The organism is Vibrio sp. Vb1127 (genome assembly GCF_033338735.1).
GTDB classification, from domain to species: Bacteria; Pseudomonadota; Gammaproteobacteria; order Enterobacterales; family Vibrionaceae; genus Vibrio; species Vibrio alginolyticus.
In genome coordinates, this window is the sequence record NZ_JAWOTF010000007.1 from 115,344 (window position 1) to 230,686 (window position 115,343).

104 protein-coding genes and 3 pseudogenes (2 of these 107 cut by a window edge) are annotated in these 115,343 nt (G+C 44.8%); 75 read left to right on the forward strand and 32 right to left on the reverse strand.

What is annotated here, in order from left to right; genetic code table 11:
• From R7H07_RS11885 to R7H07_RS11900, 4 genes and pseudogenes are all read left to right on the forward strand, one after another.
• Positions 1 to 197 carry the final stretch of a Fur family transcriptional regulator gene (locus R7H07_RS11885; protein WP_065275380.1) on the forward strand. Its footprint begins 274 nt before the window's first position, so 197 of the gene's 471 nt are visible here — the last part of the coding sequence; the start codon falls outside the window, past its left edge; the stop codon is at positions 195 to 197.
• A gap of 82 nt (positions 198 to 279) precedes the next feature.
• Positions 280 to 1,614, forward strand: a complete 1,335-nt coding sequence (locus R7H07_RS11890) for a dihydroorotase (protein ID WP_047104476.1) — start codon at positions 280 to 282, stop codon at positions 1,612 to 1,614.
• Positions 1,615 to 1,658: 44 nt separating this feature from the next.
• On the forward strand, positions 1,659 to 2,219 hold the full coding sequence (locus R7H07_RS11895; protein ID WP_017821071.1) for a carbonate dehydratase: 561 nt from the start codon (positions 1,659 to 1,661) through the stop codon (positions 2,217 to 2,219).
• Positions 2,209 to 3,222: pseudogene (locus R7H07_RS11900) on the forward strand (CobW family GTP-binding protein). The gene R7H07_RS11895 and the pseudogene R7H07_RS11900 overlap by 11 nt, the downstream one beginning before the upstream one ends.
• A 207-nt stretch (positions 3,223 to 3,429) precedes the next feature.
• On the opposite strand, the gene R7H07_RS11905 reads toward R7H07_RS11900, so the two are convergent.
• The gene (locus R7H07_RS11905) at positions 3,430 to 4,302 is read right to left on the reverse strand and encodes an aspartoacylase (protein ID WP_047100907.1); all 873 of its coding nucleotides are present in this window, start codon (positions 4,300 to 4,302) and stop codon (positions 3,430 to 3,432) included.
• A gap of 147 nt (positions 4,303 to 4,449) precedes the next feature.
• Here R7H07_RS11905 and R7H07_RS11910 point away from each other — a divergent pair, with 147 nt between their 5' ends.
• The gene (locus R7H07_RS11910; RefSeq protein WP_047100909.1) at positions 4,450 to 5,715 is read left to right on the forward strand and encodes a peptidoglycan DD-metalloendopeptidase family protein; all 1,266 of its coding nucleotides are present in this window, start codon (positions 4,450 to 4,452) and stop codon (positions 5,713 to 5,715) included.
• Between the two features lie 67 nt (positions 5,716 to 5,782).
• Here the strand turns inward: R7H07_RS11910 and R7H07_RS11915 are convergent, their stop codons facing one another.
• The gene (locus R7H07_RS11915) at positions 5,783 to 5,962 is read right to left on the reverse strand and encodes a hypothetical protein (protein WP_224721246.1); all 180 of its coding nucleotides are present in this window, start codon (positions 5,960 to 5,962) and stop codon (positions 5,783 to 5,785) included.
• Positions 5,963 to 6,238: 276 nt separating this feature from the next.
• On the opposite strand from R7H07_RS11915, the gene R7H07_RS11920 reads away from it, so the two are divergent.
• Entirely contained in the window at positions 6,239 to 7,453 is a 1,215-nt protein-coding gene (locus R7H07_RS11920) for a CobW family GTP-binding protein (protein ID WP_047100911.1), read from the forward strand.
• A 148-nt stretch (positions 7,454 to 7,601) separates the two neighbouring features.
• Here the strand turns inward: R7H07_RS11920 and zigA are convergent, their stop codons facing one another.
• A complete protein-coding gene (zigA, locus tag R7H07_RS11925; RefSeq protein WP_047100912.1) occupies positions 7,602 to 8,801 on the reverse strand; it encodes a zinc metallochaperone GTPase ZigA in 1,200 nt (399 codons plus the stop codon).
• A gap of 190 nt (positions 8,802 to 8,991) precedes the next feature.
• Between zigA and R7H07_RS11930 the strand changes: the two genes are divergently transcribed.
• Positions 8,992 to 9,417: a TraR/DksA C4-type zinc finger protein gene (locus R7H07_RS11930; RefSeq protein ID WP_064354628.1), complete on the forward strand. Its 426-nt coding sequence runs from the start codon at positions 8,992 to 8,994 to the stop codon at positions 9,415 to 9,417.
• Between the two features lie 279 nt (positions 9,418 to 9,696).
• A complete protein-coding gene (locus R7H07_RS11935; RefSeq protein WP_005375727.1) occupies positions 9,697 to 10,305 on the forward strand; it encodes a MarC family protein in 609 nt (202 codons plus the stop codon).
• 420 nt (positions 10,306 to 10,725) lie between these two features.
• On the opposite strand, the gene R7H07_RS11940 is transcribed toward R7H07_RS11935, so the two are convergent.
• On the reverse strand, positions 10,726 to 11,166 hold the full coding sequence (locus R7H07_RS11940) for a phosphate-starvation-inducible PsiE family protein (RefSeq protein ID WP_005375731.1): 441 nt from the start codon (positions 11,164 to 11,166) through the stop codon (positions 10,726 to 10,728).
• Positions 11,167 to 12,034: 868 nt separating this feature from the next.
• Here R7H07_RS11940 and R7H07_RS23930 point away from each other — a divergent pair.
• The 3 genes and pseudogenes from R7H07_RS23930 to R7H07_RS11955 form a co-directional block, all read left to right on the forward strand.
• A pseudogene (locus R7H07_RS23930) lies at positions 12,035 to 12,721 on the forward strand (PAS domain-containing protein); the annotation flags it as partial.
• A 180-nt stretch (positions 12,722 to 12,901) separates the two neighbouring features.
• Positions 12,902 to 13,255, forward strand: a pseudogene (locus R7H07_RS23935) (methyl-accepting chemotaxis protein); the annotation flags it as partial.
• 391 nt (positions 13,256 to 13,646) lie between these two features.
• Entirely contained in the window at positions 13,647 to 14,525 is an 879-nt protein-coding gene (locus tag R7H07_RS11955; RefSeq protein ID WP_017634269.1) for a DMT family transporter, read from the forward strand.
• 46 nt (positions 14,526 to 14,571) lie between these two features.
• Here R7H07_RS11955 and R7H07_RS11960 read toward each other — a convergent pair whose 3' ends face one another.
• From R7H07_RS11960 to R7H07_RS11980, 5 genes are all read right to left on the reverse strand, one after another.
• A complete protein-coding gene (locus tag R7H07_RS11960) occupies positions 14,572 to 15,480 on the reverse strand; it encodes a hydroxymethylglutaryl-CoA lyase (RefSeq protein ID WP_042521094.1) in 909 nt (302 codons plus the stop codon).
• Entirely contained in the window at positions 15,480 to 16,319 is an 840-nt protein-coding gene (locus R7H07_RS11965; RefSeq protein WP_206958921.1) for an enoyl-CoA hydratase-related protein, read from the reverse strand. The genes R7H07_RS11960 and R7H07_RS11965 overlap by 1 nt, the downstream gene beginning before the upstream one ends.
• Positions 16,320 to 16,348: 29 nt before the next feature.
• Complete coding sequence (locus R7H07_RS11970; RefSeq protein WP_064376502.1) at positions 16,349 to 17,953, reverse strand: carboxyl transferase domain-containing protein; 1,605 nt, start codon at positions 17,951 to 17,953, stop codon at positions 16,349 to 16,351.
• Between the two features lie 25 nt (positions 17,954 to 17,978).
• Positions 17,979 to 19,148: an isovaleryl-CoA dehydrogenase gene (locus R7H07_RS11975; RefSeq protein ID WP_064354632.1), complete on the reverse strand. Its 1,170-nt coding sequence runs from the start codon at positions 19,146 to 19,148 to the stop codon at positions 17,979 to 17,981.
• A gap of 66 nt (positions 19,149 to 19,214) precedes the next feature.
• On the reverse strand, positions 19,215 to 19,589 hold the full coding sequence (locus R7H07_RS11980; RefSeq protein WP_017821195.1) for a MerR family transcriptional regulator: 375 nt from the start codon (positions 19,587 to 19,589) through the stop codon (positions 19,215 to 19,217).
• 275 nt (positions 19,590 to 19,864) lie between these two features.
• On the opposite strand from R7H07_RS11980, the gene R7H07_RS11985 reads away from it, so the two are divergent.
• The 13 genes from R7H07_RS11985 (at position 19,865) to R7H07_RS12045 (ending at position 34,803) form a co-directional block, all read left to right on the forward strand.
• Positions 19,865 to 21,076: an acetyl-CoA C-acyltransferase gene (locus R7H07_RS11985; RefSeq protein WP_017821196.1), complete on the forward strand. Its 1,212-nt coding sequence runs from the start codon at positions 19,865 to 19,867 to the stop codon at positions 21,074 to 21,076.
• Positions 21,077 to 21,099: 23 nt separating this feature from the next.
• Positions 21,100 to 22,593, forward strand: a complete 1,494-nt coding sequence (locus R7H07_RS11990; RefSeq protein WP_064354633.1) for a CoA-acylating methylmalonate-semialdehyde dehydrogenase — start codon at positions 21,100 to 21,102, stop codon at positions 22,591 to 22,593.
• Positions 22,594 to 22,612: 19 nt separating this feature from the next.
• Positions 22,613 to 23,767 (forward strand): acyl-CoA dehydrogenase family protein, encoded by a 1,155-nt coding sequence (locus R7H07_RS11995; protein ID WP_064354634.1) that lies wholly within the window; start codon positions 22,613 to 22,615, stop codon positions 23,765 to 23,767.
• 38 nt (positions 23,768 to 23,805) lie between these two features.
• Positions 23,806 to 24,591, forward strand: coding sequence for an enoyl-CoA hydratase (locus tag R7H07_RS12000; protein WP_206958919.1), 786 nt, complete (start codon positions 23,806 to 23,808; stop codon positions 24,589 to 24,591).
• 8 nt (positions 24,592 to 24,599) lie between these two features.
• Entirely contained in the window at positions 24,600 to 25,739 is a 1,140-nt protein-coding gene (locus R7H07_RS12005; RefSeq protein ID WP_064354636.1) for an enoyl-CoA hydratase/isomerase family protein, read from the forward strand.
• Between the two features lie 11 nt (positions 25,740 to 25,750).
• The gene (gene mmsB / locus R7H07_RS12010) at positions 25,751 to 26,656 is read left to right on the forward strand and encodes a 3-hydroxyisobutyrate dehydrogenase (RefSeq protein ID WP_005375775.1); all 906 of its coding nucleotides are present in this window, start codon (positions 25,751 to 25,753) and stop codon (positions 26,654 to 26,656) included.
• 110 nt (positions 26,657 to 26,766) lie between these two features.
• Positions 26,767 to 27,525: an SDR family oxidoreductase gene (locus tag R7H07_RS12015; RefSeq protein ID WP_005375778.1), complete on the forward strand. Its 759-nt coding sequence runs from the start codon at positions 26,767 to 26,769 to the stop codon at positions 27,523 to 27,525.
• A gap of 798 nt (positions 27,526 to 28,323) precedes the next feature.
• On the forward strand, positions 28,324 to 29,205 hold the full coding sequence (gene cyoA, locus R7H07_RS12020) for a ubiquinol oxidase subunit II (RefSeq protein ID WP_005388604.1): 882 nt from the start codon (positions 28,324 to 28,326) through the stop codon (positions 29,203 to 29,205).
• Positions 29,206 to 29,210: 5 nt separating this feature from the next.
• Positions 29,211 to 31,247 carry a cytochrome o ubiquinol oxidase subunit I gene (gene cyoB / locus R7H07_RS12025; RefSeq protein ID WP_033906952.1) on the forward strand — a complete coding sequence of 679 codons (2,037 nt, stop codon included), beginning with the start codon at positions 29,211 to 29,213 and terminating at the stop codon, positions 31,245 to 31,247.
• Positions 31,237 to 31,839 carry a cytochrome o ubiquinol oxidase subunit III gene (gene cyoC, locus R7H07_RS12030; RefSeq protein ID WP_065275371.1) on the forward strand — a complete coding sequence of 201 codons (603 nt, stop codon included), beginning with the start codon at positions 31,237 to 31,239 and terminating at the stop codon, positions 31,837 to 31,839. The genes cyoB and cyoC overlap by 11 nt, the downstream gene beginning before the upstream one ends.
• On the forward strand, positions 31,839 to 32,150 hold the full coding sequence (cyoD, locus tag R7H07_RS12035) for a cytochrome o ubiquinol oxidase subunit IV (RefSeq protein ID WP_033906954.1): 312 nt from the start codon (positions 31,839 to 31,841) through the stop codon (positions 32,148 to 32,150). Before cyoC ends, cyoD begins: the two co-directional genes overlap by 1 nt.
• A complete protein-coding gene (gene cyoE, locus R7H07_RS12040; RefSeq protein ID WP_033906955.1) occupies positions 32,111 to 33,025 on the forward strand; it encodes a heme o synthase in 915 nt (304 codons plus the stop codon). Before cyoD ends, cyoE begins: the two co-directional genes overlap by 40 nt.
• 671 nt (positions 33,026 to 33,696) lie before the next feature.
• Positions 33,697 to 34,803, forward strand: a complete 1,107-nt coding sequence (locus R7H07_RS12045) for an NADH:flavin oxidoreductase (protein WP_170897001.1) — start codon at positions 33,697 to 33,699, stop codon at positions 34,801 to 34,803.
• Between the two features lie 80 nt (positions 34,804 to 34,883).
• Here the strand turns inward: R7H07_RS12045 and R7H07_RS12050 are convergent, their stop codons facing one another.
• Entirely contained in the window at positions 34,884 to 35,774 is an 891-nt protein-coding gene (locus R7H07_RS12050) for a LysR family transcriptional regulator (protein ID WP_005375788.1), read from the reverse strand.
• A 155-nt stretch (positions 35,775 to 35,929) separates the two neighbouring features.
• On the opposite strand from R7H07_RS12050, the gene R7H07_RS12055 reads away from it, so the two are divergent.
• The 7 genes from R7H07_RS12055 (at position 35,930) to R7H07_RS12085 (ending at position 43,718) form a co-directional block, all read left to right on the forward strand.
• The gene (locus R7H07_RS12055) at positions 35,930 to 36,328 is read left to right on the forward strand and encodes a RidA family protein (protein WP_005375789.1); all 399 of its coding nucleotides are present in this window, start codon (positions 35,930 to 35,932) and stop codon (positions 36,326 to 36,328) included.
• Positions 36,329 to 36,401: 73 nt separating this feature from the next.
• Positions 36,402 to 37,862 carry an aldehyde dehydrogenase family protein gene (locus tag R7H07_RS12060; protein WP_033906957.1) on the forward strand — a complete coding sequence of 487 codons (1,461 nt, stop codon included), beginning with the start codon at positions 36,402 to 36,404 and terminating at the stop codon, positions 37,860 to 37,862.
• Between the two features lie 69 nt (positions 37,863 to 37,931).
• Complete coding sequence (locus tag R7H07_RS12065; protein WP_006742451.1) at positions 37,932 to 38,921, forward strand: membrane dipeptidase; 990 nt, start codon at positions 37,932 to 37,934, stop codon at positions 38,919 to 38,921.
• A 109-nt stretch (positions 38,922 to 39,030) separates the two neighbouring features.
• Positions 39,031 to 40,632 carry a BCCT family transporter gene (locus tag R7H07_RS12070; RefSeq protein ID WP_005390956.1) on the forward strand — a complete coding sequence of 534 codons (1,602 nt, stop codon included), beginning with the start codon at positions 39,031 to 39,033 and terminating at the stop codon, positions 40,630 to 40,632.
• Between the two features lie 101 nt (positions 40,633 to 40,733).
• A complete protein-coding gene (locus R7H07_RS12075; RefSeq protein WP_042521075.1) occupies positions 40,734 to 42,470 on the forward strand; it encodes a hypothetical protein in 1,737 nt (578 codons plus the stop codon).
• Positions 42,467 to 43,198: a DUF3726 domain-containing protein gene (locus R7H07_RS12080; protein WP_042521073.1), complete on the forward strand. Its 732-nt coding sequence runs from the start codon at positions 42,467 to 42,469 to the stop codon at positions 43,196 to 43,198. Before R7H07_RS12075 ends, R7H07_RS12080 begins: the two co-directional genes overlap by 4 nt.
• A gap of 142 nt (positions 43,199 to 43,340) precedes the next feature.
• Positions 43,341 to 43,718 carry a nuclear transport factor 2 family protein gene (locus tag R7H07_RS12085; RefSeq protein ID WP_065275629.1) on the forward strand — a complete coding sequence of 126 codons (378 nt, stop codon included), beginning with the start codon at positions 43,341 to 43,343 and terminating at the stop codon, positions 43,716 to 43,718.
• Between the two features lie 82 nt (positions 43,719 to 43,800).
• Here the strand turns inward: R7H07_RS12085 and R7H07_RS12090 are convergent, their stop codons facing one another.
• Together R7H07_RS12090 and R7H07_RS12095 are read right to left on the reverse strand one after the other, a co-directional pair.
• Positions 43,801 to 44,796, reverse strand: a complete 996-nt coding sequence (locus R7H07_RS12090) for an ABC transporter substrate-binding protein (protein WP_005375798.1) — start codon at positions 44,794 to 44,796, stop codon at positions 43,801 to 43,803.
• Between the two features lie 141 nt (positions 44,797 to 44,937).
• Positions 44,938 to 47,172: a hypothetical protein gene (locus tag R7H07_RS12095; RefSeq protein WP_206958917.1), complete on the reverse strand. Its 2,235-nt coding sequence runs from the start codon at positions 47,170 to 47,172 to the stop codon at positions 44,938 to 44,940.
• A gap of 425 nt (positions 47,173 to 47,597) precedes the next feature.
• On the opposite strand from R7H07_RS12095, the gene artP reads away from it, so the two are divergent.
• From artP to R7H07_RS12120, 5 genes are all read left to right on the forward strand, one after another.
• Complete coding sequence (artP, locus tag R7H07_RS12100) at positions 47,598 to 48,326, forward strand: arginine ABC transporter ATP-binding protein ArtP (RefSeq protein ID WP_114139536.1); 729 nt, start codon at positions 47,598 to 47,600, stop codon at positions 48,324 to 48,326.
• 88 nt (positions 48,327 to 48,414) lie between these two features.
• On the forward strand, positions 48,415 to 49,158 hold the full coding sequence (locus R7H07_RS12105; protein ID WP_005388572.1) for an arginine ABC transporter substrate-binding protein: 744 nt from the start codon (positions 48,415 to 48,417) through the stop codon (positions 49,156 to 49,158).
• Between the two features lies 1 nt (position 49,159).
• Complete coding sequence (gene artQ, locus R7H07_RS12110) at positions 49,160 to 49,849, forward strand: arginine ABC transporter permease ArtQ (protein WP_005388570.1); 690 nt, start codon at positions 49,160 to 49,162, stop codon at positions 49,847 to 49,849.
• Positions 49,846 to 50,514, forward strand: coding sequence for an arginine ABC transporter permease ArtM (gene artM, locus R7H07_RS12115; protein ID WP_206958915.1), 669 nt, complete (start codon positions 49,846 to 49,848; stop codon positions 50,512 to 50,514). The genes artQ and artM overlap by 4 nt, the downstream gene beginning before the upstream one ends.
• Before the next feature lie 138 nt (positions 50,515 to 50,652).
• The gene (locus R7H07_RS12120; protein ID WP_171345436.1) at positions 50,653 to 51,225 is read left to right on the forward strand and encodes a protocatechuate 3,4-dioxygenase; all 573 of its coding nucleotides are present in this window, start codon (positions 50,653 to 50,655) and stop codon (positions 51,223 to 51,225) included.
• Positions 51,226 to 51,234: 9 nt separating this feature from the next.
• On the opposite strand, the gene R7H07_RS12125 is transcribed toward R7H07_RS12120, so the two are convergent.
• Positions 51,235 to 52,065, reverse strand: a complete 831-nt coding sequence (locus R7H07_RS12125; RefSeq protein ID WP_206958914.1) for a LysR family transcriptional regulator — start codon at positions 52,063 to 52,065, stop codon at positions 51,235 to 51,237.
• A 118-nt stretch (positions 52,066 to 52,183) separates the two neighbouring features.
• On the opposite strand from R7H07_RS12125, the gene R7H07_RS12130 reads away from it, so the two are divergent.
• On the forward strand, positions 52,184 to 52,831 hold the full coding sequence (locus tag R7H07_RS12130; RefSeq protein ID WP_017821210.1) for a glutathione S-transferase family protein: 648 nt from the start codon (positions 52,184 to 52,186) through the stop codon (positions 52,829 to 52,831).
• An 84-nt stretch (positions 52,832 to 52,915) separates the two neighbouring features.
• Here R7H07_RS12130 and R7H07_RS12135 read toward each other — a convergent pair whose 3' ends face one another.
• On the reverse strand, positions 52,916 to 53,587 hold the full coding sequence (locus R7H07_RS12135; RefSeq protein WP_017821211.1) for a type 1 glutamine amidotransferase domain-containing protein: 672 nt from the start codon (positions 53,585 to 53,587) through the stop codon (positions 52,916 to 52,918).
• Positions 53,588 to 53,704: 117 nt separating this feature from the next.
• On the opposite strand from R7H07_RS12135, the gene R7H07_RS12140 reads away from it, so the two are divergent.
• Positions 53,705 to 54,589 carry a LysR family transcriptional regulator gene (locus tag R7H07_RS12140; protein ID WP_042521059.1) on the forward strand — a complete coding sequence of 295 codons (885 nt, stop codon included), beginning with the start codon at positions 53,705 to 53,707 and terminating at the stop codon, positions 54,587 to 54,589.
• Between the two features lie 59 nt (positions 54,590 to 54,648).
• On the opposite strand, the gene R7H07_RS12145 is transcribed toward R7H07_RS12140, so the two are convergent.
• Positions 54,649 to 56,310 (reverse strand): electron transfer flavoprotein-ubiquinone oxidoreductase, encoded by a 1,662-nt coding sequence (locus tag R7H07_RS12145; RefSeq protein ID WP_017821213.1) that lies wholly within the window; start codon positions 56,308 to 56,310, stop codon positions 54,649 to 54,651.
• Between the two features lie 137 nt (positions 56,311 to 56,447).
• On the opposite strand from R7H07_RS12145, the gene R7H07_RS12150 reads away from it, so the two are divergent.
• Positions 56,448 to 57,413, forward strand: coding sequence for an electron transfer flavoprotein subunit alpha/FixB family protein (locus tag R7H07_RS12150; RefSeq protein WP_065275362.1), 966 nt, complete (start codon positions 56,448 to 56,450; stop codon positions 57,411 to 57,413).
• A gap of 67 nt (positions 57,414 to 57,480) precedes the next feature.
• Here R7H07_RS12150 and R7H07_RS12155 read toward each other — a convergent pair whose 3' ends face one another.
• From R7H07_RS12155 to pdhA, 3 genes are read right to left on the reverse strand one after another with little or no spacing between them, the layout of a single operon-like run.
• Positions 57,481 to 58,629 (reverse strand): dihydrolipoamide acetyltransferase family protein, encoded by a 1,149-nt coding sequence (locus R7H07_RS12155; protein ID WP_005375831.1) that lies wholly within the window; start codon positions 58,627 to 58,629, stop codon positions 57,481 to 57,483.
• Positions 58,626 to 59,609, reverse strand: a complete 984-nt coding sequence (locus R7H07_RS12160) for an alpha-ketoacid dehydrogenase subunit beta (RefSeq protein ID WP_017634235.1) — start codon at positions 59,607 to 59,609, stop codon at positions 58,626 to 58,628. The genes R7H07_RS12155 and R7H07_RS12160 overlap by 4 nt, the downstream gene beginning before the upstream one ends.
• Entirely contained in the window at positions 59,602 to 60,696 is a 1,095-nt protein-coding gene (pdhA, locus tag R7H07_RS12165) for a pyruvate dehydrogenase (acetyl-transferring) E1 component subunit alpha (protein ID WP_206958913.1), read from the reverse strand. The genes R7H07_RS12160 and pdhA overlap by 8 nt, the downstream gene beginning before the upstream one ends.
• A 65-nt stretch (positions 60,697 to 60,761) precedes the next feature.
• Here pdhA and R7H07_RS12170 point away from each other — a divergent pair, with 65 nt between their 5' ends.
• The 4 genes from R7H07_RS12170 to yegD all read left to right on the forward strand — a co-directional run bounded on the left by R7H07_RS12170 (position 60,762) and on the right by yegD (position 64,095).
• Positions 60,762 to 60,956 (forward strand): hypothetical protein, encoded by a 195-nt coding sequence (locus R7H07_RS12170; RefSeq protein WP_206958912.1) that lies wholly within the window; start codon positions 60,762 to 60,764, stop codon positions 60,954 to 60,956.
• A 396-nt stretch (positions 60,957 to 61,352) separates the two neighbouring features.
• Positions 61,353 to 61,673, forward strand: coding sequence for a DOPA 4,5-dioxygenase family protein (locus R7H07_RS12175; protein WP_005375836.1), 321 nt, complete (start codon positions 61,353 to 61,355; stop codon positions 61,671 to 61,673).
• Positions 61,674 to 61,997: 324 nt separating this feature from the next.
• Positions 61,998 to 62,621: a hypothetical protein gene (locus R7H07_RS12180; RefSeq protein WP_005375837.1), complete on the forward strand. Its 624-nt coding sequence runs from the start codon at positions 61,998 to 62,000 to the stop codon at positions 62,619 to 62,621.
• A 121-nt stretch (positions 62,622 to 62,742) separates the two neighbouring features.
• Positions 62,743 to 64,095: a molecular chaperone gene (gene yegD, locus R7H07_RS12185; RefSeq protein ID WP_206958911.1), complete on the forward strand. Its 1,353-nt coding sequence runs from the start codon at positions 62,743 to 62,745 to the stop codon at positions 64,093 to 64,095.
• A 339-nt stretch (positions 64,096 to 64,434) separates the two neighbouring features.
• Here yegD and R7H07_RS12190 read toward each other — a convergent pair whose 3' ends face one another.
• Positions 64,435 to 64,908 carry a copper chaperone PCu(A)C gene (locus R7H07_RS12190; protein WP_042521048.1) on the reverse strand — a complete coding sequence of 158 codons (474 nt, stop codon included), beginning with the start codon at positions 64,906 to 64,908 and terminating at the stop codon, positions 64,435 to 64,437.
• 93 nt (positions 64,909 to 65,001) lie between these two features.
• On the reverse strand, positions 65,002 to 65,463 hold the full coding sequence (locus R7H07_RS12195) for a hypothetical protein (RefSeq protein ID WP_005375842.1): 462 nt from the start codon (positions 65,461 to 65,463) through the stop codon (positions 65,002 to 65,004).
• A gap of 439 nt (positions 65,464 to 65,902) precedes the next feature.
• On the opposite strand from R7H07_RS12195, the gene R7H07_RS12200 reads away from it, so the two are divergent.
• Complete coding sequence (locus tag R7H07_RS12200) at positions 65,903 to 66,952, forward strand: Preprotein translocase subunit SecY (protein WP_206958910.1); 1,050 nt, start codon at positions 65,903 to 65,905, stop codon at positions 66,950 to 66,952.
• Between the two features lie 96 nt (positions 66,953 to 67,048).
• On the opposite strand, the gene R7H07_RS12205 is transcribed toward R7H07_RS12200, so the two are convergent.
• Positions 67,049 to 67,345: a hypothetical protein gene (locus tag R7H07_RS12205; RefSeq protein WP_017634219.1), complete on the reverse strand. Its 297-nt coding sequence runs from the start codon at positions 67,343 to 67,345 to the stop codon at positions 67,049 to 67,051.
• Between the two features lie 149 nt (positions 67,346 to 67,494).
• On the reverse strand, positions 67,495 to 68,694 hold the full coding sequence (locus R7H07_RS12210) for a DUF5666 domain-containing protein (RefSeq protein WP_047100950.1): 1,200 nt from the start codon (positions 68,692 to 68,694) through the stop codon (positions 67,495 to 67,497).
• A gap of 89 nt (positions 68,695 to 68,783) precedes the next feature.
• Here R7H07_RS12210 and R7H07_RS12215 point away from each other — a divergent pair, with 89 nt between their 5' ends.
• From R7H07_RS12215 to R7H07_RS12225, 3 genes are all read left to right on the forward strand, one after another.
• The gene (locus tag R7H07_RS12215) at positions 68,784 to 69,452 is read left to right on the forward strand and encodes a response regulator transcription factor (protein WP_047101150.1); all 669 of its coding nucleotides are present in this window, start codon (positions 68,784 to 68,786) and stop codon (positions 69,450 to 69,452) included.
• Positions 69,424 to 70,665 (forward strand): sensor histidine kinase, encoded by a 1,242-nt coding sequence (locus tag R7H07_RS12220; RefSeq protein ID WP_206958909.1) that lies wholly within the window; start codon positions 69,424 to 69,426, stop codon positions 70,663 to 70,665. The genes R7H07_RS12215 and R7H07_RS12220 overlap by 29 nt, the downstream gene beginning before the upstream one ends.
• Positions 70,666 to 70,802: 137 nt before the next feature.
• Positions 70,803 to 71,732, forward strand: coding sequence for an SRPBCC family protein (locus R7H07_RS12225; protein WP_017820241.1), 930 nt, complete (start codon positions 70,803 to 70,805; stop codon positions 71,730 to 71,732).
• A gap of 146 nt (positions 71,733 to 71,878) precedes the next feature.
• On the opposite strand, the gene R7H07_RS12230 is transcribed toward R7H07_RS12225, so the two are convergent.
• The 5 genes from R7H07_RS12230 to R7H07_RS12250 all read right to left on the reverse strand — a co-directional run bounded on the left by R7H07_RS12230 (position 71,879) and on the right by R7H07_RS12250 (position 78,507).
• Positions 71,879 to 72,334, reverse strand: coding sequence for a hypothetical protein (locus R7H07_RS12230; protein ID WP_025767689.1), 456 nt, complete (start codon positions 72,332 to 72,334; stop codon positions 71,879 to 71,881).
• A gap of 12 nt (positions 72,335 to 72,346) precedes the next feature.
• Positions 72,347 to 74,125 carry a S8 family peptidase gene (locus R7H07_RS12235; protein WP_054579021.1) on the reverse strand — a complete coding sequence of 593 codons (1,779 nt, stop codon included), beginning with the start codon at positions 74,123 to 74,125 and terminating at the stop codon, positions 72,347 to 72,349.
• A 249-nt stretch (positions 74,126 to 74,374) separates the two neighbouring features.
• Complete coding sequence (locus tag R7H07_RS12240; RefSeq protein WP_017820239.1) at positions 74,375 to 74,716, reverse strand: hypothetical protein; 342 nt, start codon at positions 74,714 to 74,716, stop codon at positions 74,375 to 74,377.
• Between the two features lie 10 nt (positions 74,717 to 74,726).
• A complete protein-coding gene (locus R7H07_RS12245) occupies positions 74,727 to 76,640 on the reverse strand; it encodes a tetratricopeptide repeat-containing diguanylate cyclase (RefSeq protein ID WP_005387588.1) in 1,914 nt (637 codons plus the stop codon).
• Positions 76,641 to 77,250: 610 nt separating this feature from the next.
• Complete coding sequence (locus R7H07_RS12250) at positions 77,251 to 78,507, reverse strand: aromatic amino acid transport family protein (RefSeq protein WP_206958908.1); 1,257 nt, start codon at positions 78,505 to 78,507, stop codon at positions 77,251 to 77,253.
• Positions 78,508 to 78,886: 379 nt separating this feature from the next.
• Between R7H07_RS12250 and R7H07_RS12255 the strand changes: the two genes are divergently transcribed.
• From R7H07_RS12255 to nirD, 11 genes are all read left to right on the forward strand, one after another.
• Positions 78,887 to 79,321, forward strand: a complete 435-nt coding sequence (locus tag R7H07_RS12255; RefSeq protein ID WP_031781129.1) for a GNAT family N-acetyltransferase — start codon at positions 78,887 to 78,889, stop codon at positions 79,319 to 79,321.
• A gap of 292 nt (positions 79,322 to 79,613) precedes the next feature.
• Complete coding sequence (locus tag R7H07_RS12260; RefSeq protein ID WP_206958906.1) at positions 79,614 to 82,277, forward strand: nitrate reductase; 2,664 nt, start codon at positions 79,614 to 79,616, stop codon at positions 82,275 to 82,277.
• A gap of 20 nt (positions 82,278 to 82,297) precedes the next feature.
• Complete coding sequence (cobA, locus tag R7H07_RS12265) at positions 82,298 to 83,203, forward strand: uroporphyrinogen-III C-methyltransferase (RefSeq protein ID WP_206958903.1); 906 nt, start codon at positions 82,298 to 82,300, stop codon at positions 83,201 to 83,203.
• Positions 83,200 to 84,153, forward strand: coding sequence for a glycosyl transferase family protein (locus R7H07_RS12270; protein WP_206958901.1), 954 nt, complete (start codon positions 83,200 to 83,202; stop codon positions 84,151 to 84,153). The genes cobA and R7H07_RS12270 overlap by 4 nt, the downstream gene beginning before the upstream one ends.
• Positions 84,154 to 84,411: 258 nt before the next feature.
• Complete coding sequence (locus R7H07_RS12275; protein ID WP_206958899.1) at positions 84,412 to 85,329, forward strand: dienelactone hydrolase family protein; 918 nt, start codon at positions 84,412 to 84,414, stop codon at positions 85,327 to 85,329.
• A gap of 74 nt (positions 85,330 to 85,403) precedes the next feature.
• A complete protein-coding gene (locus R7H07_RS12280; protein ID WP_206958897.1) occupies positions 85,404 to 85,985 on the forward strand; it encodes an ANTAR domain-containing response regulator in 582 nt (193 codons plus the stop codon).
• Between the two features lie 265 nt (positions 85,986 to 86,250).
• A complete protein-coding gene (locus R7H07_RS12285) occupies positions 86,251 to 87,615 on the forward strand; it encodes a CmpA/NrtA family ABC transporter substrate-binding protein (RefSeq protein WP_005387573.1) in 1,365 nt (454 codons plus the stop codon).
• 73 nt (positions 87,616 to 87,688) lie between these two features.
• The gene (locus tag R7H07_RS12290; RefSeq protein ID WP_005375889.1) at positions 87,689 to 88,654 is read left to right on the forward strand and encodes an ABC transporter permease; all 966 of its coding nucleotides are present in this window, start codon (positions 87,689 to 87,691) and stop codon (positions 88,652 to 88,654) included.
• Between the two features lie 11 nt (positions 88,655 to 88,665).
• Positions 88,666 to 89,502, forward strand: coding sequence for an ABC transporter ATP-binding protein (locus R7H07_RS12295; protein WP_005450080.1), 837 nt, complete (start codon positions 88,666 to 88,668; stop codon positions 89,500 to 89,502).
• Positions 89,503 to 89,512: 10 nt separating this feature from the next.
• On the forward strand, positions 89,513 to 92,032 hold the full coding sequence (gene nirB, locus R7H07_RS12300; RefSeq protein WP_206958895.1) for a nitrite reductase large subunit NirB: 2,520 nt from the start codon (positions 89,513 to 89,515) through the stop codon (positions 92,030 to 92,032).
• Positions 92,033 to 92,368, forward strand: coding sequence for a nitrite reductase small subunit NirD (gene nirD, locus R7H07_RS12305; protein ID WP_009704593.1), 336 nt, complete (start codon positions 92,033 to 92,035; stop codon positions 92,366 to 92,368).
• 98 nt (positions 92,369 to 92,466) lie between these two features.
• Here the strand turns inward: nirD and R7H07_RS12310 are convergent, their stop codons facing one another.
• Both R7H07_RS12310 and R7H07_RS12315 read right to left on the reverse strand, forming a co-directional pair.
• Positions 92,467 to 92,871: a PPC domain-containing DNA-binding protein gene (locus tag R7H07_RS12310; protein ID WP_025767702.1), complete on the reverse strand. Its 405-nt coding sequence runs from the start codon at positions 92,869 to 92,871 to the stop codon at positions 92,467 to 92,469.
• Between the two features lies 1 nt (position 92,872).
• Complete coding sequence (locus R7H07_RS12315) at positions 92,873 to 93,448, reverse strand: TetR/AcrR family transcriptional regulator (protein ID WP_005375904.1); 576 nt, start codon at positions 93,446 to 93,448, stop codon at positions 92,873 to 92,875.
• 284 nt (positions 93,449 to 93,732) lie between these two features.
• Here R7H07_RS12315 and R7H07_RS12320 point away from each other — a divergent pair, with 284 nt between their 5' ends.
• The 4 genes from R7H07_RS12320 (at position 93,733) to R7H07_RS12335 (ending at position 96,528) form a co-directional block, all read left to right on the forward strand.
• Positions 93,733 to 94,347: a glutathione S-transferase family protein gene (locus R7H07_RS12320; RefSeq protein WP_005375905.1), complete on the forward strand. Its 615-nt coding sequence runs from the start codon at positions 93,733 to 93,735 to the stop codon at positions 94,345 to 94,347.
• A gap of 219 nt (positions 94,348 to 94,566) precedes the next feature.
• Complete coding sequence (locus R7H07_RS12325) at positions 94,567 to 94,827, forward strand: hypothetical protein (protein WP_053303685.1); 261 nt, start codon at positions 94,567 to 94,569, stop codon at positions 94,825 to 94,827.
• A gap of 29 nt (positions 94,828 to 94,856) precedes the next feature.
• Positions 94,857 to 96,086: a PP2C family protein-serine/threonine phosphatase gene (locus R7H07_RS12330; RefSeq protein ID WP_206958892.1), complete on the forward strand. Its 1,230-nt coding sequence runs from the start codon at positions 94,857 to 94,859 to the stop codon at positions 96,084 to 96,086.
• Entirely contained in the window at positions 96,067 to 96,528 is a 462-nt protein-coding gene (locus R7H07_RS12335) for an ATP-binding protein (protein WP_064354660.1), read from the forward strand. Before R7H07_RS12330 ends, R7H07_RS12335 begins: the two co-directional genes overlap by 20 nt.
• Positions 96,529 to 96,598: 70 nt before the next feature.
• Here the strand turns inward: R7H07_RS12335 and R7H07_RS12340 are convergent, their stop codons facing one another.
• From R7H07_RS12340 to R7H07_RS12350, 3 genes are all read right to left on the reverse strand, one after another.
• Complete coding sequence (locus R7H07_RS12340; protein WP_025767706.1) at positions 96,599 to 96,790, reverse strand: hypothetical protein; 192 nt, start codon at positions 96,788 to 96,790, stop codon at positions 96,599 to 96,601.
• A 34-nt stretch (positions 96,791 to 96,824) separates the two neighbouring features.
• Positions 96,825 to 97,160: an Hpt domain-containing protein gene (locus tag R7H07_RS12345; protein ID WP_025767707.1), complete on the reverse strand. Its 336-nt coding sequence runs from the start codon at positions 97,158 to 97,160 to the stop codon at positions 96,825 to 96,827.
• A gap of 446 nt (positions 97,161 to 97,606) precedes the next feature.
• Positions 97,607 to 99,757, reverse strand: coding sequence for a serine/threonine-protein kinase (locus R7H07_RS12350; protein ID WP_206958890.1), 2,151 nt, complete (start codon positions 99,755 to 99,757; stop codon positions 97,607 to 97,609).
• A gap of 312 nt (positions 99,758 to 100,069) precedes the next feature.
• Between R7H07_RS12350 and tagH the strand changes: the two genes are divergently transcribed.
• The 13 genes in view from tagH to tssE are tightly spaced (at most 52 nt apart) and all read left to right on the forward strand, a layout consistent with a single transcriptional unit that may run on beyond the window.
• Complete coding sequence (tagH, locus tag R7H07_RS12355) at positions 100,070 to 101,263, forward strand: type VI secretion system-associated FHA domain protein TagH (RefSeq protein ID WP_053307738.1); 1,194 nt, start codon at positions 100,070 to 100,072, stop codon at positions 101,261 to 101,263.
• Positions 101,264 to 101,274: 11 nt separating this feature from the next.
• Complete coding sequence (gene tssJ, locus R7H07_RS12360) at positions 101,275 to 101,730, forward strand: type VI secretion system lipoprotein TssJ (protein ID WP_017820223.1); 456 nt, start codon at positions 101,275 to 101,277, stop codon at positions 101,728 to 101,730.
• 21 nt (positions 101,731 to 101,751) lie between these two features.
• Entirely contained in the window at positions 101,752 to 103,077 is a 1,326-nt protein-coding gene (gene tssK / locus R7H07_RS12365; RefSeq protein WP_080659252.1) for a type VI secretion system baseplate subunit TssK, read from the forward strand.
• Between the two features lie 11 nt (positions 103,078 to 103,088).
• On the forward strand, positions 103,089 to 104,381 hold the full coding sequence (gene tssL / locus R7H07_RS12370; protein WP_206958887.1) for a type VI secretion system protein TssL, long form: 1,293 nt from the start codon (positions 103,089 to 103,091) through the stop codon (positions 104,379 to 104,381).
• 16 nt (positions 104,382 to 104,397) lie between these two features.
• Positions 104,398 to 107,916, forward strand: coding sequence for a type VI secretion system membrane subunit TssM (gene tssM, locus R7H07_RS12375; RefSeq protein WP_206958885.1), 3,519 nt, complete (start codon positions 104,398 to 104,400; stop codon positions 107,914 to 107,916).
• On the forward strand, positions 107,898 to 108,593 hold the full coding sequence (tagF, locus tag R7H07_RS12380; protein ID WP_025767710.1) for a type VI secretion system-associated protein TagF: 696 nt from the start codon (positions 107,898 to 107,900) through the stop codon (positions 108,591 to 108,593). Before tssM ends, tagF begins: the two co-directional genes overlap by 19 nt.
• Before the next feature lie 9 nt (positions 108,594 to 108,602).
• Positions 108,603 to 109,397: a PP2C family protein-serine/threonine phosphatase gene (locus tag R7H07_RS12385; protein ID WP_005375947.1), complete on the forward strand. Its 795-nt coding sequence runs from the start codon at positions 108,603 to 108,605 to the stop codon at positions 109,395 to 109,397.
• Positions 109,390 to 110,505: a type VI secretion system protein TssA gene (gene tssA / locus R7H07_RS12390; protein ID WP_025767711.1), complete on the forward strand. Its 1,116-nt coding sequence runs from the start codon at positions 109,390 to 109,392 to the stop codon at positions 110,503 to 110,505. Before R7H07_RS12385 ends, tssA begins: the two co-directional genes overlap by 8 nt.
• Before the next feature lie 15 nt (positions 110,506 to 110,520).
• Positions 110,521 to 111,051, forward strand: a complete 531-nt coding sequence (tssB, locus tag R7H07_RS12395; protein WP_005387524.1) for a type VI secretion system contractile sheath small subunit — start codon at positions 110,521 to 110,523, stop codon at positions 111,049 to 111,051.
• The gene (gene tssC / locus R7H07_RS12400) at positions 111,051 to 112,544 is read left to right on the forward strand and encodes a type VI secretion system contractile sheath large subunit (protein WP_005375950.1); all 1,494 of its coding nucleotides are present in this window, start codon (positions 111,051 to 111,053) and stop codon (positions 112,542 to 112,544) included. Before tssB ends, tssC (R7H07_RS12400) begins: the two co-directional genes overlap by 1 nt.
• Before the next feature lie 52 nt (positions 112,545 to 112,596).
• A complete protein-coding gene (gene tssC, locus R7H07_RS12405) occupies positions 112,597 to 114,108 on the forward strand; it encodes a type VI secretion system contractile sheath large subunit (RefSeq protein ID WP_025767712.1) in 1,512 nt (503 codons plus the stop codon).
• 10 nt (positions 114,109 to 114,118) lie between these two features.
• A complete protein-coding gene (locus tag R7H07_RS12410; protein ID WP_171345415.1) occupies positions 114,119 to 114,913 on the forward strand; it encodes a type VI secretion system accessory protein TagJ in 795 nt (264 codons plus the stop codon).
• A gap of 7 nt (positions 114,914 to 114,920) precedes the next feature.
• On the forward strand, positions 114,921 to 115,343 hold the 5' portion of the coding sequence (gene tssE / locus R7H07_RS12415) for a type VI secretion system baseplate subunit TssE (RefSeq protein ID WP_017635621.1). The gene runs 42 nt beyond the window's last position; only the first 423 of its 465 coding nucleotides appear in the window; the start codon lies at positions 114,921 to 114,923; its stop codon lies beyond the right edge, outside the window.

Here is a 115,343-nt window from a genome sequence, read left to right on the forward strand (position 1 = left end):
AAATCGCGTGCGATCAGGAGCATGGCGTTCCACAGTTTTTGATTTGCTCTCAGTGTGGAAAGGTTAGTGAAATAGCGGTTGAAGCCAATGTTATTTCTAGCGTATGTGCGAAAGCCATACAAGAAGGCTTCACCGTTCTTAGCCCACAATTTGAGATTTCCTGTGTTTGCGATGAATGCGCAAACCGCCCCCTATGAGGCAGACACACGATCTCCCCTTATAGCTTCACAAGGTGACCGAGTATTGGCCACCTTTTCAAATTATCTAAAAGAATGAATTATGTCAGCAACATTGATTAAAAACGCTCGGGTGGTCAACGAAGGAGCCATTACCGAAACAGATTTACGTATTGTTGATCAAAGAATTGACAAGATTGCTACTAATATATCCGTACAACACGGAGATATTGTAATTGATGCTAAAGGGGCTTATTTACTGCCAGGCATGATTGACGATCAAGTGCATTTCCGAGAACCTGGGCTGACACATAAAGGCACAATTGCAAGCGAGTCGCGGGCAGCGGTAGCCGGCGGTATTACAAGCTACATGGAAATGCCCAATGTTAGTCCGGCTACAACGACTATTGACTCGTTAGAGCGCAAGTTCGCTCTCGCTAAAGAAAGCTCGTTTGCGAATTATTCTTTCTACCTCGGTGCAACCGAAGACAATCTTGAACAGATTAAACAACTTAACCCCAAACAACATTGTGGTGTGAAAGTATTTATGGGGGCATCAACAGGAAATTTGTTAGTCGAAGATCCGCAAGCGTTGGAGTCAATTTTTCGTGACTCTCCAGTACTCATTGTTACTCATTGTGAAAGTGGGACTGTTATTAAACAAAACCAGCAAAAGCAAAGGCTTAAGAAGCCAGGTTTCACTATCGAAGACCATCCCATTTTGCGTGACGAAGAGGCCTGTTACGCTTCATCTTCTTATGCGGTAGAACTTGCCAAAAAGTATCACAGCCAACTGCATGTGCTGCACATCACAACGGCGAAGGAGCTAGCACTTTTTGACGAGGGAGACATTCGAGATAAATCAATCACCGCGGAGGCTTGTGTTCACCATCTTTGGTTCAGCAACAAAGATTATGGCGCTCTTGGTAATTTGATCAAATGTAATCCTTCAATCAAGTTTCCTAGTGACCGCGATGCGTTGTTAAAAGCGTTAAATACGGGGCAAATAGATATCATTGCAACAGATCACGCTCCTCACACTTGGCAAGAAAAACAAGTGCCTTACGAGCAGGCTCCAGCCGGACTGCCGTTAGTTCAGCATGCGTTACTTACTCTCTTCGAGCATGTCCGTTTAGGTCATATGAGTTTGACTCAAGTAGTCGAAAAAACTGCGCACAACCCGGCCATTCGCTATGGCATTCAAGGCCGAGGTTTTATTCGTGAAGGTTACTACGCCGATTTGGTGTTGGTTGATGCTCATACCCCAACACGAGTTAGCAACGAAAACAGTTTATATCACTGTGGTTGGTCGCCTTTTGCTGGACATGAATTTTCAGCTCAAATTCAAAAGACTTGGGTCAATGGCGCGCTAGTTTATGCCAATAACAAAGTCATCGATAAACCAGCTGGAGCGATGCGTTTATCCTTCAATCGTTAAGTCGCTGACCGCAAAGAAAGAGCCATAAACAAACTGGAAGCATTATGTTAAGAAGAAACCCAACGGGCCATATGCCACAGGTGTCCTCAACAGCCTTTATCGATCCAACCGCTATTATCTGTGGCAAAGTCATTATTGAGGATAACGTTTTTATTGGACCCTATGCTGTTATTCGAGCTGACGAAGTTAATAACCATGGAGACATGGAAGCTATCGTCATCAAACGTGACACCAATATCCAAGATGGTGTCGTAATTCACTCTAAGGCAGGGGCTGCGGTGACCATTGGTGAGCGCTCATCCATTGCTCATCGTTCCATTATTCATGGTCCTTGCCAGGTTTGTGATGATGTTTTCATTGGCTTCAACTCCGTCGTGTTCAATAGCGTCATCGGTGAGAGGTGTGTTATTCGTCATAACTGTGTCGTCGATGGCCTCGATTTACCCGCTTATTTCCATGTACCACCGATGACCAATATTGGTGTCGGTTTTGATTTAGAGAGTATCTCTAAAGTGCCGCCAGAATATTCAGCTTTTTCCGAATCCGTCGTTTCTGCCAACCATGAACTAGTCCAAGGCTACCGGAGAATTGCCAATGAACTTTAATAAGCCACTGATTTCGCGAGTGCCGACTAACATCATCACTGGCTTTCTCGGGGTGGGGAAAACATCGGCAATAATGCACTTATTGACCCATAAACCGAGTCATGAACGTTGGGCTGTATTGGTCAATGAATTTGGCGAAGTTGGTATTGATGGCAGCTTGTTACAAGGCCAAAAAAAACAACAAGACCAAGTGTTTATTCGAGAGGTCCCCGGGGGATGTATGTGCTGTGCAGCAGGTCTTCCGATGCAAATCGCCTTAAATCAATTATTGTCTGAAGCAAGGCCAGATCGATTGTTGATTGAACCTACAGGCCTTGGTCATCCTAAAGAAGTACTGCAAGTGCTATCGACCGAGTATTATCGTCAAATTCTCGCTTTGCAAAAAAACATTACTTTAGTCGATGCACGTAAACTATCGGATCCTAAGTACACTGAGCATGAAACGTTTAACCAGCAAATCACTATCGCAGATACAGTGGTAGGTAATAAGCGCGATCTCTATCAAGATGAAGATGAGCAAAAGCTGACGGCTTATATAGCAAAGCTCGGTCTGCGGGAAACAAAAGTGATTTTCGCTGAACATGGCGCTATCCCTTTTCATGAATGTGAGGGAGCGACTCGTATTGACGTGCAAAAAACGCCCTCTGTTCTTTATCGTGAAAGAGAGAAAAAGTCACTTGTTCCTGAGTTGCCTATGCCTGAGAGCGGCATTCTAAAAGCAACCAATCAGGGGGAAGGTTTCTAGAGTATCGGTTGGCGTATATCCGCTGAAAACGTGTTCGATCATCAAAAGCTGAGATTATTGCTGCTCGACCTCAAGGTCGAACGAATGAAAGCGGTTTTTATCACGGGAAGCGGTATTTTTGGTTACAATCTAACATCAGATGGACTCACAGAGTTTGAACTAGACGAGTGTTCAGAAAGCCGCCTAGAACTGATCTCTTCCGGTCTAGATGACCAATTTGAAGATAGATTATTTCGATGTTTGGAGAAGGCATCATGATAGAAAAGAGAAAACTCTCCTTTTAACCATAATGTCTTACCTCCTTAAAATTCTAGTGGGGTTTCTTTTAAAGCTGCGCTTAGGGCACTTATGCTGCCGTATTAGGGTGGGGTTAGTACCCGTATTTTCTGCCTATGCGGTTCAGGCACAGTTTTATTCATGGGGTGAGGTATCCACGTTACACGTGGCCTAATTACTTGCTTTAAGTTACACGGAAGAAACACGTCTTTTTTTAGCGAGGGCCATTGCTATATTTGCGGTACTGTAGGCGCTCTCATTGATAAAGTGCGGGTAAATTTCCCCTTTGCCATTCCAATGGATATCATAACCAGCGAAAGTCGCTAATAAAGGTGCTCCTGGTTTGACCGCCTCAAAATCTCTGCCACAAATAGTAGGGTGTACTAGTGCTTGCCGCATACCCTCTTGATCAAGTGGAACCCTGATTTCTTCGGTGTAAAAAAACGCCTCATAATCGCTCAGTAAGCCTATTTGGTTGAGGTTGTGCTTTTCAACATAGTCCAATACTGCGGTAAGCATCTGTTTCATCAACTCCAACGTACTGTACTCTAGCGCACCATGTGCTTGCGCCCCGACCTCAATCATTATTCCATATTGCCCAGCAGTACAAAGGTAAGGTTGCTCTTGCCATTCTTTTCGCTCTTCGAAAAGGATATGTGCTGATGGCATTCGTTGTTTGACGTACGCGCCCAGTTTCCGATAAAAAACATCGTTAGAAAGCAAAATCAACGTCGCTCCCATATTGCTTGTTGTATTGTGCAGGTCAACAATCAACAGTTTTTCTTGGTTTGCATATTTTTCGATAAATTGATGTGCAATCTTGCTTTCATGCAAATCAGGACAATGATTGCTATTCATTGCTGAGAACTCGCGATTTAAGTCTGTATCGATGTATCGGACGTTGTGTTTTGCTGCTTCGGAGTTTGCGATGATCGAGCAGGCTGAAAAGGTTGATCTATTGACAGAGTAACGTTTTTCTTTGATTAGTTTATGTAAATAAATACCAGAAAGTTCGTTTCCGTGTGTTCCTGCAACGATAAGTGCTGAATTGAATGTGTTCATTATTGAGCCTTCTCAAAGAGAATGGGTTGAATGACTGGTCTTCTCTTAGCCAATCCAGTGAACTGAATAAACGTTTACTAAACTGAGTAAAAATAATCCTAGATATGTTATAACATAACAATCGTTGTTATTGATACTTAGTTTCTCATGAGTCAGTTTAAATTTATTGCTTTAATCGTTGCTGTGTTTTGTTTTTCGGTCGCTTTGCTTCTACCTACAGAGGATGAGCCAAATCAAGATAGTCACAGCACTCAACTGAATCAAAGCAGTGATTCGTCACCACCTCCATCATCAAAGATAGTGGTTCCCTCAGATAGCAGTTTGACTCCGTTGCCTAAACCTAAACCTAAACAAATACACTACATAGTTAAAGTGGGAGATACGCTCAGTGGTATCTTCGCTCAATTGGGTCTCCCTTACGGTATTTTGCAGCAAATTCTCTCAGTTGATCTTGATCACCTCCAGCTAGATATGATTCAGCCCGGAGAAGAGCTTGAATTAGTGATGGATGACATGGGGCAATTGAGTCGACTAATTTATCATATGAGCCTTGTAGAGAAGGCTATCTACACTAGAGAAAACGATGGCTCCTTCTCTTACGAATTTCAGGAAATTTCAGGGGAATGGCGTGAAACCTTATTTTCGGGAGAAATCAAAGGGAGTTTTTCAGTCTCGGCACATCGAGTAGGATTGGCATTAGGCCACGTCGCAAATATTACGCAGGTGATGAAAGATAAGATTGATTTTGCGCGATCTCTTAGAGCCGGTGACCGTTTCGATATATTAGTGAAACAGCAATATTTAGGTGAACACAAAACTGGCAATAGTGAGATTAAGGCTATTTCTTTTAACTTAGCGAAGGGCGAAGTCGCTGCATTTCTAGCCGAGGATGGACGGTTCTATGATAGAGCTGGTAACAGTTTGGAGCGAGCGTTTAACCGTTATCCTGTCGATAGGGCATACCGCCGAATCACCTCTGGGTTTAACCCTAAGCGTAAACACCCAGTGACGGGAAGAGTCACCCCGCATAACGGAACGGATTTCGCGACACCAATCGGTGCGCCAGTTTATTCTACTGGGGATGGAAAAGTAATTGCGGTCCGCAAGCACCCTTATGCCGGTAATTATTTAGTGATTGAACATAACAGTGTGTACAAAACTCGTTACCTACACTTGAATAAAATCTTGGTTAAAAAAGGTCAAGTTATAAAGCGTGGGCAAAAAATAGCCCTCTCTGGGAATACTGGTCGTTCAACCGGACCACATTTACATTTTGAAGTTTTAGTTCGTAATCGTCCGGTTGATGCAATGAAAGCCGACTTACCTATCGCGAAGTCGCTTCCTAACATCCAGAAACCTTCATTTTTGGCGCGAGTATCAGAGTTTGATTATCTAGTAGAAACGAAAAACTGAGTCCCGACAATTTGTTAGGGCTCAGTTATGCTATTTTGTGTTGTGAGGTTGGAGCAATAGGTGAGTGTCAATATGTGTTCCTAGAAGAATAATGACTGCGATTTTTTCTTTTACGTGCGCCCACATCCGCAACATCGGACGCTTTGCAACAACCTCCGCCTTTGATCGGCCTACGTGAAAACATCACACCAATCGCGAGCATCGCAATACAACTTAGGAAAATAAGAATGGTAAGAACTAAAGTCATAACACCACCTCCTATAAATCGCTGTACTGTCATCTTTCTCCAATTTTATAAACAAAGCAATGGTCGTTTTGTAACCACTTATTATTTTTATCAATAGTCAGACCTTTGCTGGTGATGAAACGTGATGAGAAACGAAGGCTAGCTCTGAAAAATCAGCCTCTGTGGTCTTAACCGACTCTTAATCTTTGGGTACAAGACAGCAATTGGATTCCTTCTATAACTCATCAAATTGTTATGTTATAACATGCATTCATCCAGAGTTTGTAGGTCAAAGGTATGCCATCAATTCCAGTCACCATTTTGCATGGGTTTCTCGGGTCAGGGAAGACCACGTTTTTACGCAATATTCTTCAACAAGCCGATTATTCTGGTGTTGATCTGTCAGTTATTGTGAATGACATGAGTGAGTTAGACGTCGATGGCGTGCTTATCTTAAATACCGATGCGGTGAGTGAAGAGCAGGGCAACTTTGTCACGATCAGTGGAGACAGCATCAGCAGCCTGAGTGGTGTAAAGCAGCTCGATAAAGCCCTTAAAAAGCTCTGCGCAGAAAAATCGCCAGAATGGATTGTGATTGAAACATCGGGCAGTAGTCATCCTTTGCCTTTGGTTGAGTATTTCAAAAATAACGCACAATTCGCTCTCAAAGACGTGATTACGTTGGTGGATGCGACTTGGTTGCGAGATGACTATCGACAAGGCTCTGCCTTAATTCCGAAGTGGCAAAAGAACGTACAGCAGGGTGTTCGCGGCGTTGAAAACTTGTTGGTAGAGCAAATCATGTTCTCAAACCGTGTCATGCTCACCAAGACGGACAAAGTGGATGACAATACCGTTCGTAACATCGCGCAGGCGATTCATCCGCTTAATGTTTACACCGAGATAATCAAAACGTCATGGGGAAACTTGGATATCCGCATGTTGAAAGGTGAGCAAGACTACAATTTCTTCCTTGTTGAGCAGTTAATCGCAGAACTTCGTGAGACGGTGAATGAGCCGTTGAATCTCTCTGATAAAGACGAACAAAGCCTTGTCGCCAAAGTGATCAAAGATGATCGACCTTTTCATCCTGCGCGTTTGTGGAGTACCTGCCACCAGTATTTAACTAAAGGTGTGTTCCGCAGTAAGGGGTTCTTTTGGTTTCCAACTCGAGACGATGTTTCACTGCTTTGGAGCCAAGCAAGCGGCAATGTGGGGCTTGAAATTACAGGCTTTTGGCGCGCTTCGGTAATCAATGACGAATCGCAAAACTTCACTGAGGAACATCGTCAAATCCTGCAAGATAAGATAGACAGCGTTGAAAGCCGCTTTGGTGATCGTCGTTGTCGCTTAACGGTGATTGGGCAAGAAAACGAAGTCGATGTGTTTATTGATGCGCTGGAAAACTGCTTTTTAACGGATGCGGAACTGGAGCAATGGCAACAAGGGGCAACATTTGAAGATCCTTGGCCAAAGAAAATAGCTAAGTTGAGCCAGAAGAAGACGGTTTGAATGTACTGGTGAGGATTCCCTTGGTGCATGTTTGAATCTCGGCTTGTACCAAGAACGGACTTACTGAATTGGCTCGGTATACCAAAATTGGCTCTGGGTAACGAAAAAGCCTCCCGAATGGTGGGAGGCTTTTTTGTATCTCAGTCGTTTACTGTTCCCATTCAGGGAAAGGGTCTTCCAGAGATAACCAATAGTCGAGCCCTTGCTCCATCTCATCTTCTGTTAACAAGCATTCGTTAAGACGAGCAATCAATTTCTGTTGCTCTAATCCCTGACCAATAAACACCAATTCTTGTCGCATATCGCCGTATGGTTCTTGCCAAATGTCGTTTATAGCATCTAGGTAATCTTGATCCGTCGGCCACTCCTCCTTCGGAATCGCTTTCCAAAACATACCAGCAACACCATAACGTGCGATGCCTCCCGCTTGGCTCCATTGACCGACAAACTCTGGTCTTGTTGCTAGCCAAAAGTAACCCTTGGAACGAATCAGTTTGCCGTAATCTTTCGCATTGTGGAGGAAGTCATAAAACTTCTCTGGATGGAAAGGGCGTCTCGCATGATAAGCAAAGCTAGAAATGCCGTATTCTTCGGTTTCAGGTATGTGTTCGCCTCGCATTTCCTTTAACCAACCTGGGGCTTGTTGTGCCTTTTCAAAACTGAAGCTTTGTGTGTCGAGTACCGCATCAAGGTCTACTTCACCATTTGAGATCGGAAGGATGGTGGCGGATGTATTGAGAGTTCTAAGAATCGCAAGAAGCCTTTCGATTTCTGATTTCTCAGCGAGGTCGGTTTTACTTATCAAGATAACGTCAGCGAACTCGACTTGATCAACGAGCAAGTCGGCGACGCTGCGTTCATCGTCTTCACCTAAGGATTCGGCGGTCTCTGTTAAGAACTTAGCTTCATCGTAATCACGCAGAAAGTTAATCGCATCAACCACCGTAACCATGGTGTCTAAACGTGCAACGTCTGAAAGTGATAGCCCGTTTTCATCAGCAAACGTAAAAGTCTCTGCAACGGGAAGTGGCTCGGCGATGCCAGTGGACTCGATAACTAGGTAATCGAATCTGCCTTCTTGCGCGAGTTTAGTAACTTCTTCAAGTAGATCTTCACGCAGGGTACAACAGATGCAGCCGTTACTCATCTCAACTAACTTTTCTTCACTGTGGTTGAGAGAAACTTCATTCTGAACGGTCGCTGCATCGATGTTGACTTCGCTCATGTCGTTGACGATGACCGCGACTTTTCTGCCTTGTCTATTGTTAAGAATATGACTTAAAACGGTTGTTTTTCCTGCGCCTAGAAAGCCGGACAAAACCGTAACAGGGAGTTTCTGGGTGTTCATGCTCATGCTCTTTATGGTGTAATGTTATAATATAACAATTAATATAGTCGGTGATCTTAACTCTGGCATCAAGCAGTTTGTGAGTGTGTCGAGCACTGCACCTTATTGGCGGCTTTATTTGTCGTTTAGTTGCACAGGTTCAGATGTCCGGAATTTAGAGATCGAACTCTTATCTCGGTGTGGAGGTTCTATGAACGAAGAGAAAAAGCATGTCATGACAGAAGAAGAAATTCTTGCAGCGCCCGAGGCGGATTATATGAATGAAGCTCAGCTCGCGTTTTTTGAAAACCGATTATTTGAGCTTTATGAATTGACGTTAGCGCATATTGAACGCGCGAAAGAAGAGATGATTGCGCCAATGGAATTCAGTGACGAAAGCGATAGGGCGTCCAGTGAGGAGCAATCTGCAATCGCATTAAGAATCATAGATAGAGAGCAAAAGCTGTTACCTAAGATTCAACGATCGTTGGCTCGCTTGCGCGCAGGGGAGTATGGCTATTGTTTAGAGTCCGGAGAACCTATCGGCATTCCAAGGTTATTGGCACGACCTACTGCTGAATATAGTGCAGAAGTAAAAGCTCAAATGGAGTCAAAAGAGCACTGGTATAAACACTAAAGCCTCACTATCTTATGACGTCGATATTCTTCTCGTTCACTTGTTTTTTTGATGTTCTCTGAGAAGTCTAAAGCGATGGCGACTACCGTTAGGTATGGTAGTCATTACCTTTGAGATATTAATAGTTATCGATAGGATAGAAGTAAGTTCTGTATTGTAAATAACGCACCATTTTTGTTTTTCTGAATGAGCTCTCGCTATGTTAGCGTCAAACATTTTCTCTGCTACTTCAAGCTGATCTTCTATCCTTAAAGCTAAATTAGTACTGGAGAAAGTAGCATGATTGACTTTGTGGCAACTTTTATCTTTTTCTTTGCTGTCATCGATCCCATAGGTACTGTGCCCGTTTTTATCGCAGCCACAAAAAGCTATGAAGAAGTGGCAAAGCGTAAGGTCGCTCTGTTTGCGACTCTATTCTCCGCTGCTATCCTACTGTTTTTTGTTGTTGCTGGTGAAATCATACTTACAGCAATGCGTATTCCCTTGTCTGCGTTTCAAATCTCGGGCGGTATCGTATTGTTCTTGTTTGCTTTGACTATGATATTTGGTGAGAGTAAACCAGCAGAAGAAATCAGAACGCTCAATAGTCATCATGATACAGCAGTTTTTCCTCTAGCCATTCCATCAATTGCTAGCCCTGGCGCAATATTAGCCGCCGTTTTACTCACAGAGAACGTGCGGTTTAATATTTGGGAGCAAGTCCAGACCGTGGCTGTGATGCTGCTGGTACTATTGGTTGTTTATATCTTGCTATTAATGGCCAGCGGCATACACAGGATTATTGGGAATACAGGAGCTAGCGCTGTAAGTCGGATCATGGGGTTGATATTAGCCGCTGTGGCCACGACCAACACTCTGAATGGGATTGAAAGTTACTTTGACCTTTAAGGCTGTTTCGCAAACTGAGCTGAAGGTATACGTTAAGAGCTAATTTTACGGCGAGATGACCGACCACCTGACAATCTCTTTTCTGGCTGTTACTTCTAGCCGGATGTAATCCTTCAGGCTACTCGTGACGACCTTGTTTAAGAGGACCACGGAAAAGTTGAAAGTAAAATGCATAGATGTTGAGGGTATATATCAGATGGGGGAACTGGAGCAACACTTGCCCCCATTGAGCTGTGCCAATACTCAAAGATTAGCTGCTAGAAAACAATATCGATAATTTCTCCGCCTAGGCACTACTCTATAATCTTGTAGTCTCGCAGTATATAGAGCCTAGCATGGAGGAATCTATTAGCTTCAACGTGCCAAGACAAGACTTTTTCATGCTTTGAGAGTATCTGCAAAGCCGGGAGGCTGAGATGTTTATTCAGTATGGCTCTTATTGGGCAGTTTATGGATCAGCCAGTAACCAAGACTCATACTAAGAACTACAGCCGCAATTCCAATCAGGTACATTGGAGACAAGGTTTCAAAGTCTATAATAATGACCTTTCGGGAGATTGCCATCAGCGCGGTGGCCATGACGATTTTTACATGAATAACATTCTCTCGCAGGTAAATAGTTATATTGATGAAAATTTCAATAGCAATTAAAACGGCCATAAAAGCACCAAAAGTGGCTAGCATATCTGAAATCGTCAGAATAAGTTTAGGTGGCGTGATAAGTTTTTGATATATCGTCCATGCAACATCTATCACACCCATGACGATTACAAACAACATAACTATCGACAATACTCTTACAGACCAATGAATCACTATCTGTAATTTTTTTGTTAACTTATCATTTTTATCGACTTCCATGGCCCTGTTTCCTTCGCTTGTTTATGTTCACTTAACCTTCATATGTTGAAGCTAGACAATTGAATACATGTCGTTTAAAGCATAGTTGCTGTGGTGAGAGATAGAAGCGTCCGAGGGAAGGAAGTTATGAAACTTAGGAGTGGGCACAATGTTGGACACATAATGTAATCTCTGGTGTCATGCGTTATTACCTCATTACCTCATTACCTCATTACCTCATTGCCTCATTTCTGATCGTGACGAGTCGACTGGTGAGGTGGTGATTCATCACCTTCACGGCAAACTGAATGAGCGGATACCACAACGTATTGATACTGGGCAAATCGATGCGCTTGTTGCTGGTTCCTCCGTGCGCTATTAATAGAAATACAAGCGAATAAGGAGTGGGTAATCGCTCAAAAGTCGGGTGGAAAAGCGGTAAAACGGCGAAAATTATTGGAACTAAGTCAAGGCCCTTTTTTTAAATGAAAAGGCTTATTGATCTGAACACACCACTTCTCCATATAAGTATATCCACAAATACAAACCTCAAATTGGCGATAAAGAGCTTTAATATTGATAAATATATAAACAACTTGGGTGCTGAAGAAATTTCAGTATACTGCGCTTAGGTTACACTGGAGAAAAAATCGCCGTATTCCCAGCGGGGTCCTTTGATAAGAAATAGAAATCGCGTTTGAATATGCAACCAAACGATTTTGCCGCTTGCAGTTTATTCGGTATACAAATAATAAACCTTTGACTAATCCGAAGGTCGGTCAAATGAGAGAAAGTCATGTTTTTTAATAAGTCGCTTCAACAAGAAAATCAACGATTAAAGCAGGAGTTGCAAATCCTGCAGCAAATCCAAACCAGTTTAGATGAAGAGATGATCCGCTTAACATTGGATAGTAAAGGCCTCATTACTTCTGCAAATACCAAACTACAGCAAGAACTTTTCTTACATGATGATGAGATCTTAACGAAATCAATTACTGAATTGGTACCGTCAAATTCGCGCAATACAGACCACTTTCATCGAATGAAGAAAGCCGTCCAAGATAAAGTGTTCTGGAATGGGGCATTGCAAGTACGGAAAGGTAATGGTGAGGAAGCCTGGTTAAGAACGATTATCCAGCCTGTTTTAAATGAGCGCAGAGAAGTAGAAAGCTTTTTTGTTTTTGCTTCTGAACTTACGCGAACGATCAAATCATCCCGTGAGCAAGAGGACATGCTAAATGCATTAAGTCGTTCTATGGCGGTGATTGAGTTCACATTAGATGGCCATGTTTTAAAAGCCAACGATAATTTCCTAAACACAATGGGTTATACGCTTGATCAGATTCTAGGGAAGCATCATCGCATGTTTTGTGATCAGGAAGAGTCGAGCTCTCAAGCTTACCGTGAGTTTTGGCAACGTTTAGCAAAAGGGCAATTTTCATCAGAGCGATTCAAACGAGTTAACCGTTATGGTGAAGAGGTGTGGTTAGAGGCTTCATATAACCCTATCCATAACGACAGAGGAGAGCTCTACAAGGTCGTTAAGTTCGCGACAGATATTACCCAGCAGGTGATGCAGGAACAGAAAATGGCCCAGGCTGCGCAATTGGCGAACGAAATCTCCCAAGAAACTGGAACACAAACCCTGCAAGGGCAAGAGGTTATAGGCTCAACGTTAGAAAAGATGCAGATACTTTCCGAGCAAATGCAGCAAGCGAACACCGCGATTGACGAGCTTAAAGCGCACTCATCGCGTATTAGCGAGTTGGTAAATAGCATCAGTGGTATCGCTGACCAAACTAACTTATTGGCGTTAAATGCGGCGATAGAAGCGGCTCGCGCGGGTGAGCATGGCAGAGGTTTTGCCGTTGTTGCTGATGAAGTCAGACAGCTTGCTACAAGAACCAATGCAACCACCGATGAAATTGTCACAATGGTCAGTGAAAACCTACAGCGAACAGATAACGCAGTTAAGCTGATCGCTAAATGCCAAAAAGAAGCACTAGATACGCTAGAGCTCTCTGAAAAAGCAGGCAATGTGATGAATGAAATACAAGATGGCGCTAGCCGTGTTGTAGAGGCCGTGGAGCAATTTAACCGCTCGTTGTAGTTAATAAATAAGTTTTCATTGTAGGGGCGATGGGTAAAAAGCAATTCGCCTTATTCAACCTGTATTGAGGAGCGCTGAAGTCGCAATACTACTCCTGCCGCAGTCAAGTTAAGCGTTTTGAAGGGGAGGTAGTTCGACACCCGGTACAGGTTTTAGCCAGTTTGCTTGCTGTATAGAATGCTAAAGTAATTTAGTATGCGAAAAGGCTTGCCTTAAGACTTTGCCTGCATTTAATGTATCTAGCAGCAGAACTTCAATCTGCGTGACAACAATACAGGAGAGGATCGGGCTTTCACTTTTTCGCTCGACACAAACCCCTTTCAAATTTACACAATAGCGCAGTAAAACTCTCTTGCTGCGCTATTGTGTGTTCCATATTTTGTGAGTACTTATGTTTAACTCAGAACGCAAAGCGACGGTTATTCTGGTTGCGACGACGATGATCGCGGCACTTGGCTGGATATTCTCTAAGGAAACAATACAGGGTTTACCACCTTTTGGCTTTATTGGGGCGCGATTTACTATCGCTTCGCTCTGCTTACTGCCTCTATGTTACCGACCTTTGCTGAAAGCAAACTTAAAAGATGTGCTTTCTGCTGGTGGTGTCGGGCTCCTGTTAGGCAGTGCCGTTATGACATGGATTTACGCTATTTCTATCAGTGATACTCTCGGGGAAGGCGCATTTATCATGAGCCTTTCCATGCTGTTTGTGCCGATTGTTGCATGGGTTATGTTTCGTCAACGACCACAACGAATTTTCTGGCTTTCTTTGCCTATCGCTGTATTAGGTCTTGCTTGTCTTTCTTTAGTTGGTGGCTGGAAACAATCGGCCAGTCAATTGTGGTTTCTTGGTGCAGCACTGGTTTTGGCGCTTCATTTTAATGTGAACAGCAAATACTCTCAAAAACTACCTGTGCTGCTGCTTACTTGCGTGCAACTTTTTTCAGCAGGTTGTTTAGGTTTGTTGGTTTCATTTTTTATGGAATCTTTCCCGGTAGAGGTGGACTCCTCTATTTGGTGGTGGTTTGCGTTGAGTACCTTATTAGCGACGAGCTTGCGTTACGTAATGCAAACCATGGGGCAAAAATTTGTTCAGGCAGGTAACGCTGCTCTAATTATGATATTAGAACCAGTTTGGACGGTTATTCTGAGCGTGCTGTGGTATGGCGAAGTGCTAACGGCAAATAAACTAGTAGGTTGTGTGCTTATCTTATTTTCTCTAATTATTTATCGTACTGGCGGGCGGTTTCGCTTCCCTACTCGAAAGTAGAGCAAGTTAACTTGGGTTGGGAGAATTTGAGGTGCCGGATGGCCTTCTACGAAAGTGATAATACGCGGTTACGCAATGCTAATGACACTTTTGATGTAGGCTGCCGACCCAGCTCTTCGCTGATCATCCAGCCAGCTTTAGCCAGTAGCTCTAAGTCGATCCCCGTTTCTATTCCTAACCCTTGGCATAAATATAGTACATCCTCCGTTGCGACATTTCCTGATGCGCCATGAGCGTATGGGCATCCACCCAGCCCAGCTACACTACTGTCGATGGTATTGATGCCCATACTCAATGCCTGATAAATGTTGGTGAGAGCTTGTCCCCATGTGTCGTGGAAATGGACAGCAAGCTGGGGAAGAGGTGCAACCAACATGACGGCTTCCAGCATAGCAGCGATACGGTTTGGCGTGCCTGTACCGATTGTGTCGCCTAGAGACACCTCATAACACCCTAAATCGATGAGTGATTTGACCACGCTCGCCACTTGTTTAGGGGCTGTCGGGCCATCGTAAGGGCAGTCGGCAACGCAGGATAGATAGCCACGAACAGGGATGCCGTGTTTGGTGGCTAATCGCATTACAGGTTCGAAGCGAGTTAGGCTTTCTGCAATCGAGCAATTGATATTGTGTTGGCAGAATCCTTCTGATGATGAAGTGAAAATCGCGACCTGATTGGCACCAGCCTCCAAGGCTTGTTCGAAGCCTTTTAGGTTTGGTGTCAGGGCAGAATAAGTAACATGATTTCGCCTTGTTATTGCTTTCATGACCTCTGTTGAGTCCGCCATTTGTGGCACCCATTTGGGCGAAACAAAAGAGCCCGCCTCAATATGCGTTAACCCAGTATCAGAGAGTAAGTTGATCAGCCGGATTTTAGTCTGGGTCGCAACAGGAGGTTCATTTTGCAACCCATCTCTAGGACCTACTTCGACAATCTTTACTTTGGAAGGTAGCATTACTTGTCCTGTGACTTGGTGACCCAACTTGGGCTACGTTTTTCAAGAAACGCTTGCAGCCCATCTTGACCTTGGGGTGATACTCTAATGTCCGCAATGAGCTTGCTAGTATAGTGAATCAGTTGTTGATCGATGGGGTTTTGATGACATTGATGGCAGAGCGTTTTCGCTTTACGCATCGCATCTGGGCTATTCAGTAGCAACGTCTTGATTACGCTATCGACCGCACTTTCAAGCTGTTTGGCTTCTTTCACTTCGTGCACAATACCAAACCGTTCGGCATCTTCGGCTGAAATGACTTCACCACTTAAGATATAGCGTCTAGCTTGTCTATTCCCCATCGCGCGCATGACGTAAGGCGCAATGGTTGCTGGAACTAAACCAAGCCTAACTTCACTTAAGCAAAAGTTGGCACTTTGGCTTGCGATGGCGATATCACTACAACAAATCAACCCTAAAGCACCACCATAAGCGGAACCTTGAACAACTGCGATGGTGGGTTGAGGGAACGAATCTAGTGTTTCCATGAGTCTTGCCAAGTTTTGGGCATCAACGAAGTTATCTTGCCTCGTGCTGTCGGCCATCGACTGCATCCAATTCAAATCGGCCCCGGATGAAAAATGCTTACCGTTACTTCTTAATACCAAGCACCGCACATCCGTTCGTAAAGCGAGATAATCTAGGCGGTGGATCAGCAAGTCGATCGTACAAGCGTCAAAAGCATTGTGTTTGGCTGCTCTGTTTAGGGTAATGGTCGCTACGCCATTATCATCGACATGCCAAAGAACATCATCTTGCCTTTGGGCGTTGGGAATAATGCTTGGTTGCATTTCCTGCATACTTACTTCCTTAATTCATCTTTGGATGTTTACATTCTGAAGACGCCAAACTCGCTATCAGGAATGGGGGCGTTTAATGCTGCCATTAACGCTTGACTCAACACCTGACGCGTTTTTTTAGGGTCAATAATTCCGTCATCCCATAGCCGAGCACTCGCAAAATAGGGATGTCCTTGTGTTTCATACAAGTCTATGATCGATTCTCTAAAAATGTGCTCTTCTTGCTCTGACCACGCTTCCCCCTGACGTTCCTTCGCGTCTTTTCGAACTTGTGTTAAAACGCCTGCTGCTTGTTCTCCGCCCATCACAGAAATACGCGCGTTCGGCCACATCCACATCATGGTTGGATCATACGCTCGGCCGCACATGCCGTAATTACCAGCGCCGTACGATCCACCGATGATCACGGTAAACTTCGGCACGTCAGCACAAGCGACGGCCATCACTAGCTTGGCGCCATGTTTTGCGATGCCTTCTTCTTCAACCTTTTTTCCGACCATAAAGCCGGTAATGTTTTGGAGAAAGAGAAGCGGTGTTTTCCGTTTGGCGCACAGCTCAATAAAGTGCGCGCCTTTTTGTGCCGATTCAGAAAACAAGATACCGTTGTTTGCCACAATACCAATCAAGTGTCCTTGAATACGAGCGAAGCCACACACTAGCGTTCTGCCATACAAGGCTTTGAATTCGTCGAAATCAGAATCATCGACGATGCGGGCAATAATTTCTCGAACGTCGAATGACAGTCGTAAGTTGGCATTCACGATTCCGTAGATTTCTTCTGCGTCGTAGCGGGGAGGAAGCACGGTGTTTTCTGGCTTAACAGGTCTTGTTCTATTGGCATTGGCAATGGCTTCTCTCGCAAGCATTAGGGCATGTTCATCATTTTCAGCGTAATAATCTGCGACACCAGATTTTCGACAATGCACGTCTGCACCGCCGAGCTCTTCACCCGTCACGACTTCGCCAGTGGCCGCTTTCACCAAAGGTGGCCCCGCCAAAAAAATGGTGCCTTGCTCTTTAACCATAATGGACACATCCGCCATGGCAGGAACGTACGCGCCTCCAGCAGTGCAAAGCCCCATCACAACAGCAACTTGGGGGATGCCTTTCGCCGACATTCTCGCTTGGTTAAAGAAAATGCGACCAAAGTGTTCTTTGTCGGGGAAGACGTCGGACTGATGAGGGAGATTTGCGCCACCGGAGTCCACCAAGTACACGCAGGGGAGTTGGCAACGTTGGGCAATCTCTTGCGCTCTAAGGTGTTTTTTTACCGTGAGTGGGTAGTAGGTTCCGCCTTTTACCGAAGCATCGTTGGCGATGACCATGCATTGAATCCCCTCTATGATACCAATGCCGGCGATAACGCCAGCGCAGGGGATCGCTTCGTCATACACTTGCCAGGCGGCAAACTGGCTGATTTCAAGAAAGTCAGTGTTGTCATCAAGCAAGCGCGCGATGCGTTCTCGGGCGGGGAGTTTTCCTTTTTGCCTCTGGTGCTGAATGGCTTTTTCACCGCCGCCCTGTTTGATGGTCTCGATGTGTTGATTAAGTTGAGTGACCAACGTTTCCATCGCAGCTTTATTGGAAAGAAATAACTCGTCAGTTGGCTTAGTTTTACTTTTGATAATGGCCATAATGACTTCCTTGTCGTATGTTCCGTTAGCGAGATTCTTCGAACAGCTCTCGGCCTATTAACATGCGGCGAATCTCAGAGGTACCCGCGCCGATTTCATAAAGCTTTGCATCACGTAGCAAACGACCAGCAGGGTATTCATTGATGTAGCCATTCCCACCGAGCAACTGGATTGCATCGAGTGCCATTTGTGTGGCGAGTTCTGCACTGTACAAAATCGCGCCAGCGGCGTCTTTGCGTGTAGCGTTACCTCGATCACAAGCCGCTGCGACGGTATATACATACGCTTTTGCTGCACTCATTCGAGAGTACATATCGGCGATCTTGCCCTGAACTAACTGAAACTCGCCAATGGGTTTTCCAAACTGCTCTCGTTCATGTACGTACGGGACCACAATGTCCATGCAAGCTTGCATTATCCCGAGTGGTCCGGCAGCGAGGACGACGCGCTCGTAATCCAGCCCACTCATTAACACCTCGACGCCTTGATTCAACTCGCCAAGAATATTCTCTTTTGGCACTACGCAATGGTTAAATACAAGTTCGCAAGTATTCGAGCCTCTCATGCCTAGCTTGTCCAGCTTTTGAGCATGAGTGAAACCTGCGAAGTTACGTTCAATAATGAATGCGGTAATGCCACGTGAACCTGCGCTGACATCTGTTTTAGCGTAAAGCACCACTACGTCAGCATCGGGCCCGTTTGTTATCCACATTTTGTTGCCATTCAGTACAAAATGGTCGCCCTTGTTCTCCGCTTTCAGTTGCATGCTTATCACGTCTGAACCGGCATTGGGCTCACTCACCGCTAGGGCGCCAACGTGCGTACCATCAATGAGTTTTGGAAGGTATTTTTCGCGTTGAGAAGGCGTGCCGTTACGAAAGATTTGGTTGACGCACAGGTTAGAATGAGCTCCGTAGCTTAAAGCGACAGACGCAGAGGCACGGCTGATTTCTTCCATGGCAACAACATGAGCGAGGTATCCCATGCCTGCACCACCAAGCTCTTCATCGACGGTCACACCAAGCAACCCCATTTCTCCCAACAAAGGCCATAAATGATTCGGGAACTGGTTATCGCGGTCTATCTCAGCGGCGATGGGCGCAATATGTTCCGTAGCAAAGGCATTAACGTGTTCTCGGAGCATATCGATGGTATCACCAAGTCCGAAATTGAGTGGGGTATAAGTGCTTTTCATAACGTCTCCCGGTATCAGAGGTAAGGTGGAAAAGCCTGTAGCGGTGTTGCTAATTGAGTATAGCGTTTATGTCTGCTTGCTTTTGAGTGTTTGAATACAACGCTCCTTAGCGGCATTCAACTCTGCCATAACGACGCTGATGTCGTTGAGTTGTTGCTGTAGGACGGCTTGTTTCTCTTCAATGATATTGAGCATTTTCAATAACTGTCCTTCGGTTTGTTGCATGTCGTAGAGCTCGAAAAGTTCACGAATTTCTGCCAACGAAAAACCGAGTCGTTTCCCTCTTAAAATCAGTTTGAGGCGAATTCTATCCCTGCGTTGATAAACGCGCATATTGCCTTTTCGCTCTGGTTCAATCAGACCCACGTCTTCATAAAACCGGATACTGCGAGTAGTAATATCAAACTCCTTGGCGAGGTCACTGATCTTGTATTTTTCCATAACATACTTACCTCGAATAAAAATCCAGTTTCTGGAAATCGAACCTTAAATGGGAAGGCCGAACATCAACTTTGAAATATAAACGTCTGCTTGGTGTGTTTTTTCATCTCATTGTAAAGGCTAGTGCTATGCTTACGTAAACGTCAAGAAATCGCGGAATGAAAGTTTGTTAGTGAAAAAGGCGATAAAGGCTGGTGTGGCGCTTGGTGAGTAATTCTATGTAGGGTGTCATCAGTCTGCCAAGTGTTCACATATACCTTAAGGGAATGCGAATCATGGGAAAAGACATCTGGATTGTCAGCGCGAAAAGAACGCCAATTGGGCGCTTTCAAGGCAAGTTGCAAACTTACTCTGCTCCTCAATTAGGCGCACTGGCGATCAAGGCGGCAATGCACGAAGTGAATGTGACTTCGGTGGATGAAGTGTTCATGGGATGTGTGCTTCCAGCAGGGTGTGGACAAGCTCCTGCTAGGCAAGCATCTATGGGGGCAGATCTTCCTTTGGGCGTAGGGTGCACCACCATTAACAAAGTGTGTGGCTCTGGCATGAAGAGCGTCATGTTAGCGCACGATCTCATTAAAGCTGGAACGATTCGCTCTGCCATTGCTGGTGGTATGGAAAGTATGACCAATGCGCCGTATTTGCTGAGGGAGGCGAGAAAGGGAATGCGTATGGGGCACCAGTCTACGTATGACCACATGTTTCTCGATGGGCTACAAGATGCTTACGAAGGGCACTTAATGGGTGTTTATGCTCAGCAAGTCGCTGACAGGCTTAAGTTCACCAGAGAGCAAATGGATGAATGGGCCGTGATGTCGGCAAAACGTGCGTTGGAAGCTCAAGAGCGAGGCTTGTTTGCCGATGAACTTTCGCCGGTTTCACTCAATACCAAGTCAGAACAAGCGGTGCTGGACTACGATGAGCACCCACGCTCGATTGACCTTGGTAAAATTCCTCAACTCAAACCTGCATTCGATGAAAAAGGTACGGTGACCGCTGCTAATTCGAGTGCCATTTCAGATGGCGCGGCGGCTCTTGTGCTTATGGATGAAGACACTGCGCGTCATCAGGGGCTTAAACCACTTGCGATCATCAAGGCGCACTCTACACATGCCAGAAAACCTGCAGAATTTACTTTGGCACCCGTCTACGCAATTGAGCAACTGCTGTTCCAGCTAGATTGGTCAATTTATGAAGTGGACCTGTGGGAAATCAATGAAGCCTTTGCCGTTGTGACACAAATAGCGGTGGCGGAACTTGGGCTTGATACGAGCAAAGTAAATATTAAAGGTGGAGCCTGTGCACTTGGGCATCCGATAGGGGCTAGTGGCGCACGAATTCTGGTGACATTGATTCACAGTTTGCGTCAGCTACAAGCGCTAGGCACCAATGGTGATCTCGAAGCCAAAAAAGTGATGCGGGGTGTTGCGTCACTTTGTATCGGTGGTGGAGAAGCCACGGCGATAGGCATTGAAATACCGCTTTAATTGAAATCAGAAAGGAGTAAATGATGACTCGTTTGGTTCCCTTGTTTATTGGTGGCGAGTTTCGTGAATCTCAAACATCGGATTGGGTTGAGGTAACCAATCCTGCCACTAATGATGTCATTGCGTACGTTCCATGTTCCACAGAGCACGAGATGGAAGCTGCCATTGATAATGCGAAAGAGACATTCCAATCCTGGAAGGAAGTGGCAGTATCCGAGCGTGCCAGAGTCATGCTTCGTTATCAGCACTTGCTCAAAGAGCATCATGATGAGCTTGCCACACTGCTTTCTCATGAAACGGGTAAGATTTTAGCGGATGCTAAAGGCGATGTGTGGCGTGGTATCGAGGTGGTTGAGCAGGCGGCAAACATTGCTAGCAACATGATGGGCGAAACCGTCGAAAACGTTGCCACGGATATTGATAGTTACTCAATGATTCAGCCCCTAGGTGTTTGTTGCGGCATTACGCCATTTAACTTTCCTGCCATGATTCCGTTGTGGATGTTCCCAATCGCTATCGCTGCGGGCAATACATTTGTGCTTAAACCCTCCGAACAAGTGCCATTGACCTCTATTCGTTTAGCTGAATTATTTGAGCAAGCTGGCGCGCCGAAAGGAGTGTTGCAGATCGTTCATGGCCGCAAAGAGCAAGTCGACTTTCTTCTGGCTCATCCTGATATTCGAGCGGTGTCATTTGTTGGCTCGGTTCCCGTTGCCCGTTATATCTACACCACAGGGACTAAACATTTTAAACGGGTTCAAGCTTTTGCTGGTGCAAAGAATCACATGGTGATCATGCCTGATGCAAACAAAGATCAAGTGGTGAATAACCTAATCGGAGCCTCCGTAGGGGCTGCGGGGCAGCGTTGTATGGCAATTTCTGTTGCGGTATTTGTCGGCGATTCAAAACAATGGATTACAGACCTCAAACAGGCAATGGCGAAAGTACACCCAGGGCCTTGGGACGATGAGCAAGCTGCTTATGGCCCACTGATCAGTGAGCAAGCTAAACAACGCGTATTGGACCTAATTGAAGATGGCAAACAACAAGGCGCAGTGTGTGAACTCGATGGCAGTCAGTGTGAAGTGGAAGGCTTTCCCGATGGAAACTGGATTGGCCCAACCTTGTTTAGCGGTGTAACAGCGAACATGTCGATTTACACGCAAGAGATATTTGGCCCTGTCTTAGTTTGTATGGAAGTCGAAACGTTGCAAGAAGCTATTGAGTTAGTGAATCGCAACCCTTACGGCAACGGAACTTCTATATTTACCGCTAATGGCGCTGCTGCGAGAAAATATCAGCATGACATTCAAGTCGGTCAGGTTGGGATCAATGTGCCTATTCCAGTTCCTTTACCATTTTTCTCCTTTACTGGTTGGAGAGGCAGTTTCTATGGTGATTTACATGCGTATGGTAAACAAGCGGTACGTTTTTATACCGAGACTAAAACGGTGACGGCACGTTGGTTTGATGACGATATTCCGACGGGGCCCAATCTGACCATCCAACTGCGCTGAGTGAATAAAAGGAGCTTTTATGGACTTTGAACTTAATGAAGATCAACGTGCATTTGCCGATACCGCTCAACAATTTGCCGATGAGCGTTTAGCACCGATGGCGGCGGAATGGGATGAAAAGCAGATCTTCCCCAAGGACGTATTGAGAGAGGCGGGGGAACTGGGGTTTCTCAGTCTCTACACACCAGAAGAACATGGCGGCTTAGGGTTAAGCCGTTTGGATGCGTCAATTATCTTTGAACAACTCTCAATGGGCTGTACGTCGACGACCGCTTTCATGACTATCCACAATATGGTGAGTTGGATGATAGCCAGTTTTGCTACCGATGAAGCCAAAACGCAGTTCTGTCCGAAATTAGTTACGGGGGAGTGGTTAGGCTCCTATTGCTTAACCGAACCCAACGCAGGATCAGACGCCGCTGCACTGACCACTTCCGCTACAAAAAAGGGAGATAAGTATGTCATCAACGGCGGCAAAACCTTTATCTCTGGCGCGGGAGAGACAGATGTTTTGGTCGTGATGGCGAGAACCGGAGAAGCGGGTGCCAAAGGCGTGTCTGCATTTGTTGTTCCTGCTCACGCAGATGGTATCAGCTATGGGCGCAAAGAACCCAAAATGGGTTGGAACAGCCAACCAACACGAGCGGTTACTTTTGAAAATGTCGTTATTCCAGCTAGCCATTTACTGGGCGAAGAAGGGCAAGGTTTTGTCTTTGCGATGAAAGGGCTTGATGGAGGGCGTATAAATATTGCGACCTGTTCCGTCGGTACGGCTCAACAGGCCCTTAATCAGGCGGCACGGTACATTCAAGAACGTAAGCAGTTCGGCAAGTCGCTTGCGCAGTTTCAAGCCTTACAATTCAAATTAGCAGACATGGCGACAGATCTAGTGGCTGCTCGGCAGTTAGTGCGCTATGCCGCCAGTAAACTCGACCGAAATGACCCCGGTGCCACGGCTTATTGCGCAATGGCAAAACGGTTCGCAACCGATGTGGGCTTTCAGGTTTGCGACCAAGCGCTGCAGCTTTATGGCGGCTATGGCTACATCAAAGAGTATCCAATGGAGCGTCATTTCAGAGATGTGCGTGTGCATCAAATTCTGGAGGGGACAAACGAAATCATGCGCTTGATCATCGCGCGCCGTTTGCTCTCTGAGGAATCGGCCTTGCTGTAGCGAAGTATTGGATTTGCTCATTGAGAAAGGATTCAGATATGCCATTAACACAAGAAGCCATTCAACATACGATCACTAATCACGTTGCGGTGGTGACGATGAACAACCCGCCAGCCAATACGTGGACAGCAGAGAGCCTCAAGGTACTGAAGTCGCTGATACTCACACTTAACAATGATAAGCAGGTCTACGCACTGGTTTTAACCGGCAGTGGAGAAAAGTTTTTCTCTGCTGGTGCGGATCTCAAGCTATTTTCTGATGGTGACAAAGCGGTTGCGTTAGACATGGCGCGATGCTTTGGTGAAGCCTTTGAAACGCTCTCGGAATTCCGTGGTGTTTCCATTGCCGCCATTAATGGTTACGCCATGGGCGGAGGGTTAGAAGTGGCATTAGCTTGTGACATTCGAGTCGTTGAAGAGCAAGCGGTACTTGCTTTACCAGAAGCCAAAGTCGGACTTTTGCCCTGTGCTGGTGGTACCCAAAACCTCACAGCGTTAGTGGGGGAAGGCTGGGCAAAGCGCATCATTTTATGTGGAGAGCAAGTCAGCGCTGACAAAGCAAAAGAACTAGGCCTAGTTGAGGAGTTGGTTCCCAAAGGCGAAGCTTTAAGTAAAGCGCTAGAGCTTGCTGAATCTGTTGCGAACCAGTCGCCATCTTCTGTCGCCGCATGTAAGGCGCTCATTCAAAATATGCGCTCTGCGCCACTTAAGCACGGCTTCATGAAAGAGCGAGAGTTGTTTCTGAATCTTTTTGATGCGGAAGATCAAGTTGAGGGTGTTCGCGCCTTTTTAGAAAAACGCCCACCGCAATGGAAAAACCGATAGGAGGCCACATGGCAGGGATGGTAACCATCAGTGAAATAGAGTGCTTAGATGGCGTGCACCGCATTGGTATCGCAACGTTAGACAACACCGCTTCATTGAATGCATTGACGTATGACATGTTAGTCCAACTTAACGATCAGCTTATCAAGTGGCAAGACGATCCGCATGTGACTTGTGTGGTACTCACTGGCGCTGGAGAAAAAGCATTCTGTGCTGGTGGCGATGTTCGAGCTATGTATCACGTCATGCATAACGAGAGTAAAGAAAAAATCGTAGAGTTCTGTACGGACTATTTCTCGTTGGAGTATGAGTGTGACTATCTCATTCACACTTACAACAAGCCTATTATCGGTTGGGGAGAAGGTATTGTAATGGGTGGTGGGATGGGGCTTTTTATGGGAACCAGCCATAAAGTTGTGACAACAACATCACGCCTTGCTATGCCAGAAATCAATATTGGACTGTATCCTGATGTGGGAGGTACGTGGTTTTTAAGCCAGATAGATCCGCAAGTGGGTTTATTCCTCGGATTGACAGGTTCCATGGTGAACTCAAGTGACGCTGTCACTATTGGTTTGGCCGATTGGTTACTGTTGGAAGAGCAGTATCCCACCTTACTGGATGAGCTAAAGCGGCTCCAGTGGGGGAAAGAAGATGCGAAAGAGTTGGTAACTGCGCTACTACAATTAATGGAAGAACAGGTTATTGATAGCAAACCAACCACGCAAATTTGTCCATACTTAGATCAGATAGAGGAAGCGTGCAAAGGCTTTGATCTTAATACGATAGCACAGCGAATCATGGCTATCGACGGGAACAGTCAGTGGATAGAAAACGCGAAACAAACGTTCGCATCGGGCAGTCCGATCACCGCGCATATTTGCTTTAGACAAGTGAAAGAGTACCACAGCTTACCGCTTGCAGATTGCTTCCGTTTAGAGTTGAGTTTGTCGGTTCGCAGTGCCTTATTAGGTGAGTTTAAAGAGGGCGTCCGTTCTCGGCTCATTGACCGGGATGGCGAGCCGAGCTGGATATTTAACAGTGTCAGTGAAGTCGATGAAGATGTTATCGATACTTTGTTTACCTCTCTTTGGTCAGATAACGAGCATCCGCTTGCTAATTTGGGTGAACAAACACTAGGTCAATAAGGAGAATGATCATGAGTACCATCGCATTTATCGGTTTAGGAAGAATGGGGCATCCTATGGCGCAAAACTTACTCGCGTCTGGATTTAACGTGCAAGTATTCGATGTCGATAGCGAAGCCGCAAAGCAACTAGTACCTTTTGGTGCGGTGGTGGCGAGCTCTATCGAAGAGGTAGTAGATGGTGCTAGCACAGTCATCACGATGCTACCAGCAGGGTCTCACGTTCGTTCCGTGTATCTTGGTGACTTACACGGTGGCGTAGGTGTCCTCAATCTTGTCTCGCCAAGTACCTTGATGATTGATTGTTCAACCATTGATCCGGACTCCGCGCGATTAGTCGCCAATGAAGCGGCAAATAAACGCGTGTTGTTTGTCGACGCACCCGTTTCGGGGGGCGTTGCTGGCGCTAAAGCGGCGACATTAACCTTTATTGTTGGTGGTTCGGATCAAGCGTTTTCTAAAGCCAATGCGATTTTGCAGTATATGGGAAAAAATGTTTTCCATGCTGGCAAAGCAGGCGATGGTCAAATGGCGAAAATCTGTAACAACCTCATGCTCGGCATTTTAATGTCTGGTACGTGCGAGGCATTAAACCTAGGTATCGATCATGGACTCGATCCAAAAGTGCTATCAAACATCATGCTGCAAAGCTCTGGCCGAAATTGGGCATTGGAGCTTTACAATCCTTGCCCAGGCGTGATGGACAGTGCGCCAGCCAGTCACGATTACCAACCGGGCTTTATGAGCAAACTCATGCTAAAAGATCTCGGCTTGGGGTTAGATGCGGCGTTACAAACACATTCTTCGGTTCCGATGGGGTCGTTAGCGCGCAACTTATATTCTTTCCACAACGCGAGCGGCCACGGCGAGCTCGATTTCTCAAGCTTATTTGAGTTATACAAGAGTAAGAAAGGCTAGACCGAGTTTTGTGACAAACCAGCCCGAGATGGTGACATAAAATGCGCATCATTTCGGTCAACTTAGACTGGTTGAGATAGAGAACATTACGAGCTATGGAGTGCACCAATATGGACATAAAAAGTAGTGTTATTGCCATTACAGGAGCAGGGCAGGGGCTTGGGCAAATGATGGCCATTACCCTTGCTCAAGCTGGCGCTGATTTAGCGTTATTGGATGTAAACGCCAGTGGCTTAATGGAAACACAAGAGCAGTGTCGAATGCTGAGTGCGAAAGCGTTGACATATCAAGTGGATGTCACCAACGAAATCGACGTTGAAACCACGTTTGAAGCGATTATCCAAGATTTTGGTCAACTCAATGGCTTAGTCAATAACGCTGGCGTGTTAAGAGATGGGTTACTTGTAAAAGCAAAAGATGGCGTGATCAGTAAGATGTCTTTGGATCAATTCAACTTGGTCATGAACGTTAACGTGACAGGAACGTTTTTGTGTGGGCGTGAAGCTGCCGTCAAGATGATTGAGAGTGGCTCCCAAGGCGTTATCATCAATATTTCTAGTGTTGCGAGAGCTGGGAATATCGGACAAACCAATTATTCTGCGTCAAAAGCGGCGGTCGCGACCATGGCGACAACATGGGCTCGTGAGCTCGCAAGATACGGTATTCGCGCGGCGGCGGTTGCACCAGGTGTAGTTCATACCGCGATGGCAGAGCAAATGAAACCCGAAGCCATAGAGCGATTAGAAAAGATGATCCCAGTTGGCAGGATGGGCGAAACAAGCGAAATCGCGCATGCAGTAAAATACATTATTGAGAGTGATTACTTTACTGGCAGGGTTTTAGAAGTGGATGGCGGCATTCGTATGTAAGTGAACACTGAAATAAGGCTCTGATAGACCTGAATAATAAGTCTCTTTCCATTTCAACATTTTCTATGTTGTGGAGTGCTAATTCTGCGCAACCCAAATGTATTTACAACTTATGTTTGGATTTACCTTGAGAATGATTTCTCACAATCCAATAAAGAGATGTAAATACCACTCAAATATTAAGTGAAATCATTAATTTGATTCTTATCACACTTTTGGTTTTTTAGTTTCCGCTTCTGATTAAGGCTATCTGCGTAAATGAAGTTGATAGTCAGTCTCATCAATTTTAAGTTTCAACTATTTGTTTTTAAATAATTAATTGTTGAAGCACGAGAAATTCGTGTTGAGGTTAATATTCGATTTAAAGTGTGTAACTTCCATTAATGGAAGGTTAGTTTCCAGTTGTGGCTAATGAGCTTTAACTTTTTACTCCTCATAATGCGCCAAATGTAACATAGTGTTTCAAAGTGTAACAATAAACTCACACTAAGAGTGTGGTTTTGATCTCCACTCAATTCCGTTTTGTTTCGCTCTGAGCCCGACGTTACTCATGCTCAACACATAAACATTCTAATGACTATAACAACTGGTTCTTGGCTTGATACCAATCGTATCGTAGCAAATAACGGTTCATTCTAGCTGGTTAAATGCTTGATGACGAAGTTGAAAAATTGTAAGTAGAATAACTACTTATCGAAGTTTTTTCTTGTTCTCATACATTACCTCTGCGCTATTTGTGAGCTTTTATTTACTTTGATTGGCATCTGCTTTGAAACCAGACAACCATCGAGAAAGTTAATGGAAGCCTCAAGATATAAACGCATCTTGTCGAGGGGAAGTTTGGCGTCCGTCATACTTATGCTCTCAGGATGTAATTCAGCTTTACTTGACCCCAAAGGTGCCATTGGTGTGCAAGAAAAAGAGTTAATTATTACTGCTCTTTTGCTGATGTTGATCGTTGTAATCCCTGTGATTTTAATGACGATTTACTTCGCTTACCGATACCGCGCCTCTAACACTGAAGAAGAGTACGCACCCGAGTGGTCACACTCGACCAAAATCGAAGTGGTGGTATGGACAATTCCAATCATCATCATTGCGATTCTTGCGACGATCACATGGCGTTCGACTCATGAACTAGAGCCATCCAAACCTTTGGAAAGTGATGTTAAACCAATGACCATCGAAGTGGTGTCACTCGATTGGAAATGGTTGTTCATTTATCCAGAAGAAAACATTGCGACGGTGAACTATGTGGCGTTCCCGAAAGACGTGCCAGTGCAGTTCAAACTGACTTCGGACAACATCATGAACGCTTTTTTCATCCCTCGCTTAGGTACACAGATCTACGCGATGCCAGGCATGGTAACCAAGCTCAACCTGATAGCGAACCACGAAGGTGACTACAAGGGTTTTGCATCGAATTACAGCGGCGAAGGCTTTTCGCAAATGAAGTTCACAGCTTCAGCAATGTCTGATCGTGCTGCGTTCCTAAATTGGGTGCAGAAAGTGAAGGCGAGCCCTGATCGTATTGAAGATTGGGAGCAATACAGCTCACTGGCAGCGCCAAGTATCGCAGAGCCAGTCACTTTGTTCTCTAGCGTTCCTCCGTTCTTGTTCACCGACGTTGTGACTCAGCATCCTGGTTCAATGAACTGTTTGCCTGAAAACCAAGGATAATCGTAATGTTTGGAAGATTAACTCTTGATTCAGTTCCATTCCACGAACCTATTATCGTCATCACCCTAGCGGTTGTGGCGCTGGTTGGTTTAGCCGTAGTTTACGCGGTGACCAAAGCCGGAAAGTGGCAATATTTGTGGAATGAATGGTTTACTTCAGTAGACCATAAAAAACTTGGCTTCATGTACATCGCAGTAGCGATGGTGATGCTTGTTCGTGGTTTTGCTGACGCAGTCATGATGCGTAGTCAGCAACTCCTTTCTTCTGCGGGTGAAGCAGGTTACTTACCACCGCATCACTACGATCAAATTTTTACTGCCCATGGCGTGATCATGATCTTCTTCGTAGCGATGCCATTGGTCATTGGTCTGATGAACATCATCGTGCCACTGCAGATTGGTGCGCGTGACGTAGCTTTCCCGTATCTGAATAACTTGAGCTTCTGGCTGTTTGTTGTAGGTGTCATCCTAACAAACATGTCTCTCGGCTTAGGTGAATTTGGTCGTACCGGCTGGTTGGCGTATCCGCCGCTTTCAGGTATTGAGGCTAGCCCAGGAGTCGGGGTCGACTATTGGATTTGGGCGCTGCAGATATCAGGTGTTGGTACGACGTTAACAGGCGTGAACTTCTTCGCGACCATTTTGCGTATGCGTACACCGTCTATGCCAATGATGAAGATGCCAGTTTTCACTTGGGCGTCTCTGTGTGCAAACATTTTGATCATCATTTCATTCCCAATCCTAACGGTGACTATCGCTCTGCTTACGCTGGATAGATACCTAGGCATGCACTTCTTTACCAATGATCTTGGCGGCAACGTAATGATGTACGTCAACCTGATTTGGGCTTGGGGTCACCCAGAAGTGTACATCTTGATTTTGCCAATTTTTGGTGTGTTCTCAGAAGTCACCGCAACCTTCTCACGTAAAAAGTTGTTCGGTTACACATCGCTAGTTTGGGCTACCGTAGTTATCACGATTCTTGCCTTTGTCGTTTGGCTACACCACTTCTTTACGATGGGGTCTGGCGCGAACGTAAATGCCTTCTTCGGTATTGCCACGATGATCATTTCTATCCCAACTGGGGTGAAGATCTTCAACTGGCTATTCACGATGTACAAAGGCCGCATCCGCTTTACGACGCCAATGATGTGGACGGTGGGCTTCCTTATCACCTTTACTGTTGGTGGTATGACGGGCGTACTAATGGCTGTTCCGGGCGCAGATTTCGTTCTGCATAACTCAGTATTCCTTATCGCTCACTTCCACAACGTTATCATCGGTGGTGTGGTGTTTGGATGTTTCGCTGCGATCACTTACTGGTTCCCGAAAGCGACCGGTTTCACCATGAATGAAACTTGGGGCAAACGCGCGTTCTATCTTTGGATTATTGGTTTCTTAATGGCGTTCTTACCGCTTTACGCGCTGGGCTTCATGGGGATGACTCGTCGTTTAAGCCAAGACATCAACCCAGAATACTTCCCACTGTTGTCGATTGCTGCAGCAGGTACGGTTGTGATTGCGCTGGGCGTATTGTCTCAGTTCATCCAAATTTACGTGAGTATCCGTGACCGCGAGCAAAACCGTGATCTAACTGGTGACCCGTGGGGTGGTCGTACTCTTGAGTGGGCAACATCGTCTCCACCGCCGTTCTACAACTTTGCGCACCTACCAAAAGGTGATGTGCTGGATGCCTTCTGGTACCAGAAACAAAGTGGCGAGTTCGATCCAAATAAAGAAGTGGAATACGAACGTATTCATATGCCAAAAAACACGGCAACAGGCATCTACGTGTCGGCTTGGTCGCTCCTATTTGGCTTCGGCATGATTTGGTACATCTGGTGGCTAGCGGCGGCAAGTTTGGTCGGTATTATCGTGACGTGTATTCAGCATAGCTATAACGATGATGTGGATTACTACGTGGAAGTTGAAGAGATCAAAGCAATTGAGGCCGAACGTCGAGCTCAGCTTGAAGAAGCGAAGAAAAACTCAGTGAAAGACAGCGAAAGTAAAGATGATCTGGAGGTGACGTATGCAAACTAATATCGCAGCACATCACGACCATGATCACCACCATGACACGAATGGCAACAAGCTATTTGGCTTCTGGGTTTACCTGATGAGTGACTGTGTACTGTTTGCGACCTTGTTCGCGACATACGCTGTGTTGTCGAGCAATTCAATTGCGGGCCCAACAGGTAAAGACATTTTCGAACTCCCATTTGTGTTTGTCGAAACCATGCTACTGCTGTTTAGCAGTATCACATTTGGTTTTGGCATTATCGCGATGAAGCGCAACAACGTTGCTGGTCTCAAACGTTGGATGTTAGTCACGTTCGCGCTTGGTCTTGGCTTTATCTGTATGGAGGTCTATGAGTTCCATCACCTGATTGAAGAAGGCTATGGGCCACAAACAAGTGCATTCCTATCGGCATTCTTTACGTTGGTTGGTACGCACGGCCTGCACGTAACCTTTGGTCTGATTTGGTTAGCGGTAACGTATCATCAACTGTCGACGAAAGGTCTGAACGACAATATGTCAATGCGCTTTAACTGCTTAAGCCTATTCTGGCACTTTCTAGATATCGTTTGGATTTGTGTCTTTACCATCGTTTACTTACTGGGGGTAATGTAATGGATCAACATGTAGAAACCAGTTCGTCAGATTACGTGAAAGGCTTTATTGCCTCACTGATTCTGACGGTAATTCCGTTCTACTTTGTTTGGACGAAATCATTACCAGATACAACGGCCTATGCGATTCTATTTGGATGTGCATTAGTGCAGATATTTGTTCACTTTAAATACTTCTTGCACATGGAAACAAAAACATCCGACGGACGTTGGAACCTTGTATCACTGATGTTTACCGCCATTGTTGTACTTATCCTTATCGCTGGCTCGGTATGGATCATCTACAACATGAACGTCAACATGAAGTTGTAGGCCAAGGTATGCTGAAAAGTTATTTGTCTATCACTAAACCGGGCATTATTTTCGGCAACCTGATTTCTGTTGCGGCGGGGTTCTTCCTCGCCGCAAAAACAGAACCAGCCAGTCTAATGTTGTTCGTTACGACGTTAGTTGGTGTTGGGTTAGTCATCGCTTCAGGTTGTGTGGTGAATAATATTTTCGATCGTGATATCGACCAAAAGATGGCACGTACACGAAATCGTGAAACAGTGAAAGGCAACATCAATATCGATATTGCGTTTGTTTATGCACTTGCATTATTGCTGGTAGGAACCGCACTGTTATTTATCCGAGTAAACCCACTATCCGCTGTCGTCGTGTTGCTTGGCTACGTGTATTACGTGTTCTTTTACACGATGTGGTACAAACGTAACTCGGTGTATGGAACCTTAGTGGGAAGTATCTCAGGCGCAGTTCCGCCATTGGTGGGTTACTTGGCGGTAACAAACTTCATTAGCTTGGAAGCGATTTTACTCTTTACCATGTTCTGTCTCTGGCAAATGCCGCACTCGTATGCCATTGCCATGTTCCGCATGCAAGACTACCGAGAAGCCGGGATTCCCGTATTGCCAGTTAAAGAAGGCATTCATAAAGCGCATCGACACATGAAAGCGTATGTCGTGGCTTTTGGAGCAGCATCATTGGGGTTATTTTTACTAGGTGAAGCCGGGTATGAATACTTAGCAGTTGCAGCGGTTGTTTGCTTTATGTGGACGAAAGTGACCTTTCGCAGCATTGATGACAACAACTACATCGCTTGGTCAAAGTCGGTGTTTAAAGTCTCACTGCTAGTGGTGATGGGGATCAGTGGTGTGCTTGGCGTCGAGTTGATTCCTCTAGCTCTGTAATAACCAAACCTAAGCGTTTGCTACGCGCTAATATCTTTTGCTGCTGAATGCATGAATGACCTTACCTAGAAGTAAGGTCATTTCACTTTCTATTGTCCTTTATTTTCACTGTTTTTCCTGTTCCTCCTCTAGCTTCACTATCACGTATTCATATCTAAAAGCAAAAACAACCAGTGTGTAAAACATAGTGGGTCGCGTGTTTCCGCTGACGCGTAATAATGCCAAGAGATAGCGACGATTAAGCCAAAAAGTATAAACAGCGCAATAACTCTATTTGCCATATGAGAATTCAATATCGATAGTTTGTAATGTAAACATTTGGGGTAGTGCTAGTTCCGATAGCAGCATACAAACTAACAATGTGAATGTTTGAGTTGAATCACCAGCTAGCGAAATACAAAAGCTTTACGACTGAAAGTGGGTGACGAAGCATCTTAACTCCAGTGAAATGAACACGATTAAGAATCATCCATTTACATAATCTAAAAACTCACTAAACCTTAACCCAGATTAAAGTTTTGTCGTCTCCGAGGCATTAAGGTGCGCCTGTAGTTTGCAGGTCTCAAGGATTCAGAGAAGGAACAGCCATACATCGTGTATCGCTGTTCCTTTTTCGTTCTTGTTTACTTGCGAAAAGATAAAACATAAAGACAACTTTAAGAGGACTGGTTTTGAGCATTTTGTTTTCCGAAGCCCGCATTGGCAACATGACCCTAAAGAACCGTTTTGTGCGAAGCGCAACGTGGGAGAACATGGCGACCGAAGATGGTCACATGACGGCAAAGCTTTACGATATTTACGAAACGCTTGCGAAAGGGGAAGTTGGGCTTATTGTCACGGGTTATGCCAATATCGTTGAAGAAGAGAAACCCAACGCAGGTATGATGGGGATCTACAACGACTCTTTTATTGAAGAATACAAAAAGCTAACAGAGCTAGTACATCAACTAGATTCTAAAATCGTGATGCAAATTGCTTACGGTGGCACCAAAACCACCCATAACGTCGGTGAGCGTGTCATCTTCGCTCCGAGTGACGTGCCTGAGCGTGGTACAAATACGCAAGGCAAAGCGATGACAAAGGACGAAATAGACTACATCGTAAAGGCATTCGCATTGGCGAGTAAACGTGCTCAAGACGCTGGTTTTGACGGCGTAGAGATTCATGCGGCGCACACTTATTTAATTAACCAGTTTTTAAGCCCGTACTATAATCGTCGAGAAGACGAATATGGCGGTGACTTAGAAAATCGCATGCGCTTTCTTTTAGAAATTTATTCTGAAACCAGAAAGCTGGTTGGAAGCGAATTTCCCATCCTCGTTAAACTGACGGCAACAGAGTTCTTTGACGGCGGTTTAACGTTCGATGAAACTCGCGTCGTCAGTAAGAAACTTGAAGAAGTAGGCGTTGATGCGATCATCGTATCTGGCAATATTCACGGCAAAGCAAACGAACTTGTTGGTCAAACGTTCGATGGTTACACACTACAAGAAGAAGGTTACTTTCACGAATATGGTCACGTGATCAGTCAGGACGTTAGCATACCGGTGATTACTGTCGGCGGGCTGAGCGACATTGATGCGATTGAGAAAATTGCAGAAAACACAGGTATCCAATTTTTTGCTGTGTCACGCCCTTTATTGGCTGAGCCACAGTTGATCAAACGTTGGAAAGAAGGCAATCGCGCACCAGTAGATTGTGAACGTTGCTCAAAGTGTCGTACCAAGCGTGGTAACTTTTGCGTGGTGTATAAGAACCGAAATCGTCGCAAAAAATAGAACGAAGCGAATACACAAATACAAATTAGCCTCCACTCTGAATATGGAGGCTTTTAATTATCCGCATGTTAATCGAACCATTATTTATCTTCTTTTTGATAGTTTAAATAATGCACACAAAGATCGTGAAATGCTTTAGCTTGAGGCGAGATCGTGCGATCGGTTAACGTAAATATACCAATTTGCCTTTCAAGTGGTGGATCGATAAGCGGGATCCAAACCAAGCGTGTTTCATTGGTTGGGAAAGCAAGCTTCGGTAGGGTCGTGACACCAATCCCAAGTTCTAAGACAGAAAACAGCGAAGTAATATTTTCGACCGAATAGAGCGCTTGCTGACTCAGAGCTCTTGCTGGGGTTGGATCGAGAAGTGTACAAGTGCCGTTACGGATAAAGGGTTGTTCCAACAAAGTTTGCCACTCGATTCCTTCTGGATGACTTGCAATAGGGTTGTCCTTTAAACACACCACGCCTATTGGATCGGCTAACAGCGGCGTAAAGTCAATGCCGCCCTCATCGAGGTGAGAGGGGTTACCGAGCGCCAAGTCGACTTCACCGGAGAGTAAGCGAGCCTCGACGCCCGCCGCGTTATCATCGATCAAGCTTACTTCTACATTTGGATACTGCTCGCAAAAGGCACCCAATACGCTAGGGATGAGTTTCGCTGCAACAGAAGGAACGCTCGCAATTCGCACTCTCCCTTGCTGTCCGGCCGCGGCAGCTTTGAGATCGTTGTCCAGCGCACTGTAGATATTGAGAAACTGAACCACTTTGGGCAGACAAATTTCACCAAACGGGGTCAATTTGGTTTTGTTTCCGGGTTCAAACAGCGTTTGCCCTAGAATTTTTTCAAGCTCTTTTATCGATGTTGACAGTGCCGCCTGAGAACGATTTGCACGATGTGAAGCGGCTCGAAAGCCTCCTTCCTCGACTACCATCACAAAATGCATTAATTGTTGAAGCTTAATACTCATCCCTAATGCCTCTTAATCCCTTTATTTACGTTATTTTAAATAGAGTGATAAGTTTAATTTATCAAATGTCAAAAATTTACCGTTAGATTTATCGCCTGTCAATGTGCATCATTTAACCATATTGAAACAAAGCTGTTACAAAGGTTGAAAGGCACGTGAATACTCCTACTAAAAAACACCCAGTTAAAACCAGTCTATTTGCTTCTAAAGCGCCGCTTGAATGGGCGATAGTCAACAACGGAACTCTGTATACGGCTCAAATTCCTATTGATGACACAGGCGCGGTTGTGGAAGGCGGTATCGAAGCACAAACACGTCAAACCTTTAACAATCTCATTCACACCCTGGAGTGTGCCGGGGAGTCTTTGGACTCGGTGTTGCAGGTCCTGATTTATGTGACTGACAGAGAATACTTAAAGACCGTTAACCAAGTGTACGCGGAATATTTTGAAGCGCCGTACCCAAATCGCGCCGCCATGGTGGTTGCAGGGTTAGCACGAGAAGAGATGTTGGTGGAGTTTGTCGTCTACGCGTCGGCAAGCCAACCAGAATAAATCCAATAAGAACAATTAGAGATCAGTGAGTGGGTGGCTTGCCATCACAAATCGGAAGAACAAGGAAAGAACCATGACTTTTATTAACAATGTTCAAGCAGAAAAATCCCTCTATATAGCGGGTGAGTGGCAATCGGGCATGGACACCATCGCCAATATTAACCCTTCTGATATCAGCGAAAACATTGGCGATTTCTCACAAGCGAGTGTGTCGCAAGTAGAGCAAGCGATTCAAGCGGCTAAATCAGCGCAGCCAGAGTGGGAAAAAACACCAATCGAGCGCAAACAAGCAGTGCTGCAAGCGATTGGTGATGAGCTCATTGCACGATGTGACGAATTGGGAACCTTGCTTTCGCGTGAAGAAGGTAAGCCATTTGCTGAAGGTCGAGGTGAGATTTACCGTGCTGGCCAATTCTTCCAATACTTTGCTGCTGAGGTTCTGCGTCAAATTGGCGATAACGCTGCTTCCGTCCGTCCAGGTGTCTCCGTTGAAGTTACTCGTGAAGCCGTCGGCGTTATCGCCATTATCTCTCCTTGGAACTTTCCAACAGCAACAGCTGCTTGGAAAATCGCGCCAGCACTTGCGTTTGGCAACAGCGTCGTCTGGAAGCCTGCCAACCTAACCCCAGCAAGTGCCGTCGCGCTGACAGAGATTATCCATCGCCAAGGTTTACCTGCTGGCACGTTTAACCTCGTTTTGGGTAGCGGTTCGCAAGTAGGTAATACCCTTATCAATTCGAAGGATGTGAACGGCGTGAGCTTCACTGGTTCTGTGGACACAGGCCGTAAAGTTGCAGCGGCTACGGCACCAAACTTTGTACGTTGTCAGCTAGAGATGGGCAGCAAAAACGCGCTCGTAGTGGCAGATGATGCAGACATTCAAATTGCTGTCGAAGCGACAATCGCAGGCTCATTCTCGGGTGCAGGTCAAAAATGTACCGCGTCTTCTCGTCTTGTGGTTATGGACGGAATTCACGACGCGTATGTTGAAGCGCTAATCAAACGCATGAGCGAACTTAAAGTGGGTCACGCACTGGAAGAGGGCGTGTTCATGGGCCCTGTGGTTGATGGTAACCAGCTGAATGCGAACTTTGAGTGGATCGAAAACGCACGCCAAGCAGGCGCGGAGTTGGCTTTCGGTGGTGAGCGTCTGAGCCTAGAGCATGACGGTTACTACATGTCACCAACCCTGTTCTTGAACACACAAAACAGCTGGGAAGTGAACCAAGAAGAAGTCTTTGCACCAATGGCAAACGTGATTCGCGTTTCTGATCTGGATGAGGCAATTGCAGTCGCGAACGATACGCGCTTTGGCCTGACAGGCGGCATTATCACGCAAAGCTTGCGTAATAGCGCGATCTTCAAACAGCAAGTCCAAACGGGCTGCGTCATGGTTAACTTGCCAACTGCGGGTACAGATTATCACGTTCCATTTGGTGGCCGTAAAGAATCTAGCTTTGGTCCTCGTGAGCAAGGTCAGTACGCCAAAGAGTTCTACACCGTAGTGAAAACCGCTTATCAGCGTCCTTACTAAGATCGGCAGGGTAACTGATGGTGTCAGTTGCCCGCACGAAAAGGCTAAGAAATTGTTTAAGGAGTGGTTATGTACCAACAACGGATTGTGATTGACGGATTGCAGTACTGCAATTGGGATCGAGAGTATTTCCAAACGCTTAAGGCGAGTGGCATTACCGCCGTTCATGCCACCATCGTCTACCACGAAACTGCGCGCGAAACCTTAACGCGTTTTGCTGAGTGGAACTTGCGCTTCGAGCAAAATGCGGACCTCATCATGCCTATTTATTCAATGGCAGATGTAGAAAAAGCCAAAGCAGAAGGCAAAGTCGGCATCTTCTTCGGCGCGCAAAATTGCTCACCTATCGATGATGAAATTGGTCTGATTGAAGTGATGCGCCGCCAAGGTCTGCTGATCATGCAACTGACCTACAACAACCAAAGCTTACTGGCGACAGGTTGTTACGAACAAAACGATTCCGGCGTAACTCGCTTTGGTAAGCAAGCGATTGAAGAGATGAACCGAGTCGGGATGATCATTGATATGTCCCACAGCGCGGAGCGTTCGACGTTGGAAGCTATCGAGCTCTCTTCGCGTCCAATTTGTATCAGCCATGCTAACCCGACATTTGCGCATGACGCACTGCGCAACAAGTCCAACACCGTGATCAAAGCACTGACGGAGCGCGGTGGTTTGATTGGATTCAGTTTATATCCATTCCATTTGCCAAATGGCAGCCAGTGCACTCTGGATGATTTCTGCCAGATGGTAGCGAAAACCGCAGACATGTTTGGCGTCGACCATTTAGGCATCGGTAGTGATCTGTGCTTAAACCAGCCGCAACAAGTGTTGGAGTGGATGCGCAACGGTCGTTGGTCAAAAGCGATGGATTACGGCGAAGGTTCGGCAAGTAACTCGGGATGGCCAGATGCGCTGCCATGGTTCTGCGGCAGTGCAGGGATGGAGAACATCTACAACGGATTAATGCGTCACGGATTCAGTGAATCTGAGGCAGGAAAAATATTGGGTGAAAACTGGTTTAACTTCCTCAAAGAAGGATTAGAGCCTATTTCATAGTACACCCAAAATTAGGAACCGCCTGCCTACATAACAACAATACGGCAGGCGTAAAACTCACATTTGTAGCCAGTCTTTGGCAGCTGCAAAGAACCTCTGGAGCCAGAGTATGTCTGATTTAACCAATAGCATGAAAGCTTCCACGATGAGCGTGTCATCGGGCAAGTCAAAAGCAACACACAACACATCAACAACAGAAAACACGACGGACAAATTAGGACTGAATAACCCGGCCTTTTGGTATAGCGGTGGTTTTATCGCGTTGTTCGTTGCTATTGCACTTTATGACGGCGAGTTGTTATCTACGATCGTTAACGCCGGCTTTGGCTGGGCAGTTCAGGTGTTTGGTCCTTACTGGCAGTTACTGCTGCTTCTCACTTTTCTTATTGGTCTTGGCTTGGCTGCAGGGCGAACAGGCAAGGTGATGTTGGGCGGGATTGCAAAACCAGAAATGGATTCTTTCCGCTGGATGGCGATTATTTTCTGTACCTTATTGGCTGGTGGTGGTGTTTTTTGGGCCGCGGCTGAGCCTATCGCGCATTACGTTAGCCCACCCCCTTTGTACGGCGCGCAAGATAACCCGCAGCAAGGTGCGGTGAATGCGTTGTCGCAATCCTTTATGCACTGGGGCTTTCTGGCTTGGGCGATTGTAGGTAGCTTAACTTCCATCGTGGTGATGCACCTGCATTACGACAAAGGTTTACCACTAAAACCCCGTATTTTGCTTTACCCAGTCTTGGGCGAACGAGCACTTAAAGGCCAACTCGGTGCATTGATTGACGCGTGCTGCATTATCGCGGTAGCCGCGGGCACCATCGGGCCAATTGGGTTTTTAGGCTTGCAGGTTAGCTACGCGTTAAATGCGCTGTTTGATATTCCTGATGGCTTTACCACTCAGCTTATCATCATCTTGTTTGCGATTGCTCTTTACACCTTGTCAGCACTCAGTGGATTAAGCCGAGGCATGCAACTGCTTAGTCGTTACAACGTGATTCTGGCAATGGCATTGATGGTTTACATCCTGTTTTTTGGCCCTACGAATTTTATCTTTAACGGATACATTCAAGGTGTAGGGAGCATGCTGGATAACTTTATCCCAATGGCGACCTACCGTGGTGATGAAGGTTGGCTAAGCTGGTGGACAGTATTTTTCTGGGGCTGGTTCCTGGGTTATGGTCCGATGATGGCAATTTTTATTGCGCGTATTTCCCGTGGTCGAACTATCCGCCAAGTCATTTCCACCATCAGTATTGTGGCTCCGTTAACCACCTGTTTTTGGTTCACGATTGTGGGCGGCTCTGGCCTAGCGTTTGAAATTGCTGAACCGGGCAGTGTGAGTGCGGCGTTCGAAGGCTTTAACCTGCCAGGTGCTTTGCTTGCGGTGACTCAGCAACTACCAATGCCAATGCTGACTTCAATTCTATTTCTGATTTTAACCACGATCTTCATCGTCACGACGGGCGACTCAATGACCTACACAATCAGTGTCGTGATCAGTGGTGAAACGGAGCCGAATGCGATCATCCGTACCTTCTGGGGAGTAATGATGGGTGTGACGGCATTGATCCTAATTTCCCTTGGCTCTGGCGGCATCTCTGCTCTGCAATCTTTCATTGTGATTACCGCGGTTCCGGTTTCGTTGATTCTGTTACCGTCACTTTGGAATGCGCCACAAATTGCAATCAAAATGGCGAAAGAGCAAGGGCTATAACAATTATCCAATTCAAACAACGTGGAGCTTGTGCGGGTGTTTTCCTCCTGCGTCCGCACAAACCCTAGTATTCTTACAATAACAAATAGGTGGTGAGCAAAATGGATGCACATCGTTCTACTTATACGGAAGCAACTATGCGCGATGCAGCGATTGTCATGGCAGCCGAAAGGCTTGGCGCAATGCACCAAAACCGAATCAGCTTTGTTCGCAGTCTGATTCGTAATATGGCAAGCCAAAACTGGCAAGTAACCAAGCATGAGTGGCAGCTTTGTCCTCGTGGTTATGGTCATGTGATTTACAAATTGACCACGCCAGAGCACGTTTATCATTTGGTGGTATTCTGTGATGAAATTGCCGACGACGAGCGTAATGATCGCGTAATTGCTGAAAAGTGGGACGTCACATTTGCACTGGTTCAAGGCGATGTTGATGTTACTTTGTTGGAAAGATTGCGAGAAAATGTACCGCTGCAAGAAGCGGGACGTAATCCAAACAACGTACTTGTTCTTGCTCGCGCAAATAAAAGTGTGCGCGTGTTTGAGCACATTGTTAGCGCGCTTTCTCAAGGCGAGCAGCCTGAGCCGAAAGAATTAGCGGAAGTGGGTTATATCCTGCGTACCACAGCTGTTTATGGTAACGGAAAGTTTGGTATCGCCGATTTCAAACTGTTAGAGAACAACTCAGATTTCAGCCAGTCTTTTAGTGCGCAAATGTGTGCCGTATATATGTTGCGTGAATTCAGCCTAGATTGGGTGCACTATCTGGCACTTCAACAAGGTGGCGACAACGCGGTGGCTTTGCATCGTGGCTTGCAGCGCTACCTTGGTGTCGGTAATGCTACTGGCTTAGGCATGGCTCCATACTTGATTAATCACCCGTGTATTGTTGACCAATGGATGACTTCTCGCGAACGTGCGGTAGCGCGAGTCTTTGCGATGCCGTGTGAAGCGTCGTTCCATGCTCCTTTGCAAGGATTGCTGCAAAAAGCACAGCGTCATTTAGAGCAAGTCATCACCATTAATGAACATCAAGACAGGCTCAATCATCAAGCGATAGCAGACATCAAACAACTGCTATCGGAGCTAACAACGTTAATGGCATTACATCCGAACTGGGCGAGTTTGGTCGAGCATAAGAAAACAATGAGTGTGGAAGCCCAAGAAATCCTCACCTCTTGCTTGATCGAACTCTACCCATCTTTAGTGGATGAATTTGCTAGCCAAATGAATACGGATGAAACGTTATCTATTCCGGGCGGGAAAAAGATCCAAGATTTACTGGAAGTGTTGCAAAGCAAGTACCGCTGGGCGATTGATGCGGATTACTCACTGGCCGAGAACAATTATTGGTTCTGGTATCGCTCACAAGACAAAGAAGAGCCAAGGCTTGGTGTTCGCGGGGAAGAGGCTGGAGAAGAAAAAGAACTGCCGCTTGATATCGGCAGACAAGTGAATCGCTTGTACCAGGCCTTGCTTGACTGTGATGTAGAAATGTCCGTAGCAGAGTTTCTATTGCAAAAACCGGCTTATCGTTCGATCACACGTCGCGTATGGACGTTAGGCAACCGTGCGATGGGGGATATTCAAATGAATGTGCTGCGTAAAGATGCGTTACCAATGCACTTACTGCGCTGTAAATTGGCGATCTTTGGTGCGACTAAGTTTGATCCGCGCTCGGATCGTTGGGTTCGAGTAACTTTCTTCCAAGGTGCGCCGTTGTTAGATGAAATTCACGACCCTAAACTGGCAGACACATGGATTTTCCCTAGCATGCCGCCGCGTGACGAAATTGCGCAAAGTGACAATCAAAAAATCAACGGAGGATTTGCATTATGATCGTCTCTCACAACGAATTGGTGGCCGCGGTTAATAAGGCATTTCTTGGCATGCGCCGTCACTGTGGTGAGGCGGATGTCATTGCGAACATGGTGGCGGACTTGCAAATGGTTGGCTTACATGGAGTTCGTCATTTTAATAACGCCAGTCTATTTCTTGGGTTAGATTCAGACTGCGCCGTATCGGTGACCAACATTACGCCGTCAAGCATAGAGGTAGAACTGCATAACGGGAGTGTAGCGTGTCATTTACCCGCTGTGTTGGATTTCGCGCTTGAGAAAATGATTAACCGTAAGTCGATTACCATTACGTTGAAGCAGTGTCATAACCGTTGGTTGGGTTTCAGTGAGTTGTTGAAGCTCTCTGCGAAAGGCATCGCGTGTCGCGCACAATGGGTCAATGGCTCTAGTCCCAAGCGAACGCTTTATGTGTTAAACCGCGGACGAATCGCGCCAGAAGTCTTTTTCTCGGATCAGTTTGATGGGCATGATACGGATTTGCATAGTATGGTTATCGAACTCTCTGTGAACGATTTCGATATCGAGAAAAGCGCACAGGGATACACCATTCACATTGAAGGCGATGAGTTAAGCAACACGCAACAAGCCTCTTGGCAAAATGGTATTTTTGTCGAAGACCAAGAATGGGAAACACTGAAACAAACCGCAACCGCGTTGCTGGTGGAGAACAGTGAGCGTTCTATGCTCGGTGCTGGCGGTGTGGTTTAAGCGATGAAAGGCGATGATTCCAAGTAGAAGTGATGAAGGCTGCTCTTTAGCGGCCTTTTTTGTGCGCGAAGTTTGGTCACTTCTGAAGTTCAAAGACTATGATTACCGTTATCCGCAAGATGGAGCAACACAGGTAAGAAAAATGGATCTGCAAGAGAATAAAAGAAATGCCATTGCGTTTTACGAAACCTCCTATCGAGGTAATCCAAGAAAAGCGGTTGAAGACTATGTTGGCGATGAGTACATCCAGCACAATCCATTAGTTGGAAATGGCCCCGAGGCTTTTATCGAGTATTTTGAGCGGATGCAAAATGAGTATCCCAATAAAGACATTACGTTTGTGCGAGCCATTGCTGAAGGGAACTTGGTGGCACTACACACTCACCAAACATGGCCTAATGATATTGAATACGTGACGATGGATTTCTTTCGTTTTGATCATAATGGGAAGATTGTTGAACATTGGGACGCTCTGCAAGAGATTCCTAAAGAAACATTGAATGGTCACACCATGTATTAACGAGTCGTTGACGAGTCTCCCATGCCGTTTATTCAAACGGTATGGGAGGTTAAATGATTTGTGGCACTTTAAGTATTAATCATCAAAGCGCTTTTTCGATTCTCACCGCGACGTCTTCAGATACCCAGCCTTTCCACAAGTCAGGGTAGGTATTAAAGAAGTAAAACATCGCTTCTTCACCGTCCGCGTAGTTATCTTCCATCCAGGCCAGCATTTCACTCATTTGCTCGTTGGTAAATCCGCGTTTCTGCAAGTACGCGAATGCTTGGGGTTCTTTGCTCGCAAACGCCTCAGTTGTTACTGTGCGAACTGGAGAAGGTGGGTACATTGTTACTTTTGGTGAAGCGCAATCAGGCTGAGTGGTACAGTTGCGATACTCTTCTAAATCTGTTCCGCTACCAAAATCCACTTTGACCATATCATACTTGCCCAATACGGGGGTCGGTGACCAGTAGTAACCAAACCAAGGCATTTTGCGATCATAGGCTTTGGCGATGGTGCCAGCTAATGCTGCGCCAGATCCTGGGTCAACCATCTCAAAGCCGTGCTCACTTAACCCTAATGCATTAAACAAGTGACCGGAGGTGATTTGGCATGTCCAACCAGCAGGGCAGCTATAGAACGCGAACTTGTCATCATCTTCTGGGTGTTCAAATAGTTTGGCGTGCTTGATGACGCCTTCTATCGTCGCGAGTTCTGGATACTGTTTTACCAGATAGGCGGGAACCCAAAACCCTTCTTCACCACCATTGACAAGCGATTCACTAGCGATGCGCAAGCGTTTATCCGCAATCCCTTTATCAAGTGCTTCTTTAATACCGTTTGTCCATAACTCTGGCGCAACGTCAGGCTGTCCCTTTTCAATCATAGAGGTGCCTGTAGGAACGCTATCACCAGGGATCAATTCCGCATCGCACTGGTAGCCTTCATTTAAGACAAATTGGTCGATGTGCGCCATTAAGCTGGCCGAATTCCAATTCATGTCTGCGATGGTTATTTTTCCGCATTCGTCCGCATTTGCATGAGTAGATAATGCTGATAGCAGCAGAACAGAGAGCATTGAAGGTGTCGTTTTCATGTGACTGAATTTCCTTGTCGTTGTCATTTACTTCAGTATATACATCGGTTTATAAAGATTCAGTGAACAAGTTTTTTTCAGTGACGTTAAGCATAAAAACGGTGATTTATGAAGCGTTTGGTGAGGCGTGTTGAAAGGGAGTTAATACAGCAAGAACACTCCTTCGTAGCCGCCAATCTCAATATGAGAAACATAGTCGCCGATGTTACCGTCTTGATCTACAGGTTGCATAGGCTCTGGAAGCACGATTGTCATCTTCGGTGAGGTGAAATAATCGATATTCTTGCCAAAGAAATCAGTTCGATACAGAACTCGGCCTTTGGTGAATTCGCGGGCTAACACCATCTCTGTAGGGCCATGCATCACTACCGTATCGTCTGAGTGATACGCAAAGTACGTATGGGTTGGTAACAAATCGATAGCGCCATTAGGCAAGTCAGGATGAGCCACTTTGCTCATAGAAGCATCTCCAATCACTGTGTAATCGGCGGAATAGGGCGTGCTGGTGGACATCATTAGCGGAGTCGCCTGATACCCATCTGGGATTTGATTGGTTGGCATACCTAAATCAACGGCAAGCAAGGTGCTAGGTTGATAAGCAATATTCTTTGGTACGCCTGCCTTCCAGAAGTTGTCACTTGTTGTGTTATTACTTCCATATAAGTAGCCATTGTTCCACTGATTAAAGTAAATGCGCTCAGGGTGATAGTTTAAGTAGAACACCGCTAGTGCAGAGTATTGGTCCTGTTTCCAATTGTTTTCTGTGTTACCAAAGTATTGAACGCGACCATAACGCGTGGTCGCTTGATAAATCACTTTCTGGCCAGCTTTGGCGAGTGCAGAGTTATCCCAAAATTTAGCCAAGCCAGCATAGCCACTAAAGCCGGTAGCAGGGAAAAGGTAGTGCTCGCGCAAGTACAAGGAGCCAGCGTAAACCAAGTGGTTTTGCCCATTACGACCGAATAAGTTTGCCGTACCTATGTTGAGGCCAATTAACGCATCTTCATCCAGCGTTGCCAGTTTATTCAAGAACGCCGAGAATTGCGCTTTGTAAGCATCGTCAGCAGCTTGGCTACCCGCCACCAAACCAAGTTCATCCACTGTGCCTCCGGAATATATGTAGAACTGATTTGCACCGAGTAACTTATTCGTATCGTCGTTGTACGCACCATTTAAACCTTGTTTCGCCCATTCAGCTTGGTAATAGTGGCGCATTGTATTGGTAAAAACGGGATTACCGAGATTGGTCAATGCCCAAGAAGAGGTTTGATTCCACATACGACCAAATGGAATAACCCGTGACTCCCAACGAAATCGGGCCGTTGCATTCTTATTCGAACGGTTTTTGTATTCATTCCAAGAAAGATAATTGTCTTGGTTTCGATCTGCAGATTTGTCGAAGCCACGAATTTTACGCCAGCGTTGAATGGTTTGACCTTCCGGTGTCTCCGTTGGTGCTCCTGAGATATTGACGGCAGGGAAGCTATTTTTGAGTTGAATGTTTTCGAGACGTGGGCGGTTTTCTATGTTGCCGTCATGCCAAGTAATTTTCGCAAAGTAAAGGCGGCCGCCGTCGCGTAAAAAGGTGGAGCCAAAGTACTGACCGCCACCATAAGTTTTTCCGCTACCATCATGCGTTGTAGCGCGAACCCAATCCGAAGGAACAGACCAGTTTACTGTTTGGTTTTTAGTCATGTTCTCAGTTTTGTCTTTTTTAATCGCGAAGCGTTTCCATTCTGTTACCCGACCAAACGAGTCGATAGCAGAAGGGTATTCAATCGTGAAGCTGCCGCCTTGAGCAAACTGAGAGAACGTAAAGGCTAAGCGGTCGAACCTCTCTGAGTGATAGACATAGAGGGCTCCACCATTATTCGCCTGGCCAAATACATCAGCATCCCATGGCGGTGGTTGATATAGCCAAAAGCCGGCGTGGTCAGCGCTGGCGGTATAGCCAACGATCATCGGTTTTCGATTGAGTAAGGTATTTTCACCATGGCTTGAGTCGACTTCAGCTAGGATAGTGTCTTCAGAAAAGTGGAGAAAGAAATCTTCGTAGTCAATTCCATTCAGTTCTGCTTGGTTACGTATATCGTTTTCCAGCCAACCTGAGTTAAGTTCCAGCTTTTGGTTGTACATGTAACCAAGTGCTTGTACACGCTCATTATGACTTTTACTTTCGTAAGCACCGAATAAGATATCAGCATAATCCAGTTCCCATTCACGTGTAGCCGCAGCAGAGATAGGCTTATCTTGAAGATCAATACCCTGTTCATGCAATCCAGGTAACACGATTGCTGTTCTACTCCAAACGTTGGGTATAGAAAGTAAGCTCAGAGAAGCAAGTGCAATGAGAGAAAAACAATGCGACTTCAACATGGAGTTATCTCACTCATACTTAGATGACTCAAATTAAGGGCCAGAATACAAAGAGAAATTATAGTCCATTCACAAAGTCCTAATCAGGAACCCGCCGATAGAAGGCTTTACCGGAAACCGAGGGGGGAAGCCCGGCAAAAATGAGAAGGTCTGCGTCGGGTGTAGTACGTTCAAAGACTCAAAATTCCGTCTACACAAGCACAAAAGTAACCAGAATTTTAACCTTGTTTCGATTGCCATCATATTGTTGGATTTTCATCAACAATTTCAGTTAAAACCAACTGATTAAACCAGTCATATTCTCTGTTGTATTGATTGCTCATCATACAAAAATTTAACAAAATTAATTTTTATACATTTTTATTGCATAAAAAATCCTTTTGAGTAATATAAATGCCAAGTGACAATTAATGCGGTATGTCAGCATGACTATTCAGGTAAGCGGAATCAATAAATCCTACGGTGAGACACAAGTGCTTCACGATGTCAGCTTTAAGTGTGAAAGCGGCGAAACACTGGTGTTACTCGGTCCGAGTGGTGCAGGGAAGAGCTCTCTGCTACGTGTTCTTAACCTTCTTGAAGGAGCGGATAACGGCCAGTTAAACATCGCTAATGACGCATTCGACTTTTCAACTGAAATCAAAGAGAAGCAAGGTTTAGCGCTTCGTCGTAAAGTGGGCATGGTGTTCCAGCAGTACAACTTATGGCCGCACATGACAGTAATGGAGAACTTGATTGAGGCTCCGGTAAAAGTCGCTGGCATGGATAAAGAAGAAGCGAAGAAGCAGGCAATGCAAATTCTTGCGACGCTGCATTTGGCAGACAAAGCGGATGCATGGCCGATGCAACTTTCTGGTGGTCAGCAACAACGTGTGGCGATTGCTCGTGCATTGATGATGAAACCGGAAGTCTTGCTTTTTGATGAACCGACCGCTGCGCTTGATCCGGAAATTACTAACCAAGTCGTTAAGATTATTAAAAATTTAAGCGAAACCGGAATTACACAAGTAGTTGTGACGCACGAAGTGGATTTCGCCAAGAAAATCGCTAGTCACGTACTGTATTTAGAAAAAGGACACATCGTCGAGCACGGCACAAATGATTCGTTTTCTAACCCGCAAACCGCCCAGTTTGCTGACTACTTAAATCACTAAATTACGTTTTTAAAATTCGGTCTATTTAACAGATAAGCTCGGCTGTCATTGCGAGTGTCAGCCCACTAAGTACACACGGAGTATTGCAATGAAAAAGATTCTACTAGCTTCACTAATCGGCCTTTCTTCTGCAACTATGGCGGCAAACGCAGCAGCACAAGAAGAGATCAAATTCGCGATGGAAGCGACGTACGCACCGTTCGAATACATGGATGAAAACAACCAAATCCAAGGTTTTGATGTGGATCTGGCGAATGCACTATGTAAAGAAATCGAAGCAAAATGCACCTTCCACAACCAATCTTTTGACAGCCTGATCCCAGCATTAAAATTCAAGCGCTACGATGCGGCAATCTCTGCAATGGACATTACTGAGGCGCGTTTGGAGCAAGTGAATTTCACGAATGCATACTATGACAACTCAGCAGCGTTTGTTTCTATCAAAGAAAAAGTGGCTGATCAAAAAGCACTAGAAGGTAAGCGTGTTGGTGTTCAAAACGGTTCAACACACCAAAGCTACCTGATTGAGCAAATGCCGGGCGTAACCGCGGTTCCTTACTCAAGCTACCAAGACGCGTTCATCGATATGAAAAATGGCCGTATTGATTCTGTATTCGGTGACACAGCAGTCGTAGCAGAATGGTTCAAGAAAGAAGACAACCTAGCTTACGTGGGTGAGCACGTCACTAACCCTAAATACTTCGGTAACGGTTTCGGTATCGCAGTGAATAAAGGTAACGACGAGCTAGTGAACAAGCTGAACACAGCACTGAAAACAGTGAAAGCAAACGGCGAATACGACGTAATCTACAACAAATACTTCGGTAAGTAATATGGCACTAACGGGTTACTCTTTATCGCTTGTTCAAGCTAGTTGGATGACTGTCCAGCTAGCCTTCACAAGCCTCTTAGTCGGTTTGATTCTGGCAGTGGTATTCGCCAGTGGTGAAATGTCTCGCCGCGTTTTCGTTAAATGGCCAATGACGGCGTTTGTGACGATTGTACGTGGCTTGCCAGAAATCCTTGTCGTGTTGTTCATCTATTTTGGTTCGACGCAGGTACTGTTTTTAATCACCGGCGACTTTATTGAAGTTAGCCCGTTCTTGTCTGGCGTGGTGGCGTTGTCATTGATCTTCGCTTCCTACGCTTCTCAAACTCTACGTGGCGCATTAAAAGCCGTTGGAAGAGGGCAGAGAGAAGCAGCAAGTGCACTCGGCATCAGTCAAGCACACGCTTTCGTTCGCATTGTTTTACCACAAGCAGTAAGACACGCACTACCAGGTTTAACTAACCAATGGTTGGTTCTGCTGAAAGACACCGCGCTTGTATCACTGATTGGCGTAACGGATTTGTTGAAGCAAGCGCAGCTAACATCTGCAGCGACGCATGAAGCGTTTACATGGTACGCGACCGCTGCGGCGATTTACTTAGGCATTACTTTGATTACGCAACGTGCCGTCAAACTGATTGATAAGAAGTTCTCAATTCAAGGTATGAGTATGGGACAGGAGGCGACCGCATGAACGAACAACACGTTTGGCAAATGCTGGATGGCTTAGGCACTAGCCTTCAATTGACCGCCGCTTCTTTGGTTGTGGGCTGTCTCTTAGCTCTGATGATGACGCTGACTCTGATCCTACGTACTCCGGGTTTGCATTGGTTAAGTCGTGGCATCATCACCTTGTTTACTGGTACGCCTTTATTGGTGCAGATCTTCTTGGTGTACTACGGTCCGGGTCAGTTTGATGCTGTAAGAGAAAGTGTATTTTGGACATGGTTAAGCCAACCTTGGTTCTGTGCGATGTTAGCACTAGCACTAAATACCGCTGCATACAGCACTCAGTTGTTCAAAGGAGCGTTTAACGCGATTCCTTCCGGTCAATGGCAAGCGTGTCGTGCGTTAGGCATGAACAAAACCGCAACACTGAAAGTGCTTCTGCCATACGCTATTCGCCGTGCTGTTCCGGCTTACTCGAACGAAGTGATTTTGGTCTTCAAAGGCACGTCACTAGCAAGCACGATTACGATCATGGATCTGATGGGTTACGCGCAGCGCATTAACGCACAAACCTACGATACGTTGACGGTATTTGGTATTGCAGGCGCATTTTATTTAACGGTAAATGGTGTGCTAACTCTCATTTTCCGTCATGTAGAGAAGAAAGCATTGGCGTTCGAAGCCGCATAATCCTTCAATCAACACTCATCATTTAGTTCCACAGTGCCTCTGCGAATGGCTCTCTTGCAGGGGCATTTTTTATATTCGTCATGGCAAATTCCTCAAGTTCCCCCAAACTTAATTCAACGCAATTGTATTGGTGGCACCATGGAAAGAAGACACTTTTTAGCGCTTTGGACATTGTTATTCGCACCCTCATTAAAAGCGAAAACACCAATGCGGCCCACGCCAGCACAAACTGAAGGGCCATTTTATCCAGTAGTGGACATTCCTCTTCGTCAAAACTTGATTCTGCAATCAGAAGGTTTGGTCGGTGAAGCTATCGTGTTGCAAGGTAAAGTCGTAGATACATCGGGAAACCCAGTTTCAGGCATCAAAGTAGAAATCTGGCAATGCGATGGGCAGGGGATTTACGATCACCCTAAGCAGCCAAATAATGATAAGTTTGATACTCACTTTGCAGGTTTTGGCGCGGTAGAAACTCAATCGGATGGTCGCTACTTATTCCAGACTTTGTACCCCGTGCCTTATGCCTCTCGTCCACCGCACATTCACGTTAAGTTGTGGCGGGATAACCAAGAGCTTCTGACCACTCAGTTGTACTTAAAAGGCAATACTGGTGATGAATGGTGGGGTGGCAAAGCCCGAGATTATCTACAGTTTGAAACCATACGAACCGACGGGCGATTAACTGGCCAATTTAACTTTGTGATTGGCTAGCGAATCCGGTTAAGCCATCAACTCAACCAATTGCGCCAAGCATTCTTTGTCCAGTATTGGATGAGGCTCAACACCCGTGACCAGCACTATATCCACGGAAGGCAGTGATGGCATATCGTCTAAGATCTTAAGATCCTCGCTAACGCTAATACTGCCCATCGCACCGATAGCCATGCCTGAACGTACAATTGCTCGTTGTGCAGAAGCCGTATTGCAACATGCCAGTAGTTGATAAGGAGTGCCACGTTTGGTTAATCCGTCTACTGCTGCCGCATGGTATTTACAGTCGGTTTGGAATAGGGCGAGAGGGAGAGGTTGGGCGCTCTCAATGTCAAAATCAGGATGAGCAATCCACACGCCTTTGTCGCTTGCTAGCCAGTAACCTTCCTCACTGTCCGGTGCTCTTGTCACAATAGCGGCGTCTAGCTTTCCTTCATCAAGTTTTTCTCTCAAGGTGATGCTCGGCTCACTAAAGACCTGAATCGAACATGTGGGCTCAGATTGCTGTAATACGCGGATGACTTTAGGCAAGATATTGTCGTTGTAATCTTCTGGGCAACCTAAGCGAAGAGGACGCTTATTTTCATAACGTTTCACTTGTTTCAGTGCTTGATTGTGCAAGCTAACCAATTGCTCTGCGTGAGAGCGTAGTGCTAATCCCGCTTCACTTAAGACAAGATTGCGACCTTCTTTTTCAAACAAACTGACGCTGAGTTCGTCTTCTAGCTTACGCATTTGCGCACTGAACGCGGATTGGGTGCGATTGATCTGCTTGGCTGCACGAGTGAAACTTCCCGTTTCGGCAAAAGCCAGAAAGCTGCGTAACGCATCGATATCCATATCTAAAACTCATCCATCGTTTTTGTTGAAGTGTTCCATCAAAACTATCCGTTAGTCCCCTTAAATACAATCAGATATTGTGAATGGGTACTCAAAACACAAACCGCATGGAGGCGTCATGAAACTGTTTATTGCTAATCAAAACTACTCAAGCTGGTCACTTCGCGCATGGCTGATCTTTTCTCAATTCAAACTAGATGTCGAAGTCACCAAGCTCAAATTATTCACAGAAGACTTTTATAAGACCTTGGAAGGTATTACACCAACCGCGAAAGTACCTACCTTGGTGGATGGTGACGCAACCGTGTGGGATTCATTAGCGATTTTGGAATACGTTAACGAGCAATACTTACAAGGTAAAGCTTGGCCAAGCAACTCCGCAGAACGAGCTAAAGCACGCGCCATTGCATCAGAAATGCATTCGGGTTTCTTTGATTTAAGAAACGAACTCCCAATGAACATCCGCGCACACAGAAAAGTCGACTTAACGAAGGGTGCGCTTAAAGATATTGCTCGTATTGACGCCATTTGGGCAGGGCAAGCAGAACTGCATCCAAACGGTTGGCTATTTGGAGAATGGTCGATAGCGGATGCTATGTATGCACCTGTGGCATTGCGTTTCCAAACTTACGGTATCGAGTTATCCGAAGGTGCCAAAGCTTACCAACAGAAGGTGCTAGCAAGTGAATCTTTACAGCAATGGTTGGAAGAGGCGAACCAAGAAACAGATATCGTAAAAGAGGACGAGGCAGGGGAAGAAGTATAAGCGCATCTTGCGATCGCCTGTAGCAAGGGAAAGCATGACAAAGCACGCTTTCCTCTTCTAGGATGGTTGTAGTTTCCGGCGCGTTTAAGCTAGGTGTTCAACAATCGCTCTGCCTACGCCGTGTGCGCTCGTTGGGTTTTGACCTGTGATGACTCGGTCGTCCACAATCACAAGCTCTTGCCATGGTTGCACTTTAGAGTATCGCGCTGCGCCACGAGCAAGAGACTCTTCCAACAGGAATGGGATGTCGTTGATAGTGCCGAAGTCGATCTCTTCTTCGCGAGTGAAACCTGTCACTGATTTAGACGCAAGTAGCTTCTCGCCATTGCTAAGCGTGATAGGAAGAAGAGCGCCCGGACCATGACAAACTGCTGCCACAATACCGCCATCTTCATAGTGTTTTGCGGAAATCTTGGCAAAATCTTCGTTGCTCGCTAGGTCTGAAAGAAGACCAAAGCCACCCGGATAGAAGATCGCATCATAGTTGTCACCGTTGATTTGTGATACTGGAATCGTGTTGTTGATGCGGTTCTGGAAATCATCATCCGCCAAAATTTTCTCGTTGACTGCGTCGCCTTCGATGTCGGTTCCGTACAGTGGTGCTTGTCCACCTTTGATAGAGGCAATGTCGTAATCGAAGCCTGCACCTAGTAGCTCGCTAAGGGCATGAGTGAGCTCTGGCGCGTAAGTTCCGTTTGCTTGGTCAGTTTCACCAAGAGTCGCATGGTTCGTCACAATGATGAGTACTTTCTTCATGATGGTTTCCTTTTTGGCTTACGTGTATTTGTTGAACACCTTCATACTAATTGCTAAATAAATAAGTGATAATACGATTAATTGGCAAAACATTATTGCTATATAGCAAAGGTAAGTATGGACAGTTTTGAAGGCATCAATGAGTTTGTTACGGTTGCTGAGAGCTTAGGGTTTTCTGCAGCGGCAAAACAGTTAGGTTGCAGTACCAGTCATGTCAGTCGCCAAGTCACAAGATTAGAAGAGCGATTAGGTGTCGCTTTGTTAGCCCGTTCGACAAGAATGGTGAGTCTAACGGAAGCGGGGCAAGCGTATTATCAGCAGTGTAAAGAATTGGTGATTGGGCTTCAGCAAGCCAATGAACAGCTCACCACGCAGCAAACTCAGTTGAGTGGTACGTTACGCGTGAGTGCCGCTGGTGCGTTTTCTGAGAACCATGTAGCGCCTGCCTTGATGGCGTTTGCCAAGCAACATCCTAATCTCACGGTTGAAATTAACTTCAACACCAGCATGGTCAACTTTATTGAAGATGGTTTCGATTTTGCCATTCGTTACGGCAGGTTGAGTGATTCAGGCTTGGTTGCGAGAAAGCTGGTGGATCGTCCCATGGCAGCGGCAGCCAGTCAGCGTTATCTCGATGAACATGGTTTACCAACGCACCCAGAGCAACTCAAGCGTCATAGCTGCATTATTGCCAATAAGGACGTTTGGTTGTTTGAAAAAGACGGCAAGCCTTTAGATGGCGTAAAAGTGCAGGGCAGATGGAAGAGCAATAACGCACACACGGTCTTGCAAGCCTGTGCAGAAGGATTAGGTGTGGCGTACTTACCGAAGAGTAGTTTCAACGATGCTATTTCGTCTGGTCGTTTGGTGCCAATACTAGAGCCGTATTGGGGAAGCGGCAACAGCAGCTGGATTGTTTATCAGAATCGTCACTTTCTACCACTACGAGCGCGATTGGCTATCGACTTCTTGCTTGATCATTTTGTCGATTGGCAGGAGTAATGAGGCTCTGCCAATCGGTTTGTTTATCCATTTGTTAGATCGTCAACATACTAACGTATCTACATGTTTTGATAGCTTGGTCCGCCGCCACCTTCTGGTGCTTTCCACGTGATGTTTTGCGAAGGATCTTTGATGTCACAGGTTTTGCAATGCACACAGTTGGCGGCATTTATCTGAAACTTCAACTTATTGTTCACTTCCACCACTTCGTAAACCCCAGCGGGGCAATAGCGCTGACTTGGTTCGTCATACATACCTAAATTCACATCAATTGGAATGTGAGGGTAAGTCAGAACCAGGTGACAAGGTTGATTCTCTTCGTGCTGTGTTCCCGACAAAAATACCGACGAAGGCTTATCAAAACTGATTTCACCATCTGGTTTTGGGTATGCAATTGGGTGGCACTCTTGTTTAGGCTTTAACTGCTCATGATCGTGCGAATAGTCCTTGATAGACCAAGGTAACGGCTTCTTAACCAGTGGTTGCCACAGGTTGTGTTCAAAAGTCGAAAGAGCACCGCCAAGTATGCTGCCAAACTTATGAATGTTCGCGCCAAAGTTACGCGTTTCGGCGAGTTCGTCATACAACCATGATGATTCAAACAACGACTGGTAGTCTGGCTCAGAAGCTCCAGTTTGTCGGGCCGTATGTACCGCTTCTGCTGCAATGATTCCGGACTTCATTGCTGTGTGGCTGCCTTTAATTTTTGCGACGTTCAAAGTCCCCGCATCACAACCAATCAATAAACCGCCAGGGAATTGCTGTCTCGGCAGAGAGGAAAGCCCACCTTTCGCAATGGCTCTTGCGCCGTAAGCGATGCGCTGAGCACCTTTCAAATGTGGTTCAATAGCAGGATGGTGCTTAAAGCGTTGAAATTCGTCAAACGGACTCAAGTAAGGATTGCTGTAATTCAAGTCGACAATAAGCCCGACGGCGATTTGGTTGTTCTCCATGTGATAGAGAAAACCGCCGCCTGTAGTATTTGTTTCACTCAAGGGCCAGCCAGCGGAGTGGATAACACTGCCAGATACATCCTTACTGTCAGTGGGTAACTCCCATATCTCTTTTAGGCCAAGCGCGTAGTGCTGTGGTTGCTTTCCTGCGTCTAGGTCGAACCTTTGAATAAGTTCTTTACCCAGATGTCCGCGACAACCTTCAGCAAAAAGGGTGTATTTTGCCCTTAGCTCGATACCTGGTTCAAAGTTAGGTTTGGCCTGGCCGTTCTTATCTAGTCCCATATCGCTCGTGTTAATGCCTGTCACGGCGCCAGTCTGATCATAATTGATGCTTGCAGCGGCAAAGCCCGGAAAAACTTCCACCCCAAGATTTTCTGCTTGGTTAGCGAGCCAACGGCAAAGGTTGGCAAGGCTAATTACGTAATTATTCTCGCCATTTATCATTGGACGCGGTGTAAGGAAGTGGGGAACGCGAATATGGTTTTGTTCAGTAGTAAGATAAAGGAAATTATCTCGTTGAACCGAGGCTGCTAGCGGGGCCTCCATTTCTTTCCAATTGGGGAAAAGCTCATCTAAGGCACTAGTTTCAAAAACAGCGCCAGATAAAATATGTGCGCCCACTTCTGAGCCTTTTTCTACAACGCAAATTGAAAGTGCGTCACCTTCACTGTCTTGGCTGAGTTGAGCTAGCCGACAAGCGGCGCTTAAGCCTGCAGGTCCGGCCCCCACGATCACGACATCAAACTCCATGCATTCTCGTTCCATCTTTATGCTTCCTTTCTATTATCGTCATCTGCGTGACAGGTTTTGGTTTCTATACAGAAAACTATAGCTCAGTTGACGTTAACGTGAAGTGGACTAAGCTCAAGTAATGGATCTGACGTGTTATATGAGGCATGACCATGGAAGACCGACCATTAGCAACACTTGTGCTCGCAGAGCATGACAACCAATCGTTGGCTGTAGGGACGCTGTGTGCAATTAAAGCGGCATTTGAGATTAAGGATGATGATAAATCTCTTCCTGTTTCTGTGTTGCTTATTGGTTATCAGTGCCAATCAGTTTTGGATGAGTTGAATTGCGTTCAGGGTGTTGCAGAAATTATCTGGGTTGATGCGAAGGGATATGAACATGGATTAGCGGAAAATATCGCACCTTTGATCTCACAAGTAGCCAAAAACTACTCACACATTCTTTCTCCTGCCAGTACATTTGGTAAGAATGTGATGCCTCGTGTGGCGGCGTTGCTTAATGTTGGTCAACTTTCTGACGTGATGACAATCGAGTCTATCAATACGGTGATTCGTCCAATTTATGCTGGAAATGCATTGGCGAGAGTCACGTCGAATGATCTCTATAAAGTGATGACCATAAGAAGTACGGCTTTTGATGCCGCAGAGCTATCTGACACGCCAGTTGTCCCTAAGCTTACTCAAGTCGACACGGTGATTATCAATAAACTTAGTGAGTTTGTTTCGCAACAAACGCCAGAAAGTGAGCGACCAGAATTGCCAGCGGCTAGAGTAGTAGTGTCGGGTGGTCGTGCATTCGGGAGTAAAGAGAAGTTTGTTTTAGTAGAACAATTGGCTGACAAGCTAGGTGGAGCGGTAGGGGCGTCACGAGCGGCGGTCGATGCGGGCTATGTGTCTAATGACCATCAAGTTGGGCAAACCGGCAAAATTGTTGCACCGGAGTTATACATTGCCGTCGGAATTTCTGGCGCGATCCAGCATTTGGCGGGAATGAAAGATTCCAAGGTGATTGTTGCAATTAATAGCGACCCTGATGCGCCTATTTTTGACATTGCAGATTATGGATTGGTCGACGATTTGTTTGTGGTAATGCCTGAGCTGTTAGAGAAGCTGTAGATATAGTCTTGCTTCCTAAAACAAAAGGCTTCCGGACTGGAAGCCTTTATCATTTGATTTTTATAAGTTACTTTTCGCTCGGACGTTGCAGGTGCTCTGCAAGTACTTTCGTAAACCTTGCAGCTTCACCACCAGTACAAGCGCGATGATCAAACGTTACGGATAGCGGCATTGCTTTCACCGAAATTGCCTGACCATTTCTTATCACAACTCGGTCGAGTATTCGGCCCGCGCCTACAATAGCGACTTGTGGCGGTGTGACGACAGGTGTTGCGTAAATACCGGCAATCGCGCCGAAGTTGGAAAGCGTAATCGTCGCGTGCTGCAATTGCTCACGACCGATTTTTCTCTCTCTGATCCCTTCAACGGTTTGATCGAGCCAACGACGAACATCTTGTGGCTCGTATTCATCTGCGTGGCGCAAGACTGGCACGTACAATCCATGACGGCTATCTACTGCAATTCCTACATTGACCGTTGTGTGTACACAGCGTGTCATGGTTTCGGCATCAAACCAAGCGTTTAAAGCGGGCTCTTCTTGACACGCATGAACAATCGCTTGAACAAGGCGGATACTGATATCTTCGTTTGGCAGCCAATCTTCCAACAACGCTTCTTCCGTAATGGTTACGGCTGCAACATGTTCGTGCGATTCGGTCATAGACGACACCATGGTACGTCGAGCGCCTTTCAAAACTTCGGTGCCTGGACGCTGTTTTCCGGCTTCGTCGTAAATATCGGCATCTACGATAAGTCCGTTCGGGCCACTACCTGACACGAGGTTAAGATCCACCCCAAGTTTTTGTGCCAACAAGCGAGCCGAAGGCAGGGCGGTAACGAGGTTACTTTCTGTCGTGTTGTGGTTGCCACCAATCCAGAAATCATCAACGTTAACATGATGCGCTTGGTGAGAAACGCTACCGACGACGGTTGCGGCGTCAGCAGTGGCTTTTTTCTCTGCCGTTACTTCTCTCCCGGCACCTGTTTCATCAATCTCTAGCAGTAATGCACCAATATTGACGATTTCACCTTCCTCACCATGACGGCTGACCACACGGCCCGAATAGGGGGCAGGGACGTCTACCGTCGCTTTTGCTGTCTCTACGGTTAAGATCACTTGATCTAATTTAACCATGTCTCCGACATTAACGTGCCATTTGACAATTTCTGACTCAGCGAGACCTTCACCGAGATCGGGTAAATTAAACGTCTTCATTTCCAATCCTCCACGAGTTCGCGCGCCGCGGTCACAATGTCTTCTTCCTGAACCATGAAATAATCTTCGTTACGGTAATAAGGCATAATGGTGTCCATTCCAGTTACTCGTTTAGGTGGGGCTTTAAGTAAGCACATGGCGTGTTCAGCTGTTCGAGCTAATAGCTCAGATCCCACACCACAAGTTTTACTCGCTTCATGAACAACGAGTAAACGTCCAGTTTTTTCTAGTGAGCTGAAAATCGTCGCGGTATCAATTGGCTTAATACTCGCCAAATCAATCACCTCGACTTCAATTCCCTGACTAGACAAGGTTTGTGCGGCCTGAAGTGACTCTACGACGCATGCGCCCCAAGTAACGAGCGTGATATCTCGCCCCTTACGCAAGGTGAAGCAGGTATCGAGTGGGAGTGCTTCGCCGTTATCAACGACTTCAGATTTAACGGTGCGATATATGCGCTTCGGTTCGAAGAACATGACGGGATCATTGCTTCTAATTGCAGCGAGAAGTAAGCCGTATGCGCGTTGTGGAGAAGAAGGAATCACCACTTTAAATCCAGCAGTGTGAGCAAATAGCGCTTCCACGCTTTCTGAGTGGTGTTCCGGAGCGTGGATACCGCCGCCAAATGGCGCACGAAAAACCGCGGGACAAGTGAGCCGACCGCGAGTTCTGTTACGCATTCGAGCCGCGTGGCACATTAAGTGCTCCATCGCAGGAAAAACGAAACCTTGAAACTGAAATTCGGCGACAGGTCGTAATCCTTGCGTTGCCATACCGACCGCAACCCCGCCGATTAAGGCTTCAGCGAGTGGCGTATCGATGACTCGTTTAAGACCAAACTCTTGCTTGAGTCCAACAGTGGCACGAAATACACCACCATTATCGCCCACGTCTTCACCTAGTACGACAACATTGGGGTCTTGTTGCATTTCGTGGTGCAGGGCAAGGTTTACTGCTTCAACCAACGTTAGCTCAGCCATGTCTGCCTCCCTGCATTCTCATTGCCTTGTTGATGAGTTCATCTCTTTGTGCATGAAGCTCTTGAGGTAGCGATTCATACAAATAATCGAAACCGGTTTCTGGTGCTTGTGGCGGTAAGCTCAGATAGCGTTCAACAGCTAACTCTACTTGCTCTTTACAGTAATCTAGCCATTGCCGTTCTTGTTCGTCGCTCCAAGCGTCTTGATTAAGGAGGTACGTTTTAAGACGTGCGATAGGTTCGTATTGCCATGCAGTTTGAACATCATCTTCTTTACGATAACGAGTCGCATCATCGGCCGTAGTGTGGTCACTCAGTCGGTAACTCACCGCTTCGATGAGTGTTGCACCTTTCCCTTTTCTTGCTCTCTCAAGGGCGGTTTTAGTTGCATCATAAACGGCGACGACATCGTTACCATCGACAGTAATACCCGGTATACCTGCACCTTGCGCTTTTTCTGATAAGAAATCGGCGGCACATTGGAGACTACGCGGCACTGAAATTGCCCACTGGTTATTGTTTACGACGAAAACAAGTGGAATATTCCAAGTACCTGCGCAGTTTATTGACTCAAGAAAGTCCCCTTTGGATGTACCACCATCGCCGCACATGACTAGCGCAGCTTCATGGTTACCTTGAATTTTTAGCGCGGAAGCCACCCCGACAGCATGCGTACATTGCGTCGCTATGGGTACACAGTAGGGAAGGTCTCGGCTAGGAACCGGACTGCCCTCAGGAGCAAAATCACTCCCGCGCTCATCGCCCCCCCAGTATTGAAGGTTCTTTTCCATGCCAATGCCACGACACCACATCGCAGGCATATCGCGGTAGTAAGGGACAAAAACATCATCGGCTTTAAGTGCTCTGCCTACCGCAATGCCTATGGCTTCCGCGCCTAAGTGTGAGGGATAGGTCCCTAGCTTACCGGTGCGTTGCAAGGCAACTGCTTTGTTGTCGTAAGTGCGAGTTAATACCATATCTCGGTAAAACCCGACCAATGTTTCAGTGTCAGCCCAGTTGGGTAGTTGGCCGACTAGGTCCCCACGATGGTCGATAAACCGATGCATGGGTAATGCCTGAACGTTCATCTCAAGCTCCTTTTGACGCTGCGGGTCTTTTGGACTGCAGCTGTTCATACAAAACCAGAGTTTGTATGGGTACTCAAACTCTGATATCAGCGCAAAGGCCATACCTAAGGTTGCGTGTGCTTTCGATAGCGGTAGGCATCTGTTCGTCCCTTAAACTATTTGTCGATAACATCGCTGCGACTATTTCACCGCAAGATACAGAGAAAGGCTTTTCTGTATCTAACCCTCTAACTAAATCGTGGTATAGCCAGACACAATAAGTGTAAACAAATTGTTAAATTATGCTTCATTTTGACTTTCGCTCAGTAGTAAAGTTTTGCTTACACCCTGATTTTGCAGAGTAATATGCTGCCATTTTGTTGGTGGTATTTTTAAACTCGAATTTAATTACTGGTTAATGAAACATATTTGCAACAAAATTTGGCTGTAAAATTTGACAAAGTGAGTCATTATTAATGAATCAACTCAAACAGTTGCTATATGATGAATTGCAAATTTTTGTTGTGCTCGAAGCCTCGACCTTATGAGAATGCATAACTTCTTCCCAACTGAGTGGAATCAAGGTAGGGTGACGGCATTACAAATGTATACCCTCGGCAGTCCTTGAGCTTATCCAAAGTAGGTGGTGCTCAAGTGGAAGTGATTATGGAGAAGTTATGTACCACGCTCATGTTTATTTTCCCCTAAGAGAACAAGATAAAGCGCAAGCCTTGAACGAGATCATCCGTCAAGAGCGTCAAGATGTGCTGCGTGTGTTTCCATTAGTTGGAAGGTTAGTTGGCCCACACAAGATGCCGATGTTTGAAATTCACCTAGAATCATTGAGTGAAGAGTTCTTGGCGTGGCTTGATACGATTCGAGGCGATTTTTCTGTGCTTATTCACCCAGTAAGCGAAGAAGAGTTGCTCGATCACACAGAACGCGCGATTTGGTTGGGCAGAGAGATTGGTGTATTTGAAGAAAAGTTAGAGAAATAGTTGCTCCTCTTGCCCATGCATGGCCGCTTTGAATCCTTCTCTTCTCATTGCGGTCACAGCTTCTGCTTAACGCCTCATCTTCATTGATGGGTGCGGAATCCCTCTCTTACGCTTTGCTGTAGCTATTTTTGTGCTAAACCTAAAAGTAGGCTTTCGAACTTCACACAAAGCGTGAAAATGTCGCTGTTTAGTATGCCGTTGAATGAATTTTGGTGGTAATAAAATAATAAGTCTTTGATAAATCAAATAGGTATAGCAGGGAAGTGCAGTTTACGACCCCAACGCCATTGGCAGTGGCGCCGATAATTTCTGAGGGGGAAGGGTATGTTTTCAATACTCTTGGTTATACTTGCACTCTATATATTTTGGCTGTTGTTTCGCAACGGGCCTGAGTTTGCCGGGCGTACCGCCCAAAAAAAACGTGACTGGGTTGGGCCTACCGCCAACAAAGAAGAGTGGCGAGGATTTTGTACGGATGTATTTCAGCCGTTCAGTTCTCAAACGACTTTCTACGCCATTGCTTATTTTGCCAATTACGTAGCAGCAGCGAACGCAATATCTTGGTCAACGATATACGAAGGCGATTATCCGGTCATCATAAGCCGATTTGGTAGCTACTTCATTTTAAGCACGCATGATGCACTGGTCGTAGCTGGGTTTATTGCGCTTGCTTTCTTTATCATTAATTGGCAACTTGCCATGCGCTGCTCTGGTATTCTTAGCCAGTATCTAGTGCGGATTCTTATTATTAATCAAAAGCGCTTTGTCGCGATTAGCTTGGTGTTTTGCAGCTACTTTTCGTACCTACTGACGCTTGGTATATTCTGGTTGTTCCATGATGGGTATTCAATCTGGCATGGATTAATGCTTAGCCCCGTGTTCCTGTTGTTAGCTTTACTGGTAGCGGTTGTTGTGCCATCTGCAAAAAGAGAAAGTAGTGTACCTTAGATAGGTTTTCCACGTTAAATTACACTTGATTTTGGGATAGTAATTCTTATGCCATTAAGTTAGCATTGCCAGCTTTTTAACGGTCAAAAGGCCACTAATCAGTGGGACAGTGGGAGAAACAATGTTTATCGGCTTTGACTATGGTACTGCAAACTGTTCAGTGGCTAAAATGGAATCGGGTGATCCAGTACTGCTTAATCTAGAAGGAAACAGCCCTTTTATTCCTTCCACCCTTGCTGCACCGACTCGTGAATCGGTATCCGAGCATTTATTTCGCCATCGAGATATTAAACCATTAGATCAAGTTGGTGAGCAGGTTTTACGCCGGGCAATCAATTTAAACCGAGAAGAAAGTATTGACTTAGAATCCGACGACATCGCGTTTGGTCAGGCTGCACTTAATCTCTATTTGGAAGATCCTCGCGATATCTATTATGTGAAATCGCCGAAGTCTTTTCTTGGTGCATCTGGCTTGCGTGATGTGCAATTGGCTTTCTTCGAAGACCTTGTCTGCGCGATGATGGACAATATTAAGTCTCAAGCCGAAAACGATGCGCAGCAAAGTATTACCGATGCTGTGATCGGCAGACCAATTAACTTTCATGGGCGTGGCGGTGAAACGGCTAACATTCAGGCTGAACGCATTTTGTTGCGGGCAGCGAAACGTGCGGGCTTCCAAAATGTGGAGTTTCAGTTTGAGCCTGTCGCGGCGGGCCTAGAGTATGAAGCGACACTCAGCGAAGATAAAATCATTCTAGTAGTCGATATTGGCGGTGGTACAACGGACTGTTCGTTGATCCAAATGGGACCGTCTTGGCGCGGCAAAGCAGATAGGACCGCAAGCTTGTTAGCTCACAGTGGCCAGCGTGTCGGCGGGAATGATCTTGATATCGCGCTAGCATTTAAGCAGCTCATGTTCCCTTTTGGCATGGGAAGTAAAATGGAGTCAGGCATTGTGATGCCGACTACCCAATTCTGGAACCCGATAGCAATCAATAATGTAGAAGCGCAGAGTGACTTCTATTCGCGAGAGAACCTATCAGCGTTAAAGTTGCTTCAAAAGCAGGCTCAAGAGCCAGAAAAACTTGCTCGTTTGCTAGAGGGGTATCATGAGTCTTTAGGCTACAACATTGTTCGCCGTGCCGAAGAGGCAAAAGTGGCACTTTCAGAACAAGCTTCTTACCGAACTGGCATCAACTTACTATCAGAAACGATTGAAGTTGATGTACAACGTGACGAAATGATCGAAGCGATCCAGTCGCCAAAGAATAAAATGACGGCGTTGGTGACAGAAGCGGTAGAGCAAGCTGGAGTTAAACCCGATGCTATCTTTATGACTGGAGGTTCGGCACGCTCGCCAATCTTGCGCGATGCGGTGCAAACCGTACTGCCAAGTATTCCGGTTGTCAGTGGAAACTATTTTGGCTCAGTAACTGCCGGCTTAGCTCGTTGGGCTGAGGTTTGTTTCAAGTAGAAAGAAAGCCGATTAACCGTGGGTCTTTGTTGCCAAACTTATGATTTCATTTAGGCTTGCCAAGTGATGGTTGGATAACTTTGTCGAGAGGTTGAGTTTTAAGCGGGTAGGGAACCTTTTTAGGATCTTAAGTCTTTCAAGGTCATTCTGAATAGCGAGGAACGAGCGTGATTTAGAATCTCTTGCCCGAGCACGCTGTTATGATATATGACGCCGTTTCGCCAAGCGTTATTTATCACCATTGTTCTGAAGAGTCGAGTTAGGACCTGTTGGATAATGATTTTGACTAAGCTGAGATAAAAATGCCCGCTAAATCAGCGGGCACTTTTGTTTGCGTCATTAATGATGCATGTGTTTTTCCATGTGGCCTTGTTTCTCAACCGCCATTTCCACTTCAACCTTACCTGCGTTTTTAAAGGTTAATGTCATAGGGAAGCGGTCACCCTCTTTAAGAGTTTGTGTTGGATTGAAAATCATTAAATGGAAGCTGCCTGGCTTAAACAACACTGAGTCATTGGCTGGAACGCGCACTTCGTCAATCTTAATCATTTTCATCACACCATCTTCTTTCTTATGCGTGTGAATTTCGACATGCCCTGCGATTGGGCTTTCTGCTGCGATCAATGCATCTTCACTGTCACCGTGGTTGGTTAATTGAAAAAAACCACCGATAACAGGTGCGTTTGGTGGCGCTTCGCGGCTCCATGGATGGTCGATATGAATTTTTCCTGCTTCATAATCGTGCGCTAAACTCAGTGGGCTAGCGATGACAGCAATAAGCGCGATAGCGGCGGTTTTAAATGATTTAAGCATGTGTTTTTCCTTTTGAATGAATAGCTTCTCTGAATGGACAACAAACAGAGTCATCGTTATTTTTGAATAAAGTTGTCAATGATTAGATGCCTGTTAGGCAGGAAAAACACTCGGCGGAGAGTGCTTAGGCGCGATGTGTTTGTAAACGAACTTATCGCATTTTGAAAAATGATAAGTCGTCAGTGCATACTTTACTCGGCGCAGCCAATGGATGGTTGTCAGGTAAAGCCCAATCGCAACCAGAAGAAAGAATTGAACAGCTTGAAGAAGCGGACATTCAAACTGAAAGCCGTCGTGTAAGTTAAGATCTTGGATGAGCTTAGAAGAAGATTGAGCGTTAGCCTCAATCAACGTATTGATATCCACCCATTTGAAACCATCTGCGGTACACAGTAAAACCTTTTCACTTTGGACTTTGTTGAGCCAAGTTGTGCTGTGAACTTGTGTAGGATTAAGAGCGGCTGTGGACGCTAAATACAACTGAAACAACACCGCGATAATAACCGCAATAGCGTGCAAGCGATGGTGTTTGTGCTGTATTAGAGTGTTTTCCATACAATTAAGTGCTTATCTTCTTCGGCGCGGGATACTAACAAATTAACCAAACAATGTAATTATCAGTTTACTAAAAGGTGATGCAAGTGTGCATTATTTGTTTTATTGCCTATTTTTAACGCTTTAATGTTTTGATTCGGCAGACATTCACAACCTCCAATTCAACTTGTCAGTCTTGCCTAGTCGCTTTTGAAGATACCGAATTAATCTCTCTTATATGCCACTGAAGCTTCGGTTAGTGGGTGTCGTGGTGGTGTTTTTACGTGCTAGATTTGGCTGATATCGATTCAAAATGCCCACCGAATCTTCACTTGTTTTCCATTAACGGAATTATGACAGTAATTTAATAAAGGATACGGTATTCTGCGCTCCTTTGTACATGCCAGAAACGTCCGTCCTACTTAGTAGGAGGGGCGATTAATCTTAAGAAATTTCTCAAATGAAATACGAACAACAGATTGGATATCGATACCCTAAAGGTCGATTTGCCATGGTGAGTGTATACGCATTCACTGGTGCTGCGATTTTAGCATCGACTGTTTTTTCTCTATTGCTATTTTTGTCTATCGACGAAAATCCGATGATGCAAACCTTATTTGGTGGTTTAGCGATCATTTTTGAAGCGGGTAAATTTTACGCTTGGTATGAATACGGTGAGCGCCGAGCCCATCGCAACTACACAGGAGCAGCAACCGCTCTCGTGTTTTATTTAGTCTTAGCTGCGATTTCCATTGGCGGTAGTATTGGTGGCATTAATAGTGCAACCAATAGTGCACAAAGTCATATTTCGGTAGAGCAGGCGAAAGTGGAAGCGTTTAATCGTCAGATTGCGGCAATCGATAAGCAGATTGAGCTCAACAATATGGCAGCGCAGAAATACATCGAGATGGAGCGTATCGCGACTGGTGTAACTCGCATTCAGGATCAAAACAAAACCTTACGTGAAGAGCAGCAACGCTTGGCTATGGAGCGTGATAGTTTACCGCCGGTGACGCAAGGCTCAGTGATTGGTTTGATTGATAGCCTAGCCAACGCATTTGGTACCACCTCTCAACAAGCTCAGCTTGGCTTGGTTGTATTTCTTTCGATTCTTTTGGACTTCTTTGCTGCATTTTTTGTTGGCTTGATTGGTGAAGAGCAACGGTTCCGATATTTCTATCGCAGAAATGAGGGCATGATATTGAAAACAGTTCGCGATATAGACCCAGCGCCTGCAGGTTATCTTCCTCATATAAAAGAGGAAGAAGAGCAAGAAATACCAGCTGCGCCGGAGCCAGAAGAACCAAAGGAACCGAAAACCTTGTTAGAGCAAGTTAGCGATGCACTTAAAACGCATCAAATTACGTGCACCAAAAAAGCCGTTGCTAAACAGTTTAGGCTGTCTGCGGAAGAGGTAGACAAGGTATTTGAAGAATTGGCAGAGCTCGGTTTAGTGGGGAAAAAAGCCAACCACCATTATCATTGGATAGGTGAAGCAGAAACCGCATAATTGGTTATCTATTAGAGTTCGGAAAGAGCGTCAATCGGCGCTCTTTTTTTTGGGAGGGGGGAGTTTCGCTATTAAAGTTAACTACAAGAAAGCGTATCAATCTTTATTGAGCTTTTTGGTTACGTCTTTCACCGTTTTCTTCTCTTTTTCCGGTGTCATTGCATCAACAGCTTTACCCGCCATCCCTTCATCTGGCAATTTGTCTTTTCCTGCATCAACTGCGGTATCTTTCAGTGCCTCTTTAGGCGTACAGCGACCCCCAACACCAACCACGGCTTTTGTCGCAGCGGCTTTAGCTGCCTTTTCTGCATCGCAGTCAGGATCCATCACGCTAGCTAAGCTCGTGGCTGAACCAAAAAACAAGATTAACAAAATGAGGTTGCGTTTTTTCATAGTTGTCACCAATGTTGTGAAACATAGGTAAAGTGTAACGGAGAGAAAAGGCTTTGGCTGAGAATTTGTTGGTTTGAGCTTGGGAAGCAAAGTAAGGTAAAAAGAAAAAGTGCCATCGAAGTGACACTTTTTCTTAAGCGTAGAAGGGATTAGTTGTCGTAAACGTCTAACTCCACTTCACGGGCAATATTTTGGTCGTTAATGATCACACCTTCGACTTCGACACGAGCACCATTTAGGTTAAGTTCTTCAATGCCTTGGAAGCGTGTTTGTGCATCAATCACAACGGTGGTGTTACTTAGTACTTGATCAGCATCATTCTCACAATGCTCAATTTCAAACACTCTTGAATCAGCATCGTAGTTTGATACATAGCCTTCACATTCAAACTCTTTACCCCGCCATTGGTTGTCATTGTCAAACTCCGACCGCTCAAATTCGATGACGGTAGCTGTGCGTTTGCCATTTTTCATCACAGAGGTCACTTCTACTTCTTGACCTTGTTCTAGATTAGCTTTGCTACCATCCTCAAAGCGTGTTGCGTTATCAATGAAGAAGGCTCCTCGGTAGTTTAGAGAGAACTCACTATAATCCTTGGCAACCCAAGTCACGATACCTTCCACATCGCTGTCATTTTTTAGATCGTCGTAGTCTTCAACTTCTACCTCATTTGCCATGAAGATGCCGTTTTGCATTTCACCTTCTACTTCTACCCATTGGCCGATGCTAAGTTGGCTAATGTTGTCGTAAGATACGGTTATATTTGTACCAAGCTCAAACGTGCCAGCATTTTCATCGGTACTAGTAATGTGACCTTCCAGTTCGTAGTAGCTTCCAAGGGCTGGGTAATCGTTATCTACGTCGATTTCGACCACAGACAACACTCGATAGCCCGCATCCGCAGTCGGTAAGGATGACACCATCACCCAGTCGTTGATCTCTATATCATCACTTAAACCGTCAAACTGCAGCTCTATGCCGTTTACCGTGAATTTTTTCTTCACATGATCAATCGCTGTCACACGTCCAGTAATGGTTGGTTCAAGTGTGACTCGGACGCCATTGCCCGAAGCTTGCCGAATATCTGAACCCACGCGAACCACCATTTTGGGTTTTACATCGGCCAATTGCACTTGTGTGTCGTCATAAACCACCTCAGACACACGATACGTATGTCCATTGACGGTTAACGTGCTTTCTTCAGCGTTGACCGCTTCAACAGAGCCAATCGCTACACTTGGTTTCACTGCTGGTTGAGTTGGTGTGCTATCGCTATTGGTGCCACCACCTGAACCACCACAACCAGACAATGCCAAACCTACTACAGAAATAAGAGCGAGTTTTTTCATTGTATTAGCCTCAATTTACGAGCGAGTTTAGGAAATTGCCTGTATCTTATTGGGCATATCGTGAAGAGATCGTGAAGAAATTTGATTTTATGAAAATTTTAATTGTAGATGACAACCATAACGTCTCGGAGACGATTGCAGACTATCTTGAGCTCGAAGGCATGATTATCGATTGTGCGTTTCATGGAGAGGCTGCGATTAAGTTAATCGAGGAAAATCATTACGATGTAATCATCATGGATATCATGATGCCGAAGCTCGATGGCATCAGTACGGTACAGAAGCTTCGACAAGATAAGTTATGTGGAACGCCAATTCTCTTCCTAACGGCAAAAGATACGCTAGATGACAAAATCGCGGCTTTTAAAGCGGGGGGAGATGATTATTTAATGAAGCCATTTGCGATGGAAGAGCTCAGTTTGCGTGTTCATGCTTTGGCTAATCGTGGTCCAAGACAAGATATCGGAACGCTCAAATTTGCAGATATTTGTTTAGATGCGCGTACAGGAAAAGTAACGAGAAAAAACAAAGAAATTAAGCTGAGTCGAATTCAAACTAAAATTTTAAAATTGCTCCTCCAACGTGCTCCAGCAGCGGTCTCGCGCGCAGAAGTGATCGATAGTGTGTGGGGAGACGAACCACCTGGAAGTGATGCACTTCGTAGCCATATTTACGGTTTAAGAACCGCGCTAGACAAAGGTTTTGAAGAATCACGATTAGAGACTATTCATGGACAAGGTTACCGACTTAAAGCATAACGAATATCCAAGCATTTATCGCAAGATCCGTTGGGGTTTTGGGGTCATGACGTTTGTGATGTTTACTCTTTTTTGGTCGCTGATTTATGTGGCAGAAAACAAACTGGAAGTGCTGAGTTTACATCACTGGCTAGATACTGAAGCTGCGCTTTATAGTGAGAATTTCGAGAAACAGGGCTGGGATGCGCCATTGCCAAACGTATTGGAATTCAACTCATATTGGAGTGAAGCACCGACACCCGATTGGTTGCTCTCTTTTACTTCACCTGGTTTTTACGAATATCTGCTTGGTGAAGAAGACAAACACTTTGTTGTATTGAACCATCCCTCAGGGAAGGGGCTTATGTACATTGTGTTTCAAGATGACTCAGATGATTACTTGGACGAATACGAAAGCTCGCTGCATCAGTTTACGCTACTGCTCGGTGGCTTATTTTCATTTGTTATGGTCGGGTATGGCATTTATATGGTGCGAATATTGTCTCGACCACTAGCGCAAATCGAAGAAAAAATTAGCCAAATGTCACCGGATCAACCCGCTTTCCAAGTTGAAACTAAGTTCAGCGAAACACGCCAGATAGAGCAGACTTTGCTGGATAATAAGAACGATATCGCGGGCTATTTCAAACGAGAACAAGAATTTAGCCGTTTTGCATCGCATGAGTTGAGAACGCCAATCATGGTGATTAAAGGCTCAACAGACATTCTGACGCGTATTCCTGATCAACCTCGAGTTGCGCAAAAAGCCATCACGAGGATGCAGTCAGCTTGTGACGAGATGCGTGTACTGACAGAAGCGTTTCTCTTACTTGGTAAAGAGAAAATAGAGCCTCAGCATTACGGAGAGCATCAGCTTCTCACTTGTTTACAAAAACAGTTGGAAGAGCTAGCGCCTTTATTTGCCAAGCAAGATTCGAACTACGCTTTGCACGAACAACATAGTGGTGTCGTGAATGCACCGGAGAGTTTTGTGACCATTGTAATCAACAATCTGATTAAAAACGCTTTTAGCTATAGTGTGGGAGATATTGAAATTGAGTTGAAAGGTCATGCGCTTAAGATCCTAAACCGTCACGATGGCAACGAGACGTACAACGCTGGTTATGGTTGTGGGCTTGTTATCGTACAACGAATATGTGAACGGATGGGGTGGGCGTTAGTACTGGACGATGATGGTGTTCGATTTAGTGCAAAAGTGGAGTTCTGCTCTTAGCTTTGCGCGTATTGATTCAAGTGAGAATTAACGTTCTGGATTTTTCTTGTCGTACGCATCTAACCCGTAGTCAAACAAGAAAAAACTGGAATTTGAATTAGACTGAAGTTAGTGAAGCGGAAACTCGAGGAACCGTTATGCTCTCTTATCAGGTCAGCCGAAGTATTGAAATTAATAAGAATCAAAGTGAAATTATTGGCTATCTCAAGAACTTCAATAACTGGCCCAGCTGGTCACCATGGATCATTCTTGAACCAAGCTGCGAGCTGACATTCAGTGATAATCAGGGCCACGTTGGAGCTGGTTATCAATGGAATGGTCAGCGTATTGGGACTGGCGCGATTGTACTGGAAAGTACTCAAGAGCATCGATTAGATATGGAGCTACATTTCTTTCGCCCAATCAAGAGCCATGGAAAGGTGACTCTAATCGTGACGCCGTCACAAAATGGCTGTTTAGTCGAATGGCAAATGCAATCTCGCGTCCCTTGGTATCTGTTCTTTCTGAAAAGTATGTTTAAGTCGATGATAGAGATGGATTATCAACGTGGGTTACGCATGCTCAAAAGTAAGCTTGAAACCGGAAGAGTGCATTCAGACTTAGTCGAAATAGGTAACCGAACGTTGCCTCAAATTCATTACATTGGGATCAAGGGTGTGGCTAGCTTGCAGGAATTAGGTTCGGTAATTGAGAAGCATGTTCAGCAACTAGAACAGTTAATTAGTGACGAAACCCTATCCGTGAATGGTGAATTGTTTTGTTATTACCAGTCGATGGATATGCAGAAAGGTACATTCGAGTTTATCACTTGCTTTCCTCTTCATAACTCAGTACCAGCGCCTCAAGGGGCGGTTACCGGTACCATTCCTGAGAGTGAAACATTTGTCGTTGAACACCGAGGTGAATATCAGTTTTTGGGAAATGCATGGGCTTTAGCGATGAACTTGGTTCGTCAGAGTGGTATGAAAGTCAAAACCAGTCCTTTAGGAATCGAACGCTATCTGAATAGCCCGAAGGAAACCACGGAAGAAGAGCTAAGAACGGAAATTATTTTGTTTAAGAAATGACAGGCGCAGGCGAGTAGGGTGTTTAGGTATCATACTGGTTATGCGAAATGTTATTAAAGAATAATAGCCTATCTGTTCCTACCCATAAAAATGCCTCAGCAATCGCTGAGGCATGGTTTTACAGGCCAACTTCTCTTGTTAGAGAATTATTGTGCACGGTATTTACCGCTGTTTAGTTCTATTTTAGACGCTTTTACCCGGCTGTCTGCGTTTAGGTAGTCGCTAATACTTAGCAGATCTTGATCTTGAGATGCTTTTAACACCGCTGATTCCCCCTCTGCGAAGATAACTTCTAATTTTAACTCTTTGGCGACTGCTTTCGCTTCGTTAGGATTGTTTACGGTGATGTAAACCAGTCCAGTGGCTTTGGATACGTTACTAAACGCATTCTTAAACACCTCATCACCCGCTTGAAGTTTTACGTCTTCAGATAGGGTTCTAACAGTGCCAGTTTGCACTTTTCGATAGTCTTGGCCATTAATCTCAACCGCTTCTGATGGCACAAACAGTTCTGGTGCAGGCTGTTGAGAGAGCTGTTGCTCAGCGTATACACTCGACGTCATGATAACGAGAGCCAGCATAGAAAATGATTTGTATTTCATGTTATTGACTCCTTAGTGTCCAAATATGCGCATCGACCAGTTCTTAATAACACCGGGCTGAGCGTTGTTTGCCATCGGAACGTCATAGATGGTGGAAGAGTTGAAATATGCAATGTAAGAATAGACTTCATCGCCGTTCGTATCTATTGCTCGCAACGTCCATTCGCCTTTTGCATCTTCGCCATAAAATTGGTTAGACAACATTAATTGATCTTTGTAGCCAGTAATCGATGAATCAAGAGATTGACCAACAAGACCATTGCGCGGTGTTTGCAAAACGGAACGAGTCCCTGATGGCGAAATGAGCTCGATAGCTAAGTCGGGCAGACGAGCGTGGTCCAGTGTCAATGTCACTTGAACGGATTCTACTGTCAGCTCATCGGCAATGGCGATACTTGAAGAACCACCAACTAGACTTGCATCGGGTACACTTACTTCTGTAGCGTTATTAACCCATGGCGTAATGACTTGAGTTGGCAAAACACGATTCGTCATGCGAGCACGTTGCATCGCTTCATCTAAATCTACAGCGCCGAAGCCATAAAAAGTATGGAAATCTACGCCTGCTGCGTTTTTCTGCCAAGGGGCAATAGCCTCGTAGCTAACCTGTTCACCTTTATGGTTAGTAAATTCAAGCTGTACGCCTGGATGCGCTTTATCCGTTACTTTTGCTGTTTCCGCTAGTAAAGCACGTACATCACGAGCAGAAAGTGCGTGGTTGGTTGACATGATTGCCGCGATGGCACCCGATGTGTTTGGCGCAGCCGATGAGGTTCCGTTCATCGTACTGGTATAGTTACAGTTCGGATCGAGCTCCGTTCCGCCGTGTAACCCATTAATGCCAAGGCCATCACTGGTATTTTGCCCTTCTTCACAACCCATTAAATCAGTGGTGACCATAGCAGGGAAATCTTGCCCATATTCACCTGCTGGTGCTGCAACCCACACGTTCGACCCCACCGATGAGTAACTCGCTCTCGTACCATCCGCTCGCAATGCACTAGTGACTAGATTGAAGTAATTGGCGTTATCATAAGACTGAGCAGAGTTGTGCATCGGTAAGCCTTGATTGTCTCCACCAGCAAAGAAGTTACTTGGCAATACGAAGAATCGCCCTGCATTGAAATAACGGTAACCATTACCTGCTGACTTTACAAATACAGCACCTCGACCCCATGCGTTACTCTCGCTGACGTTTTTCATCACGTCCATTTCAAGTTTTAGCTGAGGGTCGCTTTCATCAAAAGTAATCGGGTTTATAGGGCTGAAACCGTAACTTTGGTTAAATACGCGAACATCGCGTGTTGCTGGGTCCATGCCATGGGAGATTAACCAGCCTTCTAATGTCTGGTTGGCTAACCAGTTAAAACCGATGAGGGAAGAGTGATAAGCGACACCGCGTCCGCCTTCACCGTTGTTGCCGACGGCGCTAATCAAACCGGCTACAGCAGTGCCATGACCATTAGTATCAACCGGATAACTTGGTGGGAATGAAGAGTCTTCGACGAAGTTTCTGCTACCTGTAACTATATTACCTGCAAGGTCGGGGTGATCGATCTGCACTCCAGAATCAATAACAGCAACTTTCACACCAACACCTGCAATCCCCATTGCCTGAGTGAGCTTAGTGTTTAAGTCGTTCCCAGCAACAGCAGGATTAGCCGCAAACGCAGTTTGCCCCGTGTTGTCTAAGTGCCATTGTTCAGAATAGAGTGGATCAAACGCCGAGACGGCAGGTGCAATGCCTACTGCCAACATAGCGGCAAATAGGCGATTAATGCGTATTTCCATTTTTGACCTCATGTCTTTGTTTGGAATTTTTTAGTTCCTGTTTCATATTCCGCTAACAGGAACAAACAAAGCTAACGACAAAGAATAAGGACGAAAACCATTTACAACTTGTTTACATTAAAAGTTCGATGGACAACATAAGTCTTTGTTAATTTACTGAAACTATGAAGTTTTTATATGTCGCATCGAACATGCATGAAAAGTGAAAAGCAGAAAATACGAGTGTACCGTCTGCTTCAAGAGGGGGGGTTATTTAGTTGGAGCGGGTTGAATAGTTGCCATTGGTTTCTTAGGTTCGGCTTTTTCCTTAGGCAGCACGTTATCAATCCACTTTTTAATGTACAACTTATCGAATTCTTTATCACACCACTTTTTGTTTAATCCACGTCGATTGAACTCAGCACCAATCGCCACTTTGGTTTGGTTAGTTGCACGGTTGTAGTAGAGAGTTTCACATAGTTGAGTGTTACTCATTTGCTGGGCATATACGTTGACACTGCTGCTGCGCATTCCCAGTTGAGATGCTTGCTGATTACTACACGCCATAAGAAATAGAGGCGCAAAAGTAATAATGATTAGATTTTTTTTCATGTGTGCTTTTTTATGATGTAGGGTGAATGACGAACTGGTTTCTACCAGCTTGCTTCGCATCATACAAAGCTTGGTCTGCCAAGAAAAACCATTGATCCCATTCTTGTTTAATTATTTGTGCCGACAGTTTGTCCACTGCTCCAAGGGAAATTGTCGCGTTTAATGGTTTAGAGTCAACCACCAATGGCGTGTTTTCAACAGTATATCTCAATCGCTCCAAAAACTTAGCGCAATCTTCAGCTCGCTGTACTTCGAATAATAGGACAAACTCTTCTCCACCCCAACGAATGAGTAGGTCACCAGAGCGAGTGGATTCATTAAATAGCGTGGCAATATGAGTCAGCATTTTATCGCCAATATCGTGTCCATATTGATCATTAAAGGTTTTAAAATGATCAACATCTAAAACTGCTAAGGCAAATGTTCTATCTGGGCTTCTACGAGCCATTTTGTCCAGCCAAATGTGAAGATAGCGACGGTTATGCAGTTGAGTTAACGGATCGGTAGTATTTTCTTGAGTGAGTGCTTTATTAATACGTCTAACGCGCAGTACGTAACGAAAACCAACGACACCAATTGCCGTAATAGCGATAAAGTAGAACATTTCTCGATAGCGCTGCGAACGCAGTTCAGACGCTTGTAGCGCATTTTTTGTTTCTAGCAATTTGAGTTCTTTCTGGGCTAACTTAGCTTCGAGATCAAACTTAATGTTAATCATCTCTTCACCATGAATATGATGAGAAAACTCAGCCTCCAGCTCTCTTAATTGGGTTAAATAATGAAAAGCGGCTTCATAGTCATTAAGAATTTGATGAGCGTTTACCAGTACCGAAAGCATATCAATACGCTGCCGCAGCTCTAATTCACTGGTTGACTTGGTTTGTTCTAGAACGTTAAGCGCTGTTGTAATAGCTTTATCGTATTGTTTGTTTGCGAGGTAAGCCTCTGCAAATGCCTCGTAACAAGACGTTTTTAGCATTTCTAGATTTTTTGGAATGGGCAGGTCTACGCAACGTTGTGCGACCATTAATGCATCATCAATTTTTCCTACCGAGCTCAACATTTGTGAAAAGCTGGATAAAGAGTGGTGCTTGACTGTGTCAGACCCCGTTTGCATTGAAAGTCGAATGGCTTCATTGAAATAATATTCCGCTTTTTTGTTATCTCCGAGGCTCGAGTGAACGATGCTAAGGTTTGCGTAGATAACCCCCATAAAAAAGCTATTATCGTATTGATATTCGCTCTCTAGGTAAGTGTCGAGAGCTTGCGTTAGGTAACTGTTGGCCCGAGCCCAATCTGATGCGTCGATGTAGACCGTCCCAATGTTGTTCAGTGTCATCGCGACTTGTATTTCAAATACTGTTTTTTCTAATAACTCATAGGCATTGCGATAATATTTTAGGCCACTGCGTAGTTGATTTCGAGATACTTCTAGATTGCCTAACCAGCGGTAAGCACGGCCTTCTAATGCTAGATAACCAAGATCACGGGCTGTAGAAACAACGTCATGGAGTAACAATTCTGCGTTCCAGTTATCGTCTTGCTCAATCATTGTTACAGCCTTATTGAGCTGTGCTTCAGCGACGACCCATTCCAAATGGTGCTTTTTACCGAATTCGATTAAATCGGGCATATCTTTCGGTAATGGAACGCCTTCGTAACGCTTAAGGTACTTTCGTGCAAAGTAATACAGAGCAAGAGACTCCGCTGATGCATTCTGTGGCGCATTTAACTCATCTTTTTGAATTGATCGCGGCTTACCCATCGAGCGAAAGTAGAGTTTTAACATGGGCTTGCTTTCTGCTGAAATGTGTTCTTCCAGATAAGCTTGCTTTTCGGTACTCGCCAGTACGTTGGTGGGATGCAAGAAAAGTCCAAGTGCAGTACAAAGTGCGCAAGCCAGTTTTTTAATTGAGAAGTGCATGAGCGTATTAATAAAATGTGATCTCTTAACCGAATACCAGTTAAGTCTACCATTTCTTGTTGGTTAAGTGCGGATGGATTCCCAGTGGCAAAGTGTTTTGGGAGTGAGATACGAGAAGGATCTCTATAATATTATGATTTATAAAACAAAATCTATTGAAAACTTATGCAATGATTAGGCGATGGTATAGATAAGGTAACGATGACAGGTAGGCGAGCATATTCGGTGGACTCAATCTAATGATTTAAGCCGCGGATTCATCGCTCAAAATCAGGGCGAAGTGTAAAAAATTACGTTTCTGTCATAAATATTTAATGTTTGTATGGGTTGTTAAAAAACTGGATATTAGACATAGTGTTATTAAGCCAATAAAAAATGGCTTTTATAATAAATAGGAGATTAACTATGCATAATGAAATGATTCAACCTTCGCACTTCGGCATTATCGGCCGTACCTGCATCGCTTCAGTACTTATGATTGCGGGTGTTTTCGCTCTTATTTAAGAGTCAAGGGTAACGATGATTACCTTTTAAAGAGTAAGAAAATTCAGGGAATCACCTTAACCTTGTGTAAGGTATTCCCCTGAAAATCCAAGCTAGTCTTTAGTTATTAGCTGAAGAAGCTAAAAATCAATGCACTTACCGCCACAATGCCTGCTGCTAGAACAAAGTAAGTAGAGACATTTCCTCGATATTGTTTCATCGCCTCGATTTTATACACCGCTAACATTGGCATAATAAATAAGATCATTGCAATAACAGGCCCTGACAATGCTTCCATCATACCAAGAATACTTGGGTTCATGATCGCGGCCGCCCAGATTGAGAAGAACAGTGCTGCCACGCTGATACGATCAACACGCTTCTCAGATAGGTTAAAATGCTTGTTAATTAAACCATTTAAGCTTTCACGCGCACCTAAAAAATGCCCAAGGAAAGATGAAGTGATAGCAACAAACGCTACTAAAGGACCAAGTGTTGCAATAAATGGATTATCGGTTGCGTTCGCTAAGTAAGACAATACGGATACGTTTTGTTCTTTTGCTTGAGCCAATTGTTCAGGTGACAGTGTTAGTACACAGGAAAATACAAAAATAAGAACAAAGGCAATCAGCATAATGCTAGTGCGACGAAGAATAACTTCGGATTTGGCATCTGCCTGCTTACCGTAATGGCGACGTTGTACATTTGCAAAGCTTGAAATTGCAGCTGCGTGACTAAACGAGAAAATCACTACAGGAACTGCTAACCACATAGTGCTAGCAAAAGCTGACGCTTCTGGCACATCCATGACAGGCATGGTCCAGTTCGGTATTAAGTAAAATGATAGAAAGGCAAGAATGACAACAAGTGGGAACACCATGATGGCAAAGGCCCGTAGCATTACTTTTTCACCCGCCATCATAATAGCAATTAGTGCAAACACTAGTACGCCAGAAAGCAAAGGTCTAGGTAAAGAAGCCATATCAGCCTGATTTACCATGAAGCTATCTACTGTGTTTGTTATTCCAACCCCATATATCAACAGGATCGGGAAGATCGAAAGAAAATACAGCAGTGAAATAGAACGACCTGCTTTTGCGCCGAAGTGCTCTTCCACTACATCAGTGAAGTCTGCGTTTTTGATCTTAGAAGATAGTACAAAACGAGCTAAGCCACGGTGCGCAAGATAGGTCATTGGAAAAGCAAGTACTGCCATCGCGACTAAAGGCCAAAAACCACCAATCCCAAGGTTAATTGGCAGAAACAGGATGCCTGCGCCAACGGCTGTTCCAAATAGGCTAAGAACCCAATGTGTATCATGTTTTGACCAAGCTGTGGTTGTGTTTATTTCACTAGGATTTAAGGCATTTCGAGATTCTTTCACTTTAAAACTCGCTTTTATAAAAATAATAATGCTGAAAATGGTAAAGGTTTTAGTGTTTATTATCACACGCGAAGCTTGGTGAATAATGCTGTGAATTTGGGGTGGTTGTAAATTATCCAACTATGAATTTTTCAATAAACCAGAATAAAGTTCTTAAATGTAATGCATTTAATGGTTATATGTATTGAAATTTTCATCTTGTGTGGTTTTTGATTTTGCGGTTAAAACTTAATCACGGATGTATGTTCTAAGTGAGTTAGGCCTAATTTTCAGGAAGAATATTACATTTCTTAAGCACTTAATTGAGATGTTTGTGTCCCGTCATTTAGATGAGATTTAGGTATACTGCTGCCATTCATGTTAAAGAAGGAGTCATTGAATGGACATCTTGTCTGCGCAAAAAGAGGACTTATTTGCCATATATAAGCTCGAAAATACTTTATTTGGAGAACACGCCTATCCTCAATTTTTCTTTCGGCAAGCTTTTGATTGTTGGGGAGAGAGTTTACTGGTAGCAAAAGAGGGAGAGCAGGTCGCAGGGTATATATTGCTAACGACTAGCACAAATGCACATCAATATTGGATCATGTCATTGGCCGTCGATATTCAACATAGAGGTAAAGGTATTGCGCGTTCCCTCCTAGAAAACGTTATTGCGCCGTTGAAGTTAGGCTCAAGCGTGAAATTGACTGTCGATCCTAAGAACCAACCTGCATTGTCTTTATACCTCTCCCTTGGCTTTAAAACGTTAGAAGAAGAAGCGCATTATTTTGGTGACGAAGAATCCAGGTTAGTCATGGAATTAGTAAAGTAATTCTGCACGATAATGACCGAAATTTGCACACAATCAGTGCGTAGCATTACGTTGCTATAATTGGTTTTAAGCTAACCTTTTGTATAGTAAAGGTTTTTAATCTTGGCACCTCACTTGCTTTACATAAACGTTCATCGATAACTCGATGCGCCGCTCTCAATAGCAGGCGAGAGCGGTATAGGGTATTACTTTTTGAAAATGTACTAACAGCGTTAAAGGCATTGCTGCCTCTCTCGATTCGGGAGAGGCTTTTTTTTGCTAGTAAGTTGGGCTGAATCGCACTGGAGGTGTTATGTCGCAAGGATGCAAAAAAACCACTTGTCCCTATTGTGGTGTTGGATGTGGTGTCGAGGTCAATGCGAAAGGAATCGTTGGGGATGCGTGTCATCCTGCAAATGCGGGCTCACTGTGCGTAAAGGGTGTCGCGTTGGCAGAGAGCTTGAATATGCCTTCGCGCTTGCTGTATCCAAAGCTTGTCACCAAGCAGCGACCTCAAGGGCAAGAAGTGCAATGGCAACAAGCCACGGATCTGATTGCAGAAAAGATTCATCAAGCGAAAGCAGAGTTTGGACCGGAATCCGTCGCGATGTACGTGTCAGGCCAGTTGTTGACGGAAGACTACTATGTCGCCAACAAACTCATGAAAGGCTATGTTGGCAGCGCAAACATCGATACGAACTCGCGTTTGTGTATGTCTTCGGCGGTTGCGGCTCATGTACGAGCATTTGGTGAAGATGTCGTTCCCGTCAATTACGACGATATTGATAAGACTGAGCTATTGATCATTTGCGGTGCTAATACCGCTTGGACGCACCCTGTTTTATTCCGACGTATTCAACAAGCGAGAGAAAACAATCCTAACCTCAAGCTGGTGGTCATTGACCCGCGTGAAACGGTCACCGCACAGCAAGCGGATTTGCATCTACCGATTAAAAACGATGGTGATGTGTCACTCTTCAATGGGCTGCTCAAGTTTCTTATTGAACAGCAATGCATTGATTCTGAATACATAAATTCTTATACCGACGGGTTTGATGCGCTTGCAGAAGAAGCTTCTGATTTACGTTACAGTGTCGCTAATCTAACGTCTTCCATTGGCATTTCAGAGGAAAAACTCACGACATTCTTCCAATGGTTTGCGCAAAGCCTAACCGCAATCACGCTGTTTTGCCAAGGGGTTAACCAAGCCGAAAATGGTGTCGATAAAGGCAATGCCATTATTAATGCACATTTGGCGACAGGTAAAATTGCTAAGTCAGGTTGCGGGCCATTTTCTATTACAGGTCAACCGAATGCGATGGGTGGACGAGAAGTGGGTGGTTTGGCAAATCAATTAGCGGTTCATCGTGCTTTTGACGCAGAGTCTATCAAGCAAGTGCAGGCGTTCTGGGATTCACCAGAAATTGCCACTCAGCCCGGTTTAAAAGCCGTTGAACTGTTTGAGGCGGTAGAACGTGGTGAGATTAAAGTTCTGTGGATCATGGCAACCAATCCTGTTGTCTCTTTGCCAGATAACCAATTGGTAAAACGAGCACTAGAGATTTGTCCGTTTGTGATTGTTTCCGATATCACAGCGGATTCGGATGTAGCGCATTACGCGGATCTGTTGCTGCCCGCCGCTGGTTGGGGTGAGAAGCAAGGCATGGTAACTAACTCTGAGCGTCGACTTTCTAGGCAGCGCCAGTTTCAAGCGCCTCCGGGTGAAGCAAAATCAGATTGGTCGGCGATAAGCCAAGTCGGGCAAGCTCTGTGTGCATTGGAAAAGACACAAAATGGTTTTGCGTTTACTTCAGAGCGGGCGGTATTCAGGGAATATGCGGCGATGACAGGCATGAATGCAGATTCGCCATTGAAGCTAGATCTTTCTCAACACTCGAACTTAACTGAGCAAGAATACGAAGAGTGGGTGCCGACACAATGGGGAGGAGAGCGTCCTTTTGCTGATGGCATCTATTCGCACCCAGATGGTAAAGCGCGTTTTGTCGTGACCAGTGAATCTCCAACGCGTTTAGAAAGAACAAAAGGCTGGTGGCTCAATACGGGTAGGCAACGCGACCAATGGCATACTATGACGCGCACAGGGCATATCGCACACCTTGCCGCCTCTGAGTTAGAACCAACCGTGTACATGAACACACTCTCTGCTACTCAAAATCGCTTAAAAGCAGGACAACTCACCAAGCTGTTCCAGCCTACTTCAAACACCAGTATTTATGCCAAAGTTGCCATTGATAAAGGTTTAGGTTTTCAGGAGCTGTTTATGTCAATGCACTGGGCGGGTCGATATGGCGGTGAAAGCAGCGTTAACGCGATAGTAAACAGCGCAAAAGACCCTATTTCCGGGCAGCCTGCATTTAAGTCGTCTTATGTTGAAGTGCAAGACGCAGCGGTCAAAACCTACGGTATGTTCATTGGTACACAGTTTGATTCCGGCAAGTTTCTCTACAGCGCATTTCAAGCAGAAAGCAATTTGGGCATTTGGCGCTTTGCACACGATAAGCGACCAAAGAAGCAGAGTTTTTGTCGAACGGAAAAGAGCCGCAGAATTACGATAGATATTGCCCAGGGTTGGCTCGCGGTGGATTACGACCTTGTTGGAGACGTTCGTATCATTCGCTCTGTTTTAGTGGTGTCTAGCGAACCGATTCAAACTGACTACACCAACTTTACTGGCTTGATTGGCAAGCCGATGGAGCTATCGCAACTGCTTACCATCACTCAATCGCAAAGCTCCGCCAAACTGGTTTGTAGTTGTTTCCGCGTCACCGATAAACAAATACATGACGCGATGGAGAAACAAGACTGCACTTCATTGACCCAACTTCAAAACAAACTCAAATGCGGCACTAACTGTGGCTCGTGCGTTTCTCAAATCAAACAAATGGTCGACAGCCATCAGCATCAAAAGGGCAAACAGCAAGCAAACCAGCAAAGTCTGGCTATTCAAATAAAGTAAGTCATAAAGAGGATAAGCACATGGAAGCGCCTTATCAAAAGTCTTGGTTTAAGAAAGGACAAGCGAGTCAGAAACAAGAACGCTCGTCTCGTTTTTCTAAGCATGACCAAGCAAGCAAACTGAACCAACTTTTAGAAGACCATTCAATAGACCTCGACGCGAACCACAAAGGTTTTGTCTCGATCGTCGGAGCAGGACCGCACGATCCAGACTTGCTAACCGTGAAGGCTGTGAAAGCGATTATGTCGGCAGAGGTTCTGCTGTACGACCGTTTGGTTAACAAAGATATTTTGGAGTTGGCTTCGCCACAAGCCGATTGGATTTACGTGGGTAAACGATGCGGACAACCTAGTATTGGTCAGGAAGAAATCTGTGATTTGATGGTGTCGCTCGCTCGACAAGGAAAGCGAGTTGTACGCTTAAAAGGGGGAGATCCATTCGTATTTGGCCGTGGAGGCGAAGAGGCCTTAGCACTCGTCAAACACTCAATTGCTTACGAAGTCATCCCCGGCATTACCGCTGCGATTGGGTGTTCTGCAAACAGCTTGATTCCGCTGACTCATCGTGGCGTTGCTCGTAGCGTTACCTTTGTGACGGGGCAAGTGGTAACAGGCGCATTTGAAGCGTGGAGCCAACTGATGCAAAGCGGACAAACGTTAGTCTTCTATATGGGGTTAGAAAAGTCATCGCAAATACAAACGGGTTTATTAGGTTCCGGTTTGAGAGCAGATTTCCCAGTCGCGATCATTACTCATGGTTGCAGCCCTCAGCAACAAGTGCACGTTACCCAACTCAATCAGCTCAATGATTTATCGATTACACTTAAAGGCGTGAGCCCAGCATTGATTGTGATGGGAGAAGTTGTCAAACTGCGCGAACAACTAATAGAAACCGTACAGTCAGTGACGGAATACGAGGGAATATGAGCAGCATTTTGGAATGTATTAGAACAGTCGGTCGTGGCGAACGTGGTAGAAAACCACTGAACTTTGACCAAGCGTTTCGAGTTATGGATGAATACCTAAACGGTGAGTGCGACGACGATCAGATGGCAATGCTATTGATGCTGATCCGTGTACAGAACGAAACTCAACAAGAAATCGCTGGCTTTGTGAAAGCATTCCAATCCCGCATGCCAGCTATTGGTGCAGACATTGACTGGCCATGTTATGCAGGCAAACGTGAAGCGGCAGGGCAGCCTTGGCACCTGTTGGCAGCGAAGATCCTCGCCGATAATGGTCATAAAGTGCTGATGCACGGCTATCACGACCGTCAATCTGGTCGTTTGCATGCGGAAGATTACCTCGATAAGTTTTCTATCAACAAAGCGGAATCAGCAGAAGACGCAAAGCGTGTGTTAGAAACACAAAACATTGTGTATCTGCCGTTGAGTTCGTTTGCACCCCAAGCAGAAACCATGATCGGTTGGAAGAATCGTTATGGGCTTAGAACGCCGATTAATACCGTGGTTCGAGCATTGAATCCGGGGCAGGCGACGGTTGGTATTCGTGGTAGCTTTCATCCCGGGTTCCAACAACTTCATGCTGAAGTCGAATTCGAGATTGGTCAAACCGCGCATGCCGTTGTTTCATTTAAAGGGCAATCTGGTGAGTCAGAATACAACCCGAAAGTAAGCCAAACCGTATGGTTAAGCCAAACAAGCGGTGTGACATCGCATTACTGGATGGAGCAAATGCTGTCTGAGGTGCCAATGCCTGCGAACTGCCCGTTTGGGACGTCAGAAGATGACATGAACCAAATGGCGAATACGGTTCTCGCTACCATGACAGTGGTCTTGTTTGCACAAATGCATGATCGAGAAAAAGCCTTTGAACGTGCCTTTAGTTATTGGCAGACGTACTGTCATTACGAGTAATTTTGAGTTGACTGGCTAAACCAAAGTATTGGTTTTAGACAAATCCACTCAAAACAAACAACGCAAAGTTGTTGAATCTGAATCCATTATCTATTGTTTGAAGAAGGTTAAAGATCCTAGCTCACCAGTGATGTGTTTCACCACCTTGCTCCGTATCAGAGAGGTGAAACTGCAGTTTTGACCTCAATTGCGTTCATTCTTTGCTTCGCTTTTGAGAATTAGAAATTCCCATATGGTAAGACACAGAGGACATGGATAATGGTTCTAAAGCATACCACTCCCACTAAAAAGGCTTCTCATCCTATCCCGCAAGAAGCCTTCGATTGGTACGATGAATACGCACACGGAAAGATCTCACGCCGCGAGTTCCTCAATCGACTCGGTGGGCTCGCAGTGCTGGGTTTTAGCATGACGGCACTGGTCGATGCGCTAACCCCGAATTACGCACTCGCAGAACAAGTTTCGTTTAACGATCCTGACATCAAAGCAACTTACGAAACCTTTCCATCTCCAAACGGGCATGGAGAAGGGCGCGGTTATTTGGTTATGCCACAGAAGAAGACCTTGAAATCGCCGACCGTGTTAGTTATTCATGAAAATCGCGGATTGAACCCTTATATCAAAGACGTGGCTAGGCGACTCGCCAAAGACGGTTTTATTGCTTTTGCTCCAGATGCGCTATACCCACTTGGTGGCTACCCGGGGAATGATGATGAGGGTCGCGCTATGCAGAAAGAGATGGACAGAGCCAAGATTGAACAAGACTTTATTGCAGCCGCTAACTTCCTCAAACAATACGAGGGTGGCAACGGTAAATTGGGCGCGGTCGGGTTCTGCTTCGGTGGATACATCGTCAATATGCTTGCAGCGGTAATGCCAGAAGAGCTTGATGCAGGTGTGCCTTTCTATGGAACACCTGCGGCGCAAGAGATCCAAAAGCAAGTCAAAGGACCGTTGATGATTCACTTTGCAGGGCTCGATAAGCGTGTTAACGACACATGGCCTGCTTATGAACAGCAATTGATTGCAACCGACGCACAGTATCAAGCGCTAATGTATGAGAACGTCAATCACGGTTTCCATAACGACTCAACAGCCCGCTATGCGCCAGAAGAAGCGGCGCACGCTTGGGAACGCACACTAGGATTCTTCCAACAACATCTCGCTTCCAGTTAATAACGCTTCAAGTTTAGTTGGCACAGTCCTTGTTATGTCTCTCTTAGTGAGTGAGATATAAACAAGGAATGTGCATGACTCAATCAACGTCAAAAACACCCATCATAGTATGCTGTGATAGCCTCCAAGAGCAGGCTCGATTATCGAGCTTATTGAGCAAAGATTACGACAACATCATGGGTTGCCAATTGGCACAACTAGAAACGCTTATGCAGCGAGAGCCGTCAGCAAGCGTTGTGGTTGGATGGCAGCAACCAACCGCAGAACTGCGTTTGATCGTCGATTTCTGCCGCAGAAAATCGGCACCACTTCTTATTGTCTTAAAGCAATTATCATCCAATGATATCAATCGTTTATCAGAAAAAATGGACTATGTGCTCATGCCGCACGATAGTGAGTTTGCGCTTCAGCCTTGGATTGAACATGCGACATTAGTGAGAGCGAAATTCGAAAGTATGCAATCGGAAATTGAATCGCTGACCCATAAGATCGAAGAGCGTAAGCTGGTGGAAAAAGCCAAAGGTCTGCTGATGAAGATGCACAGCGTTGATGAAGATCAGGCTTATAAAGCGCTTAGAAATTCAGCCATGCAATCGAGCCAAACGCTCGCACAAGTTGCCAAGAATTTGATAACTACTTTGGAGGTGCTTGATTAGTTGCTCTACCACTTTGGGGTTAGAGTGCATTTTCTAACGTGGTGCGTGTTGCACTATCAGCAAGCAATAATAGGGAATAGCAAACGGCAAGATATACTAATCTATTGTATTTACTGTGAAAAATAAGTTGGCACAGTAATTGGATTAGAAGAATTGGGTTTATTGTTGAATCGCTTATCTCAATTATCAACGGCGGTAATTGTAGACTTAGCAACGGCGCTACTGCTCTTCGGAGTAGTGGCGCTTTTTTTATGGGAGCAAACCAATGAAATGGAGTTCGATGCTGAAAGTGTCAGCAATTTCGTTATCGGTATTCACCACGGTCAGCGTAAAGGCAGAGTTAGGTGAGCCAGAAATTGAAGACCTGAAGTTTGGTTTTATTAAGTTAACCGATATGGCACCGCTGGCGGTTGCTTATGAGAAAGGCTTTTTTGAAGACGAAGGTTTGTACGTCACTTTAGAAGCGCAAGCAAACTGGAAGGTGCTTTTAGACCGAGTCATCGATGGTGAGCTTGCTGGCGCGCACATGCTTGCTGGTCAGCCATTGGGCGCAACGATTGGTGTCGGCACAAAAGCAGAAGTGATTACCGCGTTCAGTATGGATTTGAACGGCAACGCAATTACGGTTTCCAATGACACTTGGGAGCAGATGAAGCAGTACATTCCAAAGCAACCAGATGGCAAACCAGTTCACCCAATCAAAGCGGATGCGCTGAAGCCTGTGGTCGACAGCTATCTGGATAAAGGCAAACCGTTCAACATGGGCATGGTGTTCCCTGTATCGACACACAACTATGAGTTGCGATACTGGTTAGCGGCAGGTGGGATTCATCCAGGTTTTTATGCCCCAGAATCAGGCGATAACAGTGGCCAGTTGGATGCTGACGTTCTTTTGAGTGTTACACCGCCACCACAAATGCCAGCCACAATGGAAGCGGGCACGATCAAAGGGTACTGCGTAGGCGAACCATGGAACCAACAAGCCGTATTCAAAGGTATTGGTACGCCAGTTGTGACCGATTACGAGATCTGGAAGAACAACCCAGAGAAAGTGTTTGGTGTTTCCAAAGCTTGGGCTGAGAAGTATCCAAACACGCACATTCGCGTAGTGAAAGCCTTGATTCGAGCGGCACATTGGTTGGATGAAAACGACAATGCCAACCGCCAAGAAGCAGTGAAGATGCTATCAAAAAGCGAGTACGTCGGAGCCGATGCCGAAGTTATCGCCAACTCAATGACCGGCACATTTGAATACGAGAAAGGCGACAAACGAGACGTGCCAGATTTCAACGTGTTCTTCCGTCATAACGCCACTTATCCGTATTACAGCGATGCGATTTGGTACCTGACCCAAATGCGTCGCTGGGGACAGATCTCAAGCGAGAAATCCGATGATTGGTACATGGATGTCGCAAAAGAGGTTTACCGTCCGGACATTTACCAACAAGCGGCTCAAGCACTGATTGAAGATGGTGTGTTGAGCAAAAAAGACTTCCCGGATTTTAGTGCTGAAGATGGTTTCCGTGCGCCACAAACACACTTTATCGACAACATCGTTTATGACGGCCGTGAGCCAAATAAATATCTGGAGAAGTTCTCTATCGGGCTTAAAGGAAAAGACAAGGTTTAACCATAACGATAAACGCCACAGGCGAGGGGGATTCGCTTGTGGCAACAAGGATGTAAATTTCTTAGGAGTGAGTATGTCTAGTAATGTCATTTCCCTTTTTCCTGCTAAGCAGGTAGTGAACCGAAGTCGGCTGGTGCTTTTGCCCGTCATTGGCTTGCTGATCTTTTTGGCAATGTGGCACTTAGCAGCGAGAGAAGTGCAAACTTCATTAGGTACGCTACCGGGACCTGTGCAAACTTTTCAGCAGTTCAGCAACCTTGTCGATGACCATTGGCAAGAGCGAGAAAAGGAACAAGCGTTTATCGAACGTCAGGAAAAACGTAATGCTGCGAAGTTAGCCAAGAATCCGGACGCGGAAGTGAAGATTCGTCCCTACACAGGTAAACCGACGTTCTTCGACCAAATCATAACAAGCTTAGTGACCGTAACTGCGGGCTTTTTGCTGGCGACGGTTATCGCGATTCCGCTTGGCATCGTGCTTGGTCTTAATCAAGGGCTGTATCAAGCGTTCAACCCAATCATTCAACTGCTCAAGCCCGTATCACCTTTAGCTTGGCTGCCTATCGTCACCATGGTGGTAAGTGCCACTTATGTGAGTGATGACCCGATGTTTGCTAAGTCGTTCATCAACTCTCTGATCACTGTAGCGCTGTGTAGCTTATGGCCGACGCTGATTAATACCGCAGTGGGTGTAACGAGCGTTGATAAAGACTTAATCAACGTAAGCAAAGTGCTCCAACTTTCGTGGTGGCAGCACATTCGCACCATCGTTTTACCTTCTGCCATTCCAATGATCTTCACCGGTTTACGTCTCTCTTTAGGTATCGCTTGGATGGTGTTGATTGCGGCAGAAATGCTCGCTCAGAACCCGGGGTTAGGCAAGTTCGTTTGGGATGAATTCCAGAACGGCAGTTCAGCATCATTGGGGCGCATCATGGTGGCTGTTATCACTATTGGTTTTATCGGTTTGATGCTCGATAGAGGCATGCTGCAACTTCAAAAGTGGCTGTCTTGGAATAAACAACAAGCGTTGAGATAAGGGAAAAGATCATGGAAAAAGCATTATTAGATCTAACGCGTTTAGGGATGCGATTCCCAACGCCAGATGGCGAGTTCATCGCGCTTAAGAACGTCGACTTACAAATCAATAAAGGCGAGTTTGTATCGCTGATTGGCCACTCTGGCTGTGGTAAATCAACGGTATTGAACTTAGTTGCGGGTCTGCACATGCCAACAGACGGCGGTGTGATCGTTGATGGACGAGAAGTAGCAGGACCGGGACCTGACCGCGCAGTCGTGTTCCAAAACCATTCATTGTTGCCTTGGCTCACCGTATATCAAAACGTTGAGCTCGCAGTAAAACAAATTGCCGGCAAAAAGGGCAAAGCGTGGATTCAGGAACAAGTGAATCACTACTTGGAGTTGATTCAAATGCAGCATGCCGCGCACAAAAAGCCGGATGAAATCTCGGGCGGTATGAAGCAGCGAGTCGGCATTGCGAGAGCACTGGCACTTCAACCGAAGGTTTTGCTGATGGATGAACCATTTGGCGCGTTGGATGCGTTAACCCGTGCGCATTTGCAGGATGCACTGATGAAGATTCAAGCCGAGCTAAACAACACCGTCATCATGATTACTCACGATGTGGATGAAGCAGTGCTGCTATCCGACAAAATCGTGATGATGACCAACGGACCGGCGGCAACTATTGGTGAAGTGTTGGAAGTGAATCTACCGCGTCCTCGCGAGCGTGTCGCACTGGCAGATGATGCGCAGTATCAGAAGTGTCGACAAGCAGTGCTGAAGTTCCTTTACGAGAAGCAATCCAAAGTCGAGATTCCTGCTTCGAAAGAAGACAAACCCAAAACCGCAGCGCAAACGGCATAAGGAGGCAGCGATGAACAGTCCTTTAACGATCCCAGTAAAGAACGCATTGAGCCACATCGTTGTGGTAGGCAACGGTATGGTCGGGCAACACCTTGTCGAGCAATTAGTGCAGAAAAACGCGCATTTGGAGCACCGAATTACCGTGATTGGTGCAGAGCGTTTTATCGCGTATGACCGTGTACAGTTGTCTTCTTTGTTCGCGGGTAAGTCTCATGATGATTTGATGCTGAGTAACCAAGAATGGTACGACATGCATGGCATCCAACTCGTACTTGGCAGCCAAGTAACTGGCATCGACAGAGAGCAAAAGCGCATTCTGCTTGATGGTGAAGATGTGCTGGGTTACGACCAACTCGTGCTCGCGACTGGCTCGTACCCATTTGTGCCGCCAATTGAAGGTAAAGAACGCGACAACGTGTTTGTCTACCGTACGCTTGATGACCTTTCACAAATCAAGAAGGCATGTGAAGGTGCAAGAACAGGTGCAGTGATTGGCGGTGGCTTATTGGGTTTAGAAGCGGCAAACGCACTCAAGCTATTGGGGTTAGAAACTCACGTTATTGAATTTGCTCCCCGCCTGATGCCCGTGCAGTTAGACGATGGTGCTGGCTTAGTGCTAAAAGAGAAGATTGAAGCACTAGGGCTAACCGTTCACACCTCAACGGGTACGGAACGAATCTGCGATGGTGAAACGGCTAAGCATCGTATGGTGTTTAAAGACAAAGATCCTCTCGAAGTGGATGTGATTGTCTTCTCCGCAGGCATTCGCCCTCAAGATGAGCTGGCAAAAATGGCTGAGCTGGAAGTAGGCGAGCGAGGCGGTATAGTGATTAACAACCAATGCCAAACCAGCGATGAGAATATTTATGCGATTGGCGAATGTGCTCTTTGGGAGCAGAAGATCTTTGGTTTAGTCGCACCCGGTTACACCATGGCGAGAACCACTGCCGATGTCCTGACTGGAATGCCAAGCGAAGGTTTTAAAGGTGCAGACATGAGCACTAAACTTAAGCTGCTTGGGGTAGATGTGGCGTCTATCGGCGATGCACAAATGCAAACCGAAGGCGCACAAGAAATGGTATTGCAAGATGCGGTTGCAGGCATCTACAAAAAGCTGGTGGTTGATGCGAGCGGCACCCAATTACTTGGTGCGATTCTCGTCGGTGATAACAGCGATTACGATGCGCTCTTACAGTGTTATTTGAACAAAACAGTCTTGCCAGACCACGCGGCGAATCTGCTATTTGATACCGGAATGCTGGATGGAGAGATGCCAGACAGCGCCATCATCTGTTCTTGTCACAACGTCACAAAAGGCGACTTAGTTGCCGAGATTCAAGCCGGCACTACCAACCTGACAGACCTTAAAGCCAACACCAAAGCCGGTACTGGCTGTGGTGGCTGTAGCAATATGGTGAAGTCGGTATTGGATACTCAATTGGCAGCCATGGGGGTAGAGGTTAACAACCACCTTTGTGAGCACTTTGAGCTCAGTCGCCAAGAGATGTTCCATATTTGCCAAGTGGAACAAATCAAAGACTTCGACACCTTAATTGCACTGCATGGCAAAGGGCATGGGTGTGATATTTGTAAGCCTACAGCGGCATCTGTGTTTGCTTCTTTGTGGAATGAACACATCATGGAGCCGCAGCATCAATCTCTGCAAGATTCTAATGATGCCTTTATGGCTAACCTGCAAAAAGATGGCTCTTACTCGATAGTGCCTCGTGTTCCGGGCGGTGAAATCACACCAGACAAACTTATCGTGCTAGGCGAAGTTGCTCAGCAATACGATCTGTACACCAAGATCACTGGCGGTCAGCGCGTGGATTTATTTGGTGCGCAGTTAGAACAGCTTCCTGAAATCTGGCAAACCTTAATTGATGCTGGTTTTGAAACAGGGCATGCCTACGGTAAATCGGTGCGCACCGTGAAATCTTGCGTCGGCTCTACTTGGTGTCGCTATGGTGTTGATGACTCGGTCGGATTAGCTATTGAGTTAGAGAACCGCTACAAAGGATTGCGAGCGCCCCATAAGCTTAAGTTTGCCGTATCGGGCTGTACTCGCGAGTGTGCAGAAGCGCAAAGTAAAGACATTGGGGTGATCGCCACCGAAAACGGCTGGAATCTATACGTTTGTGGTAATGGCGGCATGAGACCAAGACACGCTGATTTGTTTGCATCCGACTTATCTAAATCAGAGTTGATCACCATGATCGACCGGGTTTTGATGTTCTACGTCAGCACCGCTGATCGCTTACAGCGTACGTCCGTGTGGATGGAGAACATGGAAGGGGGCTTAGACTACCTTAAACAAGTGATTTTGGATGACTCTCTCAACCTATGTGACTCATTGGATGAGCAAATGGCACGAGTCGTAGATACCTATCAATGTGAGTGGAAGAGTACGTTGGATAATCCTCAAAAATTGCAACGCTTCCGTCCTTTCTTGAACAGCACGTCGGGCAGCAAAGTCTTGCCGTACCAACGTGTGCGCGGTCAGCGTATTCCAGTGAAACAGGAGGTGTAAATGGCAGCGTTAACCAAAGTGAAAGTGTGTCAGCTTGATGACTTGATGCCGTTTATCGGTGCCACTGTATTGATTGAAGGTGAGCATGTCGCGTTATTCTATATTCCTGATAGTGGTGTTTATGCCGTTCAAGATTGGGACCCAATTGGTAAGGCTTATGTGATGAGTCGAGGGATTGTCGGTGATATCGATGGTGAGATGTGTGTTGCATCACCACTGTATAAACAGCACTTCAGTTTAAAGAGTGGGCAATGTTTGGAAGACGATGCGCACTGTCTAAAAACGTGGCAAGTAATAGTCGACGATAATCAGGTTTGTTACTTAGTCGAAGAATGACCCTCGAAACTAGCTTGCTCGATATGAGTAAATTCTTAGCGTAAGAGATGAGCGAATAAAGCTCCAGAGCCACCACAGTATGGTTCTGGAGCTTTTTGCTATTTGGAAGGATTCACTTGTAGTTCGGTATAGCCAGTCGAGTCGTCCATCGCTCTAGTGAACTCAAGTTCTGAGTAAGAATGGATGATCAATTCTGCGGTAGTATCAATCACTGTGCCTTCCAACAAATGCCCACCCCAAACTCGTCCTTCACGATCAGACACCGAGATATGAACGTGTTGATGTTCAGCCGTTAGGGTTCCCATCACAGAGACAATTTCAAATGGCTCTTGTTTGGTTAACGTACTCTCTGCACCTGCCAAACGAAGGTTGAGGTCAGAGATACAGCCAACGCATGAGGCAATCGAGCCTGCTTTGATACCATGCTGCTCGACCAATTTCGCTAGGCTCAGCTTTAAGTCCATGCCTTTGGTAAGACGTACTGCTATCACTTCAATCGACATGTCACTTCCTAATCAAAACCAGCAAGCAGGAAAGCGCGGTATCCAAGTCGGCATAACGTTTGGCTTTGCCAAGTACGCGCATGCCTTGCATGTTGTTGAGAACAAAACGAGCAAGCTCTTCTGGTTTCAGCGTTTTCGGCACTAAGGTTTCTTTTTGTGCATTGGTCAGCGCATCCGCAATGATGTCGATAAGATGGTCAAACAAAAAATGCCCTTTGCGCAGTACATCATCGTCTTCACCAGCGTGCTCAATCAACGCATTTTGGATAAAGCACCCACAGTTGCGTTTGCGTTGCAGCTCAGCAAAAGATTTAAGGAACGATTCCAACTCAGGTAAAGACGCGTCGTCTTTTTCCAAATCATTGAGTGACGGTAGCGAGACCTTTTTTAAGTAAGTATCGAGCGCTTCGTAGTAGAGCTGTTGCTTGTCACCATAGGTGTTGTAAAGACTGAAGCGGTTGATGTTCAGTTCGTCGGTGAGATCCGAGATAGACGTATTCGCAAAGCCCTTGCGCCAAAACACATCCATAGCCACGAGAAGCTTTTCATCTCGGTCGAAGTTGGCTTTTCTTGCCATAAATTACCTGCCTGGGTCTGCTTATCGGGTAATTAAATTGCTTTGGAGGGATGGTACAGAGAACCTCTAGCGTTCGAACTGAACCAATATGATGAATACCCATCTATGCTTGGGTATCAGCCTCCAAATTCATGTGAACTCACAAACGGCATCAAAAATCTCGCTCAGCAAACAGACCCACAACTGTTTGAAAATTTTTGATAGTGAAGTTCTTGACTGATCGTTTATAAACTGGCTACAGTATATCCTAACCAATCGGTTAGAAAAAGATAAAAGGATGTGAAATGAAGCTCTATGAAACCGCAATGACTCCAAGTTGTAAGCGAGTTAGCATTTTTCTAAAGGAAATCGGTGGCGAGGTTGAGCGAATTGCGCTGAACGTTCGTGAGGGCGATAACCTATCTGAACCGTTTAAATCGAAAAGCGTGAACGGCAAAGTGCCTTTACTGGAACTGGATGACGGCACGACGATCTGTGAAAGCGTGGCAATTTGTCGCTACCTAGATGAAGCGTTTGAAAATGATCTGGCGCTGTTTGGTGCAAACCAGCTCGAACGTGCTCAGGTGGAAATGTGGCATCGTGTGGTGGAGTTCCAAGGACTAAATGCGGCATTTCAGGCGTTTCGAAACATGACCGGAGTTTATGGAGACAGAGAACGTTGCGTTGAAGCATGGGGCGAAGAATCAAAACAACGCGTCTATGAATTTCTGCCTGTCTTAGACAAGCGGCTTGAACATAATGATTTTATCGCCGTAGACCATTTTACTATCGTCGATATAACAGGCTTTATTTTGATCAGTTTCGCAATTAAAGGCCTAGAAATTGATGTGCTATCGACGTCGCCAAACATTGCTCGATGGTATAACCAAATTTTAGCTAGACCTGCATTTCAGAGTTAATGTATTGCAGCGAGTGGATGATAGCTCGCTGCTACCACCTTACCGATTCTTAACTCAGCAGGATATTCAAATTTTTTCAGATTTTTCTTATTTTTTCTCCTATCGCCTATAATTGGAAAACAACCTCAATTTGCTTCGTTGCGTTTTAGAGCCTTGAGCTCTTGGTCCGTAGACGCTCTCTTTCATCATGGAAAGTCTAATAATAGACAAGGAGAGGTCATGAGTATTCAAGTGAAAACTATCAATAATATTCTAATAGCCCTGTTAATGGTTTCGGTTTTTGGTCTATTCGCACTGTACCTCAATTACATACAGCAGAATGAACAGATTGAAAGGCTGCAAAGTCAGTTAATCGAAAAAGAGCATCAGATACTAATTTCTAATGAAGCGTTGTCTTACACTCGATATCAACACCAATTATTAGCCGAAGACTACAGCCGTTTTAGAAATGAGCAGTCAGTGACTAGTGTTTTGCGTTAGCCAGTATAGCAACCGTATTAAGGAGGAAGATGAAACCCATTCTTTTGGTCGATGACAGTAAAACAGTACTGCTTTACATCAGCAGTGCATTGGAAAAGCAAGGCTATGAAGTGGTTGCAGTTGAAGACGGAAGAGCGGCGCTTGAAGTGCTAACCCACCGCCCTGATATTCAGTTTGTGCTGAGCGATTTAATGATGCCTAGAATTAATGGTATTGAATTGTGTCGCCAATTAAAATCTAAAGTTAGCGAACGTTACATTTTCTTTGTTCTACTGTCTTCTAGAAATGACCAAAGTTCGATCGTGAAAGGCATTGATGCTGGCGCAGATGATTTCGTAGATAAGAAGACGTCTGTAGAGGAACTTCAGGCCAGAATCCGTGCGGGGTTTCGTACTTTAGAACTGCACAACAAACTCGTTGAGAGAAATAAAGAGCTAGATGCGGCCTATCAAACAATCCACCAAGACCTACAGTCTGCTAGTCATCTGATGGAGCAACTACTCCCTGCTGAATCAACTATTCAGAATGTAAATTTTAACTATGTCTACAAACCATGCTCCCAGATTGGTGGTGATATGTTGGGGTATTTGGAGCTCGATGAACAACATGTTGCGTTTTATGTATTTGATGTTTCTGGTCATGGTATTTCTTCAGCTTTGATGGCTTTTTCTATTCAACAGACGCTATCTCAAAGTCAGGGGCCTGATTCGATCACGATGGAGTTGAGAGATGACGGCTATTGCGCAAGTGAGCCAGCATCTGTGATTGAACGGCTAAATCGGCGTTATCAGCAAACTAGAAACAGTCAACTTTACTTTACTATGGCTTACGCCATTCTTAACACAAAATCAGGGCTACTTAGCTATTGCACGGCTGGCCACCCCAGGATCTTAGTTTGGCGAGCGAGTACGAAAACGATGGAACAGATAGGTGACGATAACTTTATCGTTGGTGCAATGCAGCCGATGGAATATATCGGTAACCAAATTAGTCTAGATGAAGGCGATGCATTGTGGCTTTATTCGGATGGTTTGATTGAAGCGAGGCAGGGTGAGGAGATGTTTTCACTACAACGATTGGCATCGAGTATAAAAGCTGTTTGCACGCTGCCAGTTGAAGAGCAAGTGGGAGAGGTCTTTAAAAAAGTACAATCTTGGCACAACGAAGATGAGTTTGATGATGATGCCAGCCTTTTACAGGTAAAATGGCATGGTGAGAGGCTCGATTTTAAGGAAAAGAATGTCAAAGAGCGAATTTAAACGAACTTACGGGAGCTCCCTTACTCACTCACGAAGTGCGAGCAAAGACGTTGTTCGGTTTTTGATGGGTCATCAAATCCCCTTAAATGCAATTCAATCATTGGAGCTTTGTGTCGTTGAGCTCATGAATAACGCTTATATTCATTCTTACAGTGAAATAGAAGGTCAGCCAATTGAAGTGGAGTGTAGGGTTGGGGATGACCAAGTGTCCGGTTTCGTGGAACTTAGAGTCTCTGATTGCGGAGCGCCGATCAATGAAAAGACGTTCATCCAACATAAAAATAAACAGATTGAGGCACCTAACTTAATGGATGACGATAGTTGGTCCTCCTCTGGTCGCGGACTGATGTTAGTCGCTCAATTATCTGACCTGTTTAAATTGGAAAAAGGTTTCGAAAACAATACGTTTGTTGTAGTGAAAAGGAATTGGGAGAGAAACTAACAACCAAGCAAAGTCGATTTGCTTCACTTGGTCCCTAGCGTTAATCTGACGGTGGCGTTGTATATCATTGTTATTTTGTATTCGTTGTTGGTGCTGGTGATAGTAACGCCTCCAACTCTTCTGGTGTTAGGATATCACTGATGTTTAACATATTACTTTCATCATCTAGCGCCATCTTTGTACGGCTAAGTAAGTACCTTTTTTGAGTTGGTGTTAGGTCTTTGAGAGACTCAATCAACTCCCTGAAATTGCTATTATTCATTGCCATATTTCCCCCAGTTAAGCCTTGAATTTCTTTATTGCATATTCTTCAAGTAAGCGAAGATTTGTTGATTAATTGCAGCTAGCTCTTTAGTAACTATAGCTATATCTGAGCTATCTGGCGCTGTATCGTTTCTGGTTTTTTCTTCTATTCTTTGAAACGCAATGACCGCGGTGTCTTCTCCGAAACTCTCTAGAATGCCTTTTAAACTATGAGCTAATAGATAGAGTTCTGACCAACATCTGCTTGCATATAGCTCATCTATACGCTCTATATCATTCGTGTGATCTTCAAGGTATGTAGAAAAAACAGTGACGATCAGATCTACGTCGTTATCCATGTATGTATTGAGAACATCAAAATTAATCATGTATACCCCTATTAAACGTTGAGGTAGAGGAATGTTTCGGATAATGAAGGCTTAGCCGAAGGTATGAATGGCATAACCAGTATTTGAGCAGAAATAGTTTGCTTGTCGCTTGAGATAAACTTACAAAAAGAAAGTCATTGTTAAAGATATTTTGACTTATATCCAAACGGCAATGGTCGAAATGTAGGGATGAAAAAACTTCAACTCGCGTGTTTTTAACACAAGTAGCAAAGGGGACGTTTCCAAGTAAAACGCCGAGTCGGTAAGTGTCTTGCAGTCCTAGTTTAAGGCTATCGTTACATACGGACGCCAGACGTTCGCCAACTTTGACTATTCCTTCAGTCAAGGCTAACTCTCCTCATTAAGTACAAATATAAATTAGCAATCTAGTTGCATATTGGCAAGTAATCTGCGGCAAAAAAGGGACTCGCGTCCCTTTTGTATTACTAGCTTTGCTTAGAGTCCTGTTCTATTTGCTTCATAAGCTCGTTGGCTTTCTGCATAGCGCGTCTTGCGCTTGAAGTCCTTCGTTTATTAAGTAATATATCGGAGAAGCGTAAGTATTTATCAGCAGTTTTGAATCTTAAATCGTTAACATCCTGAAAACCAATAGGAAAGTTTTTCGAGAACAGATCCACATCCTTCACCAAGTTATCGAGATGAGTTGTCGTCCTTGCCTTTTCTAGGCGAGAATAAAAGTTTTCAAACTCTTCTTGGAACAGGATTCTAGCGGCATCTTCTGGAAACGGTAGAGGGCTGTTGGAATCTAGCGCTGTCTCATATAATTTCATTTCAAGCACTGCATCTTTCATCGCATTACTTATCTGTAAGTTCTCTTGATGCTCTTCTACGTTTGAAAAGAAGGTGTTCCCAACCTTAATAAGAGCAACAAGTGCAGCTGCGTCTTTCTTTTTGAGTGCTTCAGTGAGGTGCTGACCGAAAACATCGCTAGATAACGAACTTGGCGTGAAAGGATAACCTTGATGAATCTGATTTAACTCATCCTTGAGCTCATAGATGGATTTATTGCCGTCTTCTTTACTGTACCGAGACTTTTCAAGTTGACTGTTGATTTGCCTTGCTATCGAAAGTAACGTGGAGTGCTTGCTTGACTGAATATCTAAGGCAAGAACTTCTATTTTATGTGAGTCAGGGTAGTAGGTTTTTGCTTTATCAAGTATGGACTCAATTTCATCATAATTCGGGTAGTTGTTGGCATCAGAATTCAAAACCTGATCAATTTCAGATTCAAACTCGCTGAGAATATAGGTCTTGTGTAAGCGTAATAAGCCAGCCTTAACGACTGGATGTAAGCTTTTTTCACTATCAATCAGTGCCAAACTTTTTTCTGCTGGCGTATCAAGCTGCCACTCTTGTCCGGCAATTTGATCATTTTGCTTGCTAATAACGGTTTCCAAAGTGGCGATGGTTTCTTGTTGCTGCTGATAACCAAATACAATGCCGCTAACTAATAATATACTCGCTGCCGCGCCGCTAGCAATAGGCCAATAGCGCATATTCAATTTGCGTTTCAACTGCTCAGGGGTCAGCTCGTACGGAATGATGCCAGTTGAAAATACGCTTGAAAATATTGGCCACTTAGATGCAGGCATGTTAGTTGGTTTAGAGACCTTGATCTTCTTTTTGAGAGCTTCATTAACTGGAGTTCTTGCGTAAGGGTGTTTGCAACTCAATAACTCGTAAGCAATACAAAATAGAGCAAACATATCGTCGCTTAAGTTCGGTTCCTTACCGGATAACAGGTTGAGTGATGCATAGTTGGGAGTATAACCAAGCGTTTCAACATTTTCGGATTTACGTTTAGCCGCATATTGATCCTGCTTTAATTGATGAGTTTTAGATACACCAAAATCAAGCAGCTTAACGTTACCCTCAGACGTTAAAATCACATTAGCGGGCTTTAGGTCGGCGTGCACTACACCAAGAGAGTGAGCATATGAGAGTGCATCGAGTACCTGATTTAGGATTGATAAAGTTGCATTAAACTTCAGCCCATGGGGCCTAGAACGCTGTATTAAACTCTCTAATGTTTCTCCGTTAATATACTCCATAACTAAAAAGTATATTTCGCCATCAACACCAAAATCAAAAACCCTAATGATATTAGGGTGGCTTAACCTTTGAGTTTGTTGAGCTTCACGTATTAACATGCGTGCAGTCTCTGGTTGAGAAGCAAACTCTTTCTGTAATATTTTTAACGCAACGTAGGGTGTTTCTGAACCTGAAGATTCAAGAATCTTATCTTTAGCTAAGTAAACATCGCAAAGCCCACCATGCCCAATAACCGACTCAATTTCATACCGATTTTTAACGGTCGTTCCTATTAAGCTTTCGTTAATAACATCTTTGTTATTATTTAATGAGTCATCTTTATTGTTTTTTTTCTTATTAACTAACGGAGTGTTTTCTTTTTGAGACAGTTTTGTATTTGTTTCATTTTTATTTTTAACGGAGGTTTCATTATTAGTGAGTTTAGTTGTTTTAATTGCATTGTCTCGTTTTTGAGTCTTTACAATTTTAGTTTTATCTCCGCTTTCTTCGTTATTTATAGAATTGTTTTTATTACTGTCTTCCATCACAAGAACTCCGTATAAATGATGGGGGAATATATACCTTTCTGCTCAATGAAAAGTCATTATGTTAGAATTTCTCGGCCAAACTAACATTCGTTTTTTTATTGATGAAAGTCTAAGTGTCAAAAATTTGAACTTGGTTGGATAATTAAAATTGTTGAACAATACGTGATTGCTTTGATAAAAAAATGATTCATTATTCCGTGCATGATTTTCAATGGCAGTATTAAGGTTTTTATTAATCTTACTGTTAATAAGAAAGCAGTTAATAATAAAATTAAAAATAATATCTAGCAGGTCTTTGGCGAGGTTTACATGAAGTTGGTTTTAACCATAACAAGTTTTCACAAATTTACTCCAGAGATTGAGAGTGAGTTCGTGTTTGAATCAAGTGATGAACATGCCAAGGTTACATTTGGTAGGTCTGAACAATGTGATTGGACACTACCAGATCCTGAAAGAGTGGTATCCGGAACCCACGGAGAACTGATTAAGTTTGGTGACAAATACTTGATAAAAGACCTCTCAACGAATGGTACTTTTGTAAATAATGCTGTAACTCCTGTGGGTCAAGGAAATGAAATAGCACTAAGCAATGACGATATGGTTAGCTTAGGGGATTATCAAATTTCAGTTTCTGTTCAAACAGATACAGATGTATTCAGCCTTGAGACAAGTAAAAGTCTTTCTAGCGCCCCCCCTGAAGTAGTCTCAAGTCCATCGGAAGAGGAATTTGTTGACCTAGGCCTTAGTGCTAGTGAACTCTTAAACGAAAGTGTTCCTTCTGACTTTCAGCTAGATATTGGTTTAGTCGATGATTTTATTGATATCCCAAAGCCCGAAAAACAGAGCACCGTATCTGAAACTTTACCGAAAGTTAACCGACAATCAGAACACCTATCGACTCCCAACTTTGATACCAATGGGGGTGAACTTGCGGCTTTTGTTAGAGGGGTGGGTATAGATCCAATGATGATTCCCAGCGATAACCGAGAGGAATGGTTTGAACAACTGGGGGAGTCATTTTCTTTGATGCTAGTTGGTTTAATGGAAACACTGCATAACAGAGCAGTGTTTAAGCAAACAAATCGACTTAGTCATACCGCATTTCGTAAGTCAGAAAATAACCCTTTAAAGTTTTCTGCAAACTTAGAAGATGCGATTCATAACTTATATAACCGTCAAACGGCTAGCTTCTTAAAGCCAAATGCAGCCATTAAAGAAGCATTTAATGACATCGAAAGTCATGAGCAAGCCTTAATGAAAGGTGTTGAAGGTACGGTTTCGAGTGTTATGTCACTTGTTGAACCTACTTCTATATACTCAGATGCTTTAGCGAAAGACACGGTTATTAATAAGGTTATTCCAGCTAGAAAATATGCTCAAAGTTGGAAGAGGTTTGAGGATATTCATGAAAAGTTATCCGATGATATTATCAATAAAGAGTCTCCGTTCTATTTAGAAGACTTCGCTAAGCACTATGAATTAGCATTAAAAAACAAAGGCTAGGAATTAGGGTGATGAAAAAGTTTTACCAATATATTTTGTTATTAATTTCAATGGCTTTATTTGGGTGCTCAGCAGCGAACCTAGTTGTTGATCCATACTCAGATTTAGAAATAGCAGCAAGTCATAACATTAATCCTGATTCAAACGGCAGGCCTTCTCCTGTAGTGGTGTATGTATTTGAATTAACGTCAAATACCATTTTCGAAAGCCAGGACTTTTTTTCTATTTATGAAGAAAGTGAAAAAGTCTTAGGACCTGATTTAGTGAATAAATATGAAGTTTCATTAACTCCAGGTCAGAAAGAAACATATCAAGCAAGTATGTCTCCAAAGACAGAATATTTAGGCATTGTCGTAGCGTTTCGAGATATTGAAAACTCAAATTGGCGACAAGTCATTAAAGTGGATAAGACCGGTTACAACACATATCAAGTATTGTTAGAAGATCTGTCTTTGGTCGTTAAATAACGTTTAGTTGGCTAATTATAAATGACGCAATACTCCAAGACGGCTTGGTGCGAAGGAATGTTTTTACGTCCCCAGCACTTCCAACAACAAGAACGCGCAACCTCTCAAGAATTCAAAGGCTTACATCAGTTAGGTGGGGTTTACAATTGGGGAGTTTGCAAATGTCGAGTAAAAAAACACGCGCTAAAAGATGGTCTTATTGAACTTGAGCATCTTGAAGCTGTTTTGCCGGATATGACGTTGGTTAATACGTTAATATCCAACGATTCAGTTTCGCCTCTACTTATTGATAAAAACACTGAAAATACGTTAGTAAAAATAACTCTCCCTCTTTCAAGTGTTACAGGTAAAAACGTTTCGGATGTAAGCGAATCGATCGTCTCTCGTTATGTACTTCAAGATATCGACGTGATAGATAACCTTACAGGACAAGATGAAGAAACCATCCAAGTTGCAGCCCTCAACCTTGAGTTGAAAGCGAGTAATGACAAATTAGCGGGTTATGTGGAGTTACCTATCTTAAGGATCAAAGAGGTAACTCCTGAAGGGGAAGTTATACTAGACGATGAGTACGTTCCTCCGCTTATCAATCTCCTTAGCGACAAAGTTATGTCAGCCTATCTACGTAACGTTATCGCGATGACAAAGATGCGTGCTGACGTTATTGCGCAGCGCTTGATTAAGGGCAAATCTGCATCGGCATCTGCTGTTGATTTCATCATGCTCCAAATGTTGAACCGATATGAGGCGAAGTTAAAGCATTTCAGTGAGTTAGATAGGTTACATCCACTGGAATTAGCGACGACACTTAAAGGTTACATTGGTGAGTTAGCCACTTTTTCTAATAAAACTAAAAGAGTCCCAAGTTTGCTTGCGTATGATCACTTAGATGTATCAAGTGTTTATAGCGAGTTGAATCAGATACTCAGTCAGTACCTCAGTGTTGTTCTTGACCAAACTGCGACCAAACTTCCGTTGGAGCCTCGCCAATACGGTATTCAAGTGACGCCGCTTCCAGATAAACGCTTGCTTGAGTCATGCCAATTTGTGCTAGCAATTAAAGCAGATACCACAACAGATGAAATAAGACGCCTGGTCCCAGCGCAACTCAAGTTTGGCCCGGCAGAACAGATTCGCGATCTAATTAATAATCAGATCAACGGTATAAACGTAGTGCCGTTGAGTGTCGTCCCGAGACAGATTCCTTACCAAACGGGCTATGTCTATTTCGAAGTTGTCAAGAAAGGGCCATTTTGGATGAGGCTAAAAGATAGTGGCGGTATTGCGCTTCACCTATCAGGGCATTTTCCTAATGCTGAACTTGAGCTTTGGAGTATTAATCAATAGGCGCGCTCTGTATGGAACAAACGATAGTAAAACCAACACCGGGTGGAAGAGCACCCGCATCGAAACCACAATCAGAAAAGTCTGTGGATAATACCGTAGTTATCTCAAAAAGCCCTGAATTGGTGAACAATGATTCAGTGGTCGCTTATGGGAGTAACTCTCTACTAGCAGAGGCGAATGGCCTGTTATCTATTATCGGTCAAATTCGGTCGACAGCGACTCATTCCGATCCGTTGTTTCTAAAAGAGACATTGGCACAAAAGCTTAGAGATTATGAGAACCGATTACGTCAGCATGACGTTGATTTGGATACCATTGATACAGCTCGTTATTGTTTATGCTGTTCACTAGATGAAGTTGTCCTTAACACCAATTGGGGTGGGCATTCATTCTGGAGTCACGATTCATTACTTAGCTCCTTCTATGCTAGCAGTCAAGGTGGGGAAGCGTTTTTTAAGCATCTTGATAAGTGCATGGCGAAACCAGATGCGAACTTAGATTTGCTTGAACTAATGTATGTGTGCTTATCTCTCGGGTTTCTGGGTCAATACCGTTTAGAAAAAAATGGACTGGAATCGCACCGGAAATTGAGAAGACAGGTTATTGCTACTCTTAAGTCTTATGGGAGAGGAGTCCCTCAGGAGCTAAGTAATAGTATCGACCAACACATTTTGAATGGCTCAAAGGCTTCTGATAGAGCGCCTCTTTGGGTTGTATGTTCTGTAACGGCGGCATTATTGGTCTGCATATATATGTATTTTAGCTATGAGCTAAATAAGGCATCAAATCGCACCTTTTCTCAATTAGTTAATTTGATTCAACCGCAACAACTTAACCAAGATGCAACGTCAGAATCAAAATCAGCGCCAATTTCAGAAAAGATTTCAATGTATCTAGCAACTGAGATCGGTAAGGGGCTAATCAATGTTGAGCCGCTGCAAGACAGGGTAAGAATTTCGTTAAAGTCTCAAGATCTATTTGAATCAGGTAGTGCTGATGTTGTCGCTTACATCCAACCCGTTATTTCTAAGCTTGCGAGAACATTGGAGTCGACCCAAGGCAAGATCATTGTTACTGGTCACACCGACGATAGGCCTATTTTCACGAGTAAATATCCCTCGAACTGGCACCTATCATTAGCTCGAGCCACTGCTATGTCTGAACAACTGATCTCGAATAGTGCATTAGAAGGGCGAGTGATACCCGAGGGATTGGGGGATGCAAGACCATTAGTTGAAAACAGTAGTGATGAAAACCGAGCTATTAACCGCCGGATTGAAATCGACCTTCTTGTCGCGAATTAATAATAGGTAGATAGAGATGCGTATTAAAGAAATTGGCAGAATATTTACTCAAAGATGGTTTCTCGGTCTTATCGGTGTCGCTGCTTGTTCTATTTTCATTTGGGTTGTTGGTCCACTTATTACGATAGCGGGATATGAGCCCCTAAAGAGTGACTTTCAACGGCTAGTCACTATTCTAGTGTTGGTGTTGCTTTGGGCGATGTTTAACGTTACCAAGCAGCATAAGCAAAAGGTGAAAGAAGACGAAAGTATTCAAACGTTGCTTGAGGTTGATAGCCTATCAGATAAAGAAGCGGCAAGTGAAATTGACTTAATGCGCGAGCGTATTGAGCAAGCTGTCAAAGTAGTGACGAAAACACACAAAGGCAAGAGAAGCTTGTATGACTTACCGTGGTATGTGTTGATTGGCCCTCCTGGAACGGGGAAAACAACCGTATTAAAGCAGTCGGGGTTAGAGTTTCCATTAGGAGACAGCCTTGGCTCTGACTCTATTGCCGGTGTAGGTGGCACTCGCCACTGTGATTGGTGGTTTGCAAATAAAGCAGTTCTTATAGATACGGCTGGCCGGTATACGACACAAGACAGTCAAGAAAAGGTCGACTCTAAAGCGTGGCATGGTTTCTTAGGATTGTTGAAAAAGTATAGAACGCAAAGACCAATTAATGGTGCGATTGTTACGATAAGTTTAGCCAGCGTGATGTCTCAGACTCGAACCGAGCGAAGTCTTCATGCTCGAGCAATTAAGTCGAGACTTCAAGAACTGAAAAACCAGTTAGGCATGCAGTTTCCGATTTACGTATTGCTCACCAAAATGGATTTAGTTGCCGGTTTCAATGAGTTTTTTGCCGATTTAAGTAAGGAAGAGCGAGAGGAATTATTTGGTTTCATGTTCCCTCGTGAAGTGGATGATGAAAGAGGCGTTATTTCTCTATTCAACAAAGAATTTCATGGCATGTTGGAGCGCCTTGATGCCCGTATGCTTAGAATACTTGAAACAGAGGACGATTTAGATAAACGCGCGCTTATCTTTGAATTTCCAAAGCAATTAAGAGTGCTACAAGCTAATCTTGACGAGTTTTTAGCTGAAATTTTTGCACAAAACAGTTTTGAAGAGCCTGCCTTGATTCGTGGTGTGTTTATGTTGAGTTCGGTTCAAGAAGGCTTACCAGTCGATAAGCTGATGAATGAATCAACCAATGGACTTGGGTTAAATCGTTTAGCTCTAGCAAAGAGTCAGACTGGTTCTCATAGTTATTTCGTAAAGAATCTTTTTGACAAGGTTATTTTCAAAGAGCAACTGTTAGGAACAGTTAATCGTCACTATCAAAAGCAGTCAGGTTGGATGCGTCGAGGTGTTTACATTGGATGTACAACGCTACTGCTAGGAGCTTCTGCGCTTTGGTTTATGAGTTATAAGTGGAACTCACAGTTAATTGTCGATACCAATGAACAAGCGAGCCATATTGATGCAATGATTGGCGCTCAAAGTTTAGATTTTGAAGCGGATATTGTTTCAGCTGTAGAAACATTAGATAGGTTGATGACGCTTCCTCTCGGAAAGCAAAGCGACTACGGTGATGCCGACTCTGTAAAGAGGTTTGGTCTCTATCAAGGAGACAAAGTGTCTCAGGCGGCAAACAATGCATATTCTGATGCTTTGACCCAATATTACGCCCCTCTGCTTCTTGATAGCTTGGTGTCAGAAATGGAGAGCAATCAACAGCATCGTGAGTATTTGTACGAAACGTTAAAAACGTATTTGATGTTATTCAATCCAGACAAATATCAACAAGATGAAGTGTTGGCTTGGTTTAACTTTTATTTCGAACGTCAATATCCGGGTGAGCTAAACGCAGACTTAAGAAGACGTTTGCTACAGCACACTCAATATTTATTAGGCAACGATGGACAAGGCTTTACTTACAACACTGCTGCCGTGACGAGTGCTCGAGAAGTGTTGACTCAAATGTCTCTACCTGAACGTGCTTATCAGCGAATGAAAATACAATTTTCTAAGAGTCATGTACCTTCATTTCGCTTGACTGATGTATTGGGACCTAAAGGGCTTGAGCAGTTCGAGCGAGCTAGTGGAAAACCGCTATCACAAGGCATTTCGGGTTTCTACACGTACAATGGTTTTCATAGCATTTTTCAGATTCAGATCAACCGTACAGTAAAAAGCCTAATGGAAGAGAACTGGGTTTATGGTGACGATCTTAAGGCTCATGAAATTGATCAAGACAGTGCCATCCAAGGCGTTCAGTCTCGATACTATCAAGATTATGTTAATGAATGGAAAACGTTGATCGAAGATATTCAATTGAAGCAGGCTCCGAGCCTAGAACTTGCGACAGAGCAAGCGAGGGTTTTATCTGGAGTTGAAAGACCAATCGAATCTTTGTTGAGAGCAATCCAAAAAGAGGTTGCTCTATCAAAAGTATCATTGTCAGAAAATCAAAAAGCCGCTTCTGAAGTTGCTGGTAAAGTTGCCAAAGTTAAGTTTTCAAATACGGCAGATAGACTAGACATGTATTTACCTGAAGAAAACGGCTTCAATGTTGCTCTGCCAGGTAAAGAAGTCGAATCGCATTTTTCAGAGATCTTACGCCTTGGTGAGCAAGACTTTGATGATATTCAACAAGCAATGGTTAACTTGCGTTCGTATTTAAGTGACTTATCAAGCTCTGGTAACAATCAGAAAATTGCCTACAAAAGTATTTTAGATGGAACCGTTACACAAGATGTCGCAGCTTCCTTCGCTCGTGCTAAAGAACTTTTGCCGAGACCATTTAATCAATGGCTAGGTGAGCTTTCTCAAGAGTCGGTTAAGTTTGCGGAGAGCGGTTCGAAGGATCATCTAAATCAACTCTGGGTAACACAGGTGGTCCGCCCTTATCAGCGGACTATTGCTGGCAGATATCCATTCGAGCCCAACGCGAGCAGAGAAGTTAGATTGAAAGACTTTAAGCGATTCTTTGGTTATGGAGGTACGCTTGACGCATTCTTCCAAGAATACCTCGAACCGTTTGTGGATACTTCGAAAAGTCGTTGGCGATTAGAAAAGGAAATTGGAGTTCGTCCAGAAACACTAATGGTCTTTCAAAGAGCGCAACGTATCAGGCAGTCTTTCTTTGAATCTGATAATTCCTTACGCGTAGAGTTTGGGATGAAGCCTGTTTATCTAGACCAGCACATTACTCGATTTGTCTTAGAGTTGGGTGGACAAGATTTGGTTTATAAGCATGGACCAGCAAGAGCTAAATCGTTGAGTTGGCCTGCCGGTCAAGATCAGACTCGAATTGTGTTCACACCACCTGAATCTAAACGCGAAATTGCGCATACCTATGAAGGTGAGTGGGGCATATTCAAGCTTTTGGATCAATCACTTAAAGCAAGGCCAGAATCGCGTAAAGACAATATAGTTATGATTGATTTAAAGGGAAATAAGGTGCAACTAGAGCTTATTCCTTCTAGTGCCATTAATCCGTTTTGGTCAAATGAAATGGAGAGGTTCAGATGTCCACGAACCTTATAACATCAGGCTGGGGTTATATCGGTAAAATGCCTGCAAAAGGGGACTTTGTGAAAGATGGTTTATCACAAGATTTCTCGGAGCGTTGGCATGATTGGCAACAGGCGGTTATTGCAGTCAGCAGGGAACAACTGGGTGAAAGCTGGAATGAGCACTTTTTAACGGCTCCTGTGTGGCACTTTGCTTTGGATATTAGCTATTTAGAAGACTCAACGTACATTGGTAGCATGATTCCTAGTGTTGATGCATGCGGTAGATACTTTTTCTTTACTATAGCTCGTGCCGTAAAAGGTGAAGCTGCGCAATATTGGGGTGACAGAGCTTGGACCGAGGACAGTGCCGCTCTTGCTCTTTCAGTACTTGAGGACGACTTTGTCTTTGATGTTTGGCATAAGAGTACTCAAGAAAAAAATGACCTCGTTGCGAATGTAACGAGTGAAGTGACGCCTCTGGAGTTTCTTTATCAAAGCCAAATATCTACAGTTTTTCATGATCACGGCAATACTGATCAAAACACGCTTTTGAATTACCTCATTAAAGAAAAATTGAGTAAACCATGTTTTTGGTGGACTGAAGGTTCAACGAAGGTTGAACCATGCATGTTCATTACGAGTGGATTTCCTTCAATTGGTCAGTTTTCAGCCATGCTTGATGGCGGTTGGAAAAAGTGGAATTGGTAGGATAGAAGAATGAATTGGAACTATTTTACCTTTGCTAAATCGCACGCAGGAAAAGTACGCCCTTATAACGAGGATGCTCTGTTGGATATGACAGAACAGCATATTTGGGTGGTTGCCGATGGAATGGGTGGACACAGTGCTGGCGATATAGCAAGCCAGATGCTAGTGGATAGAGTCGCGCGCCACATGCAGGATGTCTCCAATACTAATATCGATGATATCCGAAGAGTGGTTCAAGAAGCGAACTTAGAAATTTACCAATACGCACAAAATCACTTAGACGGTAAAACGATGGGAACAACACTTGTTTTGTTGTTTATTCAGGATGGGTATTACCACTGCCTTTGGGTGGGGGATAGCCGAATTTACCAGCTTAGAAGTGGTAATTTTGTCCAAAAAACACGTGATCATAGTCAAGTCATGGACTTAGTGGATCAGGGCTTATTGGCATTTGAAGATGCCGAATCTCACCCTCTTGCAAATGTTATTACCAGAGCTGTTGGGGTCGACGAAAGTGTCACTATTGATCAAGTTTCAGGGCAGTTGGCTGACGGCGATCAGTTTCTACTCTGTAGCGATGGACTCTCTAAGGAACTTACGAGTGATGAAATTCATCGGACATTGTATGCAGACTCAGTCAACCAAGCTGGATTAGCGCTCATGCATTCGGCTTTGGTTCGGGGTGCAAGTGATAACGTAACTTGTGCTTTGATCAAAGTTCGCCAAGCGCAAACGGAGTGCGAAACAGTAACTAGAGAAGACGCGACAATACCTGTCTTTCTAAGAGGGAGAGCTTATGAGTAATGAAATGTTTGATTGGTATGAACAAGCGTTGGCTCCTATATCTCAAGAAAATCCTACAGGTGTTGATCCTAGAGAGGATGTATCACCACAGTCTGCTTACTATCGGTTGAAAGATCAGCGTATGGCCGCCCGCAACGCTGAACGTAATGCTCTTATAGAAGAAGAAAGTATCTATACCCACAGTAATTTATGGCGAGTATTTATTGAAGATGTCCCAGAAATACTCACGAATCAGTCTAAAGATTTGGAATTTGTTGCCTGGCTTATAGAAGCCCTAACTCGATTGTATGGTTTTCGTGGTATGGGCGTTGGCTACAAACTCGCAACCAGTTTAATTGAGAACTTTTGGGATGATCTGTACCCAATGCCTGATGAAGATGGTATTGAGACAAGAATATCGGCGATTATTGGCCTCAATGGTATCGATAGTGAAGGAACACTTATTTTTCCAATTGCTTGTATACCATTGACTGACTTAGGCGTGGAGCAAGCTTATGCCTATTGGGAATATCAGCAAGCTATAGAGCTTGAGCGCTTAGACGAAGATAAGCGCCGAAATCGAGTCGAGCTTGGGGCTGTTGAGTTATCTGAAATTATAACTACCGTTAAGTCGACTTCTGATACGTTTTATCAAGAATTAATCACGGATTTGGAGTTCGCTACAGAATCATTTAATGAATTCAGTCAGCGATTAGACGAAGTGGTCGGTGATGTGACTCCTAGCTCTTATATATCAAAAAGACTTGAATCAATACACTCGGCATTAAAGCACCTTCTAGGAGATCGTTTCAATCAACCACAAGCCGTGTTTGAAGAGCTAGAGGATCTTGATGAATCTTCTTCTGAACAACCGTTAAGTTCACAAAGTTGTGATGCATTATTAGCGACAAACATGAAATCACGAGAGCAGGCAATTAGACAATTGCAGCAAGTAGCTGATTTCTTCCGAGAGAGTGAACCTCACTCACCAGTTTCTTACTCCATCGAACAGATTATTCGTTGGTGTGGGATGCCTCTGCCGGAGTTACTGGCGGAACTTATCTCCGACGGGGATGCAAAGAAAAGCTACTTCCGTTTGGTTGGCATAGCAGAACAAAATGAAAATTAATAAAGGGAGAATGGTATGACGAGTATCCACTCGAAACTATCACGAGTACGGAAGCCTCGTGTCCACATTACCTATGATGTTGAAACTGAAGGTACGACTCTTAAGAAAGAACTGCCTTTTGTTGTAGGTGTAATGGGTGACTTCGCTGGTCAAAACACAGAAGCGTTGAAGCCATTAAAAGACCGCCGTTTTATTCAGATCGATCGAGATAACTTTGACGATGTACTCAAAAAAATGAATCCATCGGTGAAGTTTAAAGTTGCGAATAAGCTTGCGAATGACGATTCACAGTTTGAGGTCGATTTAAACTTTAAATCAATGCAAGACTTTGAGCCTGCTGCGATCGTAAATCAAGTTGATCCACTACGCCAATTGATGGAAACGCGTAATAAACTGCGTGATTTGATGACAAAAGTTGACCGCTCAGAAGAGCTTGAAAATATCCTAGAGGATGTTTTGAACAATACGGACAATCTGGCAAGACTTGCAGGCGAGTTAGATCTTGACAAGAAAGCGAAGTCAGACAGTACTGAAGGAGCGGAATAATGACGACTGAAGCTGAAAAACAGTTAGATCCAACAGTTAATGAACAGACAACTTCATTCTTAGATCAAGCTATTGGTGCGACTAAGCAGACCGAAGCTTCTCGTGCTGAGGAGCTGATTAAAACGCTCGCTGAAGAAGCAATGAAAGGGACAGTTACTTGGAACAAAAACCTAACAGTAACTTTTCGTGAAGCGATTAATTTGCTCGATAGGCAGATTTCTGATCAGTTGTCTGAAGTAATGCATCACCCAGAATTACAGAAACTCGAAGGTTCTTGGCGCGGCTTAAATTATCTAGTGATGAATTCAGAGACTAGCTCTACTCTGAAAGTTCGCATGATGAGCATGACCAAGAAAGAGCTACATAAAGACTTGAGCAAAGCTGTTGAGTTTGATCAAAGCCAGATCTTTAAAAAGGTTTACGAGTCTGAGTTTGGTAGTGCTGGTGGTGAACCGTATGGTGCATTGATTGGAGACTATGAGTTTACCAACCACCCAGAAGATATTGAGTCGTTACGCCTAATGTCAAATGTAGCGGCTTCTGGCTTCTCTCCATTCTTGTCCGCAGCTTCACCAGCACTATTCGGCTTTGATGAGTGGACTGAGTTGTCAAAACCACGCGACCTAGATAAGGTATTTGAATCACTAGAATACGCCCAATGGCGTTCGTTCCGCGAGAGTGCCGATTCGCGCTTCGTTAGTCTGACGATGCCAAAAGTCCTTGCTCGTTTGCCATACGGACAAGCTACCGCTCCAGTCGAAGAGTTTGGGTTTGAAGAGTTCGAAGTAGATCCTGTTTCAGGTATTGCTGTTAACGCTGAACATAACGACTACTGTTGGATGAACTCTTCGTATGTTCTTGGTGTTAAGTTAACCGACGCATTTTCAAAATATGGATTTTGTACTGCCATCCGTGGTGCAGAAGGCGGCGGTCGAGTGGATAACTTGCCAACGCATTTCTTCATGAGTGATGATGGCGACCCTGATATGAAGTGCCCAACAGAGATTGGTATTACCGACAGACGTGAGGCGGAGCTTGGTAAGCTTGGTTTCTTACCGCTTTGTCACTACAAAAACACCAACTATGCAGTGTTCTTTGGTGCGCAAACCTGTCAAAAACCAGCGAACCATGAATCCCCTGAAGCAACGGCCAATGCGGCCATTTCTGCCCGCCTACCTTATATGATGGCAACATCTCGTTTTGCGCATTATTTGAAAGTAATGGCTCGAGATAAAATTGGTAGCTTTATGGAAGCAGAAGACGTTGAGTCTTGGCTGAACCGCTGGATCCTAGGTTACGTCAATGCTTCTGAAGGCGGTGGTCAAGAGATCAGAGCGAAATACCCTCTAGCAGACGCTCGTGTTCAGGTTAAGGAAATTCCTGGCGCACCTGGTTCTTACAATGCCGTAGCATGGCTGAAACCTTGGTTGCAAATGGAAGAACTGACGACATCTTTGCGACTTGTGGCCAAGATCCCTCAGTCAGGTGGATAAGAAACGAATTGGCTGGTCGAAAGGCCAGCCATGACCAATCTTTATGTTCTAGATGGAATTAGCAGTGTCACTTAACTTTCGCGACCCTAGCAAGCTAAAACATGAGTTCAGTACCGGAGGCTACGCTGAACTTGATAGCCCGTGGTTGACTCGATTCAATGAATCTTCTGATCTTGTATCGTCAGCTCGAATTTGGCTAGAAGGTACACGTTCAAGAGATTTGGACAGCTTTCGTCATAGTGTGATGAACACAATTAACCGCATTGATGAGCTATTAGAATCTCAACTAAATGAAATATTACATCATCCTGAGTTTCAACAGCTCGAAAGGGGGTGGGTTGGAGTTAGGTATTTATGTGAACAGGTTGATTCTCGTTCATCGGATTCTGTAAAAGTTAAGGTTTTAACGGCGACATGGAATGAAATCAGTAAAGATGCTTTAAAAGCCATCGAGTTTGACCAATCAGCACTATTTAAGTTGCTCTATCAAAATGAATATGGGATGGCAGGGGGAGAACCCTTTGGTGTGGTGGTTGGAGATTATCAGCTTCGCTGTGATCCTAGTAAAAATTATTTTGATAGAGATCTGTCTGTGTTGAGTAAGATCTCTCAGTCTGCAGCTGCAGCATTCAGCCCATTTATCATGTCTGCATCGCCAGAGATGTTTGGTGTTGATAGTTTCGCTCAACTCTCTGCGATAAGAGATATAGCGGCCCAATTTGAACAGGAAGATTATGCAAAGTGGCGTAGTTTGAGAGACAACGATGACGCTAAATTTATTGGTTTGACTGCACCTAACGTCTTGTTCCGTCAGCCATACAAAAGTGATGGCTCGCGGAATGATAAATTCAATTTTCAAGAACACATCTACGACTCCAACCGAGATTTGCTATGGGGGAGTAGTGCGTACTGTTTTGCTGCCGTATCAATTAGAGCATTTCAGGAACATGGTTGGTTCACGCATATGCGAGGGATTAAACAAGGCGATTACAGTCAGGGTATTATCGTCGCTCCTACAAGGAGCAAGATGCGTGTTAATGGCAAGAATGATCGTGAAAGATGTCCGTTAAACTTGAAAATCTCTGAGAGAAAAGAACAAGAATTGTCTGAGTGCGGTTTTATTTCTATTTCTCCAATACCTGAGACCGATATGGTGGGGATGACCTCGAATGTATCTCTCTACAAGCCCAAACAATACGCAGAAAAGCATATTTCAACGAATGCAAAACTGACATCGATGTTGCAATACACATTGTGTGTATCGCGAGTCGCACATTATCTCAAGGTTATGGGGCGTGACAAAATTGGTGGGTATCAAGACGCAGAAAGCCTAGAGCGTGACTTTCAACGCTGGTTACATCAGTACACTACCGCATCAGATGAAGCGTCTGATGAGCTTCGAGCTAAATACCCCCTAAATGAAGCGAAAATTACAGTTCGAGAGAAAAGAGAAACTCCTGGACATTATTACTCAGTTATCCATTTGCGACCGCATTTTCAACTCGATCAAATGGTATCTAGCATTAAATTAATTACCGAATTATCACCAGAGCACATGGTGTAAGGAAATAACAATGACTCAATGGAAAAATGCTTTGTCCCAAGGCCTATTGCAACACGCTCTAGAGCAATTAATTGATGAAATTAAAGCAACCCCTAAAGATGCGAGCTTGAGAAGTTCCTTCATTGAGCTTCTTTGCATTGATGGGGACTTCGAGCGTGCGGACGCTCAGCTCATGCAATCGATTAAATTGTTTCCTGAGTATCTGCCTGGTGCAAGTCAGCTACGACATTTAGTGAAAGCAGCTCAAGCTAGAAAGGATTTTATCAATGGTGCGGCTAGTGCCAAAGTATTAGGTGATGATGAATTAACTAAAGAGCTTGTTCGATTTAATCTTGCTCTCGGAAATCAAGAGTACGAAGAAGCGTCACGTCTATCGCATCGCATTGAAGAGCATCGCACTATTAAAGGGTTTAACGTAAACGGCACAAACTACGAAGATGCTAGAGATATTGATGATCGTTTAGGTGGTTACATTGAACTGTTTTCTACAGCAGGTAACTATTTTCTTGTACCCATATCGAGCATCCATACGCTAGAAGTTAAAGCACCTACTTCTTTGTTAGAGAGTATTTGGCGACCTGTCGAGTTTGATATCGATGGACTTGGTGAAGGCGAAGGCCATATGCCGTTGACATATGTTGACTCAGAGACCGATGCGCAAAAGTTAGGTCGAGAAACGGATTGGAAGCAGATTGGTGAGCAAGAATCTTTTGTTGGCTTGGGTCAAAAATGTTGGTTAGTCGGTGACTCAGCGCTTCCAATCTGTGATTTGACTACATTATTAGAACAGAAACAAATAGCGTAGAAATATCATGTCGTTAACCGTTTCTCTGCTCGACAAATTGATAGATAGTGATCCTCTCACTCGAGATGAGAAAGACTTCCCTGCAAGCCAGCAACAGATGTTGAGCAGCTTACTTAGAGATCTAGAGTCGATGCTGAATAGTCGTATTGGATGGAAAAATATTCCTGATGATCTTCTAGAGGTTCGTTATTCAATATTGAACTATGGGCTGCCAGATTTTTCCTCAATGCCCTATAGCAGCCAAGAAGGGCAGAATCAGCTTTGCGACATCGTTCATGATGCAATTAAAGAGTTTGAGCCGAGGTTAAGGAACCCTCATGTCCAGATTTCGGACGAGAAAAACGCTATTGATAGGGTATTGAGGTTACAGATAAATGCCACTTGCTTAATTGATAACAGTATTCATGAAGTGCGATTCAATTCTGAAGTA

Bases quoted from the DNA above. Each gene is read 5' to 3' on its own strand.
- tssB (WP_005387524.1), top strand. From the start codon at position 110,521: ATGACGAGTATCCACTCGAAACTATCACGAGTACGGAAGCCTCGTGTC.
- R7H07_RS12175 (WP_005375836.1), top strand. From the start codon at position 61,353: ATGTACCACGCTCATGTTTATTTTCCCCTAAGAGAACAAGATAAAGCG.
- nirD (WP_009704593.1), top strand. From the start codon at position 92,033: ATGGCAGCGTTAACCAAAGTGAAAGTGTGTCAGCTTGATGACTTGATG.
- R7H07_RS12205 (WP_017634219.1), bottom strand. From the start codon at position 67,345: ATGAAAAAACGCAACCTCATTTTGTTAATCTTGTTTTTTGGTTCAGCC.
- R7H07_RS12075 (WP_042521075.1), top strand. From the start codon at position 40,734: ATGGATGCACATCGTTCTACTTATACGGAAGCAACTATGCGCGATGCA.
- R7H07_RS11980 (WP_017821195.1), bottom strand. From the start codon at position 19,589: ATGGAAAAATACAAGATCAGTGACCTCGCCAAGGAGTTTGATATTACT.
- R7H07_RS12170 (WP_206958912.1), top strand. From the start codon at position 60,762: ATGGGTACTCAAACTCTGATATCAGCGCAAAGGCCATACCTAAGGTTG.
- R7H07_RS11890 (WP_047104476.1), top strand. From the start codon at position 280: ATGTCAGCAACATTGATTAAAAACGCTCGGGTGGTCAACGAAGGAGCC.
- R7H07_RS12255 (WP_031781129.1), top strand. From the start codon at position 78,887: ATGGACATCTTGTCTGCGCAAAAAGAGGACTTATTTGCCATATATAAG.
- R7H07_RS12275 (WP_206958899.1), top strand. From the start codon at position 84,412: ATGGTTCTAAAGCATACCACTCCCACTAAAAAGGCTTCTCATCCTATC.
- R7H07_RS12210 (WP_047100950.1), bottom strand. From the start codon at position 68,694: ATGAAAAAACTCGCTCTTATTTCTGTAGTAGGTTTGGCATTGTCTGGT.
- R7H07_RS12195 (WP_005375842.1), bottom strand. From the start codon at position 65,463: ATGGAAAACACTCTAATACAGCACAAACACCATCGCTTGCACGCTATT.
- nirB (WP_206958895.1), top strand. From the start codon at position 89,513: ATGAACAGTCCTTTAACGATCCCAGTAAAGAACGCATTGAGCCACATC.
- artM (WP_206958915.1), top strand. From the start codon at position 49,846: ATGAACGAACAACACGTTTGGCAAATGCTGGATGGCTTAGGCACTAGC.
- R7H07_RS11915 (WP_224721246.1), bottom strand. From the start codon at position 5,962: ATGACTTTAGTTCTTACCATTCTTATTTTCCTAAGTTGTATTGCGATG.
- R7H07_RS12230 (WP_025767689.1), bottom strand. From the start codon at position 72,334: ATGAAATACAAATCATTTTCTATGCTGGCTCTCGTTATCATGACGTCG.
- R7H07_RS12060 (WP_033906957.1), top strand. From the start codon at position 36,402: ATGACTTTTATTAACAATGTTCAAGCAGAAAAATCCCTCTATATAGCG.
- R7H07_RS12260 (WP_206958906.1), top strand. From the start codon at position 79,614: ATGTCGCAAGGATGCAAAAAAACCACTTGTCCCTATTGTGGTGTTGGA.
- tssK (WP_080659252.1), top strand. From the start codon at position 101,752: ATGACGCAATACTCCAAGACGGCTTGGTGCGAAGGAATGTTTTTACGT.
- R7H07_RS12295 (WP_005450080.1), top strand. From the start codon at position 88,666: ATGGAAAAAGCATTATTAGATCTAACGCGTTTAGGGATGCGATTCCCA.
- R7H07_RS12310 (WP_025767702.1), bottom strand. From the start codon at position 92,871: ATGTCGATTGAAGTGATAGCAGTACGTCTTACCAAAGGCATGGACTTA.
- tssC (WP_025767712.1), top strand. From the start codon at position 112,597: ATGGAATTAGCAGTGTCACTTAACTTTCGCGACCCTAGCAAGCTAAAA.
- tssC (WP_005375950.1), top strand. From the start codon at position 111,051: ATGACGACTGAAGCTGAAAAACAGTTAGATCCAACAGTTAATGAACAG.
- R7H07_RS12150 (WP_065275362.1), top strand. From the start codon at position 56,448: ATGGAAGACCGACCATTAGCAACACTTGTGCTCGCAGAGCATGACAAC.
- tssJ (WP_017820223.1), top strand. From the start codon at position 101,275: ATGAAAAAGTTTTACCAATATATTTTGTTATTAATTTCAATGGCTTTA.
- tssM (WP_206958885.1), top strand. From the start codon at position 104,398: ATGCGTATTAAAGAAATTGGCAGAATATTTACTCAAAGATGGTTTCTC.
- R7H07_RS12315 (WP_005375904.1), bottom strand. From the start codon at position 93,448: ATGGCAAGAAAAGCCAACTTCGACCGAGATGAAAAGCTTCTCGTGGCT.
- R7H07_RS12280 (WP_206958897.1), top strand. From the start codon at position 85,404: ATGACTCAATCAACGTCAAAAACACCCATCATAGTATGCTGTGATAGC.
- cyoE (WP_033906955.1), top strand. From the start codon at position 32,111: ATGGATCATCTACAACATGAACGTCAACATGAAGTTGTAGGCCAAGGT.
- tssL (WP_206958887.1), top strand. From the start codon at position 103,089: ATGGAACAAACGATAGTAAAACCAACACCGGGTGGAAGAGCACCCGCA.
- R7H07_RS11905 (WP_047100907.1), bottom strand. From the start codon at position 4,302: ATGAACACATTCAATTCAGCACTTATCGTTGCAGGAACACACGGAAAC.
- R7H07_RS12095 (WP_206958917.1), bottom strand. From the start codon at position 47,172: ATGTTGAAGTCGCATTGTTTTTCTCTCATTGCACTTGCTTCTCTGAGC.
- tagF (WP_025767710.1), top strand. From the start codon at position 107,898: ATGTCCACGAACCTTATAACATCAGGCTGGGGTTATATCGGTAAAATG.
- mmsB (WP_005375775.1), top strand. From the start codon at position 25,751: ATGAGTACCATCGCATTTATCGGTTTAGGAAGAATGGGGCATCCTATG.
- R7H07_RS12085 (WP_065275629.1), top strand. From the start codon at position 43,341: ATGGATCTGCAAGAGAATAAAAGAAATGCCATTGCGTTTTACGAAACC.
- R7H07_RS12330 (WP_206958892.1), top strand. From the start codon at position 94,857: ATGAAACCCATTCTTTTGGTCGATGACAGTAAAACAGTACTGCTTTAC.
- R7H07_RS12270 (WP_206958901.1), top strand. From the start codon at position 83,200: ATGAGCAGCATTTTGGAATGTATTAGAACAGTCGGTCGTGGCGAACGT.
- R7H07_RS12335 (WP_064354660.1), top strand. From the start codon at position 96,067: ATGTCAAAGAGCGAATTTAAACGAACTTACGGGAGCTCCCTTACTCAC.
- zigA (WP_047100912.1), bottom strand. From the start codon at position 8,801: ATGAACACCCAGAAACTCCCTGTTACGGTTTTGTCCGGCTTTCTAGGC.
- R7H07_RS12180 (WP_005375837.1), top strand. From the start codon at position 61,998: ATGTTTTCAATACTCTTGGTTATACTTGCACTCTATATATTTTGGCTG.
- R7H07_RS12105 (WP_005388572.1), top strand. From the start codon at position 48,415: ATGAAAAAGATTCTACTAGCTTCACTAATCGGCCTTTCTTCTGCAACT.
- R7H07_RS12285 (WP_005387573.1), top strand. From the start codon at position 86,251: ATGAAATGGAGTTCGATGCTGAAAGTGTCAGCAATTTCGTTATCGGTA.
- R7H07_RS12015 (WP_005375778.1), top strand. From the start codon at position 26,767: ATGGACATAAAAAGTAGTGTTATTGCCATTACAGGAGCAGGGCAGGGG.
- tagH (WP_053307738.1), top strand. From the start codon at position 100,070: ATGAAGTTGGTTTTAACCATAACAAGTTTTCACAAATTTACTCCAGAG.
- R7H07_RS12005 (WP_064354636.1), top strand. From the start codon at position 24,600: ATGGCAGGGATGGTAACCATCAGTGAAATAGAGTGCTTAGATGGCGTG.
- R7H07_RS12160 (WP_017634235.1), bottom strand. From the start codon at position 59,609: ATGGCTGAGCTAACGTTGGTTGAAGCAGTAAACCTTGCCCTGCACCAC.
- R7H07_RS12140 (WP_042521059.1), top strand. From the start codon at position 53,705: ATGGACAGTTTTGAAGGCATCAATGAGTTTGTTACGGTTGCTGAGAGC.
- tssA (WP_025767711.1), top strand. From the start codon at position 109,390: ATGAGTAATGAAATGTTTGATTGGTATGAACAAGCGTTGGCTCCTATA.
- R7H07_RS12225 (WP_017820241.1), top strand. From the start codon at position 70,803: ATGCTCTCTTATCAGGTCAGCCGAAGTATTGAAATTAATAAGAATCAA.
- R7H07_RS11995 (WP_064354634.1), top strand. From the start codon at position 22,613: ATGGACTTTGAACTTAATGAAGATCAACGTGCATTTGCCGATACCGCT.
- R7H07_RS12120 (WP_171345436.1), top strand. From the start codon at position 50,653: ATGGAAAGAAGACACTTTTTAGCGCTTTGGACATTGTTATTCGCACCC.
- R7H07_RS12320 (WP_005375905.1), top strand. From the start codon at position 93,733: ATGAAGCTCTATGAAACCGCAATGACTCCAAGTTGTAAGCGAGTTAGC.
- R7H07_RS12350 (WP_206958890.1), bottom strand. From the start codon at position 99,757: ATGGAAGACAGTAATAAAAACAATTCTATAAATAACGAAGAAAGCGGA.
- R7H07_RS11955 (WP_017634269.1), top strand. From the start codon at position 13,647: ATGTTTAACTCAGAACGCAAAGCGACGGTTATTCTGGTTGCGACGACG.
- R7H07_RS12325 (WP_053303685.1), top strand. From the start codon at position 94,567: ATGAGTATTCAAGTGAAAACTATCAATAATATTCTAATAGCCCTGTTA.
- R7H07_RS11895 (WP_017821071.1), top strand. From the start codon at position 1,659: ATGTTAAGAAGAAACCCAACGGGCCATATGCCACAGGTGTCCTCAACA.
- R7H07_RS12345 (WP_025767707.1), bottom strand. From the start codon at position 97,160: ATGATTAATTTTGATGTTCTCAATACATACATGGATAACGACGTAGAT.
- R7H07_RS11985 (WP_017821196.1), top strand. From the start codon at position 19,865: ATGGGAAAAGACATCTGGATTGTCAGCGCGAAAAGAACGCCAATTGGG.
- R7H07_RS12240 (WP_017820239.1), bottom strand. From the start codon at position 74,716: ATGAAAAAAAATCTAATCATTATTACTTTTGCGCCTCTATTTCTTATG.
- R7H07_RS12070 (WP_005390956.1), top strand. From the start codon at position 39,031: ATGTCTGATTTAACCAATAGCATGAAAGCTTCCACGATGAGCGTGTCA.
- R7H07_RS12125 (WP_206958914.1), bottom strand. From the start codon at position 52,065: ATGGATATCGATGCGTTACGCAGCTTTCTGGCTTTTGCCGAAACGGGA.
- R7H07_RS12000 (WP_206958919.1), top strand. From the start codon at position 23,806: ATGCCATTAACACAAGAAGCCATTCAACATACGATCACTAATCACGTT.
- cyoC (WP_065275371.1), top strand. From the start codon at position 31,237: ATGCAAACTAATATCGCAGCACATCACGACCATGATCACCACCATGAC.
- R7H07_RS12050 (WP_005375788.1), bottom strand. From the start codon at position 35,774: ATGAGTATTAAGCTTCAACAATTAATGCATTTTGTGATGGTAGTCGAG.
- R7H07_RS11960 (WP_042521094.1), bottom strand. From the start codon at position 15,480: ATGCTACCTTCCAAAGTAAAGATTGTCGAAGTAGGTCCTAGAGATGGG.
- R7H07_RS11965 (WP_206958921.1), bottom strand. From the start codon at position 16,319: ATGCAGGAAATGCAACCAAGCATTATTCCCAACGCCCAAAGGCAAGAT.
- R7H07_RS12130 (WP_017821210.1), top strand. From the start codon at position 52,184: ATGAAACTGTTTATTGCTAATCAAAACTACTCAAGCTGGTCACTTCGC.
- cyoD (WP_033906954.1), top strand. From the start codon at position 31,839: ATGGATCAACATGTAGAAACCAGTTCGTCAGATTACGTGAAAGGCTTT.
- cyoA (WP_005388604.1), top strand. From the start codon at position 28,324: ATGGAAGCCTCAAGATATAAACGCATCTTGTCGAGGGGAAGTTTGGCG.
- yegD (WP_206958911.1), top strand. From the start codon at position 62,743: ATGTTTATCGGCTTTGACTATGGTACTGCAAACTGTTCAGTGGCTAAA.
- R7H07_RS12135 (WP_017821211.1), bottom strand. From the start codon at position 53,587: ATGAAGAAAGTACTCATCATTGTGACGAACCATGCGACTCTTGGTGAA.
- R7H07_RS11975 (WP_064354632.1), bottom strand. From the start codon at position 19,148: ATGAAAAGCACTTATACCCCACTCAATTTCGGACTTGGTGATACCATC.
- R7H07_RS12190 (WP_042521048.1), bottom strand. From the start codon at position 64,908: ATGCTTAAATCATTTAAAACCGCCGCTATCGCGCTTATTGCTGTCATC.
- R7H07_RS12215 (WP_047101150.1), top strand. From the start codon at position 68,784: ATGAAAATTTTAATTGTAGATGACAACCATAACGTCTCGGAGACGATT.
- R7H07_RS11920 (WP_047100911.1), top strand. From the start codon at position 6,239: ATGCCATCAATTCCAGTCACCATTTTGCATGGGTTTCTCGGGTCAGGG.
- R7H07_RS12235 (WP_054579021.1), bottom strand. From the start codon at position 74,125: ATGGAAATACGCATTAATCGCCTATTTGCCGCTATGTTGGCAGTAGGC.
- R7H07_RS12290 (WP_005375889.1), top strand. From the start codon at position 87,689: ATGTCTAGTAATGTCATTTCCCTTTTTCCTGCTAAGCAGGTAGTGAAC.
- cyoB (WP_033906952.1), top strand. From the start codon at position 29,211: ATGTTTGGAAGATTAACTCTTGATTCAGTTCCATTCCACGAACCTATT.
- artP (WP_114139536.1), top strand. From the start codon at position 47,598: ATGACTATTCAGGTAAGCGGAATCAATAAATCCTACGGTGAGACACAA.
- R7H07_RS12155 (WP_005375831.1), bottom strand. From the start codon at position 58,629: ATGAAGACGTTTAATTTACCCGATCTCGGTGAAGGTCTCGCTGAGTCA.
- R7H07_RS11935 (WP_005375727.1), top strand. From the start codon at position 9,697: ATGATTGACTTTGTGGCAACTTTTATCTTTTTCTTTGCTGTCATCGAT.
- R7H07_RS11940 (WP_005375731.1), bottom strand. From the start codon at position 11,166: ATGGAAGTCGATAAAAATGATAAGTTAACAAAAAAATTACAGATAGTG.
- R7H07_RS12245 (WP_005387588.1), bottom strand. From the start codon at position 76,640: ATGCACTTCTCAATTAAAAAACTGGCTTGCGCACTTTGTACTGCACTT.
- R7H07_RS11970 (WP_064376502.1), bottom strand. From the start codon at position 17,953: ATGGCCATTATCAAAAGTAAAACTAAGCCAACTGACGAGTTATTTCTT.
- R7H07_RS12220 (WP_206958909.1), top strand. From the start codon at position 69,424: ATGGACAAGGTTACCGACTTAAAGCATAACGAATATCCAAGCATTTAT.
- R7H07_RS12145 (WP_017821213.1), bottom strand. From the start codon at position 56,310: ATGGAACGAGAATGCATGGAGTTTGATGTCGTGATCGTGGGGGCCGGA.
- R7H07_RS11990 (WP_064354633.1), top strand. From the start codon at position 21,100: ATGACTCGTTTGGTTCCCTTGTTTATTGGTGGCGAGTTTCGTGAATCT.
- R7H07_RS12340 (WP_025767706.1), bottom strand. From the start codon at position 96,790: ATGAATAATAGCAATTTCAGGGAGTTGATTGAGTCTCTCAAAGACCTA.
- R7H07_RS12410 (WP_171345415.1), top strand. From the start codon at position 114,119: ATGACTCAATGGAAAAATGCTTTGTCCCAAGGCCTATTGCAACACGCT.
- R7H07_RS12200 (WP_206958910.1), top strand. From the start codon at position 65,903: ATGAAATACGAACAACAGATTGGATATCGATACCCTAAAGGTCGATTT.
- R7H07_RS12090 (WP_005375798.1), bottom strand. From the start codon at position 44,796: ATGAAAACGACACCTTCAATGCTCTCTGTTCTGCTGCTATCAGCATTA.
- R7H07_RS12065 (WP_006742451.1), top strand. From the start codon at position 37,932: ATGTACCAACAACGGATTGTGATTGACGGATTGCAGTACTGCAATTGG.
- artQ (WP_005388570.1), top strand. From the start codon at position 49,160: ATGGCACTAACGGGTTACTCTTTATCGCTTGTTCAAGCTAGTTGGATG.
- R7H07_RS11930 (WP_064354628.1), top strand. From the start codon at position 8,992: ATGAACGAAGAGAAAAAGCATGTCATGACAGAAGAAGAAATTCTTGCA.
- R7H07_RS11910 (WP_047100909.1), top strand. From the start codon at position 4,450: ATGAGTCAGTTTAAATTTATTGCTTTAATCGTTGCTGTGTTTTGTTTT.
- cobA (WP_206958903.1), top strand. From the start codon at position 82,298: ATGGAAGCGCCTTATCAAAAGTCTTGGTTTAAGAAAGGACAAGCGAGT.
- pdhA (WP_206958913.1), bottom strand. From the start codon at position 60,696: ATGAACGTTCAGGCATTACCCATGCATCGGTTTATCGACCATCGTGGG.
- R7H07_RS12385 (WP_005375947.1), top strand. From the start codon at position 108,603: ATGAATTGGAACTATTTTACCTTTGCTAAATCGCACGCAGGAAAAGTA.
- R7H07_RS12080 (WP_042521073.1), top strand. From the start codon at position 42,467: ATGATCGTCTCTCACAACGAATTGGTGGCCGCGGTTAATAAGGCATTT.